Origin of the sequence: Microvirga sp. 2TAF3 (genome assembly GCF_052114965.1) — a bacterium.
In the GTDB taxonomy this organism is placed as follows: Bacteria; Pseudomonadota; Alphaproteobacteria; order Rhizobiales; family Beijerinckiaceae; genus Microvirga.
Genome location: NZ_JBFRFT010000007.1, coordinates 115344 through 202471 on the forward strand (window position 1 = coordinate 115344; position 87128 = coordinate 202471).

Here is an 87128-nt window from a genome sequence, read left to right on the forward strand (position 1 = left end):
CGTCCTTGATCAGAAGCTCGGCCAGATGCTCGGACTTCTCGATGGAGGTGGTGCCCACCAGGGTCGGCTGACCGCGGTTGGAAGCGGCCTCGATCTCGCGGATGATGCCTTTGTATTTCTCGTCCGCCGTCCGATAGACCTCGTCATCCTCGTCGATACGCGAGACCGGACGATTGGTCGGAATCTCGACGACGTCGAGGTTGTAGATTTCCAGGAACTCGTCGGCTTCGGTCGCCGCCGTGCCGGTCATGCCGCCAAGCTTGTCGTAGAGGCGGAAATAGTTCTGGAAGGTGATGGAGGCGAGCGTCTGGTTTTCGGGCTGAACCTGCACCCGCTCCTTGGCTTCGAGGGCCTGATGCAGGCCTTCCGAATAACGGCGGCCCGGCATCATGCGGCCGGTGAACTCGTCGATGATGACCACTTCACCGTTGCGGACGATGTAGTCCTTGTCGCGCTGGAACAGGGTGTGGGCGCGCAAGGCCTGGTTCATGTGGTGGACCAGGGTCGCGTTGTGGGCGTCGTAGAGGTCGCCCTCGGTCAGGAGTCCCACCTCGCGCAGCAATTCCTCGATCTTCTCGGTGCCTGCCTCGGTCAGCGACACGGCGCGCTGCTTCTCGTCGAGGTCGTAATCGCTCTTGTCCAGGCGCGGAATGACCTTGTCGACGGCATTGTAGAGATCGGAGCGGTCGTCGAGCGGGCCGGAAATGATGAGCGGGGTGCGCGCCTCGTCGACCAGGATCGAGTCCACCTCGTCGACGATGGCGAAGTTGTGCCCGCGCTGGACCATCTGCGCCATCTCGTACTTCATGTTGTCGCGGAGATAGTCGAAGCCGTATTCGTTGTTGGTGCCGTAGGTGATGTCGGCCGCATAGGCCTGGGCGCGCTCGGCATCGTCGAGCCCATGGACGATCACGCCGACGGAGAGGCCAAGGAAGCGGTAGATCTGGCCCATCCACTCGCTATCGCGGCGGGCGAGGTAGTCGTTCACCGTCACCACATGGACCCCCTTGCCGGAGAGGGCGTTGAGATAGACCGGTAGGGTCGCCACCAGGGTCTTGCCTTCGCCGGTCCGCATCTCGGAGATGGAGCCCTCATGCAGCATCATGCCGCCGATGAGCTGCACGTCGAAGTGGCGCTGGCCGAGGGTGCGCTTGGCGGCTTCGCGCACGGTGGCGAAGGCGGGCACCAGGATGTCGTCCAAGGTCTTGCCGGCGGCAAGCTGAGCCTTGAACTCGTCCGTCCGAGCCCGGAGCTGCTCATCGGAAAGGGCCTCGAGCTCGGCCTCCATCGCGTTGATGGCCGCCACTTTCGGCCGGTACGACTTCAGCCGGCGCTCGTTGACCGAACCAAAGATTTTCTTCGCGAGTGTTCCGAACATCGAGAGCCTTCAGACTTCCAGGATCCAGGAGAAAGGGTATTTTGGGCCGCGTTATAGACTTAATTATGCGGAAGCGCATCTAAAAGACTGCGCCAGTAGGGCGCAGTCCCGCTCCCACGAGCTTAGCCATTCGGCTAGGTCCGCGGAGGCTGTGCCATAGATAGGCTATTGCTTGCAAACCGCAATGAACTCGGTCATCGATCCACGTCGATTGTGGGCGGTTTCCCATGAGAGGATCAGATATGTCAGTTTCATCATCGCTGCGCGGGAGCATTCTGGCTCTCGGCGTCGCCCTTCCCCTGTCGGCGGGCCTCGCCCTTGCCCAAACGGCAGCACCGGCCGCCCAGGCTGCGCCCGCGGCCTCCGCCCAGCACGGCAGCAAGGTGGTGGCCCGCGTCAACGGCATGGACATCACGGAAGCGGATCTGGCCATTGCCGCCGCCGATCCGGCCCTGCAGCTCCCGAGCCTGCCCGAGGACCAGAAGCGCGAACTTCTGACGAGCTATCTCGTCGACCTGAAGCTCGGCGCCAAGGCGGCCGAGGCGGCCAAGGTCGCCAACAACCCGGATTTCGCGCGCAAGCTCGCCTATAACCGGGACAAGACCCTCCTCGACGAATATCTCGAGCAGGAATCCAAGAAGGCGGTCACGCCGGAGGCGGCCAAGAAGCTTTATGATGAGACCGCCAAGAACCTGACGCCCGAGCAGGAGGTCCATGCCCGCCACATCCTCGTCGAGAACGAGGAAGACGCCAAGAAGGCGGCGGCCCGCGTGAAGGGCGGCGAGGATTTCGCCAAGGTTGCGGCTGAACTCTCGAAGGATCCTGGCTCGAAGAGCGATGGCGGCGATCTCGGCTTCTTCACCAAGGATCGGATGGTCGAGCCCTTCGCGGAAGCCGCCTTCAAGCTGGAACCCGGCCAGATCTCCGACCCGGTGAAGACCCAGTTCGGCTGGCACGTGATCAAGGTCGAAGAGAAGCGCAACAAGCCCGTTCCCTCCTTCGAGGAGATGAAGGATCAAGTGAATTCCTATCTCGAGCGCAAGGCCCAGCAGGACCTCATCGTCGGCCTGCGCAAGGACGCCAAGATCGAGCGCCTCGACGACAAGGGCAACTTGGTCGAGCAGAAGAAGCAATAGGCTTCAGAAGCAGTAAGCTTCGCCATCGGAAAGGGCGGCTTCGGGCCGCCTTTTTTGTTTTCGGGACAAGCCGCGTCCCTTGTTAGTCCGCCCTGGCGCCCTCGGTTCCCGGCACCCGACGAAGCGTGGGCTTGACAAAAAGCCTTATTAAACCACAGGTCGCGGATCCTACCCGCTTTTTTACCCAGCTCCTTCGAGTTCCTCCATGTCCAAGACTGTCTCTCCGCTCGCGCCCAAATCCTACCCGACGCTTCCCGCCATCGAGGGCGTCAGGATCGCGACGGCGGAAGCCGGGATCCGATACAGGAACCGGACCGACGTGCTCTATGTCGCCCTGGCCAAGGAGACGGCGGTGGCCGGCGTGTTCACCCGCTCCAAATGCCCCTCGGCCCCGGTCGATTGGTGCCGCAAGAACCTGGACAAGGGAGTAGCCCGGGCGCTGGTGGTGAATTCGGGCAATGCCAATGCCTTTACCGGCAAGAAAGGCGCCGAGGCGGTGAAGCTGACCGCCGACATCGCCGCGAAGGCGGCCGGCTGCCGGGCTTCCCAGGTCTTCATCGCCTCGACCGGCGTGATCGGCGAGCCGCTCGATGCGACCAAGTTCGAAGGCGTGCTGGACAAGTGCGAGCAGAAGGCCAATCCGAAAGCCTGGGTCGACGCCGCCAAGGCCATCATGACCACCGACACCTTTCCGAAGGTCGCGACCCGCACGGCCACGATCGGCGGTGTCGAGGTCACGATCAACGGCATCGCCAAGGGCGCGGGCATGATCGCTCCCGACATGGCGACGATGCTTTCCTTCATCTTCACCGATGCGCCCATCGCCGCCCCGGTGCTGCAGGCCTTGCTTAAAAAAGGCGCCGACAAGAGCTTCAACTGCGTGACGGTCGACAGCGACACCTCGACCTCCGACACGCTTCTCTTCTTCGCGACCGGCGCCGCCGCCAAGCGCGGCGCGCCTGCCATCACCCTGCCGAGCGACCGGCGCCTGAAGGATTTCCGCCAGGCCCTGGAAGGATTGCTCGGCGATCTCGCCCAGCAGGTCGCGCGGGACGGTGAAGGCGCACGCAAATTCGTGACCGTGAAGGTAACCGGCGCGACCGGCTCCAATTCGGCCAAGCGCATCGCCATGGCCGTCGCCAATTCGCCGCTCGTGAAGACCGCCGTCGCCGGCGAGGACGCGAACTGGGGCCGCGTGGTCATGGCGGTCGGCAAGGCCGGCGAGCCAGCCGAGCGCGACAAGCTCGCCATCTGGTTCGGCGATATCCGCGTCGCCTTCAAGGGCGCGCGGGACCCGTCCTATGACGAAGCCAAGACCTCCGCCTACATGAAGGGCGACGAGATCACGATCCGCATCGATCTCGGCCTCGGACGCGGCGAGGCCACGGTCTGGACCTGCGACCTCACCAAGGAATATGTCGAGATCAACGGCGATTACCGGAGCTGAGTGGGCACACAGGAACACTCCTGGTCGATCGGCCATCAAACCGCCGGGGATCGGCTCTGACTTAAGAAATCTGGCTCCTTCTCCGGCAAATACGCCAGCCGGCCTTTCGGAGATAAGCTAAGGAACGACGGTCACCCTCCACTTGATGACGACGTTCATAGGGCCACCGTACTGATCCATTCCGAGAAAGGCATAGGCGAATTCATCGGGCCCATTATAGCCGGGCTTGGCGGCATAGAAGGGTGTGAGGCCGGAGACCCCTGCCCGGCCGACCTTCGGCTGCTGAATAATCTTCGCCTCCTGGACCGCGCCCGGAATGTTGTTGATATTGAAGCTGCACCCGGTACCCGCCTTCACCTTGATCTCCCCCATGCCCTCGGAACGAGCTGAATAAATGGGAATCGATGCGCCAGAACACTCGGCGTGCGCCTGGTTGAACGCAGCACACAGTCCGAGAAGACAGAGCGCGGCTATAGATTGCTTGAATCCGACCATCGTACCCCCCTGAAGGTTATGATTATTCTCCTTCAGGTTGAGTTTTGGCATCACATTTGTCAATGAGCGCGAAACCAGTTCGCGCGCAGCCAAAAGCAGGCTAAGAGGAGCGCCTCCTGCCCCTTTTCGAAGCCTCAGGCTGGCCCAAGCGGATCAATCGGACGTGTCTTCCCTCAAGCTGACTCTCGTCGTCGCCGTCGCCCTTGTCGATACGGACAATCGCATCCTTCTCGCGCAGCGACCCGAGGGGAAGCAGCTCGCGGGGCTTTGGGAGTTTCCCGGCGGCAAGGTCGAGCCGGGGGAGCGGCCGGAGGAAACCCTGATTCGCGAATTGCGCGAGGAACTCGGCATCACGGTGAAGGAAGCCTGCCTCGCGCCCCTCACCTTCGCGAGCCATGCCTATGAGAGCTTCCACTTGCTCATGCCGCTCTACATCTGCCGCCGCTGGGAGGGGTTCGTGCAATCCCTCGAGGGGCAGGCCCTGAAATGGGTGAAGCCGCAGGAGCTGCGCCAGTATCCCATGCCGCCGGCGGACGAGCCGCTGATCCCGTTCCTGATCGACATCGTCGGCGCGTAAGGCTTTTTAATCATGGCGACGACGGCGCAGCCGGCCGCATCCTCCCTCCCGGCCCCGACACAGGGCTTTCTCGTCTCGCATCTTCTGGTGTGCTCCATCCTGTGGGCGAGCGGCTTCCTGTTCATCAAGCTCAGCGGCGACATCAACCCCTTCGTGATCGCCGCCATGCGCGGGCTGTTGGGAGCGACCTCCCTTGCCCTTTGGTTCACCGTGCAGGGCAAGAGCCTGCTGCCGCAGCGCCATGAGTTAAAAACCTGGCTCTTTCTCGGCACCTTCAACGGCTGGGCGCCGAACGTGCTCGTGGCCTATGCGCTGACCCAGGTCACCACCGCCTCGGCTGCGATGGTGCAGGCCTCGGGCCCGCTCATCGTCGCCGTCATGTCGCATTTTCTCTTCACCGAGGAACGGCTGACGCGGCGGCGTTTTCTTGGTGTCTTCATCGGCTTTGCCGGTATGGGCATTCTCATCGGCCCCGCCGCCTTTCCGGAAAGCGGGATCAGTCCCCTGGGCTCACTCGCCATGGTGGCGACGACCTTGAGCTATGCCGTCGCCAATCTCTATGTCCGCACCATCAAGCAGGCCGATCCGGCGCGGCTGGCCCTGGGCCAGCAGATCTGCTCCGGTATTCCCGCGACAATTCTGGCGCTCGCCGTTTCCGGCCCTTCGGCCTTCGCGATCGTCCCCTCGCACCTGATGCCGCTCATCGCACTCGGTATCGTGGCGACGGCCATCCCGATCCTTCTGTTCATGCGCATGATCCGCCGCGCCGGCCCTACCCGCGCCTCCATGGTGGGCTATCTCCTGCCGATCTGGACGGCGATCCTCGCCGTTCTGTTCCTGGAGGAACGGATCGGCGGCCGCGAGATCCTCGGCGGAGCGGTGGTGCTGACAGGCGTCGCCCTCGTCACCTTCAGCGGCCGGATCAGGAAAGTCGCGCGCTAAAGCATCGTATGGCCGCAAAACCGAGGCCGCTTTTGCGCACGATGCTAAGGCATGGCGAGGGACCGGGGGGCTTTTCCCTGATCGGTTATGGGTTACATTCTTTCAGAGAGCGAAAGCCTGGAGGAACGTTCATGCCAACCCTGTTCGAGCGCCAGCTTGCGTCCTATTCCGGCTATCACCAGGATCAGCGCAACCGGGCCACCCATTTCATCGGCATCCCGGCCATTGTCTTCTCTCTCATCCTGATCCTTGCCCTGTGGCAGGTCCGTCTCGGCGAGCTCACCTTGTCGGGCGCCTGGATTGTCGGCTTCTTCGCGGCATTGGGCTGGATCGCCCTCGATTTTTCAATAGGCCTCGCCATGACGGCGGTTCTGATCGTGATGGCGACGGCGGCGGACTGGTTCGTGGCGCATCATGGCAGCCGGGCGACCTGGGTGCTCTTCAGCATTCTCTTCATCGGCGGCTGGGCGTTCCAGTTCCTCGGCCACGCCTTCGAGGGGAAGCGTCCCGCCCTGATGGACAATCTCTTCCAGGCCTTCATCGGGCCGATGTTCATCATGGCCGAATTGTTGATGTTGCTGGGCCTGCGCCGCGATCTCGCCCGCTACATGGGCGACAAGGCCGAGCACATCTAATGCTTCGGCCTACCGTCAATCCTTGAATTCTTCGATGGCATCGACCCGCGTCGGGTAGAAGGCGACATATCCGGCGATGTCCTTAACGGAAGGAAAGGGCTCCTCGTAGCTCCAGACGGCATTCTCGCGCACCAATCCTCCCGCCGTGACGGTGAAGTAGGAGGCATCGCCCTTGTAAGGGCAATGGGTGGAATGGCTCGTCGGTTCGAGCAGATCCATCTGCACGTCCTTGCGCGGGATATATTGCACGGGCGCAAGCGATGCCTCCCGCAAGGTCAGGGCATCCGTGGTCTCGGCCACGATGAAGCCCCCGAGCATGACCCGGATGCGATGCGGGTTCCGTGTGATCGTGATCGGATGATCGGGATTGGGCGTCTTCATGGGCACATCCTCCGGATACGCTCTTAGGAAACATAGAGCGGCAAAGCTCCCGCCCCAAGAGGCATCCGGGAGGCCCGGAGGAACGCTACTCCTCCTTGTCTTCGCCAGCCGGTATTTCCTTCACGCCAAGCGCGTCGGCAAGGCGCATCTTGGCCGAGCCCGGGCGCAGGGGCTTCTGCTGGCTCTCGTGGGGAGCCCAGCCGGACAGCCAGACGATCTCGAACGTGGCCGGAAGGCGGCCGTCCGGATCGGCGAAGCGCTCGGCATAGATCTGGGCCGCCCGCAGGAGGGTGGCGCGCCGCAGAGGCGCCTTACGCCGATCGTTGAGGGCATTGGTCAGGCCCATCTGGCGAAGATCCCGCATCAGGGCGAAGGGATCGCCGTAGCGCACCCGCACCGTTTCGGAATCTGCCACAGGCAGGGCGAAGCCCGCCCGCTGCAACAGCCCGCCGAGATCGCGCACATCGGCGAAGGGCGCGACGCGAGGGCTCACGCCCCCTTCGAGCTCGGCTTCGGCCTGCGTGAAAGCCTGGCGCAGCTCGGTCAGGGTCGCGCCGCCGAGCAGCGCGCCGATGAACAACCCGTCGGGCTTCAGCGCCCGGCGGATCTGGACGAGTGCGCCCGGCAGGTCGTTGACGCTCTGCAGGGACAGGAGCGACACGGCCAGATCGAAATGCCCGCCCGAGACCGGCAGGTTTTCCTCATCACCGAGAATGCTCCCCGGCTCCGGGACCGGAGACACCCGCAGGACGGTCTCGACGCGCCCGCTCCGGCGCAAGGCATCGGCTGCGGCGGCGGTGGGGGTTCCAACATCGAGCGCGAGCGGAAAAGCCCGCAAGATCGTCGCCAGCCGTTCGTCGAGGTCCTCGACTGCGCGGGCCAGAAGGAAATCGGTATAGCCGGACCGCAGGGCCCGGGCGAGGCGGCGGCGGACGAGAGGGCGGTCGAAGACGAGAGGTGTTGACGAAGGTGCTGTCATGGAGCGCCCGATATGGCGTGAAACAGCGGCAGCGCCAAGGGCTTTCGGAGCCGAGAAGCGGTAAACTACCGTCCCGGCCGCAACCCGGCCTCTTCTCTCCCCGGCGGTGGATCGGCTAAGCTTGCCGCATGAGCGACATCGTCGACGGAAAGCGGATCGGCCCGGCCTCGCGCCTGCTTCACGCGGCGAAGAGCGCTTCCGGGACGCTTCTCGGCCTCCTCTACCCGCCGACCTGCATCGCCTGTCAGGCGGCGACGGGCGTGCCGCATGCCCTTTGCGCCTCCTGCTGGTCCGGCATCCGCTTCATCGAGCGCCCCTATTGCGAACGGCTGGGCACGCCCTTTGCCGTCGATCTGGGCCAGCCGCTTCTCTCCCCTGCCGCCATTGCCGATCCGCCCGTCTTCGGACGCGCTAGGGCCGTCACGGAATATGGCGAGACGGCGAGCGCCCTGGTGCATCGGCTCAAATACGGCGACCGGCTGGAGCTGGCGCGGGCCCTGGGTCTCATGATGGTCCGTGCCGGAGCGGAACTCCTGAAGGAGGCCGACGTGATCGTGCCGGTTCCGCTCCACCGCTGGCGCCTGTGGCGGCGGCGGTTCAACCAGGCCATGGCGCTTGCCACCATCGTCTCCGATGAAAGCGGAATTCCCTGCGACCCCTTTCTCCTGGCCCGCGTGAAAAGCACCCGCCAGCAGGTCGGGCTGACCAAGGCGCAGCGCCAGGAGAACCTTCAGGGCGCGTTCCGGGTCCCGGCCGATGCGAAGGCGCGTCTCAAAGGCAAGCGCGTCCTTCTCATCGACGATGTGCTCACCACCGGCGCGACGGCGAATGCCGCATCGCGGGCGCTTTTGCGGGGCGGCGCGGCCTCCGTCGATGTCCTCGCCTTCGCGAGGGTCGTGACGGAGGCTTGAAGTCTTCCTATATGCGAGCATCCAAGGAGAAATATCCGTAATGCCCCCGATCACGATCTACACGAAAAGCTGGTGCCCCTATTGCTCAGCCGCGAAGAAGCTTCTCGACGAGAAAGGCGCCGCCTTCACCGAGATCGACATCGAGGCCAAGCCCGAAGCGCGCGCGGACATGATCCAGAAGGCCGCCGGCCGCACCACCGTGCCGCAGATCTTCATCGGCGATAAACATGTAGGCGGCTGCGACGATCTTTATGCCCTGGACGAGAGAGGCCAACTTGAGGCCTTATTGCAGGCCTGACGGAGGATCAATCCCATGACCGCCACCCGCTTCACCGCCGCCTGCGTCCAGATGCGCTCCGGGCGCGATCCGCTGAAGAACCGCGATGCGGCGGTCGCTTTCGTGCGGGAAGCGGCGGAAAAGGGCGCGCATTTCATCCAGACGCCCGAGATGACCTCCCTCGTGGAGCGGGAGCGGGCGGCTCTGTTCGACAAGGTAGGGCCGCAGGACAGGGACCCGACCCTCGCCGCCCTGCGCGAGGTGGCGCGCGAGCGTAAAACCGTGGTCCAGATCGGCTCGATCGCGGTCAAGGAAGGCGACAAGATCGCCAATCGCGCCTTCCTGATCAGTGCGGATGGCGAGATCGTCGCTTCCTACGACAAGGTCCATCTCTTCGACGTGGATCTGCCGAATGGCGAAAGCTGGCGGGAATCGGCCACCTATACGGGCGGTGACAGGGCGGTGTTGGCCGAGACGCCTTGGGGCTATCTCGGACTCACTATCTGCTACGATGTGCGCTTCGCGGCCCTCTATCGGGCGCTTGCCGAAAACGGCGCGTCCTTCCTGTCGGCGCCGGCCTGCTTCACGAAGCAGACGGGCGAAGCCCATTGGCATGTGATGCACCGGGCGCGCGCCATCGAGACCGGCTCCTTCATGATTTCGGCCGCTCAGGGCGGGACCCATGAGGATGGGCGCGAGACCTTCGGCCATTCCATCATCGTCGATCCCTGGGGCCGGGTGCTGGCGGAGGCGGGCACGGAGCCCGGCGTCATTCTGGCCGAGATCGACACGGATCTCGTAACGGATGCGAGAGGCCGCATCCCGACCCTCAAGAACGCCCGCCCCTTCAAGGTGGAGATCGTTTCCGCAGAGGAACCCTCAAGACGGGCCGCCACGGCTTAAAGCAATTCTCCGCTTGCCTTCCGGCCACGGCTCATGCTCTTGGCCGGATGGTGCAGAATCTCCATATTTGAAGGCATGATCAAATACGCCCTGGCCTGCGAACGGGCCCACGAATTCGAGAGCTGGTTTCCTTCGAGCGAAGCGTATGAGGCGCAGCGCAAGCGCGGCTTCGTGACCTGCCCCTATTGCAACTCGGACAAGGTCGAGAAGCAGATCATGGCGCCGTCCGTCAACAGGACGGACAAGGCGCCTGTGGCAGCGGCGCCTGAAACCCAACCCGTCGCCGCCCTTTCCGAGAAGGAAAAAGAACTCCGCGCCATGATCCGCGCCGTGCGCGAGCATGTGATGCAGAACTCCGAGAATGTCGGCACCGGCTTTGCCGAGGAAGCCCGCAAGATCCATTACGGAGAGGCCGATCAGCGTTCGATCTACGGCGAGGCCAACCCCGCCGAGGCGCGGGCGCTTCTGGAAGAAGGCATCGAGGTTCTTCCCCTCCCCGTCATTCCCGATGACCGGAACTAGCGCATCGCGCGGAAAAGCGGACCCGGTTTTTCGCTGACGCGAACCTTCGGCTCGTATGGAATGATGCGCTCGTCCAATGAGGGAGCATCGGATCAATCCCAAAAGTGGATTCCACTTTTGGGTCCGAGGCTCTAGTCCGCTTTCAAGGGCGCTTCACCTCGTCGTCCGTAACGGTGATCTGTCCCGTCATGTTCGGATGGAAGCGGCAGTAATAATCGACCGTGCCGGCTTTCTTGACGACCAGCCGCCCGGTTTTGCCTGGCCCCAGCATCACGTCCCAGTCCTTGTTCCTGGCCGTCGCCGTATGAGCGACGAAATCGGCGTTGACCCACTCGATGGTGTCGCCCACATGGGCCGAGACCTGCGCCGGGGAGAACGTGAGCCGGTCGACCTTGACGCCGATCACCTCCGCTCTCGCGGACGCAGCACCCGTCAGGACGGGTGCTGCGCAAATCAGACACCACCAGAGGCGAAGCATCATTTCAAGGTTCCGGCGAGCTGTTCGGCATGCTGCTCGTGACCCTGGAAGATCTTCAACCCCGTCGATAGCAGATCCTTCAATTCGCCATTGCTGGCCGACGGGATCAGCGTGTCCTGCAGGGCGCCGTCGACGGTCTTGTGATAGGCGACCTCGTTGTCGGCATAGGCCTTGTCGAACGCGGCGCCGTTCAGCTTCGAAAGCTTGGCGTGCTCTTCGCTCGCCTGCTTGAGCAGCGACTTGCTGGTGTCGTTGTTTTCCGGCTTGACCTTGAGCTTCTTGACCAGCGCCAGCGCCTGCTTGTTCACCGCCGTATGGTCGCGCACCATGTCGTTGGCGAAGGCGCGCACATCCTTGTTCTTCGATTTCTTCAGCGCCAGCTTCGCCGCCCTGATGTCGATCTCTCCAGCCGTATAGGCGATATGAGCGATTTGCGGATCGGTCGGCTTGGCGCCCTGGGCGGCGGCGATGCCGGAGCTCAGTAGCAGCGCTGCGAGCACTCCGCCTAATCTGACGAGCAGCATCGGTTTCTCCCATGTTAAACCCAGCCAGGGCAAATACATGAGATGGAGCGCGAACCCCGTGACCCAATCCTGCCGATACGGCCAATAAGGTGTAATCATTCCGTAACCCGCCGACAGGCATCGACATGGGTGCATATTCTGCCGCTTTTCCCGAACCTCGCGCAGCATCTGACCTGATGATTTTCAAGGACGCGTCGTGACCGTCTTCTTCACCAGCGACACTCATTTCGGCGATCCGCGCGTGCTGCGTATCGACAAGCGCCCGTTCAAATCCATTCCGGAGCACGATGAGGCCCTCATCACCCGCTGGAACGACGCCGTGTCGCCGAAGGACGAGGTCTGGCATCTCGGCGATTTCGCCCTGCACGTGAACCCACAGCGGATTGACGAGCTGCTCGGGCGTCTCAACGGGCGCAAGCATCTCATCACCGGCAACAACGACGGCCCGGAAACGCTTTCCGCCAAGCACTGGGCGAGCGTGCAGGCCTATGCCGAACTCTTCATCGACGGCCATGCCCTCGTGCTCTGTCACTATGCCTTCCGGACCTGGAAGAACATGAGCCGAGGCTGGATCGACCTGCACGGCCATTCCCACGGCAAGCTCAAGCCCCAGACCCGCCAGTTCGATGTGGGTGTCGACGCCTGGGACTATCGGCCCGTAACACTCGAAACGATCCTGGGCTCCCGCCGGCGCGGCAGAAAATCGACCGCTTGAGGCTTTCGTGACAACCTCATCCGCCCTAAGACCCTTGCAACAGCAAGGAGAAGCGGGTGGATCAGAGACAAAACGACATCAGGATGGCTCACAACCCTCGGCGGGTTTCGGCCCTGAGGGAATTTCTCAAGAGCGAGGCCTCGGGCGGCATCGTTCTCATGGCTGTGGCGGTCCTTGCCATCCTTGTCGCCAATTCCCCCTTCGCGGGAGCCTATTTCACCGCGCTGCACGTCTACGTCTTCGGCCTGAGCATCCAGCACTGGATCAATGATGCCCTGATGGCGGTGTTCTTCCTGCTGGTGGGGCTCGAGATCAAGCGCGAGTTCCTGGACGGACAGCTCTCCACCTGGTCCCGGCGGATCCTGCCGGGCATCGCGGCTCTCGGCGGCATGGTGGTCCCAGCGCTGGTCTATGTGGCCGTGACCTGGAACAGTCCCGAACTCCTGCGCGGCTGGGCGATTCCGGCCGCGACCGACATCGCCTTCGCCCTCGGCGTGCTCGCGATCCTCGGCTCACGGGTCCCTGCTTCCCTCAAGATCTTTCTGACAGCGCTCGCCATTCTCGACGATCTCGGCGCCATTCTCATCATCGCGCTGTTCTATTCGGGCGATCTTGCCCTCGTCATGCTCGGCGCCGCCGCCCTATGCGTCATTGCCCTGATCGCCCTCAACCGCATTGGCGTCACGGCGCTCATGCCCTATCTCGCGATCGGCGCCCTGCTCTGGTTCTTCGTCCTCAAGTCGGGCATCCACGCGACGCTCGCCGGCGTCGTTCTGGCGCTGACGATTCCACTCGGGCCTCATCCGAAGAAGACCCGCGCGGAAACCTCGCCGCTCCACCGACTCGAACATGCCCTGCATCCCTGGGTAGCTTTCGCCATCATCCCGATCTTCGGTTTCGCCAATGCGGGCGTCTCGTTTGTGGAGCTCTCCCTGAACTCGCTCCTCGCGCCCCTGCCGCTCGGCATCGCGCTCGGCCTCCTGCTCGGCAAGCAGATCGGCGTTCTCGCCTTCTCGGAGATCGCCATCCGCCTGAATCTCGCCGACGTGCCGGCGAACGCGACGCGGCTTCAATGCTACGGCGTGGCGCTGCTCTGCGGCATCGGCTTCACCATGAGCCTGTTCATCGGCGCGCTCGCCTTCCCCGACAAGTCGAACCTCAACGATGCCACCAAAATCGGCGTGCTGGCGGGCTCGGTCATGTCGGCCCTGGCAGGCTGGCTCGTCCTGCGCTTCGCGCCGCGCGAACAGCCTCAGTCCCGCGCGGCGAGCAGCATGTAGTTGACCGCTGTATCCTGCGAGAGGGACCACGCCCCCGTCAGCGGATTATAGGTGACGCCCCTGAGATCGCTGACGGCGAAGCCCGCCTGCCCGAGGGCGGAGGTCAGCTCGTCCGGCGTTACGAACCTGTCCCATTCGTGTGTGCCCCTGGGGAGCCAGCCGAGGATGTATTCGGCCCCGACGATGGCGAGCGCGAAGGAGCGTAAGGTGCGGTTGAGGGTCGCCATGGCGAGCGCCCCGCCCGGCTTCACCGCCTGCCCGCAGGCGGTCACGAAGGCCTGCACGTCCGCCACATGTTCCACCACCTCCATGGCGAGCACCATGTCGAAGGTCTCGCCCTTCGCGACGACGGATTCGACCGTCTCGTTGCGGTAATCGACCGGCACCCCGGCCCGCTCCGCATGGAGCCGGGCGACGGAGATATTGGTCGGAGCGGGGTCGAGGCCGGTCACTTTGGCGCCGAGGCGGGCCAGGGGCTCGGAGAGCACGCCGCCGCCGCAGCCCACATCGAGGATCGTCAATCCTTCGAGGGAGCGGGCCGAGCGGGGATCGCGCCCGAACCGGCGGCAGGCCTCGTCCCGGATATAGGCGAGGCGCACGGGATTGAACTTGTGCAGGACCTTCATCGGCCCCTTCGGGTCCCACCACGTCTCGGCGATCCGCTCGAAGCGGGCGACCTCTTCCGGGTCGATGGTGGTGGATGTGGCCTCGGCCATGTCAAAAGGCTCCTCTTTTCCCTCCCTCCCCCCTGCGGGGAGGACCGGGGTGGGGGTGGTTCGACGGGGTGCAAGGTTTACCGCGTTCCAAAAGACCAAGGCGCGCTCCGGCTTTGCGACCCCCACCCGACCTCCGCTACGCTCCGGCCACCCTCCCCGCAAGGGGGAGGGGAAGTAAACAGTGCGTTGACAGCGCGCTACCCCACAGTCATGTATACGCCGCCTTCGCCCCGGCGAAGAGGCGAATTTCTCCTCCTGCTTGGCTCCCTACTCCATGCCCCGTCTCGTCATGAAGTTCGGCGGTACGTCCGTCGCCACGGTTGAACGCATCCGCAACGTCGCGCGGCACGTCAAACGCGAGGTCGCGGCCGGCTACGACGTGGCCGTGGTGGTCTCGGCCATGTCCGGCAAGACGAACGAGCTCGTCGGCTGGGTAAAGGAGGCTTCCTCCCTGCACGATCCGAGGGAATACGACGCGGTCGTCGCCTCCGGCGAACAGGTCACCTCCGGCCTTCTGGCGATCGCCTTGCAGGAAATGGGCCTGAAGGCCCGCTCCTGGCAGGGCTGGCAGATCCCGATCATGACCTCGGACGCCCATGCCTCGGCGCGAATCGCCGCCATTGACGGCACCGGCATCATTCAGGGTTTCACGCAAAACCGGGAAGTGGCGGTGGTTTCGGGCTTCCAGGGCCTGCATCAGCCGACCCAGCGCATCACCACCCTCGGGCGCGGCGGCTCGGATACCAGCGCCGTGGCGCTCGCGGCTGCGATCCAGGCGGAGCGCTGCGACATCTATACGGACGTGGACGGGGTCTACACCACCGATCCGCGCATCGTGCCCAAGGCACGCCGCCTCGATAAGGTCTCTTACGAGGAAATGCTGGAAATGGCCTCGCTTGGGGCCAAGGTGCTTCAGGTCCGCTCGGTCGAACTTGCCATGATGCACCGGGTGCCCACCTATGTGCGCTCCAGCTTCGACGATCCGGCCGATCCCAAGCTCGGCACCCTCATCTGCGACGAGGAAGACATCATGGAACAGCAGGTTGTCACGGGCATCGCCTATTCGCGTGACGAAGCGCAGATTACGCTGCGGAATGTCGCTGACAAACCGGGCATCGCCGCCTCGATCTTCGTGCCCCTGGCCGATGCCAACATCAATGTGGACATGATCATCCAGGTGGTCTCCGACGACACCACAACCACGGATATCACGTTCACGGTCCCCACGGCCGATTACGAACGCGCCTGCACGGTGCTCAACCAGCATCGGGGCGAGATCGAGTTCCGGGATCTCCAGGGCGCCACCGACGTGGTGAAGGTCTCCGCCATCGGGGTCGGCATGCGCAGCCATGCGGGCGTGGCCGCCAAGGCTTTCAAGGCCTTGGCCGACAAGGGCATCAATATCCGGGCGATCACGACCTCGGAGATTAAATTCTCCGTTCTCATCGACTCCGCCTATACGGAGCTTGCGGTGCGCACGCTCCACTCGCTATACGGCCTTGATCAAGCCTGATTGACGGCGAGTCCATGAGGCTGCGACACTCTTCATAAAGCCGCCGGTCCGCTCCGTCGGCCCAACCAGGACGGGAACACGAGAGCCCATGCCAAGCGCCCCCGGCGGTCCGCGCCTTCTGCTGCGCCGCCTCCGCGAAATCATGGCGGAGCCGGTGGGTGCGCAGGACCGCCTCGACAAGATCGTCGTCCTGATCGCCGCGAACATGGTCGCGGAGGTGTGCTCCGTCTATGTCATGCGCGGCGACGGCGTACTGGAGCTGTTCGCGACCGAAGGCCTCAACCGGGAAGCGGTACACCGGACCGTCATGCGCTCCGGCGAAGGCCTCGTGGGCCTCATCGCTGCGACGGCCGAACCGCTGGCCCTGTCCGACGCGCAAAGCCACCCGGCCTTCTCCTACAAGCCCGAGACGGGCGAAGAGATCTACCACGCCTTCCTCGGCGTGCCGCTCCTGCGCGCCGGCAACACGCTCGGCGTCCTGGTCGTCCAAAACCGCACCTACAGGATCTATGCGGAAGAGGAGATCGAGGCCCTCCAGACCACCGCGATGGTGCTGGCCGAAATGATCGCCGCGGGCGAGCTGCAGGCCTTGGCACCCGTGGAGACCGGCATCGCCCTGCGCCGCCCGGTATATCAGAAGGGCATCGCCCTCGCCGACGGTGTCGGTCTCGGCTACGTGGTGCCCCACGAGCCGCGCGTGGTGGTCAAGAACCTCATCGCCGAAAATGTCGAGGCGGAGCTGCAACGCCTGGAAGACGCCATCGCCGCGGTCCGCACCTCCATTGACGAGTTGATCGAGCGCGGCGACGTCGCCCATCACGGCGAGCACCGGGACGTTCTGGAAACCTTCCGCATGTTCGCCCACGATCAGGGCTGGCTGCGGCGCATGCGCGAGGCGGTCATCTCGGGCCTGACGGCCGAAGCGGCGGTGGAGCGGGTGCAGTCCGACAACCGCGCCCGGATGCAGCGCCAGACCGACCCCTATCTGCGCGAGCGCCTGCACGATCTCGACGATCTCGCCAACCGCCTGCTGCATCGCCTGGTCGGGCGCGATCTGGTGGCGGAGCGGGGCTCGCTGCCGGAAAACGCCATCATCGTGGCCCGGTCCATGGGGCCCGCGGCCCTGCTCGATTACGACCGCTCGCGCCTGCGCGGCCTCGTGCTCGAGGAGGGCGGGCCGACCAGCCATATTGCCATCGTCGCCCGCGCGCTCGGCATCCCCGCCGTGGGCGAGGTGGCGAACGCCACATCCCTGACCGAACAGGGCGATGCCATCATCGTCGACGGCGCGGCGGGCGAGGTGCAGATCCGCCCCAAGCCGGATGTCGAGGCCGCCTATGCCGAAAAGGCGCGCCTGCGGGCGCGGCGGCAGGAGCAGTATCTCAAGCTGCGCGACGTGCCCGCCGTCACCAAGGACGGGGTCCCGATCACCCTTCAGCTCAATGCGGGCCTGCTCGTCGACCTGCCGCATCTCGAGGAAACGGGTGCCGCAGGCGTCGGCCTGTTCCGCACCGAATTGCAGTTCATGATCGCGGAGCGCATGCCGACCGCGACCGAGCAGCAATCGCTCTACAGCGCCGTCGTGGCGGCGGTGGGCGACCTGCCCGTGACCTTCCGTACCCTCGATATCGGCGGCGACAAGGTCCTGCCCTACATGGAAGCCATAGAGGAGGAGAACCCGGCGTTGGGCTGGCGCGCCATCCGCATCGGGCTCGACCGTCCGGGCCTGCTCCGGGTGCAGATTCGCGCGCTTCTGAAGGCGGCCGGCGGACATCCCCTGAAGATCATGTTCCCGATGGTGGCGACCTGCGACGAATTCGTTCGGGCCAAGGCCATCGTCGAGAGGGAGAAGGCCCATCTCTCCCGGCACGGCTATCCCCTGCCCTGCGACCTGAAGCTCGGCGCCATGCTGGAAATTCCCTCGCTGCTGTTTCAGCTCAAGGAAATCTGCGCCGTCGCCGATTTCCTCTCTATCGGCTCGAACGACCTGATGCAGTTCCTCTTCGCCAGCGACCGCGAGAACCGGCGGGTGGCGGACCGTTTCGATCCCTTGAGCGCGCCCATGCTGCGCGCCCTGAAGCTCGTGGTGGACGCGGCACAGGGGACCGACTGCCAATTGACCGTCTGCGGCGAGATCGGCGGACGCCCGCTCGAGGCCATGGCGCTGATCGGCCTAGGGTACCGCTCCCTCTCCATGTCCCCGGCTTCCATCGGCCCGGTCAAGGCCATGCTGCTGGAGCTCGATGCCGGGCGCATCGGCGCTTTCCTGTGCGAGGCGCTGGAGCATGCCGGGAGCGGCGATACGCTGCGCCGCAAGCTCGCCCAATTCGCGGAAAGCCATGGTATTCCGATCTGATGTCGATCGCCCCGCCCTCTGAACGCCTGAACGCCATTCTCGCCCGCTATGACATCGTCACGGCGACGCTCAATGCCGCCTCCGAACCCGAGACCATCGTGGCGCTCTCGCGCGAATTGTCGGAACTCGACGATGTCGTCGCGGCCATCAGGGCCTATCGCGCCATGGAGGAAAACCTGGACGGGCTGCAGGCGATGCTCGAGGATTCCGATCCCGAGATGCGTGCGCTCGCCGGCGAAGAGCTGCCCCGGGCCCGGGAAGACCTGGAGAATGCCGCCCAGAATCTTCGCCTCATGCTGCTGCCGAAGGACGAGGCGGACGAGAAGAGCGCCATCCTTGAAATCCGCGCCGGCACCGGCGGGGACGAGGCCGCCCTCTTCGCGGGCGATCTGCTTCGCATGTATACCCGCTACGCCGACCTGAAGGGCTGGAAAGTCGAGATCGTCTCCGAGAGCGAGGGCACGGCGGGCGGCTACAAGGAAGTGGTGGCCGAGGTCAAAGGGCGTGGCGTTTTCGCCCGGCTCAAGTTCGAGAGCGGCGTGCACCGGGTCCAGCGCGTGCCGGACACGGAAACGCAGGGGCGCATCCATACCTCCGCCGCCACGGTGGCCGTGCTGCCGGAGGCCGAGGACGTGGATATCGCGATCAACGAGGCCGACCTGAAGATCGACACGATGCGCGCCCAGGGCGCCGGCGGCCAGCACGTGAACAAGACCGAGTCGGCGATCCGCATCACCCATATCCCAACCGGCACGATCGTCTTCGTGCAGGACGAGCGCTCTCAGCACAAGAACCGCGCCCGTGCGATGGCGCTGCTTCGCGCCCGCCTCTACGATGCCGAACGCAGCGCCAAGGATGCCGCCCGCGCCGCCGACCGCAAGTCCCAGGTCGGCTCCGGCGACCGCTCCGAGCGCATCCGCACCTATAACTTCCCGCAAGGGCGGGTGACCGACCACCGCATCAACCTGACGCTTTACAAGCTTGAGGAAGTCCTGAGCGGCAACGCCCTCGACGAACTCATCGACGCCTTGGTGACGGAACACCAGGCTGCGCAGCTTGCGGCGCAGGACCAGGCCGCATGATCGAGGAGCGGCTGGAGCGGTACCGACAGGGCCTATCGGCTTGAGCGGCACAACCCAAACCCGCGCACAAGCCTTGAAGGCTCTTCGCGAGAGCTTTGCCGGGGCCGGCCTCGAGAGCGCCGCCCTCGATGCCCGGCTGCTGCTTCTCGCGGCTCTCGGCATCACGGCGACCGACCTCATGATGCGTCCGGACGAGCCTCTGGGCACTGAACAGGCCGAGAGGCTGTCCGCCTATGCCCGCCGGCGCCTCAACCATGAGCCCGTGGCGCGAATCATGGGTGAGCGGGAGTTCTGGGGGCTGCTCTTCAGCCTGTCTCCGGAGACCCTGGTTCCCCGGCCCGATACGGAAACCCTGGTCGAGACGGCCCTCGGCCTGATTCCGGACCGGCAGGCTCCCTTAAGCCTAGTCGACTTCGGCACGGGATCCGGCTGCATCCTGACGGCCCTGCTGCATGAACTGCCCCGGGCCCGGGGCATCGGGATCGACCGGTCGCTCGACGCCGCCCGCACCGCCCAGCGCAACGCCTGGGCCAACGGTGTCGGAGACAGAAGCCTGTTCGTCGTCTCGGATTGGGCGCAGGCGCTCCGGGGACGATTCGATCTCGTGGTCTCGAACCCACCCTATATCGCCTCGCCCGTCATCGCCACGCTCGATGCGGAGGTCCGCGACCATGACCCCCTGCTCGCTCTCGACGGGGGCGCGGACGGGCTCGATGCCTACCGGATCATCTTAAGCGAAGCGGGACGCCTTCTCGGGCCGGGTGGCCTCATGGTGCTCGAAATCGGCTACGATCAGGCCGATGCCCTGAGAAGACTGGCCGCAGATCATACCCTTGAAGTTCTGCGGCTGGCGCACGATCTATCAGGGAATCCACGCTGCATCGCCCTGAAACGGTCATGATCGCAGAGGACAAGGTTTCTTGTCTCCGCGGGGGATAAAAGCTGAAATACCGCTTGTTGGACCGGACGGAACCCGCTAGATTCGGTTCAGAGATCGTCCTCGGTCGATACAAATCGGTGGAGCCCAATTTTCGGGTACGTGCCGGAGACCAAACGATATCAATCGCGTAGGCAGGGGCAATTTGAACAGCCGGACGCGATCACTTGAACCCGACACTGAAGGATGGCCAAGGCTTTTGAAAAGCTGTGGCTGAACAACAGACGGTTGCCACGCGAACGGTGGGCGATAAGCCCGTTCGGTGAAACATTGGCTTGCATCGCGTGGGCTTGAAGAACCAGCGAGGGTCGTAGACCAGAATGAGACCAGGACAGAACAGGCGCATGCGCGGTCGTAACCGCAACAACAACAACAAGGGGCCCAATCCCCTTACGCGGAGTTACGAGTCGAACGGCCCGGACGTGAAAATCCGCGGCACCGCACAGCATATCGCCGAGAAATACAGCCAGCTCGCCCGCGATGCGACGGCCAGCGGCGATCCGGTGGCGGCTGAAAACTATTTCCAGCATGCCGAACATTACTTCCGCATCATCGCGGCGGCACAGGAGCAGCTGCGCGAGCAGTATGGCTATCAGCAGCGTCCCTTCGATGAGGAAGGCGACGAGGACGGCTTCGGCCAGGGCGACCGCCAGGGCTACGGCGACGATATGGATCCCGGCTCCCAGCCGCAGCCCTTCGAGGCGCGGTCCGAGGGCGAGCGCGAGCGTCCTTCCCGCTTCGATCGCGGTGATCGCCAGGAACGCGGTGATCGCCAGGAACGCGGCGACCGGCAGGAACGTGGCGACCGGCAAGAACGTGGCGATCGTCCCGAGCGGCGCGAGCGCTTCCAGCGCGACCGCGGTCCGCGCCAGGATTTCCAGCGCGACGACCAGTCTCGCCTGGATTTCGAGCGCCCCGAGCGTTCGGAACGCCTGGAGCGGGGAGACCGTCCCGAGCGCGGCGAGCGTCCGGAACGTGGCGAGCGCCAGGATCGCGGTGAGCGCCAGGATCGCCCCGAGCGCAATGGCCGCGGCAATTTCCGCCGCGACCGCCAGCGCGACGAAGCCGAGTCGTCCGATACCAGCGGCCTTCCCGCCTTCCTGACGAATCCGGTCCGTGCACCGATCGTCAACGAAGTCGAGGCAAGCGCTCCTCCGGCTCAAGCTCCGGCTCCGCAGGATGCGGCCAATGACGAGGCTGCAGCCCCTCCCCGCCGCCGCACCCGGCGCCCCCGCCGCGACCTCGTCGAGGAAGCAGGCGCGGACAGCAAGGCGGGCATCGAGACGCCTGCGGCCGAGTAAGCAGCGTTTCGCGAAACAAGATCGAAAGGGAGAGTTCAGCTCTCCCTTTTTTATTGTCTGGCGCTCATTCCAGGGCGAGAGCCGCCTGCTCCGGCATGAGGCTGTCGCCCTCCGCAATCGCACCGCCTGTCAGGATTTCGGCATAGATGCCGCAATCGAAATGCCCATAGGCCTGCATCAGGCTTTTCGGGATGGCGAGGTCGCGGATTCCGGTGTTCGGGTCGACGTTGGTTGCAGCGCAACGCTCGATCCGCTTGGTGACTTTCAGCCGGGCGCCGGAAGACGTCGTCAGCACTTGGCCGACGAGATCGAACTCTTCCCAGGGCTTCAATCCGTCCAGATGGAGATTGCCGCGAAAGCGCAAGGGATCGATGGCTGAGCCGACCACATTCTCCAGCTCCCTGACGCTGGCGAGGTTGATGAGCGAGACGAAGCCGCGGCGGGAATCGGTGAAGCGGAATCCCTCCGGGGCCGTCAGCACCTTCGGCGGCCCACGCAGTTCCGCGGGCATGAAACGGCGGAAGAAGGCCTCGATGGCGAGCCGACCCTCCTTGGTGGAGAGGTCGCCCCGCGCCGCCTCGCGCCCATCCTCATCGATCACGAGGGTCGTTATTTCGTCGAGATAGCGAGTTTTCAGCCGCGCCAGGCTCTCGTTACGCATCAGCATGAGAAACTTGATCTTGGGCTGATGCTCGGGCTGCCCCGCATCGAAGCCGGACGGGCCGTTCTCAATGGCGAAGAGACGGTCGCCAGGGAAATACTGCCCCTTCTCCAGGATCGCGGAAGCGAGAAGCTCGGGAGAAAGGCCCTTGACGGGATAGCGGTGAAGGGACGCGATGCGGATGCTCATCCGCCATGGTTAGAATGCTCCGTGCCGCGCGGCAAGGATGTGCCCGAGCCTCGACGGCAGGAAGCCCGCCGGAGCGGGCTTCCCATGGCACCAAATTCAGGTATCGCCCGTCCGGGTACCGGCGCTGCGGCCTCTCTGGGTCGTGAAATTCGTCTCGCGCGCCAATGCCGCATTCGTCGCGCCCGGCTTGGCATGCATGCCCTCCCGGGCCGTCATATGGGGCGGCACGTGCGAACCCGTATCGCTCTCCTGCTTCATGCGCAGGGCCTTCTCCGCATTGGCCTTCAGCTCCTCGCGCGCCTTCTCGGCGCGGCGCTTCTTCGGGCTGAGGCGGGATATGGCTTTGGTGAGTTTGGACAGGGGCATCGGTTACTCCTTGGCGCGCGAGAGCACGTCCTCATCGTTGGTCGGTGGTGTCGGTTCAGTCGGTTCGGTCTCCTGGGGCCAGACCGGGACCTGGCCGCTCGGGGGGATCGTTCCGGTTCCCGTGGAATCGCCGTCGTCCTGCTCGGGATCGACCCCGGCCGGCTCGATTTCCTCCTTTGCGGCGCGGTCATCGGCGGCCTGCGTCGTGTCGCCGAAGGTCTGCGGAGTGACGGACGGCTTGCGCTCCATCGGGCTCTCCGGCACGGCCATGCCGAGCGCATCGTTGCGGGCGAGGTCGGCACGGGCTTTTTCGGCATCGGAACGCGGATCGCGGATCATGCTCACCTCCTCAAATCCTGGAGGGTCAATGCGAGGGCGACGAAGGGGTTCCCCTCTTGTTGTGTCCCGCCGATCACACCACTTTAGCCTCAGCGGATGCTTCATCAGGGAGGTCCGACATCGCAGGACTTGGCCGGGCCTCTAAAGGACGGACAGGTTCGAGAAGGGGTGACGACATATGAATTTCGAGAAATACACCGAGCGTGCGCGCGGCTTCGTGCAGGCGGCCCAGAATCTGGCCATGCGCGAAGGCCATCCGCAGCTGGCCCCCGGCCATATGCTCAAAGTGCTGCTCGACGATCCGGAAGGTCTCTGCGCCGGTCTCATCGACCGGGCCGGTGGCCGCTCCCGCGAGGCTCATGCCGCAGTGGAGCAATGGCTCGCCAAGCAGCCGAAGGTTTCAGGCGCGGCCGCACAGCCGCAGGCCACGCGCGAATTGATGCGCTTCTTCGATACCGCCGAGAAGACGGCGGAGAAGGCGGGCGATTCCTTCGTCACCGTCGAGCGCATGCTGCTCGCGCTCGCCATGGACAAGGATTCGGAAGCCGGAAAGATTCTGGCTCAGGCCGGCGTGACGCCGCAGACGCTGAACGCTGCCATCAACGCGCTCCGCAAGGGCCGCACCGCCGACAACGCGACGGCGGAAAACGCCTATGATGCGCTGAAAAAATATGCCCGCGACCTTACGGAAGCAGCCCGCGAGGGCAAGCTCGATCCGGTGATCGGCCGCGATGAGGAAATCCGCCGCACGATCCAGGTTCTGTCGCGGCGCACGAAGAACAATCCCGTTCTCATCGGCGAGCCCGGCGTCGGCAAGACCGCCATCGTCGAGGGGCTGGCGCTTCGCATCGTCAATGGTGACGTGCCGGAATCCTTGAAGGACAAGCAACTGCTTGCCCTCGACATGGGCGCGCTGATCGCGGGCGCGAAATATCGCGGCGAGTTCGAGGAGCGCCTGAAGGCCGTGCTCAACGAAGTCACGGCAGCGGATGGCGGCATCATCCTGTTCATCGACGAGATGCACACGCTCGTCGGCGCCGGCAAGGCCGATGGCGCGATGGATGCGTCGAACCTCCTGAAGCCCGCCCTTGCCCGCGGCGAGCTGCATTGCGTCGGCGCGACCACGCTCGATGAATACCGCAAGCACGTGGAAAAGGATGCGGCGCTGGCACGCCGGTTCCAGCCCGTCTTCGTCAACGAGCCTACCGTGGAAGACACGGTGTCGATCCTGCGCGGCCTGAAGGAGAAATACGAGCAGCACCACGGCGTGCGCATCACCGATAGCGCGCTGGTTGCGGCGGCGACCCTGTCGAACCGCTACATCACCGACCGTTTCCTGCCCGACAAAGCCATCGACCTCGTCGACGAGGCGGGCTCGCGCCTGCGCATGCAGGTGGATTCGAAGCCGGAAGAACTCGACACCATCGACCGCGAGATCGTGCGCCTGAAGATCGAAGCGGAGGCCCTGAAGAAGGAGACCGATGCGGCCTCGAAGGACAGGCTGCAACGCCTTGAGAAGGAGTTGGCGGAACTACAGGAACGTTCCGACGCCATCACCACCCGCTGGAAGGCGGAGAAGGACAAGCTCGGTCGCGCGGCGGAATTGAAGAAGAAGCTCGACGACGCGCGCAACGAACTCGCCTCAGCCCAGCGCCAGGGCCAGTATCAGCGCGCGGGCGAGCTTGCCTATGGCGTCATTCCGCAGCTGGAGAAGGAACTCGCCGAGACGGAAGCAGTGGAGAACGGCTCAGGCATGATGGAGGAGGCGGTGACGCCCGACCACGTGGCGCAGGTCGTCTCCCGCTGGACCGGCGTGCCTGTCGACAAGATGCTGGAGGGCGAGCGCGAGAAGCTGCTCCACATGGAGGAGGAACTGGCTAAGCGCGTCGTCGGCCAGCGCGAGGCGGTGGAGGCGGTCTCGACCGCCGTGCGCCGTGCCCGCGCGGGTCTGCAGGATCCGAACCGGCCCATGGGCTCGTTCATGTTCCTCGGCCCCACGGGCGTCGGCAAGACCGAGCTGACCAAGGCGCTCGCGGGCTTCCTGTTCGACGACGACAGCGCGCTCGTGCGCATCGACATGTCGGAATACATGGAGAAGCATTCGGTCGCCCGCCTCATCGGCGCGCCTCCCGGCTATGTGGGCTATGAGGAAGGCGGCGCGCTGACCGAAGCGGTGCGCCGCAGGCCCTATCAGGTGGTGCTGTTCGACGAGATCGAGAAGGCGCATCCGGACGTGTTCAACGTGCTGCTGCAGGTGCTCGACGACGGACGCCTCACGGACGGGCAAGGCCGCACCGTGGACTTCCGCAACACGCTCATCATCATGACCTCGAATCTCGGCTCGGAATATCTCGTGGCCCAGCATGAAGGCGAGGATACCGATGCGGTGCGCGGCGAAGTGATGGCGGTGGTGCGCTCGCATTTCCGGCCCGAATTCCTCAACCGCGTGGACGAGATCATCCTGTTCCACCGGCTGAAGCGGACCGAGATGGGCGCCATCGTCGACATCCAGCTCGGGCGGCTCCAGAAGCTGCTCGACGAGCGCAAGATCACCTTGTCCGTCGACGCGGAAGCCCGCGACTGGCTCGCCGACAAGGGCTACGACCCGGCCTATGGCGCGCGCCCCTTGAAGCGCGTGATTCAGAAGCACGTCCAGGACCCGCTGGCGGAACTCATCCTCTCCGGCGAGATCAAGGACGGCGAAACCGTGCCGGTCCATGCAGGCCCCATGGGCCTGACCATCGGCGACGTCGCGGTCGGCAAGACTGCGGAAAAGGCGCCGCAGGGCGTGCGGTTGAATTAGGCTGGTTTGTTTCGAGAAGAGAGAGCCCCGCGGGAAACTGCGGGGCTTTTTTGTTTGGCGATTATATACTTTACGAATCATGGGACTCGACTCCTAAGAACGGCCATGGTTCGATACCCCTCTAAATATATAGGGGGAGGATAATGGGCTTGAGTTACGAGAACTTGGACGCGGAGACGCGCCAGTTCATGGTCGAAGAAATCGACATGGATGTCGGGTCCGACAAGATCTACCTGAGTTCATATCTGACCCAGCGGGCTCAGGGCGACTGGCCTGATCTCCTCCGTGAAGCGGCGCGTTCAGGGTCAGATGATACGTTAGCGGCTGAATTGCGGAGGTCAGCAGCCTTCAACCACACCACACAACGCCAGTTGGCGAACAGTCGGGTCATCCAAGCAAAGGTGCCCCACAACGCGGCTGAAGTGCTAGCCGAGAGCGAGTTCAATCGATACTACGCGCGCGGTCTTAGCCGTAAAGCGCTCGCGAACAGCATTCCGCGCCTTGAAGTATATCGGGCGAAACCCGTTAAGGAGCCTCGGCCAGAGTCCGAAGAGAAGATCGGACTACTCGTTGACCCTGATATCCTCCTGACGGACGTGCGGAAGAGTATCGGCGTCGAAACGGCGCTTGGAATCCCTCCCGGTCCGGGATCCGGCATTAGTGTGCGGATCCCGAAACGGTGAGCCAAGAACAACCACGCCGCTCTCTGACATTGAGTAGTCGAAGGCGTAGTCCTCGGGTTCAAACAGGAATACTTGCGCGTCACCTGTGAGGCCGCACATTCTGCCTAAGCAAGACATTTCGCGAAGAAAGTCGGCAACGCATACCGCTTCTTTCTTGTCCCAGCTGTCCACGCTTTGGAACCGCACCGCGATAAAGGCGTGGATACACGCGACAAGCGCGGGCATGACGACGAGGATCAGGAAACCGTAGCGCTCCTTCGCGCAATGGCCTCCACAAGCTCTACAACGACATGCCGCATGTCAGGAGGCAGAGACTGAAAGGCGACCACGATCTGAATGGTCGTTTTGTTGAGGAGGGGCATGGGTGCTGCGTCATCAAAAGCCGCATCGACCAGAAGAGCGGTAGGCGCGATTCCCAGGGCTTTCGCGGCCCGAACCAGCATAGAGGCCGAGATTCGATTGGTGCCTTTCTCGTATTTTTGCAGTTGCTGAAACGTGATCCCAAGAGCATTCGCAACAGTGGTTTGCGAAAGCCCCGCCTGGTTGCGCGCAAGCCGCAAGCGCGCGCCAATGGCTCGATCAAGTTCTGTCGTTCGCCTCACCGGAGTGACCTCGGAAGCGCGCCCCTGGTAACGAGCGCTCCGGTGAATACATATTATAGTTGATAAACTTCGTCCAGCAGACAGCCCACTTCCTTGTGCATGGATATGCGCAAGCTCGTCGGACAGAACTTCGCCCGCCTCAGACGGGAAATGGGCCTGACTCAGGAGCAGATCGAAGAGCGCTCCGGGTTCAGCCAGCAATATCTCAGCGGCCTCGAGCAGGGCCGCCGCAATCCGACAATCGTCACCCTCTATGAATTGGCCCAGGCCCTCGGTGTCAGCCATCTCGACCTGCTGAAGCCGGACGGCTTGGAATAGCAGCGAGATCGTTCTCGCGGTTAGCCCGTTTTCCCGCCGTCATGGCCCCCTCACCGTCATTCCGGGGCGAGTGGAGCGAGAGCCCGGAATGACGGTGAGGCAGCGCTCCATCCCATCCCACGCGACGGCCGGTCGCAACCTTGACGGGTCTATGGGCCGATGCTTGTAAAAATGAGCCCCATGGGAACCGTCAGGGGAGCCGGAGAAACACGAGATGAAGGCCGACCCAGCACCGATGGAACCGGTTCTCTTCGAGACCGACGCGCCGCCATCCGGCGCCTATGATGCGCTGCTGGCCGAGCTGCGCCGCTTCACCACCGGGGCCGTCGGGGCCCCGGACAACCGCGATTTCGCGATCCTGATCCCGCACCCGGAGACGGGCGAGCCCATCGGTGGCCTATGGGCCCAGTCGCGATGGGGCGGGTTCCACATCGACATGCTGGTCGTGCCGGAGAGCCTGCGCGGCCAGGGGATCGGCTCGCGGCTGATGCAGGCGGCGGAGGCGGAAGCGCGGCGCAGAGGCTGCGGCCACATGTGGCTCGATACCTACAGCTTCCAGGCGCGCCCGTTCTACGAGCGATTCGGCTTTGCGGTGTTCGGCGAGCTCGACGGCCCGGCGCCGATCTATCCCCGCTTCTTCATGAGGAAAATCCTGGACTGAGCGCGGAAAACCGCTCGGGATGGAGGACGATGGAGCCGGGAACAACCCCTCCCTGCGCCCAAGCGAAGCCGGAACCCCCTCTCCCGAAAGGGCGTTGCCCCCTTGAGAGGCGGGCCCGGCCCGCGACAAACAGTAGGAGAGGAAAATCCCATGGCTCATGACAAGCGAGGCCAGGCCCCGGAACCGAGTGTCGAGGAAGGCCTCGATGAGCTGACGACGCCTATGACCGGCGAGGAATTCGTGGCGGGCCCGACCACCCGCAACGAGGTCGGCAATACCAAACGCGCCGCTGCGAAGGCGACCGGCCTCATGGGCGCGAGCAAGAAGCTCGATCCGGAACTCGACATCGACCATATCGACGACGGACGTGTCCGAAGCGGCTCGAATGCGGGCATCCGTCCGTTCAGGGACGTGCCGCCCGAAAACGGCGCGGAGGATGTCAGCCTGACCCTGACGAACGAGGAAATCGCCGAGAGCGTGCCGACGACGGCGCAGAAGAGCCCGGCCGCCCGCCCGACGCGGCCCGATGACGAGACGGGATCGGGCAGTGGCGGCTCCAGCATGAAGGGCGGCGCCGCATCCCGTCGGCGCGTGCCCGCGCCAGGCAATGTGGTGGACGTGCCGAAGGGCAAGCTCATTCGCGGAGAGGCTAACGGCGATTGATGACGGAAAGAGCTGTTTGCGCTCTTCATCATGGCCGGGATTCATCCCGGCCATTTCCATGTACACCTCCGCCCCGCGCATAACTCCCCATACGGAAACCGAGATGGCAATCGTGGTCTTTCCGCTCTATGCAGGGCTCGAGCCTGTCGGACTCATGGAACCAAGACGATCGAGGAAACCCCATGGATAGAAGAACGATTCTCAAAGGAGCAGGACTTGCGGCCGCCGCAGGTGTCGCCTCGCCCGCCATCGCTCAGACGCAGCCCGAGATCCGCTGGCGCATGGCCTCCAGCTATCCGAAGAGCCTGGACACCCTTTACGGCGCGGGCGCGCAGATCGCCAAGCGCGTGGCCGAAGCCACCGACAACAAGTTTCAGATCCAGGTCTTCGCGGCCGGCGAGCTCATCAGCGGCCTGCAGGTGCTCGACAATGTGCAGAACGGTACGGTCGAATGCGGCTATACGCTTTCGAGCTTCTATATCGGCAAGGATCCGACCTTCCAGTTCGAGACCTCCATGCCGTGGGGCATGAACGTGCGCCATCACAATGCCTGGATGATGTATGGCGGCGGCCTCCAGCTCGTGCGCGAGTTCATGAAGGACTACAATGTCATGCCCTTCCCGGCGGGGCAGACCGGCGCGCAGATGGGCGGCTGGTTCCGCAGCGAGATCAAATCCGCGCAGGATCTCAGCGGCCTGAAGATGCGCATCGCCGGCATGGGCGGGCAAATCATGTCCCGGCTTGGCGTCGTGCCGCAGGTTCTCGCGGCGGGCGACATCTATCCGGCGCTGGAGCGCGGCACCCTCGATGCGGTGGAGTTCTCCGGCCCCTACGACGACGAGAAGCTCGGCTTCGTGAAGGTCGCCAAGTACTATTACTATCCCGGCTTCTGGGAAGGTTCGGCGCAGCCCTCGCTCTATGTCAATCTCGACAAGTGGAACGCGCTGCCCGCGCATTACAAGGCGATCGTCGAAGCGGCCTGTGCCGAAGCGAACGCCATGTGCGTCATGAAATACGACGCCGAGAACGCGGAAGCCATCCGCCGTCTCGTGGCGCAGGGCGCGCAGCTCCGCGCCTTCCCTAAAGACATTCTCGATGCGAGCTACAAGGAAGCCTACAAGCTCTATGGCGAGCTTGCCGCTTCGAACCCGAAATTCAAGAAGATGTACGATTCGTGGAACACGTTCCGCGAGAAGGAATACACCTGGTTCCGCATCGCCGAACTGCCGTTCGATTATTACGTCTACACGCAGCAGGGCCAGCCGCGCTGAGCGGCTGTCATCCGCATTCTCCAGCGGCGCGTCCGATGGGCGCGCCGTTTCCGTTTCGAGGGATCGGACGGCGCTTTCACGCGTTGTCTCCGGGAATGGGCGGTTTCCGCCCGAGCAGGAGAGATCGCATGAAGGATAAGCCTCGCCACCAAGAGTCGCAGCCCAAGACGAGCGACATCAAGGATAGGAAGCTGCCCGAGAACTCGAAGGAAAACCTTGATCGCAAACTGGATCATGGCGTGGAAGAGAGCTTTCCCGCGAGCGATCCGGTCTCCGTGAAGATCACGAAGTAAAACGGTTTCTCACGATGGCCCCAGGCTTCGCGCCTGGGGCTTTTTCTTGGTCAACTTCTGCTTGCGACCGCGACACCGAGCGCCGCAAAAGCCATTCCAATGATCTGGATCGTGCTCAAAGTCTCGCCGAACAAAGCGAAGGCCATCAGCGCCGCGACCGGCGGCACCAGATAGAGCAGCGTCGCGACCCCGACGACGGCTCCCCGCCGGATGAGATAGAGCAGCAGCCCGATAGCCCCGATCGACAGGCCGAGCACAGCCCAGGCGAGCGCGCCGAGAAGCGGCAATGTCAGCTCCATCCGCCCCTGCTCGGTCAAAAGGACCATCGGCACGGTCACGGCCGCCGCACCCATATATTGGATCGTCGCATTGACGCGCAGGTCGAGCGTACCGGCGGTGCGTTTCTGCCAGATGGTGCCGAACGTGATCGACAGCATGGCGAGAATGCCGGCTCCGAGCGCCTCCGGCGATACGCCACCGTCGCCGAGTTTCGGCCATATGACCAGGAGGGCCCCGAGGAAACCGGCACCGATTCCGGCCCAGCGGCGCGGTGAGACCTGCTCACCCAGGAGCGGCTTCGACAGGATCCCCGTCGCAAGGGGCTGCAGCCCGGCGACGAGCGCCATGATGCCGGCTGGCAGCCCGTTTTTCACGGCCCAGAAGACGCCCCCCAGATAGAAGCCGTGCAGCAACACACCGGCAATCAGGCTATTGCGCCAGTCCCGCACGGTCTTCGGCCAGGACGCGCGCGCAGCCAAAATGATGAGGCCGAGCACCAGGATGGCGAGCAGATAGCGCACCAGCAGGAACGTGAGCGGCTCCGCATAGGGTGCAATGATCCGCGCGACGATGAAGCCCGTAGCCCAGATGACGACGAATAACGGCGGCGCGAGGCGGGCGAGGAGGTTTGGGTTCATAGCGGTGACGCAGGGGAGCTCTAGAAACGACAAGGCAGGGAGGGAAGATTGGCCTTCTAGGTTGTCCGAGGCCCTCTGTCGATTCACGAGGCTCCCCCCTCTTGGCATCAAGCATGCCAAAACCTTGCAAGCAGTTTCCTGTCTTAAGGGGAGCTCCTGCTTTGCCGGAGGCAGGGAGGTGCGTTAAAGCACCGCAACGTTTATTTATGTAATATTATTTGATTGCGACGGAGCATTTTTCAGGGCTATCAGCCGCTACGTAATAATATATGAAAGACTCCCGATTCGGATCAACTTGGCAAAAAGAGACCAAAGCGCCAGTAGCGCTTGGGTAGTAACGCCAAGCCTCATGAGAAACCAACCAAAAGCCTTACTCAGGCTTCGCAAATAGGAGATTCTTTATGGCCGTCACCTACAACACAACTACAAAAATATTCACGCTTGGCGTCGATGATCTGGATTTTTCTATTCCAGGAACTTGGGAGGGCATGGAGACTGCTCAAGACAGCGGCATTCTTGGCAATGCCCTTGGCAATCTACTCACGGGCGACAAGTTCAGCAACAACATCGATGGCGCAGACGGTAACGACACGATCATCGGCGGTCCCGGAGGCGACATCCTCAATGGCGGCGCTGGTATCGATACGCTCTCCTATGCCAATGCCGCCATGGGCGTGAATGTCACGCTCAACAGCGCCGACGGCCTCGTCAATGGCTTTGGCACGGGCGAAGGAGATCAGAAGGGCGACAACATCAATGGCTTCGAGAACCTGATGGGCTCGGCCTTCGGCGATACGCTTAACGGCAATACTGCCAACAATCTGATTGAAGGCGGCGATGGCAACGACATCCTTGTCGGAAAGGCTGGCAACGACACCCTGATCGGCGGCGTAGGCGCCGACGACATGCAGGGCGGAACAGATAACGATCTCTATTTCGTTGACAATGCCGCCGACTATGTCCGTGAGCGCGCCGGCGAAGGCTACGACACGGTCATCACCAGTGTCAGCTTCGACCTAGGTGCTAGAGGCGATGGAGAGGTCGAAGTCCTGAAAGCGGTTGCCGGTACCGCCAAAATCGACCTTTCTGGAAGCAGTTCTGCCAATCTCATCATCGGCAACGACGCCAACAACGTGATCGACGGCAAAGGCGGCGTCGACGTGATGCAAGGCGGCAAGGGCAACGACATCTACTATGCCGATGTCAGCAACGACCAGGTTGTGGAGAATGCCGGTGAAGGCACGGATATTGTCTACACCAAGGCGAATTACGTCCTGAGCGCCAACGTCGAAAACCTCACGGCTCTGAGTAATGCCTACAATGCCATCTCCCTGACCGGCAATAATCTCAACAATACGATCGTCGGCAACGAGGCCAACAATGTCATCAACGGCGGCACTGGTGCCGATACGATGCAGGGTGGAGCCGGCAACGACACCTATTATGTCGACGACGTCAATGACATGATCATCGACACGTCAGGCACCAATACCGTGTACACCACCGCCACCTACAATGCGGGAGCGCAAAGTATCCAAAAGGTGGTTGCCACCGGCACGCTTGCGATCAATCTGACGGGAAATAAGCTCAACAACACGCTCACGGGCAACGCCGGAGCCAACAAGCTCTATGGCGGTCTCGGCAACGACGTGCTGACCGGCGGGTCGGGCAAGGACATCTTCGTGTTCGACACCAAGGCGAACAAGAAGACCAACTTCGACAAGATCACCGACTTTTCCGTCAAGGACGATACGATCTGGCTCGACAACAAATACATGCCCAAGCTCGGCAAGGGCACGGAACTGAAGCCGGGCAAGCTSAACAAGGGCTTCTTCACCATCGGCGACAAGGCCAAGGACAAGAACGATTACCTGATCTACGACRMCAAGAAGGGCGTGCTGTATTATGACGCCGACGGCTCAGGTGCAGGCAAGGCGGTCGAGATCGCCACGCTCAAGAAAGGTCTCAAGATGACCTATGCCGACTTCTTCGTCATCTGATCTCCAAGAAGTATCCGAATACGAGAAAGGCCTCCCATGCGGAGGCCTTTTTTGTGCGTTCCGGTATTGGTACGGTCCCGATGCCAAGCACGACCCTTGCGTCGCACACCTGATGCCTCCATCCCTTGTCTCCCGCTGTCGATGCGCCATCTCCAGCGTCTGGAGAGATGCCTTTTGAACCGTCTGCGCCTTTATCTCGAAATCCTGCTGATTGCCGCCAATCGCTTCCTGCTGCACGATGCCTGGGCGATTGCGAGCCATATCGCCCTCTCCGTCCTGACATCGATGTTCCCATTCCTGATCCTGCTGACCGCTCTCGCGGGTCTTTTCGGAACCGGGTCCCTAGCGGATGAAGCCACAAACATCATTCTCGAGGCTTGGCCTCGGGAGGTTGCGGAGCCGATTGCAGGGGAAATTCATCGCATTCTCACCGGGCGGCGCAGCGACGTTCTGACCTTGGGTCTCGTCCTTGCCCTCTATTTCGCATCGAGCGGCGTCGAGAGCCTACGCGTCGGCCTCAATCGCGCCTATGGCCTTCGCGAGACGCGCGCATGGTGGCTCACACGGCTCGAATCCATCGCCTTCGTGATCGGCGGCGCTCTCGTGATGCTTGCCCTTGCTCTCCTAGTGGTGCTCGGGCCTTTCGTCTGGCGTGGGATGCTCTATTGGATCCCGGCCTTGAAGCCGTTGGACAACCTGATCGGTTTTCTGCGCATCGGCATTGCCACGCTCATCATCGTGGCAGGCCTCATCGTCGCGCATAAATTCATCCCTGCCGGACGACGGTCATTCCTCTCGATCCTGCCCGGTGTCGGCGTGACGCTCCTGCTCTGGCTCCTCGGCGGCCTCGGTTTCGGGTGGTATCTCGAATTCTACCCGGGGGCCTATGCCTCCACCTATGGCGGCCTCTCGACAGCCATGGTGGCTCTCATCTTCCTCTATACCCTCGGAGCGATCTTCCTCTTCGGCGGCGAACTCAACGGGACGATCGTTGCCGCCAAACGTGGGCGCCTGCACGACATGTCCGACTACGACCACGTGGAAGACACCGTCAAACTGCCATAAGCATCGCCAAACACGCTACTCCAAAGCGTTTTAGCCAAGCGCATTTCCGCCGCAGCAACCGGAATCCGCTTTTATTTTTATAAAGAAATGCTCTGCGAAAACGAAAACGGCCAGGCAGAGCCTGGCCGTCGCATCGGATGAAAAAGAACCTCAGCCGACGATGCGATACTTGATGAAGCCTTCCGGCGCGTCGCCCATCTTCTCGATCTTGATCCCGGCCGGCTGATAAGCCGCCGCATTGGGACCCGTGGTGAAGATCACGGTGGCGCTCGAGGGTGGGGACACCAGCGACCACGATCCATCCGCCTTCGGCGCCACTTCCTTGCGTTCGATGATGTAGCGCATGATCGCATCGCGGGTGAGGTCGGGCGCCTCGAACACGATGGTCTTGCCGTCGGCGCCGGGGAAGTTGCCGCCGCCGCCCGCGCGGTAGTTGTTGGTCGCGACGATGAAGACCTGATCGTCCGCGACGGGCTTGCCGTTGTAGGTCAGATCCTTGATGCGGTGCGCATCGGGCGCGACAACCTTGCCGTTGTCGTCATAGCGCGAGGCCTGCGTCGGATCGATCTTGTACTGCACACCCGCGATCACGTCGAAGTTATAGGCCGGGAACTTGTCATTGATCAGATTCTGCTCGCCGCCCTTGGCCACGTCGATCTGGTTGTAGATGCCCGCCGAACGCTCCAGCCATTCGCGCACCTGCGCACCGGTCACCTTCACCGCGCGCACCGTGTTCGGATAGATGTAGATGTCCGCCATGTCCTTGATGGCGAGCGGACCGGGCTTGATCTCGGTAAAGTAGTTCGGGCCGCCACGTCCGCCGGCCTTGAAAGGCGCGGCCGCCGAGAGGAGCGGCAGGTCCTTGTAGGGCGTGGTCTTGAGAAGATCGGCCACGTACCAGGCCTGCGCCTCGGCCACGAGCTTCACGGAGGCGTCGTCCGCCACGAGCGAGAAATACGAGTGAATCGGAACCGACGTGGTGCCGACGGGCTCGCGCACGTATTTCAGGGTGCCGTCGTGATCGGCCTGCGCCGCCGCGACGACAGCCGCCTCCGATTCCACCTTCGGCACGATCTTGCGGTCGACGCGGCCGTAGATCGGGCGTGCCTCGGTGCGGAAATTCGCGACCTTCCAGGCATTGCCCGCCTTCACGAGTTCAAGGTCGACGAGGCCGAGATGGCTGCCCCAGAAACCGGCCATGACCGCCGGCTTGCCGTGAAGCGTACCCTTCTCGACATCGACGCCGGGAATGTTGGCGAATTCCTTGCCGCCCGGGAACACGAAATGCTGGTGGCCGGTGAAGATGACATCGATGCCTTCGACCTTAGCGAGATACAGCGCCGCGTTCTCTTCGCCGCCCTTGCGCTCGCCACCGGCAATGCCCGAATGGCAGAGCGCCACGACGATGTCGGCTCCGGCCTTCTTCAGGTCCGGCACATGCTTGTTGGCTGCATCGACGATGTCGAGGGTCGTGGCCTTGTTGTCGAGATGAGCCTTGTCCCATTGCACGATCTGCGGCGGCACGAAGCCGATCACGCCGACCTTCAGCTTGTGCTTCGCACCCGCTTCATCGACGAATTCGCGGTCGAGGATGAGCCAGGGCTTCAGCAGCGTCTCGCCATTGGCCTTGACGACGTTGGCGCAGACCAGCGGGAATTTTGCCGCGCCGAGGGAGTTCTGCAGGTATTCCAGTCCGTAGTTGAACTCGTGGTTGCCGAGCGTGCCGCAATCGTAGTTCAGCACGTTCATGGCGGCGACCATGGGATGCACGTCGCCCTTCTTCATGCCCTTGCGGTAGGCGACAAAATCGCCCAGGGGCGAGCCCTGAATCAGGTCGCCGTTGTCGAAGAGCATGCTGTTCTTCGCCTCGGCCCGTGCCGCCTTCACGAGGGTCGCGGTCCGCACCAGGCCGACCGTGTCGTCGGCGGCGTCGCGGTAATAGTCATAAGGCATGACGTTGACGTGAAGATCGGTCGTCTCCAGCACGCGCAGCTTGATGACCGGATCGGCGCCCCAGCCGGTCTGGGGCAGAGCGGCAACGGCAGCCGCGGCAACGCCCGTTTGCAGAACGCGGCGGCGGGTGATCGAGGACGACGTCATGATGGTTTCCCTTGGCAAATGTTATTCCCTTATACCGAGGAGAACACGACTTTCATGACAAGATCAACAAGGGTCTTTTAAGACGACCGGAGAGCCCCATCGAGGTCCTGGAAAAGATCGTTCACGTCCTCGATGCCTGTGGACAACCGCAACAGATCCGGCGGACAGGGCGTGCCCGGCCCCTCGATTGAGGCCCGGTGCTCGATGAGGCTTTCGACCCCGCCGAGCGACGTCGCGCGCTTCCATAACGTCACCCGCGCCGCCGTGCGAATGGCCGCGGCCTCTCCCTCGGTCAACTGGATGGACAGCATGTAGCCGAACCCGCCCTCCATCTGCTTGGCGGCGATATCGTGGCCGGGATGCTGAGGCAGTCCGGGATAGAGCACGCGGGCGATCTTCGGATGATCCGAGAAGCGCTCGGCCAGCGTCATGGCGCTCCTGGCCTGGGCGGCGGCACGAAGATGCAGCGTGCGCATGCCTCGCATGAGAAGATAGGCCTCGAACGGGCCGAGAATGGCGCCCTGCATCTTGCGGATGGTGGCGATTCGGTTCCAGAACGCATCGGTCTTGGCCCCGGCCAAGACACCCGCCACGACATCGGAATGGCCGTTGAGCACTTTCGTGGCCGCATGCATGACGATATCCGCACCGAGCGTCAGAGGGCGCGTATGGACCGGCGAAGCGGTGGTGGAATCGACGGCAAGCCGCGCGCCGGCCGCATGGGCGATCTCGGCGGCGCCGGCAATATCGGTAATGGTCCAGAGCGGGTTGGAGGGCGTCTCGGCCCAGACCAGCTTGGTGCGCCCGGGAATGACGGCCTTGCGCAGAGCATCGAGATCGTCGGTTTCGGCAAATTCGACGGAGAGGCCCCAGCGGGTGGCCTCGGTCATGAGCCAGTTGCGCAGGGCCCAGTACATGACCTTGGAGGCCACCACATGGTCGCCCGGGTCGAGGGCCTGAAACACGGCGGTCGCCGCGGCCATGCCGGAGGAAAAGAGCAATGCTCCCGCCTCTGCCTCTTCCAGCATGGCGAGCACACCTTCCGCCTCGCGGATCGTGGCGTTGTCGGGCCGGCCATAGACGAAGCCCGAGGAATAGGCGTTGTCCTCGTCGCGGATATAGGTCGTCGCCACATGGATCGGCGGCACGACGGCCTTCGTGATCGGATCCACGTGACCCATGGCCTGCGCCGTGAGACTGCGCTTGGACCATTGCGGACGCGATGACGACATGGGAACCTCCAAGGGCGGGATAGGTTGCTGAAAGGGAAGGCGCTCATTCACTTACAGGGAATCGAACGATCATGCATCCAGGCGACTCCACATTGTCGGGCGAGCCGACGCCGCCCCTCCAACGGTTCCTGATCGCTGTCGTGCCGGTCGCGGCGGCCGGCATCCTGGGGTCGATCGCGACGACGCCGAACATTCCGACCTGGTATGCGAATCTCGTCAAGCCGGGCTTCACGCCGCCGAACTGGCTTTTCGGCCCGGTCTGGACGCTTCTCTATCTCATGATGGCCTATGCGTTCTGGCGCATTCTCTCCCTGCCGAAGGGCATGCCCGGCCGCTCCGCGGCCGTCACGGCCTTCGTCTTGCAGCTGACCCTGAATGCCCTGTGGTCCTGGGCCTTCTTCGGAGCTCAGAGCCCACTGGCGGGGCTCGTGGTGATCGTCGCCCTGATCGCGGCGATCACGGCGACGATTCGTACTTTCTGGCCGCTGGACCACACGGCGGCCCTGCTTTTCGTGCCCTATCTCTGCTGGGTCGCCTATGCCACAGCCTTGAACGCGGCGGTCTGGTGGCTCAACCCGTGAGCGCTCACGCCTGATCGAACAGGTCGGGGTCCTTGTCGAGATGATCGACCACGCCGACGAAGGGGAGCTGGCGGTAGGAATGGGCGACATCCATGCCATAGCCGACCACGAAGACGTCGGGGCAGGTGAAGCCGACGAAATTGGCGTCGATGGAAACGGCCCGTTTGCCGGGCTTTTCCAGAAGAAGGGCGGTCATCACCCGCTTGGCGCCGCGCGCCATCAGCAGATCCTTCGCGAAGGTGATCGTGCGACCGGATTCGAGAATGTCGTCGACGAGCAGCACGTCGCGTCCGCGCACATCGCTTTCCACGTCTCGCAGGATCGCCACCTGGCCCGACGATACGGTTCCATCGAGATAGCTCGAGAGGTGCACGAACTCGACCTGCGGCGAGAGTCCGGCCCGGTGCAGAGCGCGGATCAGATCGGCCGCGAACATGAAGCTGCCCTTCAGAACGGCGACCACGAGCAGGTTCTCGGGCTTGGACAGCGCGATTTCCTGCGCCAGCTCCTCATTGCGCTTGGCGATGGTGTTTTCGTCGAAGAGAACGCGAATGCGGGGGATTCCAGTCATCGTCTGTCCGTCCAGAGAAAGGTCCGTATCCGTGAGAGCCGAGGCCCCGTGAATGTTTCCTCTTCGTGACCATGGCGCGACGGGGAAGTCAAACGGACTTCCGCGCCTGCGGCTTTAAAGTCCACCCGAACCGCCCTTGGGAGGTTCATCCTGAGACGAAGATCCGCTAGCATCGCCCGCGTCGATCGGTTCGCCGGCACCTCGGTTCCCGGAATTTATGGACTTGCTTAAGGCAGGTAGACGATAAGCATGGCGAATCGGATACCGGCAGCGCGACGGCTGCCGTTCGTTTTCGGCATGTGAAGGATGGTCGGGCAGCGCGTGAAAGCGATTTACGATAATGAATTCGATGAGGAACAGGCCCCGGCCGTGCATTTCGAGAATGTGGGCGTGCGCTACGGCATGGGTCCCGAGGTCCTGCGGGATCTGACCTTCTCGATCGAACCTCATTCCTTTCAGTTCCTCACCGGCCCTTCGGGCGCCGGCAAGACGACGCTGTTGCGCCTGATCCTGCTGTCGGTGAAGCCGACGCGCGGGCTGATTTCCCTGTTCGGCGAGGATGTCTCCGATATTTCCAAGGATGCGCTGACCGGTTTGCGGCGGCGTATGGGCGTGGTCTTCCAGGATTTCCGCCTCCTCGACCATCTGACGACCTATGAGAACGTGGCGCTTCCCCTGCGGGTGCAGGGCAAGGAGGAAGCGAGCTACCGGGCGGAAGTGGTCGAGCTCCTGCGCTGGGTGGGGCTTGGCGACCGCATGCATGTACTGCCGCCCGTGCTCTCCGGCGGCGAAAAGCAGCGCGCCGCCATCGCCCGCGCGCTGATCGTGCGCCCCGACCTGCTGCTCGCCGACGAGCCGACAGGCAACGTCGACCCCTCGCTGGCCCGGCGGCTGCTGCGTCTTTTCATCGAGCTCAACCGGCTCGGCACCTCGGTCGTCATCGCGACCCACGATTTCAGCCTGATGGAACAGCTCGACGTCCGCCGCCTCGTGCTCGGCGACGGCAGGCTGCATATCGACGAGTGAGCCCGATGAACGACGTTTCGCGTTCGCGCGCTCCCCAACCACCGGCGCAGGATGGGGACAAGCGCCCCCTCCCCGCCTCGCTGAGGCGCAACGCTCCCCTCGTTCCGGTGGATTCCGCGGGCGGGCAGGCGCTTGCCGCCGTCATCGCCATTCTGACCTTCCTCGCCGCCCTCTGCGCGGGCGGGGCCGAGCTGGTGGCCACGAGCTCGACGCAATGGCGCTCGGACATTGCCCGTGAGGTGACAATCCAGGTCCGCCCGAACCCGCAGCGGGCAATCGATGACGACGTGGGGCGCGCCGTGGCCCTGGCACGCCAAACTCCCGGAGTGGAGCAGGCCCAGGCCTTCTCCAGACAGGAATCGGAGCGGCTCCTAGAGCCCTGGCTCGGCACCGGCCTCGATTTCAACGATCTGCCCGTGCCGCGTCTGATCGTGATCAAGCTCAAGGCCGACACGAAGCCGGATTTCACCAAACTACGCCAGTCCCTGCGGGATCAGGTCCCGGGGGCGAGCCTCGACGATCACGCTCTCTGGGTCTCCCGGCTTTCGACCATGGCGAATACCATCATCGGTATCGGCGTCTTCCTGGTCAGCCTCGTTCTCGTCGCGGCAGGACTTGCCGTCACCTTCGCGACGCGAGGAGCGATGGCGGGCAACCGGGAAGTGGTCGACGTGCTCCACTTCGTGGGCGCGAACGACGATTTCATCGCCCGCGAATTCCAGCGCCGCTTCTTCAAACTCGGGCTTCGCGGCAGCGCCGCCGGGGCCGGCGCTGCGCTCATGTTGACGATCGGCCTGGGTTTCGTGACCCGATCCTGGCGGGCGAGCCCGACCGGGGATCAGCTCGAGGCCCTGTTCGGCTCCTTCAGCATCGGCTGGCGCGGCTATGGCCTTGTCATCCTCATTGCGCTCGCGGTGGCGCTGATCACGGGAATCGTATCCCGTTTGACGGTGAGACGTTTTCTTAACGGAAATGGTTGATGGTTACCCTCTGATTAAAGGGTTGCCTCTCCATTGCCGCATTCTGCATTATCTTCCGCCGAGATGACCTCGCGAACGCAGAGCTTGGCGACGATGGGCGCCATGGACACGACGGAGGCCTTGGGCTGGGGCTGGACCATGTCGGGATCGCCTTCTCTTGCCGGCCGTCGATCCAGGGCAGGTCGTGTACTGCGCTTTGCCCTTTATGGTTTTGTTGCCTGTCTCGCCATCAGCTTCTTCGGCTTCCTCGGCTTCGTCTATTCCCTGGACCGTTTCGAGCAGAAGCCCGAAACGCGGGCCGACGGCATCGTGGCGCTGACCGGCGGCGCGCAGCGCATCGGTGATGCCATCGACCTTCTGGCTCAGGGCTATGCCAGGAGGCTCCTGATTTCCGGGGTCAACGAAAAGACCAGCCGCGACGAGATCTTCCGCCTCAATCCCGGCCAGCGGCGCCTGTTCGATTGCTGCGTCGACCTGGATTACCGGGCCCGCAACACCATCGGCAATGCCATCGAGACCCGGCGCTGGGCCGAGCAGAACCAGTTCGACGCGCTCATCGTCGTGACCTCGAACTATCATATGCCGCGCACCCTGGTGGAACTCGACCACGCCCTGCCCAATCTGCAGAAGATCCCCTATCCGGTCGCAGCGACCATCGATCCGCATGAGTGGTGGCACAACCCCTCGACCGCACGGGTGCTGTTCTCCGAATATGTGAAATTCCTCGCCGTATGGGTGCGGACGCGATTCGAGAAGGATCCCGAACATTCCTCGGTGGCGAAGATCATGAGCGGCGGAAAGCCGATCCAGCACGTCGCCGCCGAGCCCTTGTGGCGCTGAAGCGCTCTCACGCAAAGAAGTTCCGGTTCACTTTAAAATGCAGCCGACGGAAAGAGAGCGTTTCTAACGGCGGAAAAACGCTCTAGAGTGATTTTTCGCGGGGCATGAGGCCCCGCTTTTTTCATCGAAGCCATGCTCATTCTCCGATCCCTGCTGTTCAACATCGCGTTCTACATCAACATCACTTTCTGGATGATCGTCCTCATTCCGACGCTCGCTCTGCCGCGCCGGATCTTCATGCGCGGCGCCAAGCTCTGGGCGCAGTCATCCCTCTGGCTTCTGCGTGTGCTCGCCGGAACCAAGCTGGAGGTTCGCGGGCGGGAACACATTCCTCCGGGCGGCTTTCTCGTTGCCGCCAAGCACCAATCCCTCTGGGAGACTTTCGCCCTTCTGACTTTCTTCAAGGATCCGGCCTTCATCCTGAAGCGGGAGCTCATGTGGATCCCGTTCTTCGGCTGGTACACTTGGAAGGGCGGCTCCGTGCCGGTCAACCGCAAGGCGGGCTCGCAGGCCCTCATCAGGATGATGGCGCGGGCCCATGAAGAGGCAGAGCACGGACGCCAGATCCTGATCTTCCCCGAAGGGACTCGCCGTCCGTCCGGGGCACCCCCGGCCTACAAATTCGGCGTTTCGCATCTCTATCAGAATCTCGGTGTGCCCTGCCTTCCCGTGGCCCTGAACTCGGGCCTGTATTGGCCGCGCCGGCAGTTCATCCGCCGCCCGGGCACCATTCGCGTCGAAATCCTGGAGCCAATCCCGCCGGGCCTGCCTCGCGACGTATTCTTCAAGGAACTGCAGGACCGAATCGAGACCGTATCCGACAGGCTGACAGACGAGGGGCGCAGCGAGCTTGGCCTCGCTCCCCTCCCCCGTCCTGCGACGAAATTGTCCAATGCCTGAAATCACAAGGCTTTGATAGTTTCTTGGCTTTGATAGATTCTTGACGGAGTCTCCACCGGTTCTTATCTTAAGAACAAATGGCGAACAAAAGAACCATATCTTGGTCCATGGCGATGCGGGATCTCCGCAACGACCGGACGCGGAGAGCGGGCGTGCGTGAGGAGCGGTTACGGGCAACGGCGGGCCTTCGTTCTTCCGAAACCCTGAGTTCATGGCGGGGCCGCTCCGGCCGCCGCTACATCGTCGGTGTCCATCCTCTCGTCGAGGCGGAGGTCTTCGACGTGACCGATGCGGTGATCCTGGCGGTGAAGCGCGATGAGGCCGGCACGGCCCGTGTTATCGATATCGCCACCGCCGGTTCGTATCCCAGCGAGCAGGCCCGGGCCCGCTGGATGGCCGAGGTGCAGGATCGCGGCGCGAACGAGATGCATGTCCATCGCCTCGCCCATGACGACCGCGAGCGGCGCGCCGTCATCGAAGACCTGCGCCAGGACGGAAACGAGGATTGCTAATCCATCACCTGCGTGACCCGCTGCAGCAGCGGGTCGACGACGCCCATGCCGACGAGATGCTCATGGGTTGAGCGAACGTAATCCGGATTGATGCCGGAGATTCCTTTCCCATTCCGCACCAGCCGAACAATCTCATCGAAGGACAGTCTGCCCGCATATTGCGGGTGCGCCCGGTCGACGATATAGGCCAGCGCCCTCACGATGTGGCCATCGTCGAGCCGCAGGGGCAGATGACGCTCCAGATAAACCGATGTGACCTGCTCGCGCTCGCGCAGGTAATGGACGGTCGACTCGGCTTCCTCCTTCGCCACGCGAAATGCGACCCCGTGGCAGCGTCCGCCCCGGTCGAGGCCGAGAACGAGACCCGGTTTCTCGGGCGATCCGCGATGGACGTGGGAGAAGACGCAGAGCGAGCGGTGATAGCCGTGCAGATGGGCATGACGCTGTTCGACGAAAGGAAAGCCCGGCCGCCACATGAGGGAGCCATAGCCGAAAACCCATAAATCGGTTGCGTCGTCCTGCATTTCGACCGACATGCCTGATCCTTGCCTGGATCCGGCGCTAGCAGTTGCCAGGAAGCGAGACAATAGGAGACCCGAATGGATGAGGCCACCGCTAAGGAGAACGTTCGCGCCAGCCGCTTCTGGCTCTACACGCCGTTCGTCCTTCTGCTCCTGATCGCCATCGCCTGGAGCGCCGCTTGGTTCGTGATTCGCAACCGCACCACGGAATCGATCGATTCGTGGTTCGGCCTGGAGGCCAGGGCCGGCCGGGAATGGACCTGCCAGGACCGGAGCGTCGGCGGCTTTCCGTTCCGGATGGAGGTGACTTGCGGTTCCCTCAGCCTGAAGCACGGTGCGGTGACGGCCTCGTTCGGCCGGGTGGAATCCGTGGCACAGGTCTATCAGCCCCGCTTCGTGATCACGGAAATCGAGGGGCCGCTGCGGCTTACCGATGGAACGGTGACTGTGGAAGGGCGCTGGGATCTTCTTCAGACCAGCGTCCACGCTACGCCCACTGGCCTGCAGCGGCTCTCGGCGGTCGCCAAGGCTCCGACCGTCACGGTGACGGGCCTGACGCCCGAGCCCATCGCCGTCTCAAGCCAGGAAACGGAATTCCATGTGCGGCCCGACCCCGCCCGAGGGCAGGAAAAGGCCTATGATGTGGCCACCTCTGTCCGACAGGCTCGGATCCCGGCGCTCGATAACCTGATCGGTGGCACGCAGCCCACCGATCTCCAGGCCGACGTCACCATCACGAAGGCTGAAGGATTCCGGGGTCGGCCCATCGCCGAGGAACTGGAGCGCTGGCGCAGCGACAGTGGCAAGCTCGATATCGCGATGCTCGCCCTCACCAAGGGCTCCCGCCGCATGGAGGCGAAGGGTGAGCTCGGCATCGACGAGCAGCACCGCCCCACCGGGATGCTCAACGTCGCCGCGGCGGGCCTCGACGGGCTCCTCGGCAACGTAATGGGCGGCCGCTCCGGCGGAGCGCTGCTCGGCGCGCTCCTGGGCCAGGGCGCGCGGGCCGCGAACGGTCAGGCCAATGCCAAGCCTGCCCTCGTGCCCCTGCCACCCTTACGCTTCGACAACGGCTATCTGGCACTCGGCCCGTTCGTGGTTCCGAGCGTCAAGCTGCCGGTGATCTACTGACCGTCGCGCCTGCGGCCGAAATCGGGCTCAGGCGTTTCCTGCCCTTCCGAAATGATGCCCCTGCGAATGGCGCGGGTGCGGGTGAACAGCTCGAAGAGCTTGTCGCCCTCGCCCCAGCGGATGGCGCGGGCGAGCAGCGCGATGTCCTCGTTGAGACGGCCGAGCATTTCCAGCACCGCTTCCTTGTTGTGCAGGAACACGTCGCGCCACATGGTCGGGTCCGAGGCAGCGATCCGGGTGAAATCACGGAAGCCGCCGGCGGAAAACTTGATCACCTCTGACTGGGTCACGGTTTCAAGATCCGCCGCCGTGCCGACGATGTTGTAGGCGATCAGATGCGGCACGTGGCTCGTGATGGCGAGCACCAGATCATGATGCTGCGCCGTCATGACCTCCACATTCGAGCCCATGGCGGACCAGAAATCGCGCACGCGGTCGATGGCTGCGTCCTCCGTGCCTTCCGGCGGCGTGAGAATGCACCAGCGATTGAAGAACAGCGTGGAGAAGCCGGCGTCAGGCCCCGAATATTCCGTGCCTGCCACCGGATGGGCCGGAACGAAGGACACGCCCGGCGGCAGATGCGGCTGCACCTGGGCGATCACGGACCCCTTCACCGAACCGACATCGGAGACGATGCAGCCCGGCTTGAGGCTGCCCTTGATCGCCTCCGCCACCGCACCGCAGGCGCCGACCGGCACACAGAGGATGATGAGATCGGCTCCTTCAGCGCCTGCAGCGAAATCAGTCGTCGCCTCGTCGGTGAGCTTCAACTCCTTCACGCGGCCGATCACGGCCTCGTCCTGGTCGATGGCGACGAGGGTGCGAGCGAGGTTGAGATGCCGCGCGGCGCGCGCGATCGAAGAACCGATCAGCCCGAGGCCGATGAGGGCGACGCGCTCGAAGAGCGGCGTCTCGAGAGGAGGTCCAAGACGCTCAGGCATGGGTTTTTGCGCCGCTCAGAAACTCGCGCAAGGTCGCGACGACCAGCCGGTTCGCCTCCTCGTCACCGATGGTAAGCCGCAGGGCATGGGGCAGGCCGTAGCCGTCGATGCGGCGCAGGATCAGCCCACGGCTCGTCAGAAATGCATCCGCATCCTTCGCCGTCTTGCCCGTTTCCCGAGGAAAGTGAATCAGGAGGAAGTTGCCGACGCTCGGCGTGACCTCAAGACCCAAGGCTTCGAGCTCGGAGGTGAGCCAGGCGAGCCATTTCTCGTTGTGGGTTACGGCCTGTGCCAGATGGGCATCGTCCTGGATCGCAGCGATACCGGCCGCCATGGCCGGGCCGTTGACGTTGAACGGCCCCCTGATGCGGCTGACCGCGTCGATGATATGGGGGGGGGCGACCATCCAGCCGAGCCTCAGGTTGGCGAGACCATAGATCTTCGAGAAGGTGCGGGTCATCACCACGTTATCCGCCGTGGCGACGAGTTCGAGACCGGCCTCGTAATCGTTCCGGCGCACATATTCCGCATAGGCCGCATCGAGCACGAGAACCACATGCGAGGGCAGGCCCGCATGCAGGCGCTTTACCTCGTCGAAGGGCAGATAGGTGCCGGTCGGGTTGTTGGGATTGGCCAGAAAAACGATCTTCGTCTTCGGCGTCACCTTGGCGAGGATCGCGTCCACATCGGCCCGGTAATCCTTCTCCTTCGCCACGACCGGAACGCCGCCGGCAGCCAGGATGGCGATGCGATAGACGAGAAAGCCGTGCTCCGAGAACACGCCCTCGTCGCCCGGCCCCACATAGGCGCTGGTGATCAGCGAGAGAAGCTCGTCCGAACCCGCACCGCAAACGATGCGGTTCGGATCGAGCCCGTATTTCGCGGCGATGGCCTCGCGCAGGCGGGTGGCCGAACCATCCGGATAAAGCTCGAAATGGTCGAACGCCTTGATGGCCTCGATTGCCTTCGGCGACGGGCCGAGGGGGGTCTCGTTGGAGGACAGCTTATGGATCTTCGCAACCCCTGCGGCTGCGCTCTTGCCGGGCACATAGGCCTCGATCTGCATAACGCCGGGACGGGGTTCGGGACGGGCGGACATGAAAAATTCCTGAAAAGGGTCGGTTTCGAGAATGGCTCTAGAGCATCGTGCGCAAAAGTGGACCCGGTTTTGCGACCACACGATGCTCTCATCAGAGGAGAAAACATCGGATGATCCTAAAAGTGCAACCCACTTTTAGGTCCGATGCTTTAGCGCAGCTTGAGGTTCATTTCACGCGGAAACGTTCGGCATGGCTGCCGATCTCGACCAGTTGCGCCAGGCTGGCGCCCGCATCGGTCAGGGCGGCATGCAGCCGGGGCGCTTCGACCGTTCCCGGCACCGCGATCAGCACCGAGAGGCCATAGGTATCGGCGGCACTGGCAACGGCTTCGCCTCCGAGCCTGGAGAGGGTCGCCCCCACATCTCTGTGCCAGCGCTCGAACTGCGCGGCATAGAGCACCACATCGCGCACGGCCGCATCCGTCAGAGGCTTGGAAATGACGAAGACCGGCGTGCCGGCCGGATGGTCGGGCCGTTCGATGAAGGGCAGCCGCGCGATGATCTTCGGCCGGTCCTTGTCCGCAAGCGAGCGCCACCATGCGCCGCTGGAGGCGCCCTGATCGATCCTGAAGATGCCGAGATCGCCGCGACCCGACGCCACGGCCTCGATCACCGCCGTCGCGCTCGGATGGGTAAGGTAGGGCACCGTGAAACCGAAATGGAACCGGGCCGAATCGCGCATGGGCGCATCGCCGCCGGAAATGTCAGCGTGCACTGCATAAGGAGCCTGGACATAGGTGAAGGTGGCGATGATGACCCGCCAGATGCTTTCCACCGTGTCGAGCGGCAGGAGGCCTTCGTGGCGCTCGGCCAGCGCCCGCATCATCGAAGCCTCGCGGCCCGGCCGGAATGCCGAACCCGATTCCGAGGTTTTCTTCACCGAAATGAGCCGGTCGATGATCATTCCCCGCTCCATCAGAAGCCGGTGCATCGACTCATCGATACGGTCGATTTCCTGACGCAGTTCGGCAAGGGAGGGGACGGTCTTTTCGATGGACATGGCGGCAATCCTGAACAGCGGGCCCTTCTTCGCAGCCTCGCGCGGCCATGCCAAGCCACAAATGGGCCTGATCGGGTCTTGCTGAGGCTTTATGTTCGTTGACCTGGGAGCCCGTCCGAATTACCGCTGTTCGGCAGATCGAACGCTTCCGCCATTTCGAGCATGACCAGCGCATTTCAGTTCCCCGAGCCGCGAAGCCAGATCGACGATCCGTCGAGCCCTGTCGCACGCTTCGGAGCGAATGAGCCGCTGGTGATGGATGCGGGCATCCCTCTCGGACCCTGGCAGATCGCCTATCAGACCTATGGCGCACTGAACGCTGACAAATCCAACGCCGTCCTGATCTGCCACGCCCTGACCGGCGATCAGCATGTGGCGAATGTCAGCCCGGTGACGGGAAAGCCCGGCTGGTGGACGACTATGGTCGGGCCGGGCAGGCCCATCGACACCGACCGTTTCTTCGTAATCTGCGCCAACGTGATCGGCGGCTGCATGGGCACCACCGGCCCGGCCTCTGTGAACCCGGCGACGGGACAGTCCTATGCCCTCGATTTTCCGGTCATCACGATCCGCGACATGGTGCGCGCGCAGGCGGCCCTGATCGACAGGATGGGCATCGAGAGCCTGTTCTGCATCATCGGTGGTTCCATGGGGGGCATGCAGGTCCTGCAATGGGCGGCGAGCTATCCGGAACGCGTCTTCTCGGCCCTTCCCATTGCGACTGCCGCGCGCCATTCGGCGCAGAACATCGCCTTCCACGAGGTCGGCCGCCAGGCGATTATGGCCGACCCCGACTGGCGCGGCGGCTGCTATCTCGCGGAAGGGACGCGCCCCTCCAAGGGCCTCGCCGTGGCCCGCATGGGTGCGCATATCACCTATCTCTCCGAAATGGCCCTGCACCGGAAATTCGGGCGCAATTACCAGGACCGCAGCGCGCCGACCTTCTCCTTCGACGCCGATTTCCAGATTGAGAGCTATCTGCGCTACCAGGGCCTGTCCTTCGTCGAGCGCTTCGACGCCAATTCCTATCTCTATGTGACGCGGGCCATGGATTATTTCGATCTCGCGGCCGAGCACGGCGACAGCCTGGCCCGCGCCTTCAAGGGATCGGCGACCCGGTTCTGCGTGATTTCCTTCACCTCCGACTGGCTTTTTCCCACCTCCGATTCCCGTGCCATCGTCCATGCGCTCAACGCCGCCGCGGCCTCGGTCGGTTTCGTCGAGGTGGAGAGCGACAAAGGGCATGATGCCTTCCTGCTCGACGAGCCCGAGATGTTCGCCGCAGCACAGGGCTTCATTGACGCGGCGGCCCGCGCGCGGGGGATCGCATGACGCGTTCCACCACCATGCTCCTGCCCGCCGAAGGACAGGATGGCCCCCGTCTCGATTTTCTTCTCGTCGCCGACATGGTGGCGGCAGGGTCCCGCGTACTCGATATCGGCTGCGGCGACGGCTCGCTTCTGACGCTTCTGCGCGATCGCAATGGCGTCGACGGACGCGGCATCGAGATTTCCCGCGAGGGCGTGAATGCCTGCCTCGCCAAGGGATTGCCAGTCATCCAGGGCGATGCCGACACGGACCTTGCCGATTACCCGGACGACACCTTCGATTACGTCATCCTCTCCCAGACGATCCAGGCGACGCGACAGCCGAAGGTGGTGCTTGAGCAGCTCCTGCGCATCGGCCGCCGGGCTATCGTTTCGTTTCCGAATTTCGGGCATTGGCGTGTGCGCCTAGACCTTCTTCTGAAAGGCCGGATGCCCGTGACGGAAAACATGCCCTATTCCTGGCACGACACGCCCAACATCCACTTCTGCACCATCCGCGATTTCGTGGAATTGTGCCGGGAAGTCGGCGCTCAGATGGAAAAAGCGGCGGCTCTCGACGCAGGCGGGCGCCCGGTGCGCATGACCTTGCCATGGTGGGCCTGGAACCTGCTCGGCGAGCAGGGCGTCTTCCTGCTCAAGCGGCGCTGAACCGACATGGGAAAGGGCCGCCTTTCGGCAGCCCCTCCAAAAAGTCTCAATGATCAGGAATTCGGCTCAGCTAGCGCTTGCCGCCACGTGAATTTTGGCCACCTTTGCGACCGGCCTCGCTGGCCAGGTCACGGTCCTTGGAGAAGGAGCGATCCTCGGGAGGAACGCTCTCTCCCCCTTTACGGGCGATATCCTGCTGCTTGTTCTTGTCCATCGAACCAAACCCGCGATTCGAAGATCCTGGTGTATTAGGCATAATACAGCTCCATGAGTATGCATCACTCGCCTGACCAACGCATGAACCTCAGCATCGTTCTAGCTTATCAATAAATTATCTCATATTTCTTGAGATTATATTAGAATAATACTCAAAATATAAGCATAAAATCTTTTTCATTGCCAAGTTTTGAAAAATTGTCAGCTCATTTGACTATTATAAATGCGACAATTCTCACCCTTCTCCCGACGACAAGGGATGCAGATCGCGCACCATGCTCTTCAGGCGCTCGTCCAGCACATGGGTATAGATCTGCGTGGTCGAGATATCCGAATGGCCGAGCAGTTCCTGCACGATGCGCAGGTCGGCTCCGTTCTGTAGCAGGTGGCTGGCGAAGGCATGCCGCAGGACGTGCGGGCTGACCTTGTCCGCGCGAAGCCCGGCCGCGGAGGCCACCGTCTTCAGGTCGCGGGCAAAGGCTTGGCGGGTGAGATGGCCACTTTCGCTGTCCGCCGGGAACAGCCATGGACCAACGGCCTTCCCCTGTTCCTCCAGAAGAGCCAGATAGGCGCGTGCAGCCTCCCGCGCCGCCTCCGTCAATGGCACCAGTCGCTCCTTGGCGCCTTTGCCGCGCACCACGAGAAAGCGCTCTCGGGTCTTCGCCGCGCCGCGGGGGAGTGCGATGAGCTCGGAGACGCGCAGGCCCGTGGCGTAGAGAAGCTCGAGCAGGCAAGCCATACGCGAGGCCCGCAGGCGCTCGGCAGGCGCCGCCTCCTCCTGCCCGGCGGCTTCATGGGCAACCTGGAGCAGGCGGTCCACCTGATCGACCGAAAGCACCTTGGGCAGAACCCGCCCGCGCTTCGGCGCGGAGACGGCCGCGGTGGGATCGGCGGGCGCATAGCCTTCGACATACAAAAACTTGTGGAACTGGCGGACGGCAGAGAGCCGCCGGGCCGCAGAAGAGGCCTTCAGGCCCCTCTCCTCGAGGCTTGCCATGAAGCCGCGCACCGTTGCGGCGGAGGCGCTGTCAGGCTGGCTCCCGGCCTCGCCGAGATAGGTCAGGTAATCGTCGAGATCGCGCCGGTAGGCATCCAGCGTGTTCTTCGACGCGCCACGCTCGGCGGCGAGCATATCCAGGAAAAGGCTCGCGTGCCGGGCACCGCTCATTGGGAAGGCGGGCGGCTGCTTGGAATGGGAACCGTGATTTCCCGCGGTTGAGGCTCGACAAGGGTCGCCAGAGCGAAAACGACGGCGAAACCGAGACCGGCGAGAATGGCGACGACGACAAGAAACCGGAATAAAGTCGGCACGGGCCCCTCTTCAAGGTTTTAACGCTACAACCACGCATAAGCCGCAAAGGCAAGTCTTTACGGAATTCACCGGCAACCTCCTGTGACAGAGTGCGGCCCTCATGCTAGGACAGGGCCATGAACGATATCAGCCGCTTCAACTCGCTTGATGAAGGCGGCGGGCAGGATACCGGACGCCAGGGCGGCCATCCCATCAGCCGCAGGCTTGGCGCGCGCTCTCTCGTGCTCGTCGGCCTCATGGGCGCCGGAAAAAGTACCGTGGGCCGCCGGCTTGCCCAAAAGCTCGGGCTGCCCTTTCGCGACGCGGACCACGAGATCGAGGCCGCGGCCGGAATGACGATCCCCGACATCTTTTCCATTCATGGGGAAGCGCATTTCCGCGATGGGGAAAGGCGTGTGATCGCCCGCCTGCTGCAGGAGGGTCCAATGGTGCTCGCCACCGGGGGCGGAGCCTTCATGAACGAGGAGACCCGCGCCGCCATTGCCGAGAGCGGCATCTCCGTCTGGCTCAAGGCCGATCTCGACGTGCTCATGCGGCGCGTCCGCAAGCGCGCGACCCGCCCCCTGCTTCAGAATCCCGATCCGGACGGTACCATGCGCAGACTCATGGACATCCGCCATCCGGTCTATGCGACCGCGGATGTAACCGTGTATTCGCACGAAGCACCGCATGATCGGGTCGTGGCCGACGTGATCAAGGCCTTGGAAGACTGGTTCGAGGAACAAGGGAGTTCTCTGCAGTGAGTGGCGTAGCGGTTCGGATGCCGGAAAAATCCGTCACAACGGTTCCGGTTCCGCTCGGCGACAGGTCCTACGAGATCCTCGTGGGGCGCGGCCTTCTCGAAGGGGCGGGTGCGCGTATCGCAGCGCTTGGCGCGCGAGCGGCGGCCATCGTTACCGACGAGCATGTGGGTCCGCTTTATGCCGAAACCCTGGTCGAGGCCTTGCGCCGGCAAGGCCTGCGTACCGTCGTCATCACCTTGCCTCCCGGCGAGGCGACGAAGTCCTATGCTTCGCTGGAGCAGGTCTGCGACGCGGTGCTGGAAGCGAAGATCGAGCGCGGCGATCTCGTGGTGGCGCTCGGCGGAGGCGTGATGGGCGACCTTGCCGGGTTCGCCGCCGCCGTGGTGCGCCGGGGCGTTCGCTTCGTGCAGGTGCCGACCAGCCTGCTCGCTCAGGTCGATTCGTCGGTCGGCGGCAAGACCGGCATCAATTCACGCCACGGCAAGAACCTCGTCGGCGCCTTCCATCAACCAAGCCTCGTCCTTGCCGATACCGCCCTCCTGGACACGCTGCCGCTTCGCGAGATGCGGGCGGGTTATGCGGAGGTGGTGAAATACGGCCTCATCGACGATGCCCGCTTCTTCGACTGGTGCGAGACCAACTGGCGCGGAGTCTTCTCCGGCGAATCCGAGCGGGACGAGGCCGTGGCGCAAAGCTGCCGCGCCAAGGCCGCGGTCGTGGTCCGCGACGAGCGGGAGGACGGCGACCGCGCCCTGCTCAATCTCGGCCATACCTTCGGCCATGCCCTGGAGCGGATCACGCGCTACGATTCCACGCGACTGGTCCATGGGGAGGGCGTGGCCATCGGCCTGTGCCTCGCCTTCCGCTTCTCCGTCACCCTGGGGCTCTGTCCGGCGGCCGATGCGGAGCGCGTCGAAGCGCATCTTTCCGCCGCTGGACTTCCCACGCGGCTGAACCATGTTCCGGGAGGCTGCGGCACGGTCGACGAACTGCTTGACGCCATGGCGCAGGACAAGAAGGTGAAGGGTGGGGCTCTGACCTTCATCCTGGCGCGCGGCATCGGGCAAAGCTTCATCGCGCACGACATCGCGGTCGAAAGCGTCCGGTCGTTCCTGGAAGGTGAAAACAGCACATCGCAACCATGATCGAAGATCCCTCTACCGAGCTTTGGGTCGCGGCCCTGGTCGTCATCCTCTGTCTTCTGCTATCCGCCTTCTTCTCGGCCGGCGAGACCGCCTTCACCGGCGCATCGCGGGCGCGCATGCTCTTTCTGGAGAAAGGCGGTGATGCCCGCGCCAAGCTGGTGAACCGCCTGCTGCAGATGCGCGAGCGTTTCATCGGCACGGTCCTGATCGGCAACAACATCGTCAATATCGGCGTGTCCGCCTTCGCCACGAGCATGCTCGTCGCAATGTTCGGCGATGGCGGGGCGCTTTATGCCACCGTCATCATGTCGGTCCTCGTGATCGTGTTCGCGGAAGTGCTGCCGAAGACGATCGCCATTTCCTCGCCCGACAAAGTATCGCTGGGCCTGTCGCGGCCCATGACATGGGTCGTGGCCATTCTCGGCCCGCTCGCCATCGCCATCGAGCGGCTGGTGCGGCTCATGCTGCTGCCTTTCGGGATCCGCATCGGTGCGAATACGCCGATCCTCTCCGCGAGCGAGGAAATCCGCGGTCAGCTCGACCTCCTGCACAAGGAGGGTAACGTGGAGAAAGTAGAACGCGACATGATGGGCGGCCTCCTCGACCTCGAGGAGCTGACCGTCTCCGAGGTGATGGTCCACCGCACCAAGATGCGCACCATCAACGCCGACCTCTCTTCGGAAGAGATCGTTCGCGAGGTTCTCTCGTCTCCCTATACCCGCCTGCCGCTCTGGCGCGGCAGCCAGGAGAACATCATCGGCGTGCTGCATGCCAAGGATCTGCTCCGTGCGCTCGATGCCGTCGGCGGAGATGCGAGCAAGCTGACGGTGGAAGCCATTGCGCTGGAAAGCTGGTTCGTCCCGGACACCACCTCGCTCCGCGACCAGCTCAAAGCCTTCCTCGCCAAGAAGACCCATTTCGCCCTCGTCGTGGACGAATACGGCGAGGTGATGGGACTTATCACGCTCGAAGACATCCTTGAGGAGATCGTCGGCGACATCAAGGACGAGCACGATCTCTCGGTGCAGGGCGTACGGCCCCAGCCGAACGGCTCAGTGAACGTGGACGGATCGGTGCCGATCCGGGATCTAAACCGGGTGATGGACTGGAACCTACCGGACGAGGAAGCCACCACCATCGCAGGCCTCGTCATCCACGAGGCGCAGGCGATCCCCGACACAGGCCAGATCTTCACCTTTCATGGTTTCCGCTTCCAGGTTCTACGTAAATCGAGAAACCGGATCACCGCGCTTCGGATTACCCCACTCGCGCCGACGAAGAAGGGGAGCTAGCCCGCTTCAGGAAGGACACAAGGGCTGCATTGACGGTGTCAGATTCCTCGAGATGCACCCAATGGCTGCCCGCTTCGACCCAAAGGGCTTCCCCTTCATCGCAACGAGCCAAGCTGGCCTCGGCCAGCCCTTTTTCGAGGTAAGGCTCGCGAAGCCCCCAGATCAGAAGCGTTGGCACCCGCACGCGGGCATTCCTATCCTTGGGTTTGCGAACAAGCGCCCGATACCAGTTGATCATGCCTGTCATCGCTCCGGGGACCGACCACGTCTTCATGTAGCGCTTCAGATCCGCATCGGAAAAGGTCCCCGGTCGGCAACCCAGATGGACCAGCCCTCGCAGAACAGCGAAGTTCTTGAAACTCAGGAGCGATTCCGGAAACCAGGGAATCTGGAAGATGCCCATGTAGATGCTGCGGAGCAACTGCGTCGGATGCCGCCATATATAGGGCATGAGCACGCTGGGATGGAACGCGTTGATCGCCACCATTCGCTCCACCCGATCGGGATAGCGGGTCGCGATCCACCAAGCGATGAGCCCTCCGAAATCGTGGCCGATGAGATGGAATTTCTTTCGACCATAGGCGTCCGCCAATCCGACGATATCGGCCGCCAGCACATCGAGATCGTAGGCTCTCAGGCCGACCGGCTTCTCGCTGAGATTGTAGCCGCGCTGATCAGGTGTCACGACCCGAAAGCCTGCGGCGGCGAGATGGCCGACCTGACGTCGCCAGCCCCACCAGAAATCGGCGAACCCATGCAGAAGAATGACGAGAGGAGCGTCTGTCGCTCCTAGTTCGACATCGTGAAGGGTAATGCCATTCGTCTGATGAGTCGTAGAAGCATTTTCTGGCCATTCAGGGATGGCCAAGTCTCGCGTGGTCGCTGTCATTTTCCCCGTCCTGGAGAAAAGCTTTGTTCCGTCATCACCCTTACCGCAACCACGTTTCAGGGCAAAATTTAAAAATTCCCCGAACTTTGGCTTCATGAACAGATGCTTCATGAACAGATGAAAACAGTTATTACTCCCGCGGCTGGATGGGGAGCGATGGCTCTAGGATAATAAACTCATCATTCCGCGGGAGCGGGCTCCGGCAGATTCTGCCCGGTCTGCTTCGGTTTGTCTTCGCCGGCGATGAACTGCGCCTTGGCGAGTTCGGCGAAGCGTTCGCCCTTCGCGACAAGTTCCTCGAAGGTGCCGCTTTCGATGACCCGCCCCTTATCGAAGACAAGGATGCGGTTGGCATTGCGGATGGTGGCGAGGCGGTGAGCGATGACGAAGGTCGTGCGACCCTTCATCACCTCGTCGAGGGCCATCTGCAGCTTTTTCTCCGTGGCGGCATCCAACGCGCTGGTTGCCTCGTCGAGAATGAGGATCGGCGGGTTCTTCAGGAGCGCCCGGGCGATAGACAGGCGCTGACGCTCGCCGCCGGACAGGGAGCGTCCCCGTTCGCCGATGATCGAGTCGAGCCCATCGCTTTGACGGGCGATGAATTCCGTGGCCTGCGCGCGCTCCAGCGCTTCGATCATCTCCGCATCCATGGCATCGGGCCGCCCGACCTGCAGGTTCTCGCGGATGGAACGGGCGAACAGCATCGGCTCCTGAAACACCACGCCGATATTGCGGCGAAGCGACGACAGGCTGAGATCGCGGATGTCGTCGTCGTCGATACGGATGACGCCCGATTGCGGATCGAAGGCTCGGTGCAGAAGCCCCAGGGTCGTCGACTTGCCGGAGCCGGTCGCACCGACGAGCGCCACGGTCTCGCCGGGGCGGACGGTAAACGTCACATCCTGGATCGCGGGCCGTTTGCCGTCATAGGAGAAGCTGACATTCTCGAAGGCGACCTTGCCCTTGAAACGGTCGACATTCTTGGCGTTGGGACGATCGTGAACCACGGGCGCGGTATCGAGAATCTCGAAGAACTCGCGCATCTTCGGCGCCTGCATGAAAAGCTGGTTGACGAAGCTCACGGCCTGCTCCAGCCGGGAGATGAGCATGGTGGCGATGCTCATGAACATCACCACCTCGCCGATGGTGGCAAGCCCGTTGAGATGAAGCCAAGTGCCGACCAGGAAAATCGCAGTGACAGTGATGGTCGCCGCCGCGCGGGAGGCGACGGAGGCCAGCGCCCACCAGGAGAGAACCGGATTTTGCGCCTGCAGGAGCTGGTTGATGATGCTGCGCAGCGAGCTCGCTTCAGCCTCGACCCGGGTGAAGGACTGGATCACCGGCACATTGCCGAGGGCGTCGGACGCATGTTCCGCGAGGCTCGAATGATAGCGCTCCACGGAGCCTTGCAGGCTCTCGGTCTTGCGCACAACGATGGTAGTCAGAACGGCGAAGATGACGACGAGCGCCACGAGGAGAAGTCCCAGCCGCCAGTTAAGGAAAACGGTCAGCGGCAGGAGAACGACAAGGGCAATGAGAGCAGCAAAATGTTCGCGAAAGAACCCCAGCCAGAGCCACGCCATGCCGTTCGAGCCCTCGAGCATCACTTTCAGGACGCGGCCTGAATGGGTCGAAGTGTGGAAGGCCAATGGCAGTTCAAGCACATGCTCGAAATAATTCGCCACCACGGCAAGGCGCCGGCGATGCGCGAGCCGATCGGCGTAGAGCGCCACGAGGACCCCCGCGCCTATGGAGAAGAAACCGAAGGCAATCCATGCTGCGATGAGAGGAGCCAAGGTCGTGAAAGTGATCGTTGGCGACCCGGGAATCTGCGCCTGAGTCAGGACATCGATGATGCGGCCAAAAAGGATCGGCTCGGCAAAGGCGGAAATGGCGAGCGCGACATTCGCTGCGGCCAGAAGGGCACCGACCTTCAGATCGGAACCGAGCTGACCGAGAACACGGACGTATAGACGAATCATCCACATGCGCCGTTACCTGCGCATTCGGCAGAATTCGAAGGAACCGACCTTCCGTTCCACTCCAGACACATGATGACCGTCTCGACTTGCTTCAGGTCCCGTTTCATAAACCTAAGCCTGTCTCGATCAACGGCAATCCCGTGATTTTGTTCGCAAGCGAGTGGACGAACTCAGCGCCTGTCCGCCGCGACCACCAGCGCCCAGTAGACCTTGTATTTCGAGTTTGGGGCATAGGCCGTCGCAATCCCGATCCGGGTCGCTTGCAGGTCGAGCAGCACCTTGTCGTGCTGCGGACTCTCCCGCCAACCGGAAAAAGCTTCCGCCAGAGTGTGGTAGCCGGCGGATAGGTTCGTGGCCGGGGCCTTGAAGCCGGCAGCTGCGAGACGGGCCTTGAAGGCATCGGCGGAACTGGGTTTGTCCGCCGCCGCCATGGCCTGCGCCTCGGCTTCCGCCGCGGCCTGTAGGTCCGGGTCAAGGACCAGGGGACCGAGACCCTTGTTGCGGCGATAGGCACCGATCATGTCCCGCGCCATCGCGGCATCGACGACAGCATCGGCCCGCGCCATGGAAGTGTAGAAAGTCGGGGTTTCGCTGCGGCGAGGCGTGCTCTGGCACGCCCCAAGCGCAACCGCCAGGAGGCTGAAGAGGATGATGCGTTTCATGAGGCTCACTTATCCTTGAGAAGAGTTAAGCCTTCATCCTCATCCTGCTGCGCCTTGGGCTTGGCCTCGGATTCTTCGATCTTCTCCGGCTCCTTGGGCGGCGCTGCGGCGGCCGACCCCGGAGGTGCCCCCGTCCCCTCCTCCCGCAACTTGCGGAAAATGTCGAAATAAAGATCGCTCGAAACGCGACCGGCGGCATCGATATCGTCGACGAAGCAGATGAGATCGAAGTCGATGGTGTTTTCCGTGACCTTCTTGAAGAGGACGCGCGGCGCGGGCTCGCTCATGACTTCACGATGCGCCAGGGCGCAGCGCTTCATGATCTCGGACACGTGGTCGGGGTCCGAGGCGCGAGGGACCGGTACCGAGACGAGCACGCGCCCGATGCGATCGTTGCGTACCCGGTTACGGACGATACCGGAGATGAGATTCGAATTCGGTACGATGAGGGTCGAACGGTCGAAGGTCTGAATCTCGGTCGAGCGGACATTGATCCGGCGCACATAGCCCTCGCCATCGCCCACGACGACCAGATCGCCGACGCGGATGGGCCTCTCCCACAGCAGGATGAGACCGGAGATGAAATTGTTGACGATGGATTGCAGGCCGAAACCGATACCGACCGAGAGGGCACCGGCCACAATGGTCACCCGCTCCAAGCTCAGGCCCAGATAGGTGAAGGCGATCACGCCCGCCGAGATGATGCCCACATATCCCGCCGCCGTGCGGATCGAGTTTCTCAGACCCGCATCGAGTTCCGTCGCCGGCAGGAAGGTGTTGTCGAGCCAGCGCTGGATCACACGGGTGACCGCGAAGCCGATGGCGAACAGCAGCGCCGCGATGAGGATCGATGAGAGCGAAATCGTGACGTCGCCGACGCTGAACCCGAAGAAGACGGCTCGCAGCGAGCCCATCAGGTCGGTCGATTCGATGCCCCAGGGCGCAAGCGCAAGAAGCAATGCCATGACGATCAACGCCAGCCGAGTGGCGCCACTCGCCAAGACTCCGATCTGCTCCAGGGAGCGGCGGCGCAGGCCTGTATTGGCTTGCAGCATCGTCGAGATGCGGCTTTGCGTGCGGAAGGTGTTGCCGATGAACTCGTCCGCCAGTGCGATACACAGGATCAGCAGGGCGAGCAGGATCGAAATCCACAGCGCCTGATCGACCAGGAAGGAGGCGAGCGCCACGTAACCGCCGAGCACGCTGCCGATCACGGCGGCAACGACGATCCAACCCATCGTTCGCACCGGCCCGCCGACGGAGACCTCAGGCGCCATATAGGGTCCGAGACAGGCTTCGTCCTGATGTGCCCTTGTCGCGAAGCGGCGCAGCAATTCGGCGAGGATCAGCGCTGCCGCTAGCGCGAAGACGGCGCGCGTCATGACCGTGATCGGCAGCGCGGCGGCGATTGCCTGATTGAAGGCTTCGAGCACCTTGCCGGCCACGAGCACCGTCACAAGCGTCACGCCGAAGCTCATAATTCTCGTAGCGGAAGCATCGCTGACGGAGACCAGCCGCCACGATCCGTGGCCGGGCGCCAGAATGGCGTCAATGAGGGCACGGACGAAGGCAATGAAGGCAATGCCCCGCAGAAGCGCCGCCACGACCTGTTCCAGGCGCGGCGGAAAGACGTCGACGGCATCGAAGGCGACCCAGAAGATCCAGCTTCCGGCGATGGCCGGGACCGTTCCCAGAAGCAGAACGGCGAGAGCCGCCAGAAGCCCGCTGCGGCGGGCAGGATCGGTGATCGACGGATCACGCCCGACGAGGCGCGGCGCAATCGACCGGCGCCCGGCATAAAGTGCGATGGCAACGCCCATCGCCAGACCGATGAGAAGCAGGACGCCGAGCGTGGCATGGCGCTCGATCTGTCCGACAGTGTCCCCAAAGGTGATCCTTTGCGCGCGCAGCTCACGCGGGATGGCCTGGAGGACGTCCATCCACAGATTGAAGCTCAGGATGCTGTCGCTCTTTTCGAAAAGGGCCCGCGTAAACCCCGCTCTTCTGAGATCGCTGATCTGAGCACTCAGTTGTTCCGCCTGGACGAGGAGCGCCCGGCCGAGCCGCTGCGTCTCGTCGAGCTCCGCCACGGCGGCCTCGCGCTCGCTGCGGTCCTTGGCCGCGTCGGCGCTCTCATCGGGCTCACCCTCCTTGGGCTTCGGCCCGAGTTGAGCCAGACGGGCCTTGCTGGCTTCGAGCTTGGGTGCCTGCTCGGCGATGACAGTCCGGATATTGTCGATGATCGGCTCGATCTGCTGTCGCAGGTTCTGAAGCTCCGCATCGGATTGGCTGCGCCCCTGAAGAGCCAGCTCCTTCTGGCTAAGATCGGCCTTGAAGCCGTCAAGCTTGGCCCGCGCCGCCTTCGTATCGGTGGGAATGGCGGCGCTTGGACCATTCGCCGCTGGGAGAGCTGGCGCCTGCGACGGGGCCTGGGAGGCAGGTTGCGGGGGCTGCGGCCCTTGGGCCAAGCTCGCCGACGCGATGCCAAAAGCCAGCATTGCAGCCAGAAACAGCCGCCCTCGTCCAATCCTTGTCATGCAATCTCGCCTTGTCGCGACCCCGGTGAAGGTTGGTTATGCGAATCATTAAGGCGAAAAATCGCCGCCAAACAGACGCTTGGCAAGAGAAGGCCGGGGATGACGAACAGCCATCATTGCCGGCGCAGATTACGGATCGATCTTATTGCGGATTTGTCGTGCCGGTTGCCGAGGGCTCGGCAGGCGCAGGATAGGCCGGCGATGTCCGGTTGGCCGGGTTGGAACTGGAAGAACCTGTCACGGCTGATCGAGAGGCATCCTGGTTTGGATTGCTGGGCGATGAGAGGCCGACCCAGACAAGATAGCCGCCAATGGCGACCACGCACAGAACCAGAGCGCCGATCAGGACTCCAAGGACAGGCCGGCCTGGGGGCCCCTGCCGGGCACGATCATCGGGAACAATTTTGGGCATCGTCAGCCTCGTCGATTGGAATGGCGTGAAGCCGAGCGTCAGGGCTCGGCTGTTGGAGGGCAACGCGACGTGGCAAAGGCGGTTCCTCTTCCACTCAGCAGTCAACCCGCTTCCGTTAAGACATGCCCGCAAAGACATGCCCGATGTGCCCACCATGGGATCCAACTTTGGGGTTCAGCCGTTGTCCGAGTCGGGCCAGAGCATGATCTCGAAACGAGGGGCCATGGATCGGGAGATCTTGGGGCAGCGACTTGAAGGCGGATTCGGTATCGCCAAAAATCGAAACCTTTGCTCCCATATCTCCTCAGTCATGTTTTCGCCGTTTTGAGTGCCCTTGGGTAAACGCTGATTCAAGGAGTTGTCATGCACGACAATCGCATCAGCCTGGACGGAGTCTGGGAATTTTTGCACGTGGCGGACGATCGTCTGTCAGGCCCGGCTGAAGTTCGTGAAATTCTCGTGCCAAGCCCATGGCAGGCCCAATTCGAGGATCTGCGCATGCGTGCCGGCATCGGCATCTATCGCAAGACCATCGAGATCCCGGCGGAGTGGCTCCATGACAGCATATGGCTGCGCTTCGGGGCCGTGTTCCACAATTCTCGCGTCTTCGTAAACGGCGAATTGGTGGGCACGAACGAGGGCGGCTTCCTGCCGTTCTCCTTCGATGTCACGGCGCATCTCAAGCCGGGCCCCAACGAGATCAAGGTGCGCGTCGACTCGCCGACCGACAACCCGGCGGAATTTCCGGATTCGCCCTTTGCCGAAATCCCCTTCGGCAAGCAGAGCTGGTACGGCCCGCTCTCCGGCATCTGGCAATCGGTCCACCTTGAGCGCCGCATTCCCGACCACATGACCCGCATCCGCCTCGTCCCCAAGCGCGAGACGGGCCGCGTGACTTCCGGCGTGTTCTTTGCCCGGCCGCTGACCGACACGGCGCAGGTCCATATCGAGGTCCGGGACCCGTCCGGCGAGGTCGTCCTCGACGAGATGCACGAGACACAGATAGGCGTGACCAGCATGCCTTTCGAATTCGTCGTCGAGGACGTGAAATCCTGGTCGCCGGACGAGCCCAACCTGTACGAAATCCGCCTCGAGCTGATCCGGGACGGCATGGTGAAGGACGAGATTGACGATCGCTTCGGCTTTCGCACCATCGAGACGAAGAACGGCAAATTCTACCTCAATGGCGAACCGCTCTATCTGCTGGCCGCCCTCGATCAGGATTACTACCCGGACACGATCTGCACCGTGCCTTCGGTCGAGTTTTTGGAGGACCAGTTCCGCAAGGCGAAGGAACTTGGCCTCAACTGCCTGCGCTGCCACATCAAGGCAGCAGATCCGCGCTATTACGAGGTGGCCGACCGGATGGGCCTGCTCATCTGGACCGAACTTCCCAATGGCGGCATGGCTACCGACCGTTCGCGCGGGCGCAAGGAAAAGCTCTTGAAGGGCATCGTCGACCGCGACGGCAATCATCCCTCGATCATCATCTGGACGATCATCAACGAGAACTGGGGTGTCGACCTCGTCAACGATCCGGATCATCGCGACTGGCTGAAGCGCACCTTCGCCTGGCTCAAGGCCTACGATCCGACGCGCCTCGTGGTGGATAACTCGCCGCTCGCCCCAAGCTTCCACGTGGAATCGGACATCGCGGATTATCACTTCTACGCGGCCATTCCCGATCACCGGGACGAATGGGACAAGTTCGTCGACGAACTCGCAGCCCGCGCCTCCTGGCTCTACTCGCCGCATGGCGATGCAGTCATCACCGGGCGTGAGCCGCTCATGTGCTCCGAATTCGGCAATTGGGGCCTGCCCTATCCGAAGGACCTGCGCGACAGCAAGGGCGAGGAACCGTGGTGGTTCGAGACCGGCCACGATTGGGGCGAGGGCGTCATGTATGCCCACGGTGTCGAGAACCGTTTCTCGGATTGGAGCATGGACCGCGTTTTCGGCGACCTGCGCCGTTTCGTGATCGCGGCGCAGTGGCAGCAATTCCGCGCCTTGAAATATGAGATCGAGTCCATGCGCCGGAAGCCGAGCCTGGCCGGCTATGTCATCACCGAGTTGCACGATTGCCACTGGGAATCGAACGGCCTTCTCGACATGCGCCGCAATCCGCGCATCTTCCATGAACTCTTTCACATCATCAATGCACCGACCGTGATCGTGCCGAAATGGGAGCGCGTCTCCTATTGGGCCGGCGAGACCGCACGCCTGCAGGTGTCCATTGCCCACGGTGCCGGTCCGGTGCTGGAGGATTGCCAGCTCGAGATCCGTGTCTTCAATGAGACAAAGCGCATTCCTCTGCCTCGTCTCGAGGCGCCGACCGTACTCGATCTCGGCCGCGTGGATCTGCCGCTGCCGGAGATCGATGAGCCGGCCCTGCGCCGCATTTCATTCGAGCTGCACGCTTCCGACGGACGTCTGATCGCGCAGAACCACGTCGACCTTGCCGTTCATCCCAAGCGGTCCAAGCCGGCACAGGCCCGACAGCTGGTCTGGTCGCCGGACGAGGATATTCGCGAGCGGCTTCAAACCATGGGCTATGCTGCGGCGCGCGGGCTTGAGGAAGCGACCGTCGTGGTTTCCCGCAACCATGACAAGGCGATCGCGGACCATGTCCGGCAGGGTGCGAACCTGCTCCTTCTGCCGGAGAACGAGATCAGCCTCTATCCGTTCTTCCCGCACTGGCAGAACGTGAAGGTCAAATCGCGCGACGGCACCCTGTGGCGCGGCGACTGGGCCTCGTCCTTCTCTTGGCTTCGCCGCTCGGGCCATTTCGCACGTTTCCCCGGCGGACCGCTTCTGGACGAGACCATGGACCGCGTTCTGCCCGATTACGTGATCTCGGGCTGCAACCTGCTCGACTTCCAGGCCCGCGTCTTTGCAGGCCTCGTGGTAGGCTGGATCCATAAGCCGGTCTCGCTTGGCGTCGAACGCTCCTATGGGCGCGGACGAATGGTGGCTTCCACCTTCCGTCTGTTCCAGGACGACCCGGTAGCCGATCCGACGGCGACGACCCTGCTCGACAGCCTCATCGAGCTGTCGGTCGAGGCGCGGGCGCAGCGTCTGGAAGAGGCAGTGCGTGCGGCGGAGGCGGCTGCGTAAGCTGTTGCGGCGTCCTTATTCCGCCGCAACCTTCGCTACGCCATAGCGTTTGGCCCGAGATCCTCCGCGCGACGGATGCAACGTCCGTTCGAGACGCTCGAGCCTCTTTGCGTGCAAGGCATCGAGGCGCTGCGCCTCGCGAAACGCATCCAGCATCGGCTGGCATGGGATGCGTTCGCCGTGCGGCTCATGATGCGAAATCGGATCCCAAAGACCCATGGCCGTCCAGTCTTCCGGGGAGTGCCATTCAGGCATGCCGAGAATGGGATAGAGACAGACCCCGTGAAGCGGCACGCCTTCACGCAGCAAAGTTTCGGCTTCAGTGGCCACTTCCCGTAACCAGGGGCCGCGATTGTCGCCCACATGCGTGGTCTCGGTGATGAGAAGATCGCCGCTATAGCGCTTCGACACGTGGCGCACGAGATCGCCGAGCTTGACCCGGCGCGGATCGTCCGCTGCGAGTGGCGGGATCACCCCGTGGGCTGTGGGCGCAGTGCACCACTCCCATTGGTTCGTCCAATAGTAATTGATGCCGACGACATCGAGATGAGCCCGGCTGCCGCCGAGTTCGGGCAGAAGACGTCCGCAGAGCATATCCCAGGATTGGAAGACGAGGCGGTTGTTGAAGTCGTGAACCTCCTCATGAAGCTCGGGCTTATCCTCCGGCAGGGCCACGTGGCAGAGCGGATCCGCATTGACGATGCGAGCGTCGGGACAGACGGAGCGGATCGCATCGATGCCCTGAATCGCAGCCCGCACGAGAGCCACTTTCAGATCCCAGCCACGCCCCGTGCTGTAGGGGGCAAAAAGTCCCTTCTCGCCTGCCGCATAGGCCATGAAAGACGGTTCGTTGACAGGCGTGACATAGAGTGTGCCATCCGTGTGCCGGTCGGCGAAGCGCGCCGCGGCATAGCAATAATCGGCAAAGTAACGCGGAAAGTCCTCGCTCCACAGATCGACGTGCCGAGGGTAGCCGTAATGGAAAAGATCCCAGATGACTTCGACTTCATTCTCCGAGGCGGCACGCATGAAGGGGATAACGGATGAGAAGTCGTATTGCCCACGGCCGAGATCGATCAAAGGCCAGCGCATAACCTCGCGCACGCCGCGAATGCCAAGCTCGCTAAGCGCGCGATAATCGTCACGGACGGTTTTCTCATGACCCGTGGCCGCAACCTGATCAAACCATTGACCATGGCGATTGTAGCCGGTCGATCCCTCGAAGCCGGCAAGGAAAAAGCTACGAAACATGAGGAGAATCCTCCAATCGCTCAACGTGTCACAACGGGCAGCAGGCCGACGGCAGACGCGCCGCCCGCGACATAAGCCTGATAAGAACCGACGAGCGACGTCGGAGTTCGATTCAATGTCGCCGGATCGAGATCCCACAATCCCATCGGAGCGAAATAATCCGCCGGCGCGCGCACACCCTGGCGGTAAGCCCAGGCCACCATGTCGAACATCGGCCACCAGGTGTAGCCGACCATGGGAATGCCCTCACCGCGCAGATTTTTCACGGCCGCGAGCGAGTCGTCCATCCAGCGCTGCCGCTTTGCGGCCGAGCCGATGGAGGCAGTTTCGCTAATGAAAAGCGGAGTTTTGTAACGTTCATAATAGAGCCGCCCAAGGCGCGCCACGAGGTCGCCGGAGGCATAAGGCTGCCTGATGCGGAACCTGCCACCGGCCTCCCGCTGCAGCCGCTTCTGCGTGAACATGGGATAGAGGTTGAGCCCCACGAGCGGCAGATCGACCGCCCGCTCCTGAAACCAATCGAGATCCGCCTCACGCGCGCCATGGCGCAGAAGCCAGCCCCAGAGGCGATGATCGCGCGTTACGCGCCCGCTGACGAGATCGAGGGCCAGAAAGACGATCTCCTGCCGCCGCTCGACCTCCTCGGTCAGAGCAGGATCGGCAGTCTCATAAAGATCCGTCGCATCCACATGGACGGGGACAATCTCCGGATCGATCGCATGCAGCGCTTCGACGGTGCTAACGATGCCACGCGCGATGGCGATGGTAATCGCGATGAAACCGCTCCAGCCGCGCCGGAAGGGCGGCCACCACCCGAGGCGTCCGCAATACCACGCGGTGATGCGCGGTTCGTTGAGAGGCGTGTACCAGAAGATCCGCCCTTGAAAGCGCTCGGCCAGACGGCGCGCATAATCGGCGACGCGCTCGGGATAGACAGGGTTGAGATAGGCGCCTTCGAGCCACGGTGGCAGGCCATAATGAACGAGATCGACAATGGGATCGACGCCGAGATCCAGAAGTCGCCCGAGTGTCTTGTCGGCGAACTCCCAGTCCCAGCGGTCCGGCTCGGGTTGGATATGGTGCCATGGCACACCATAGCGCACCACCTTGACGCCGAGTTCGGCAACGAGGTCGAGATCATGCGCCCAGCGTTCGTAATGTCCGGTAAGCTCATATTCGTCGAGGATGCGCCCCGTCGCCGGCCAGGGTGCCGTGATGAAGGTATCCTCGATACCCGTTGCCCACCAGAACGCATCCGGAGCAACGAGCTTCGACAATTGCGAGCGAGGCAGAGCAGAAACCAGGGAAGCATCCGGCCTGCCCCGCCCTGGATCGTGGCGGGTGAGCACATGCGCCTGCTTCAGATCGAGCGGCTGTCCCATCGGCCCCACCCACGCTTCCCGTAGAATCGGCTCTCGCTCATGAAGCGAGGGCCGTCGATGGAACGACCCGGACCGTCGACGTATCCGCATCGACCGGAAGCGCCTCATTGATGCGCCGGAAGGTCGCCAGCGCCTGCCCGACGATCTGATCCATGTTGTAGTAGCGATAGGTCGCAAGGCGGCCTACGAACCACACATTCTGCGTCGCGAGAGCCAGGCGTTCGTATTTCTTGAAGAGTTCCTGATTTTCCGGCTTCGGGATGGGATAATAGGGATCGCCCTCAGAGGACGGATATTCGTAGGTCAGTGCCGTCTTGGCATGCTCCTGACCCGTGAGGTGCTTGTATTCGGTGATGCGCGTGTAGTCGTTCGTCTGCGGATAGTTCACGACGCCGACGGATTGGTGCCAAGGCTTGTCCAGCGTGACATGCTCAAAGCGCAATGATCGATACGGAAGCTTGCCAAACCGGAAGCCGAAATATTCGTCGATCGGTCCCGTATAGATCACGCGGCGATGAGGAATAACGTGCTTGATGTCGGCATAATCGGTCTGTGTCATGACGTGGATGTTCGGATGGCTCACCATCCTTTCGAACATCCGCGTATAACCGTGTTTCGGCATGAACTGGAATTCGTCGCCGAAGTAGCGGTCGTCCCGGTTCGTGCGGGTCGGGACCCGTGACGTCACCGATTTATCGAGCTCCGACGGGTCCAGTCCCCATTGCTTGCGGGTATAACCCCGGAAAAACTTTTCGTAGAGTTCTCGCCCCACGGTCGACACCACCACATCCTCTGAGGTTCTGATCTGATCGACCCTTTCGGCCCGCTCGGCGAACCAATCCTGCAACTGTTCCGATGTCAGGTTGAGGCCATAGAGCCTGTTGACCGTATCGAGATTGATCGGGATCGGCACCTGCATGCCGTCCACTTCCGCCAGAACCCGGTGCTCGTAGAAGCGCCACTGGGTGAACCTGGAGAGATAATCGAAGATCTGTTTCGCGTTGGTGTGGAAAATATGCGGCCCGTATTGATGAATCAGCAGACCATCCTCGTCATAACGGTCATAGGCATTGCCGCCGATATGATGACGGCGATCGATGAGAAGAATCCGTTCATTGCGTTCGTTGGCGAGACGCTCGGCCAGAACGCTGCCGGCATAGCCTGCACCGACGATCAACCAATCGTACATGGCATCACTCCGCGGGCGTGGTGGCATAGAAGGGAAGAGACGATGCGCGACGCTTGATGGTACCATTGACGACATCGAGCATGAGCTTGTGCATCGACGCCCAAGTCTTGTCCCAGGACCCCGCCGCCAGATGGCGGTCCACCCTCGCGAGCCAGGCCTCCTTCGGCCGCGAGAGAATAACCTCGACCTTGCTCACCACCTCGTCGGCATCCTGAGCGATCTCGACCAGACCTTTCTCGCCATAGGGTCTCACCACATCGGTGATGGGTGTCGAGACCACCGGCACGCCGGCGGCCAGGAACTCAGGCGTCTTCGTGGGACTGATGAACCGGGTGGCTTCGTTGAGGGCGAATGGCATGAAACCCACGTTCCACCCGGAAAGGTAATGCGGCAACTCGCTATAGGATTTTCCGCCGAGCCAATGGATGTTGGGCCGCTGCGGCAATGTGGCCGGATCGATCTTCACCACCGGACCGATCATCACGAAGTTCCAATCGGGTCGGAGATCCGCAGCCTGACCGACCAGCCCTACATCCATGCGCTCATCGATGACGCCGAAAAACCCAAGGCGCGGGAAGGGAATCGGCGCCTGATCCATCGGATCCTGCTTGATACTGCGCGCCTTCGAGAAATGTCCGAATTCGATGGAAGACGGGAAAGCATGAATGCTGTGGTGACGTCCTCGTTTGGCTTCGTAGAGACTCATGCCCCCCGTGAAGACGAGATCGGAGCGGGCGAAGAGATCGTTCTCCAGCGCAAGCAATTCCTGAGATGCGCCACGAAAGAGCGAGAGCTCATCCATATTGTCGTAGATGCACAGGTCGCATTCGAGATCGCTAGTGAAGGCAAGCGCCATGGGCGTGTAGTACCAGAACACACGCGGCCTTTTTCCCTCCCGGCCGATCAGATCCCCAATCAGATCGTGCTGCTCGGCGAGAACATCCTCGGGAGCCAGCCCCTCCGGAAGGATCGGCACTGCGACAACAACGCCCTGCGGGCGTTCGCTGATATCCATATGAGCGGAGACGCCGGGCTTGAAAATCGGTTCCTCGATGACGAGCACGCTATAGTGCTTAGCCGCGCGACTGAGGAGATGCTGCGGACGCTGCCAAACGAAATCCCATCGCAAATGGGAAAAACAGACAAGGAGAGGCGTTTGGGTGCTGGTCTTGAAAGATAGGCGAAGGGCATGCGGCTGCGTCGTCGAACGCTCAAGCATGGCGCGATCCTCAATATAAACGAGCTAGTACAATCGGACAGAACAGGCAGTCCGGGGAATGATGAGTTTTACGAAATGTCATTGCAGACCCGACCGCCGGCAGGTCGCGGTCGCAATCATTCATTCAACGTAATAGGTACTCTTTTGTTCCGGCCGCGTTCATCTTCATGAACAACTATTCAGCAGCAGACGTTCTACTTCTTCTCGAGCATCAAGGTGCCCTGCTTTTGAATGAAGCTTTTCGCCTTCTCGGCGACCATCGCCAGAATCCAAGGCAACTGCACTTCTACGCGGACCTGATCCTCCATCACATCGAGATGCCCGGCAACGGTCTGCCCCATGGCACCGACGTGAAACGCCATGCGGTCGTCGGTCCAACTTTCCTCGATAGAAGCGATCTTGTCGCCGAATTGCGATTTCAGGCGCGTGAGGCCGCCATGCAGACGTCGTGTCGCTTCGGCTTTGCCGAGGTTGTGGGGAATGGACACGACAAGAGGTTTCGCCATCGGGATGCTCCGCTTTTCAGGAACGACAAGCGAAGCAATGCGGTTCGGGTTCCAACGCGGGAATATGACTTTGCGAAGCGGATACCGGTTTGCTGATAAGATATGCGCTCATTCACCCACTATTAGAGCATCTCGACCTTGAGCGCGCGCATGACAATAGTTTCCTGCTGGAAGCGCCGTTCGAGCTCCGCTCTGTACCTTTCCCACCAGGGGTGATCCAGCTCCCGCGCCATGACCTCGAATACCACGATATCGTCATGAGCGGTGTGGCCGCCTTCTTTCCACATACCCTCTGCGGGCGCGCGGGTGAAACTGGTGATGCCGCCGAAACGCTCGGACAGTTCGGCACGAACACGGCCGTATTCCGTCCCCTTGAACCGCCGGCCGGCATTGTCGGCAAGCGGTAGGAGAATTTGCACTAGATACATCGTCCCGCCCCCTCTTACGCATGGCCAAGCAGCACGGAAATGGTGCACCGAATGCGCTGCGGCAAGAAAAGAAGTCTAGGGCGGAGACGGACGAAGGCGAGACTGTCAGGCCATCTGCGCGACAAAGAGATCAAGATCGGAAGCCGGTAGATCGTCCCCGACGGCGTAGCGGCTCGAAGGCCGGGAGATGCGCCACGGATGCATGGTCGAGCCATGAATGGCCTCGGAGGGACGCAAACGGCGCGCCGTGCCATCTGCCTGCACTTCGTCGAGCACGACGAAACCGAAGATGGTGAGCCGTGTCGCCATGGCCTTTGTCGCGCGGTCCTCCGCCGCGATCGGCAGGGATCCGGCCGAATAGACTGCGTCCATCAGGCTCTTCTGATCACGGCGGGGGGAAGCCGCCGAACGTGCCCCCGGAAAGCGGATGACGTTCGACGGTTGAGACGATGTCGATTCCATATATGCAACCCTTGGTCCCGAATCAGACCAAGGATCGCGGCAATGGATTAAGAAGCGCCTAACCTTAATCGATCCGATGCAAGGATACGTAGGCGGTGCCGGTCGAGGTGAGGCCGAGTTCGTCGGCAGGACCCTTCGCGAGATCGATGATGCGCCGGTGGGCGAACGGCCCGCGATCGTTGACGCGCACCACGACCGAACGGCCATTTTTCTCGTTCACCACACGAACCTTCGTGCCGAAGGGGAGTGATCTGTGGGCGGCCGTCATAGCCGAAGCATTGAACCGCTCTCCGCTTGCCGTGCGGCGGCCATAAAAGCCGGGACCGTACCATGAGGCCGTGCCTATCTGGAACGCTTTGCCGGTCATCTGAGAGGTCGACCCGGTGATAGACGGATCGACTGAAGTCGTGTTGCAAGCAGCAACGAATAGAAGTGGCGCCAGTAGAGGCGCACGGGCGAGGATGTTCTTCAAGGATTAAGCTCCCCTTCCTTTGTGCAGGATGGAAAGCTGACTGATAAAAAGGCGACAATAAGGCGAGACCAATTTTCCCTTATATACTCTTACTTTTTTGATGACCTCTAATCCTTATGAATAGTTTAAAACTCGATCAGAGCGTTAATTTATAGCCTGAATAATGTTTCTATACGTTGGGTCAAATTCCGGCATTTCAAGCCTTGCGAGAGAGGACTCATCCCTAGCCGCCGGGGCCACATGATCTAGTTCTTAACGCAGGGCCGAAACGCCTCTTCCATGACGTGCGAGAGATTTTGCTCATGTCGAGAGCATCGTCATTGCCACGGATCACTGTCGCCAGTGCCCGCAAGATATTGACGAGAGAGACCCGGGCCGGCTTTGACACACCTGACGAAGTTCCGCCGGCACGGTTCATCCGGGCGGCGCTCAAGCCCGTATCCCTCATGCTGGAAAGCCATCGCCGTATCCTGGCCCAGTTGCAGGAGCGAGGTCGGAAGACTGGGCAGAGCAAGCTGCGGCTCACCGCGTCGGACCGGCTTCTGCTGGTCGGCGGCATCATGGGGGCAGCGTGATGATCGGACGGACACACATTGTCGGCGCTGGTATCGCTGGATTGAGCGCGGCTCTTTCCGTCACAGAGCAAGGGGGCGAGACCCTGATTTACGAGGCGGCTCCTCAGGCCGGTGGACGCTGTCGGACGATCCATCCCGGCGATGGCTTCGAGCATGACAACGGCACGCATGTCATCTTTTCAGCCAATCGACGCACGCTTGCACTCCTGAAAACGGTCGGTGCGCGGGATCGCTGGATCGAACCCGAACCGGAGGGCATTCCCATCCACGACGCGCGGACGGGGCGGACGCGTCAGGTCGGCCTGTCGCCCTGGTCCTGGCTCGATCCCGCATACCGTCCCGACGGCCTTGCGGTCTCCGATCTCGCAAGTATCCTGCGACTTGCCTTTTCCTCATCGGACCGTCCTGTCGGTGCCGTGATCGGTCAGCGCCAGATCATGGAGAGCCTGATCGAGCCACTGACGATCGCAGTGCTGAACACGCCTGTCACCGAGGCATCTTCGCTGCGGCTCGGCCAGGCATTGCGGCGTTTTCTTCGCCCGGGCGCAAGCAGGCTTCTCGTCGCCGGGCAGGGGCTTTCCGAGGACATGGTCGAGCCGGCGCTAAGGGTACTTAGATCGCGAGGCGCAACCCTCCTCAAGGGCCAGCGCCTGCGCTCGATCCTGACCAATGGCGAACGCGTCATCGGCCTTGCCCTGACCGACCATACCGTCGCTTTGAGGGCCGGGGATCAGGTGGTCCTGGCGCTACCGCCCTGGGAAGTCGAACGGCTCCTCCCCGGCCTCGCGGTTCCGCAACGGTTCGAGCCGATTCTCAACGTCCATTTCCGCATGTCTGGCCCCAACCATCCGCGTTTCATCGGTTTCACCGGCACCCTTGCCCAATGGGCTCTCATCCGCGCCAGCCATGTCAGTGTCACCGTGTCGGCCGCACAGACGGCGATCGGCAGAGACACAGAGGATCTGGCGGGCCAGATCTGGCGCGAGATCGTCCCTGGCCTGCAAGATTTGGGCCTCGCCGCAACGGCAAGTCGTCAGCCTGAATCGCGCATCGTGAAGGAGAAACGCGCCACGATCCGGCAGGCTGCGGGCCTGCTCCCGCAACCTCCGATTCGCCCGCTGGACAATCTCGCCCTGGCGGGAGATTGGCTTGGCACCCTCCCCGCTACGATCGAAAGCGCCGTCACGGCAGGAGAACGCGCGATCTCCATTCTTCACCACGCTCGACCGGGATGTCCCTTTGTAGCGCTCGAGAACCTGCGCAAGACAGAGGGCGCCACATGAGGAAAGAAAACCCTGCCCCCGACCGATCTGCTCACCGCACCATGCGACAGGGGATTGTGGAGGAAGTGCGGGAAACCGATGACGTCACCCACCTTGTTCTCGTCGATCATCCGCTCCTGGAGCCAATCCCTCAGCTCACGAACCCTTCCTGAGCCGGCATGGCCGTCAGGCCGAGTTGGTCGCGGCGCAGCCAGCGCCAGAGCATAAGCGAAGCCACGACCGCCAGCCCGGTCGCCAACCCGATCCAGATCCCGATGCCCCGCAGGCTTGTGCCGAAGGCGAGCGCCACGCCGAGCGGCAGGCCGACGCCCCAATAGCCGAAGGCGGCAAGCATCATCGGCACCCGGGTATCCTGCAGGCCCCGCAGCATGCCGGCGCCCACCGCCTGCGCACCGTCCGCCAGTTGGAACACCGCCGCGAGCACGAGGAAGGAAAGCGCGAACTGGAAAACAGGTGCGTTCTTCGGGTCGCTGAGATCGAGGAAGGCTCCAACGAGCAGATGAGGCACCAGCAGCATAAGGAGCGCCGTGAAGATCATGAAGCCGACGACGAGAGTAAAGGCGGTCCATCCGGCGCGCGTCACGCCGTCCGGGTCCTGCGCACCGAACGCGCGTCCCACCCGAACCGTCACGGCCTGACCGATGCCAAAGGGAACCATGAAGCAGAACGAGGCGATCTGCAGGGCGATGGCATGGGCGGCGAGTTCGTTCGCACCGATGCGCCCCATGACAAGCGCAGCCGCATTGAAGATCGTCACCTCGAAGGCCACCGTCAGGCCGATGGGAACACCGATGCGCCACAGGGTGCGATAGCGCGGCCAGTCGGGCCGCCAGAAGCGCCCGAAAAGGTGATAGCGCCTCAGCCGCCGGTCCACGCTGATGACCAGAGCGAGACTCAGGAACATGAAGGTGCTCGACACTACCGTGCCGATGCCGGCGCCGATGAGGCCGAGGACCGGGAAGCCCAGCTTGCCGAACATGAGGACATAAGCGGCGACGAGATTCACCGGAACGCCCAGAGCGCCGATGAGCAGCGCCCAGCCCGGCCGCTCGAGCGCCGACAGGAAGGAGCGAAGGACCAGCGAGAACAGGAACGGCAGCAGGCTCCATTGCAGGGCGCGTATGTAATCGCCCGCGGCATGGGCAAGCCCCGGCTCCTGCCCCATGGCAAGGAGAAGCTTCTCCCCGTTCCAGGAGACGATCCAGATCGGCACGGCCACGGTGAGCGAGGCCCAGAAGCCTTGCCGGACCGTTCGGCGCACGTCGCGTACGGAATGGCGCTTGCGCCCGAGTTCCTCTGCAATCAGCGGCGCGGTTGCGCTGACAAGGCCTATGCCGAAGATAAGGAAGGCGAAATAGAGATTGGTGCCCAGGGCACCCGCAGCGAGCGCGTCGGAACCGAGCCAGCCCATCAGGATGACATCCGACGTCATCAAGGCATTCTGGGCCACATTGGTGAGAACCAGGGGCCAGCTGAGAGCGAGCATGGCGCGCAATTCCGCCATCCAGGCGGCTTTTTCCATCGGTGATGCGTTGAAAGTGTTCATGAGGCGGCTTGTAGCCCGAACCACAGCGGAAATGCCACACCCCAGGGGCCATGAATGCAACTCTCATGCAGGAAAACGGAACTCGCCCGCGTCGCGCTCGTTCACCTGAGCAGTTCTTGCGGAGTGGCCAATGGCGCAGGTGGCGCTTCCAACCTCGATCGAATTTGCGCTCCCTCCTGTCCTTCGGAATTCCGAGGGAGAGATGCGAACGGTCGGGGTCGAAGTGGAATTTGCCGGTCCCACGGCTGAAGCGACGGTGCGGGCGCTCCGGCAGGAACTCGGCGGCGACATCGTCGAGGAGGATCCCCATGCCTTCTCACTCAAGAGCTCATTCATCGGAGACATGAAGGTCGAGCTCGACAGCCGGATGCTTCATCCCGGCAAGTACGGCGATGGAACCAAGGGAATTCTGTCCCGGGTCACGGCATGGTTCGGCTTTGCCGCGCGCTATCTCATCCCCTGCGAACTGGTGACCGCACCTGTTCCGATCGACCGCCTGCATCAGGTCGACAAGGTTCTGTCGATCCTGCGCGGCATCGGTGCAAAGGGAACGCAGGACGCTGCGTTCTATGCATTCGGGCTGCATTTCAACCCAGAGATTCCGCACCGGGATGCACAGACGATGACAGCTTTCGTGAAAAGCTTCATCCTGCTGAACCCCTGGCTCCGCCGTGAGGTCGCGCCGGACACGACCCGTGATCTGTTGGGCTTCGCCGAACCCTTCCCCACCGATTATGCCCGCAGGATCGTGGCGCCGGATTACTGGCCGGACCTGCCGGATTTCATCAGCGATTATCTGTCGGCCAACCCAACTCGAAACCGCGATCTCGATCTTCTGCCGCTTCTGCATCATTTCGATGCGCCGCGCGTGCGCACCGCATTGCCGAACGAGAAGATCAACGGACGTCCGACATTCCACTATCGGCTTCCCGATGCACGGGTGAGCGATGCCGGCTGGAGCATCGCACCGGACTGGAATCGCTGGGTTGCCGTCGAGCGGCTCGCCGGAGATCGCGAGCGACTTGACGCCGTCGGCGCCGCCTACCTCATGTTCGCGGGGGAGGATAAGAGCTGGGCGGATATCATGGAGCGGATCGCGCTGACATGACCAGGCCTCTGATCGGCGTCACGACCTCCCGGCACGGTGGGTGGCGCAGTTATCTCATGCACCGCCTTGCCCTTGGCCGCGCAGGCGCGCGCGCCATTCGCCTCGTTCCGGGGGAGCAATTGCCGGATGTGCCTCTGCGAGGACTCGTCATCGGCGGCGGCGACGACATCGGTGCCGAAATCTATGGCGGCCAGGTTCTGCCGGATGTGCGCGTCGACCCGGAGCGAGATAAGCTGGAGTTGCATCTTCTGAGAGCTGCCCTGCCTGCTCAACTTCCCATTCTCGGCATATGCCGCGGCTCGCAGATGATCAATGTATCGCTAGGCGGCACATTGCATACGGACATCTATCAGGTCTATGTCCAGGCGCCCAAGATGCGCACGGTCCTGCCGAAGAAACGCATTTCGATTGCTCCGGGCTCCCGGCTCGACCGGATCCTGCGATGCAACCCCTGTCAGGTGAACGCGCTTCATCACCAGTCCGTGAACAAGCTCGGCGAGGGATTGAGCATTGCCGCCGAGGATGAGAACGGCATCGTCCAGGCGGTCGAAGGCCAGGGACAGGCCTTTCTGCTGGGGGTGCAATGGCACCCGGAACTGCTGGTCTGGAAAAGGCGGCAGCAGCGTCTTTTCGCGGCTTTGGCGGAGGCCGCCGAGCAGGCGAAAACCTCCATGAAAGCCACCGCGATAGCCTGATAAGCTAGTGCATCTGACGGGATGTGCGGGGAAAGAGCGACACGACCTTGCCGGTCTCAGCCGTGAGATGGCGCTGGATCGCAGCATGGAGGTTGCGGCTGACGATCGGCTTCTGCAGAAGCGGAAATTCGCTTTTTTCTTCCGAGACAACCGGATTTCCGGTGATGAGCAGGATCGGCAGACCGGGGAAGATCTGGCGCACTTCCCGGGCAAGCATGACCCCGTTCATCGTTCCTGGCATGGCGACATCCGAGAGAAGCAGACCCGGCTTGCGAGTCTTCAAGTTCTTCATCACCTGCCCCGCATTGGTGGCGATGCGGGTCACATAGCCGAATTCCTCCAGCATGGTCTGTAGCGCGAGGGCGACTTCGACCTCGTCGTCAACCACCAGGATTTCCGTATGATCCCGTACAGGTTCACCGGCAGCCCCTTCCTCCCGCGTCGCCGCAGGCATGATCAGCGCGGGGGCCTTCGCACGCGGCAGATAGAGCACGATGGCGGATTTCGCGCCGATGGTCGTGACCTCGGCCATCCCGCCGAGTGGCTGCAGAAAGTGCAGGCAACGGCTGAATTCGACCCAGGTGGAAAGATCCATACCCTGCATGGTGAAAGTACTCTCCGAGCCTCCCTCGGAATCGTGCAACATCTCGCCCAGGACCGTGCTGCCAATAGAAATCCGCACGAAATCACCTTCGAGATCGGCGCGCGACAGGGTCCCTTTGGTCAGGGTCACATTCTGCGCTTCTATCGTGATCGCCTCACCTTGCGCCAAGGCATCGCGGACATTCGCGCAAAGGGTGACGATCGCCGTATCGAGGTCGCTCGGATCGACCTCGATAGGCCAGAGCCCTTCCGCCAGAGATAGACGCAATTCGACCGTATCCCGTAGGAGAGAGCGGCTCATGAGCGCCGCAATCGAATCGATTTTCTCCGCAATGTCGACATATTGAATATTAAGTTCCTGCCGCCGCCCGAAAGCGCTCGACCGGGCTATCAGCGAGGCGGCCTGATCGGACGCCACGAGGGCCGAGAGCAGCTTGCGCTGGAAGGCGGGCTGGTCCTTCATCTGCCTTGCGACCGCATCGATATTGGCGCTGATCACCATGAGCCGGTTGTTGAGATCATGGGCGATTCCGTCCCTGAGACGGTTGAAGGCCTCCGTCCTCTGGGCGTGGCGCAACTCATCATCGGAGGGCACGACAGGCGCTTTCGAAGGAAAATGGATCGGCATCTGGGCGATTGCCGGCGGCTCGGGACTGTCAAAGATTGCAATACGGCCGGCAAGCTGGTCCATGCGCCTCCCCTGTTCCCGCAGGAGCCGAGCCATCTGCCAACCGAGCATGAGTGAGCTTCCGATCGCGACGACAACCAAGGCAACAGTCGAGATCACAACCAAGTCCCGCTGCCCGATGAAGGCGGAAGCCGCGATCGCAAGCCCCAGAAGAATGAGGGTGCAAGATGAAGCGGCGAGAGACAGTCTCACATTAGCAGGTAACAGGTGCATCTCGTATCTGGCTAACAATTGCGTCGACTGCGCAAGACTAGCGCCAATTCCCTATATTTGTCCTATTTAGCATGGACGAGCGGCCCATGCGATGTTTCGTAATAAAGTTTTTGCTCCCCGTATAGCCTTTAATGTTCCGTATCGAAGAGGAGATGATCGTGCGGCCTACCGGTGTTTCCCGTTCAATGCGACTGAGCCTCGCGAGTTTTCTCCTCATCGGAACCACCGCCATCGCCCCGGCGCAGGAGAATATCGAACGCCGGGTGAACGAGCTTCTTGCGCGCATGACGCTGGAGGAAAAGGTCGGGCAGCTCAACCTGGTTTCCAATGGCGCGCTCCTTCACTGGGAAGACATTTCCTCGGGCCGGACGGGTGCCCTTTTGAACTTCAACAATGCCCAGGATATTGCGCGCGCCCAAGCGGCAGCGCGTCAGTCCCGTCTGAAGATTCCGCCGCTTTTCGGCCTCGACATCCTGCACGGCTTCCGCACCCAGTTCCCGATTCCGCTAGGAGAGGCTGCCGCCTTCAATCCACACCTCTCGCGCTTGGCCTCGGAATGGGCGGCCCGGGAGGCGTCCTATATGGGTATCCAATGGACCTTCGCGCCTATGGCTGATTTGTCGCGGGACAGCCGGTGGGGGCGAATCGTCGAGGGTTTCGGCGAAGATCCCTATCTCGGATCGGTGCTGACGGCCGCGCGCGTCGAGGGTTTCCGCAAGGGCGGCCTTGCCACCGCAGCAAAGCATTTCGCTGGGTACGGCGCCCCTCAGGGCGGTCGCGACTACGACACCACCTATATTCCGCCGGCCGAGATGTACGACACATACCTGCCGCCGTTCCGGGCCGCCGTCGAGGCCGGCTCGGTCAGCTTCATGGCCGCCTTCAATGCCCTGAACGGGATTCCTTCGACCGCCAATCCCTGGCTGCTGACCAATGTTTTGCGGCACCAATGGGGCTTCGACGGCTTCGTCACATCCGACTGGGCCGGCATCAGGGAGCTGATCGGACATGGCGTCGCAGCCGATGGGGCCGAGGCGGCGCGCAAGGCCATCCTCGCCGGTGTCGACATGGACATGATGGGCGAGCTCTACATCAAGTATCTTCCCGAGGAGGTTCGGGCTGGACGGGTGCCGGAAAGCGTTGTCGATGAAGCCGCCCGGCGTGTCCTGAGAACCAAGATGCGCCTCGGCCTGTTCGACCGGCCCGATGCCGATCCGACCCGGACGGACTCGGCATTTCCGTCACCCGAATCACGGCAAGCGGCCCGGGAGGTTGCTCGCGAGACGTTCGTGCTGCTGCAAAATCGCAACGAGGTTCTGCCCATCGCGCCGGCGATCCGCTCCATCGCCGTCGTCGGCCCCTTGGCCGATGCCCCCCAGGATCAGTTCGGGCCTCATGGCGCGCGCGGCCACGCGCAGGACAGCGTCTCGGTGCTGAAGGGCATCCGCCAACGGGCTGAAAAGGCCGGCGTCAAGGTAAACTACGCTCCGGCCTGCGACCTGTTCTGCCGCACGACGGACCAGCTTCCCGCTGCGGTCGCGGCGGCCAAAGCGGCCGATCTGGTAGTCGCCGTGTTCGGCGAGCCGGTGGACCTCTCCGGGGAGGCAGCCTCCCGCGCCTACATGACGCTCAACGGCAAGCAGGCAGAGGTTCTGGAAACCCTTGCCGCCACCGGCAAGCCGGTGGCCATGATCCTCATGGCTGGGCGCCCGTTGGAACTCGGGAAGCTCGCGGACCGAATCCCCTCGATTCTCATGGTCTGGTATCCCGGCACCGAGGGCGGAACGGCTGTGGCCGACATCCTGTTCGGCGATGTCAGCCCCAGCGGAAAACTCCCCGTCAGCTGGCCCCGCACCGTCGGGCAGTTGCCTCTCTACTACAACCGCCTGCCGACGGGTCGGCCGACCCTGCATAACAACCGCTTCACCCTCAACTATGTCGATGAGGCGATCACCCCGCTCTATCCCTTCGGCTGGGGCCTCAGCTACACCCAGTTTTCCTACAAGGATGCCGCCATCGCCAAGCCGAGGCTGGAAGCGGGCGATGCGCTCGAGGTCTCGATCACCGTCACCAATACGGGCCTGCGTCCGGGACAGGAGGTGGTACAGCTCTACACGCGGGATCCTATCGCGAGCCGCAGCCGTCCGCTACGGGAACTGAAGGCTTTCGAGAAAGTCGCTCTAGCTCCCGGGGAGGCAAGACGCGTCACTTTGCGCGTGCCCGTCGAGGCCCTCGGCTTTCATCAGGATGACGGCACCTATCGGATCGAAGCCGGCACGATCCAGGCCTTCATCGGAGGAAACTCGTTGGCCGAACCTGCAGGCGAGGCCTCTATCATGGAGACGATCATTGTCCCCTCCCCCGAGCAGCGCGCCTCCGCTTCGACCGGCCTCGCTCAGTAACCGAGAAGGGACCATAGGCTGAACCATGACGGGCATGCATCAGATTGGAAAGCGGCATCGTAGCTTTGTCGCCCGGTATGCGGGCTCGATGCGAACCGTCGCGGCCTCCGAGCGAACAGGCGCTGCGGATCTTCAGCTGGGTATGGCCCTCACCTTTGTCGCAGGTGCGATCAATGCAGGCGGCTTTCTAGCGGTCGGCCAATATACTTCGCACATGTCGGGCATTTTCTCGTCCATGGCCGACAATCTCGTATTGGGTGCTTTCGACCTCGTGCTGCTCGGCCTCGCAGGCTTCCTGCCTTTCGTGGCGGGGGCAGGTTGTTCCGCCATCCTCATCAACTGGGGCAAACGCCGTCACCTCGAAAGCCAATATGCTCTTCCATTGATGCTGGAGGCCATTCTGCTCCTGGGCTTCGGGCTTTTCGGCTGGCTCCTTCGCTCTTCATCGACTTTCGCCCCCATCGCAATCCCGCTGCTTTGCTTCATCATGGGGTTGCAGAATGCTACCGTCACAAAGATTTCGGATGCCCGCATACGAACGACCCATGTGACAGGCATCGTGACGGATATCGGAATCGAAATCGGAAAGCTCTGCTATTGGAATCGCAGCGAGCGTGCTCCCAAGATCATAGCGGATCGAAGCAAATTGCGTCTTCTGACGTTTCTGCTGAGTTCGTTCTTCATGGGTGGCGTGACCGGGGCGATTGGATTCAATCATGGCGGGTTCTTGTTTTCCCTGCCTCTGGCGCTTCTCCTGCTGCTACTGGCGGGACCAGCTTTAGCAGGAGACATCCTCGCTCATGATCGACGGGTGAAGACCAACCGTGAGGATGGGAAGCAAAACAGCTCACACCCTGGGTCTTGACGAAATCCTTTCTTCGTATTCCCACCGTCCTGATCGACTTGAGACATTGCCAAATCCGGCAAGATTTACGCCCCTTTACCGATGACTTAAAGGACTGACCGAAAATTAATTTGCGCTATGCCAGAAGGTGGCTCTGATCGCTATAGAGTTCCAAAAGCTTCGGAAGTCCTCTAGCGGCTTGAGATTTTCTTTTGCCGAAGACGTGAATAATTCTTACCCTCACGTCAACACCGTATCAGAGGACAATCCGCTTTCTCGCCCCTTGTACCCCGAAGGAGCGCGTGCATTCGGCCGACGCCGGTGAGATGCTAAAATAGGTCCTTAGAATGAACATGATGAAAAGGCACACCGATTCCTTCAAACTGCTTGCGAAATAACTTGGAATAACTTGTTTACGTATTGGATTAGTGCTCACACCCTTTCCAGGGAATCGAGCCTATTGGCGGGGGGAGCCGTCAGTGCAACTTACCGTTTTTGATAGAATTGAAAAGAAAATAGCTCAAAGCATCATGCTTAAGCCGAAGTACCTGCGTCTTAAGCGAGGTGTCTTGAGCATCTGCTTTGATGATTTTCCGCATAGCGCCTGGGCTGTTGCAGGGCCCGTTCTTGCCCATTACGGAGTGCATGCGACCTATTTCGCAAGCGGCGGCCTGTGCAATCAAATCAATAACGGCATTCAACAATTTACAGACAGCGACCTGCAAGAAATCTCGCTCTCAGGCCATGAACTCGGCTGTCACACCTTTGATCATGTGAGCGCGCTGAAAGTTCCACTCGAAATCTTCAAACGGTCAATTCAAAGAAACAGAAAATTTTTTATCGAGCGCCTCGAGTCTGCAAAAATAGAGAGCTTCGCCTTTCCCTATAATCATGTCACGATCGGGAGCAAGCTCTTGGTCGCTCGCCGTTTCAAGCTCGGCCGCGGCGCCGGCAACAAGCTGAACGATAGGTGGTTCGACTTGTCCGAGATGTCAGCCATCAACTTGTCGCTGACCTCCTCGACCATCCCCACAATGGGCAAGGTCCCCCTATTCGATCTTCCCTATCTCATCGACCAGGCTGCGATGCACCGGAAATGGCTCGTCGTTTACACGCATGACGTTGGCGACAATCCATCCGAGCATGGCAGCCGGACACGCGATTTCGAGAAGCTGATCATTCAAGCGAAAAGTGCCGGCTTGGACATCAAACCGGTTAGAGAAGTACTGAGCTATCCAATGGATCTGCGGCCTTGCATCACCACTGGGCAATCCCAGTCGGCGTGAGACCACTCATGGTCTTGCCTGTATCGATCAAGCGCCAACTTATGATCGGATTCATGCAATCCGTATCTATCGCGGGCTGCATGAACCCGACGTCATTTGTGCCCAGGAGATCTATCCAATCCTATCCGGATTCCCGATGAGGTCACTTGGCCTCGACATCAGCCCTGTCGCGTCGACGACAACCTTGTGCAGGAACCGGTTGAACTCCAAGCGCCTGAACTGCTTGTGCGCGACCAGGAGCGCAACGATATCGGCCTCCTGTCTCGCCGTATCAGCATCGACCAAACTAACGTCCGGGCTGCCGCAGAACGCGGACGGCAAACTTTTGATGAGGGGATCGCAAACAAGAACTTTCACGCCGCCATGTTCAAGGAGCTTCATCACGATCTTCAAGGACGGGCTTTCGCGAAGATCGCCGACATCGGCCTTGTACGTAATCCCAAAACAGGAGACCACAGGATTCTTGAATCGATCGGCCAGATCGAGGATTCGATGAAAGATATATTCCGGCTTTCGATCATTGACCTCTCGAGCCGTTCGAATGAGGCGGGACTCTTCAGGCGCAGAGTCGACGATGAACCACGGATCGACGGCGATGCAATGCCCGCCGACTCCTGTGCCCGGCTGCAGAATTGAGACGCGGGGATGCTTGTTGGCAAGTTCCACGGCTCGCCAGACGTCAACTCCGATTCGGTCGCAAATGACGGACAGCTCATTGGCGAAGGCGATGTTAACGTCACGAAACGCGTTCTCTATCAACTTCACGAATTCAGCCGTTCGCGAATCCGTCGTGAAGATGTGGCCGGTCACGAATGTTTCGTAAAGAGAGAGAGCGCGACGGGAGCAGGCATCCGTCATGCCTCCGATAATGCGATCATTGGCCACTAGTTCGCGCAGCATATGTCCGGGAAGGATCCTCTCTGGGCAATGCGCAACTGCAATCTGAGCTTCGCTCGCCTCCTTGAATCGGGGAAAGGAGAGATCCGGTCGCGCTTGTGCGAGCCGTGCAGTCATCAGTTCCGTGCTTCCAACCGGAGAGGTCGATTCGAGAATAACAGTCGAGCCGGGCTGCAGGAATGGCGCGATGACGTCACAAGCCATTTCGACATGTGACATGTCCGGCTTCTTGCCATCTTTGAAAGGAGTTGGGACAGCGACAATAAAATAATCAGCCTCGGCCGGCACTGTTTGTGCTCTAAGCCGCCCCGTGCTGATCGCAGCAGAAAGCAGCATCTGCAGATCCGGCTCATGAAAATGGGCTTTCCCCGCATTGATCGAAGCAACAGCCGCTTCGTTCACGTCATACCCGATGACTTCGAAGCCGCGGCTTGCCAACATTGCAGCCGTTGGAAGACCGATATATCCCAACCCGACGACGCAGACTGTGGTCATGTGCAGAATGACTCCGTTATGATTTTCGCGATCTGCGTCGAAGCTGTCCCGTCTCCGTAAGGAAAAACAGCCCGCGCCCGCCTCTGGTAATATGGCTCGTCATCCAGGAGCGCCGAAACCTCAGAATAGATGCGCAAGGGATCCGTTCCGACGAGACTCACGGTCCCCGTCGCAATGGCCTCCGGGCGCTCCGTTGTGTCTCTCATGACAAGGACTGGCCGCCCCAGAGCCGGCCCCTCTTCCTGGATGCCGCCTGAATCCGTCAGGATCACCTTTGCCCGTTTCATAAGTCTGATCATGTCAACATAGGACACAGGATCGATGAGGTGAACGTTATTCAGACCTCCAAGACGCGCTCGCACCACTTCGCTCACGATGGGATTAAGATGAACGGGATAGACGATCTGGACATCGTCGCGCGTCGCCAGCTTCGCAAGTCCCGAGCAGATGCCCTCGAACCCCGCCCCGAAGCTTTCCCGGCGATGACCAGTTACGAGAATAAGGGAACGATGCGGATCGAGTTCCACAAGCGGTCTTGAAGAATTCGAGCCTTCCCGCTCTTCGACTTCGATTTGCCGCGAAACATGGAGGAGAGCGTCGATGCCGGTATTTCCAGTCACATAAACACGTCCGCGGCTATACTCTCGGTCGAGATTTTCCGCAGCACCCGACGTGGGAGCGAAGAGATACTCGGCGACGGAATCGATCGCGACACGATTGAACTCTTCAGGCCAGGGCTGAGCCAGGTCGAAAGATCTCAGTCCAGCTTCTACATGTCCTATAGGAACCCTGTTGTAAAATGCGGCGATGGCCGTTGCCATCGCCGTCGTCGTGTCGCCATGCACAAGAACCAGATCGGGACGAAACCCTCCCAGCACAATCGACATTTGGCTGATGATCAAAGCCGTTATGTCAGGCAGTTTCTGATTATGCGTCATGAGATTGAGGTCGATGTCCGGCTTCTCGCCAAAGACTTCGAACACCTGATCGAGCATTTGTCGATGCTGACCGGTTATCGCGACGCTCACGTTAAACCGTTTACACTCCCGCAACGCCCTGACCACTGGAAGCATTTTGATCGCTTCAGGCCGCGTTCCAAAAGCTACCAGGACACGCTGCATGCACCTTATCCTACGTTGGACATCAGTTCTGAGATGATGGTTTGCATGATGAATGCTCTCACCATACAGGAACTAGCGTTGGCCTATGTTGCTCTTTTGGAGTATCCCCCCAGGATTGCTCCGAACAGCAGAACAGCGAATACGGTATTCGTGCTTACATATCGCCAAGCCATGCGGCGCGGCTCCTGCAGCAGACGGTGCAGCCACTCGAGTCCAAATCGCTGCATAGCTTCAGGTGCACGGGAAACCTGCCCAGCCAGCACATCGAGCGATCCCCCGACGCCCATCAGGAAAGGAGGATGCAAGGACTCCGCATATGCAGCGAGGAAGCGTTCCTTACGAGGCGTCGGCATGCCTATGAAGAGGCAGTCGGCACCAGATGCATTGATTTGCGCAACAATTTCAGCTTCCTGATCCGTGTTGAAGTAGCCGTTTCGCATTCCTGCGAAGTTCAGACCAGGAAAGCGTCGCCTCGCTACAGCAACCGCTTTTTGGATCACATCCTCTTTCGCGCCCAGGAAGTAAGGCTTGAACCCTTTCTGCGCGCATTCCTGCAGAAGGGCCTCCATCAAATCGATGCCGGCCACACGTCCCGGTACGGGAATGCCTTGCAAACGTGCGCCGAGGACGATTCCGGCCCCGTCGATTCCTATGATGTCGCTCTTGAGCACATCTCCCCTGAGGACAGAGTCAGATCGCATCTTGACCAGCTTTGCCACGTTCATCGCAACGTGTCGTACGCGACGCCTCGACCGCATGGCATCAACGGCGACCTCGATCGTCTCCTGGAGAGTCAAAACGTCCACCGGCGTATCGAGAAACGATACTCTCATTGATCGACCCCTGTGTGATCCACCACGGTTAAGCCAGCCTCATGTTCTGAGTTATCGGGAAGGAGTTCTTGCCGCTATGAATTTGGGCTCTTGAAGTACGTAATGCCCATATATCCCGGACGCGAATGGAGTACGGTTCGCAATGGCCTCACGTTTCGTAGTAAGCGCCGAACAAGCCATGCCGAAGCCAGTTAATACGCATTGCCCCGTCTCGTGATCAGAGCAAGCGCGGTGAGAATCAAGATCTTCAAATCAAGCAGCAGAGAAGCTGTCCGAATGTACTCCAGATCGAATTGAAGCCGCCTTTGCATATGAGCCAGCGTTGGCGTTTCGCCACGCGCACCGCTCACCTGGGCAAGGCCGGTAATGCCAGGAAGCGCGGCAAAGCGCACAGCATAGGACGGGAGTTCGGCTAGATATTTCTCATCATGGATAAGCGCATGCGGGCGGGGTCCAACCAAGGACATTTCACCGCGCAGAACATTGATGAGCTGAGGCAATTCATCGATGCTCGTCTTTCGCAGAAAACGCCCGACGGAAGTGACCCGTGGATCAGCGAAGGTTACTTGAGGGACGCTGGCGTCCGCACCGCACTCGGCACGCATTGAGCGGAACTTGAGGATTTCAAACGATGCCTGCCTCAGCCCGTGCCGCCTTTGACGGAACACGATGCATCCTGGGCTCGACCATTTCACGGCTATGGCAGCCAGCACCATCACGGGCAGCAGCAGCAAAACAAGCAGCCCCGCCGCTCCGAAGTCAAAGGCACGCTTCAAAGGTGAAGTGAGATAAGGGCTAACACCAGTCTTGGCCCTGGCTGCTCTCCGCGCCCTCAACCCGCGGCTCGATACCGATGGTTGCCGGGGAAACTCGACGCCTGCCCCCGATGACAGGATGTTTCTAACCGCCATCACAACCCCTTTCCATAAGTAAGAAATCAGTTGAAGCGATGATTGCCGCGTTCATCAAAGGGGTCAACAATGTATATGCATCTATAACAATCCATAAGAAAATGAAAATGGATTACCTATCTTGAATAAGCACCATTAGTATCCCTCCATTATCATTATGAATATTCATTTTTAACTGAATGACATTCTTGATTAAGACGTATTATTATTATATAATTGCATTAATATTTTGGATTAACCCATTTTTCCGTTTCAAAGGCTGATCATCACATTGGAGGGCTAGGCCGCCTGCGATTAGGTTGTTGCGAGTGCGCCCTGCCTTCGGCTTATCGATTGCTCCTGCTAAGTTGCCGACAACCATCGCATTGGCAAAGGGAGCGGTTTCTTTGCAGTATTCGCGCTGCCGGCGAGTGACCGCCACTGGTCGCTTCAAGCCATCAATCTCTGCGCTTGAATACGTTGCTGCGATAAAAGGTTACTGTTAAAATAATATAGTAAATTTCCTCATGATCACCAAAGCCCATGATCTACTTCGAACAGAATACTTACGAACTTCATAATGCCGGCCGTCCGTACAGCTTCTCGCAGAATGGTGACACGATGCGGTTTGAAGTGCACCAGGGCGATTACGGAATGTACGGCGCGAACACGACCGACCGCTCGGAGATCGCCAGCTACAAGAAGCTCGA

87 protein-coding genes (1 of these 87 only partly in view) are annotated in these 87128 nt (G+C 62.1%); 45 read left to right on the plus strand and 42 right to left on the minus strand.

The features are described 5' to 3' along the window. Positions 1 to 1378: the beginning of a preprotein translocase subunit SecA gene (gene secA, locus AB4Y97_RS09545; RefSeq protein WP_441998801.1), read on the minus strand. The gene continues 1436 nt to the left of window position 1, outside the view; 1378 of the gene's 2814 nt are visible here — the first part of the coding sequence; its start codon is at positions 1376 to 1378; its stop codon lies off the left edge, out of view. Positions 1379 to 1620: 242 nt separating this feature from the next. Between secA and AB4Y97_RS09550 the strand changes: the two genes are divergently transcribed. After that, the gene (locus AB4Y97_RS09550) at positions 1621 to 2514 is read left to right on the plus strand and encodes a peptidylprolyl isomerase (RefSeq protein ID WP_441998802.1); all 894 of its coding nucleotides are present in this window, start codon (positions 1621 to 1623) and stop codon (positions 2512 to 2514) included. Positions 2515 to 2719: 205 nt separating this feature from the next. Next, entirely contained in the window at positions 2720 to 3961 is a 1242-nt protein-coding gene (argJ, locus tag AB4Y97_RS09555; RefSeq protein WP_441998803.1) for a bifunctional glutamate N-acetyltransferase/amino-acid acetyltransferase ArgJ, read from the plus strand. 117 nt (positions 3962 to 4078) lie between these two features. Here argJ and AB4Y97_RS09560 read toward each other — a convergent pair whose 3' ends face one another. Then, positions 4079 to 4456, minus strand: coding sequence for a hypothetical protein (locus tag AB4Y97_RS09560; RefSeq protein ID WP_441998804.1), 378 nt, complete (start codon positions 4454 to 4456; stop codon positions 4079 to 4081). 163 nt (positions 4457 to 4619) lie between these two features. On the opposite strand from AB4Y97_RS09560, the gene mutT reads away from it, so the two are divergent. The 3 genes from mutT to AB4Y97_RS09575 all read left to right on the plus strand — a co-directional run bounded on the left by mutT (position 4620) and on the right by AB4Y97_RS09575 (position 6610). Next, entirely contained in the window at positions 4620 to 5033 is a 414-nt protein-coding gene (gene mutT, locus AB4Y97_RS09565; protein WP_441998805.1) for an 8-oxo-dGTP diphosphatase MutT, read from the plus strand. Between the two features lie 12 nt (positions 5034 to 5045). Next, the gene (locus AB4Y97_RS09570) at positions 5046 to 5975 is read left to right on the plus strand and encodes a DMT family transporter (RefSeq protein ID WP_441998806.1); all 930 of its coding nucleotides are present in this window, start codon (positions 5046 to 5048) and stop codon (positions 5973 to 5975) included. 131 nt (positions 5976 to 6106) lie between these two features. Then, positions 6107 to 6610 carry an Mpo1 family 2-hydroxy fatty acid dioxygenase gene (locus tag AB4Y97_RS09575; protein ID WP_441998807.1) on the plus strand — a complete coding sequence of 168 codons (504 nt, stop codon included), beginning with the start codon at positions 6107 to 6109 and terminating at the stop codon, positions 6608 to 6610. A gap of 15 nt (positions 6611 to 6625) precedes the next feature. Here the strand turns inward: AB4Y97_RS09575 and AB4Y97_RS09580 are convergent, their stop codons facing one another. Next, positions 6626 to 6991 (minus strand): DUF427 domain-containing protein, encoded by a 366-nt coding sequence (locus AB4Y97_RS09580; RefSeq protein ID WP_441998808.1) that lies wholly within the window; start codon positions 6989 to 6991, stop codon positions 6626 to 6628. A gap of 85 nt (positions 6992 to 7076) precedes the next feature. Next, on the minus strand, positions 7077 to 7970 hold the full coding sequence (locus tag AB4Y97_RS09585; protein ID WP_441998809.1) for a methyltransferase domain-containing protein: 894 nt from the start codon (positions 7968 to 7970) through the stop codon (positions 7077 to 7079). 128 nt (positions 7971 to 8098) lie between these two features. Between AB4Y97_RS09585 and AB4Y97_RS09590 the strand changes: the two genes are divergently transcribed. The 4 genes from AB4Y97_RS09590 to AB4Y97_RS09605 all read left to right on the plus strand — a co-directional run bounded on the left by AB4Y97_RS09590 (position 8099) and on the right by AB4Y97_RS09605 (position 10583). Beyond that, complete coding sequence (locus AB4Y97_RS09590; RefSeq protein ID WP_441998810.1) at positions 8099 to 8881, plus strand: ComF family protein; 783 nt, start codon at positions 8099 to 8101, stop codon at positions 8879 to 8881. A gap of 40 nt (positions 8882 to 8921) precedes the next feature. Beyond that, positions 8922 to 9179, plus strand: a complete 258-nt coding sequence (gene grxC, locus AB4Y97_RS09595) for a glutaredoxin 3 (protein WP_441998811.1) — start codon at positions 8922 to 8924, stop codon at positions 9177 to 9179. Positions 9180 to 9194: 15 nt separating this feature from the next. Continuing rightward, entirely contained in the window at positions 9195 to 10061 is an 867-nt protein-coding gene (locus AB4Y97_RS09600; protein ID WP_441998812.1) for a carbon-nitrogen hydrolase family protein, read from the plus strand. Between the two features lie 75 nt (positions 10062 to 10136). After that, positions 10137 to 10583: a DUF1178 family protein gene (locus AB4Y97_RS09605; RefSeq protein ID WP_441998813.1), complete on the plus strand. Its 447-nt coding sequence runs from the start codon at positions 10137 to 10139 to the stop codon at positions 10581 to 10583. 142 nt (positions 10584 to 10725) lie between these two features. Here the strand turns inward: AB4Y97_RS09605 and AB4Y97_RS09610 are convergent, their stop codons facing one another. Further along, on the minus strand, positions 10726 to 11061 hold the full coding sequence (locus tag AB4Y97_RS09610) for a cupredoxin domain-containing protein (protein WP_441998889.1): 336 nt from the start codon (positions 11059 to 11061) through the stop codon (positions 10726 to 10728). Beyond that, positions 11061 to 11585, minus strand: a complete 525-nt coding sequence (locus AB4Y97_RS09615) for a DUF4142 domain-containing protein (RefSeq protein ID WP_441998814.1) — start codon at positions 11583 to 11585, stop codon at positions 11061 to 11063. The genes AB4Y97_RS09610 and AB4Y97_RS09615 overlap by 1 nt, the downstream gene beginning before the upstream one ends. A 196-nt stretch (positions 11586 to 11781) precedes the next feature. On the opposite strand from AB4Y97_RS09615, the gene AB4Y97_RS09620 reads away from it, so the two are divergent. Beyond that, positions 11782 to 12300 carry a metallophosphoesterase family protein gene (locus tag AB4Y97_RS09620; protein ID WP_441998815.1) on the plus strand — a complete coding sequence of 173 codons (519 nt, stop codon included), beginning with the start codon at positions 11782 to 11784 and terminating at the stop codon, positions 12298 to 12300. Positions 12301 to 12383: 83 nt separating this feature from the next. After that, the gene (gene nhaA, locus AB4Y97_RS09625; RefSeq protein WP_441998816.1) at positions 12384 to 13580 is read left to right on the plus strand and encodes a Na+/H+ antiporter NhaA; all 1197 of its coding nucleotides are present in this window, start codon (positions 12384 to 12386) and stop codon (positions 13578 to 13580) included. Here nhaA and ubiG read toward each other — a convergent pair. Then, entirely contained in the window at positions 13553 to 14296 is a 744-nt protein-coding gene (gene ubiG, locus AB4Y97_RS09630; protein WP_441998817.1) for a bifunctional 2-polyprenyl-6-hydroxyphenol methylase/3-demethylubiquinol 3-O-methyltransferase UbiG, read from the minus strand. The two genes, nhaA and ubiG, sit on opposite strands and share 28 nt — an antisense overlap. Before the next feature lie 274 nt (positions 14297 to 14570). On the opposite strand from ubiG, the gene AB4Y97_RS09635 reads away from it, so the two are divergent. The 5 genes from AB4Y97_RS09635 to AB4Y97_RS09655 all read left to right on the plus strand — a co-directional run bounded on the left by AB4Y97_RS09635 (position 14571) and on the right by AB4Y97_RS09655 (position 21485). Continuing rightward, entirely contained in the window at positions 14571 to 15809 is a 1239-nt protein-coding gene (locus AB4Y97_RS09635) for an aspartate kinase (protein WP_441998818.1), read from the plus strand. An 88-nt stretch (positions 15810 to 15897) separates the two neighbouring features. Continuing rightward, positions 15898 to 18165, plus strand: coding sequence for a phosphoenolpyruvate--protein phosphotransferase (ptsP, locus tag AB4Y97_RS09640; RefSeq protein WP_441998819.1), 2268 nt, complete (start codon positions 15898 to 15900; stop codon positions 18163 to 18165). After that, positions 18165 to 19247 carry a peptide chain release factor 1 gene (gene prfA, locus AB4Y97_RS09645; protein WP_441998820.1) on the plus strand — a complete coding sequence of 361 codons (1083 nt, stop codon included), beginning with the start codon at positions 18165 to 18167 and terminating at the stop codon, positions 19245 to 19247. Before ptsP ends, prfA begins: the two co-directional genes overlap by 1 nt. Before the next feature lie 40 nt (positions 19248 to 19287). Continuing rightward, entirely contained in the window at positions 19288 to 20148 is an 861-nt protein-coding gene (prmC, locus tag AB4Y97_RS09650; protein ID WP_441998821.1) for a peptide chain release factor N(5)-glutamine methyltransferase, read from the plus strand. Between the two features lie 380 nt (positions 20149 to 20528). Beyond that, entirely contained in the window at positions 20529 to 21485 is a 957-nt protein-coding gene (locus tag AB4Y97_RS09655; protein WP_441998822.1) for a DUF4167 domain-containing protein, read from the plus strand. A 64-nt stretch (positions 21486 to 21549) separates the two neighbouring features. Here AB4Y97_RS09655 and AB4Y97_RS09660 read toward each other — a convergent pair whose 3' ends face one another. The 3 genes from AB4Y97_RS09660 to AB4Y97_RS09670 form a co-directional block, all read right to left on the minus strand. After that, positions 21550 to 22335 carry an MOSC domain-containing protein gene (locus AB4Y97_RS09660; RefSeq protein ID WP_441998823.1) on the minus strand — a complete coding sequence of 262 codons (786 nt, stop codon included), beginning with the start codon at positions 22333 to 22335 and terminating at the stop codon, positions 21550 to 21552. 96 nt (positions 22336 to 22431) lie between these two features. Continuing rightward, a complete protein-coding gene (locus AB4Y97_RS09665) occupies positions 22432 to 22701 on the minus strand; it encodes a hypothetical protein (protein ID WP_441998824.1) in 270 nt (89 codons plus the stop codon). A 3-nt stretch (positions 22702 to 22704) separates the two neighbouring features. Next, positions 22705 to 23040: a hypothetical protein gene (locus tag AB4Y97_RS09670; protein WP_441998825.1), complete on the minus strand. Its 336-nt coding sequence runs from the start codon at positions 23038 to 23040 to the stop codon at positions 22705 to 22707. Between the two features lie 178 nt (positions 23041 to 23218). Between AB4Y97_RS09670 and clpB the strand changes: the two genes are divergently transcribed. Both clpB and AB4Y97_RS09680 read left to right on the plus strand, forming a co-directional pair. Then, on the plus strand, positions 23219 to 25843 hold the full coding sequence (gene clpB / locus AB4Y97_RS09675; RefSeq protein WP_441998826.1) for an ATP-dependent chaperone ClpB: 2625 nt from the start codon (positions 23219 to 23221) through the stop codon (positions 25841 to 25843). A gap of 149 nt (positions 25844 to 25992) precedes the next feature. Next, complete coding sequence (locus AB4Y97_RS09680) at positions 25993 to 26526, plus strand: hypothetical protein (RefSeq protein ID WP_441998827.1); 534 nt, start codon at positions 25993 to 25995, stop codon at positions 26524 to 26526. 236 nt (positions 26527 to 26762) lie between these two features. Here the strand turns inward: AB4Y97_RS09680 and AB4Y97_RS09685 are convergent, their stop codons facing one another. Continuing rightward, positions 26763 to 27086, minus strand: a complete 324-nt coding sequence (locus AB4Y97_RS09685; RefSeq protein WP_441998828.1) for a helix-turn-helix domain-containing protein — start codon at positions 27084 to 27086, stop codon at positions 26763 to 26765. Positions 27087 to 27227: 141 nt separating this feature from the next. On the opposite strand from AB4Y97_RS09685, the gene AB4Y97_RS09690 reads away from it, so the two are divergent. From AB4Y97_RS09690 to AB4Y97_RS09710, 5 genes are all read left to right on the plus strand, one after another. Continuing rightward, the gene (locus tag AB4Y97_RS09690; RefSeq protein ID WP_441998829.1) at positions 27228 to 27446 is read left to right on the plus strand and encodes a helix-turn-helix domain-containing protein; all 219 of its coding nucleotides are present in this window, start codon (positions 27228 to 27230) and stop codon (positions 27444 to 27446) included. 214 nt (positions 27447 to 27660) lie between these two features. Further along, the gene (locus AB4Y97_RS09695) at positions 27661 to 28107 is read left to right on the plus strand and encodes a GNAT family N-acetyltransferase (protein ID WP_441998830.1); all 447 of its coding nucleotides are present in this window, start codon (positions 27661 to 27663) and stop codon (positions 28105 to 28107) included. A 150-nt stretch (positions 28108 to 28257) separates the two neighbouring features. Next, positions 28258 to 28770 (plus strand): hypothetical protein, encoded by a 513-nt coding sequence (locus AB4Y97_RS09700; RefSeq protein ID WP_441998831.1) that lies wholly within the window; start codon positions 28258 to 28260, stop codon positions 28768 to 28770. 182 nt (positions 28771 to 28952) lie between these two features. Beyond that, positions 28953 to 30041, plus strand: a complete 1089-nt coding sequence (locus AB4Y97_RS09705; RefSeq protein WP_441998832.1) for a TRAP transporter substrate-binding protein — start codon at positions 28953 to 28955, stop codon at positions 30039 to 30041. Positions 30042 to 30169: 128 nt separating this feature from the next. Continuing rightward, entirely contained in the window at positions 30170 to 30334 is a 165-nt protein-coding gene (locus tag AB4Y97_RS09710; RefSeq protein WP_441998833.1) for a hypothetical protein, read from the plus strand. 50 nt (positions 30335 to 30384) lie between these two features. Here AB4Y97_RS09710 and AB4Y97_RS09715 read toward each other — a convergent pair whose 3' ends face one another. Then, positions 30385 to 31251 (minus strand): DMT family transporter, encoded by an 867-nt coding sequence (locus AB4Y97_RS09715; protein WP_441998834.1) that lies wholly within the window; start codon positions 31249 to 31251, stop codon positions 30385 to 30387. A gap of 488 nt (positions 31252 to 31739) precedes the next feature. Here AB4Y97_RS09715 and AB4Y97_RS09720 point away from each other — a divergent pair, with 488 nt between their 5' ends. After that, positions 31740 to 33251 carry a calcium-binding protein gene (locus tag AB4Y97_RS09720; RefSeq protein WP_441998835.1) on the plus strand — a complete coding sequence of 504 codons (1512 nt, stop codon included), beginning with the start codon at positions 31740 to 31742 and terminating at the stop codon, positions 33249 to 33251. Positions 33252 to 33425: 174 nt separating this feature from the next. Beyond that, complete coding sequence (locus AB4Y97_RS09725; RefSeq protein ID WP_441998836.1) at positions 33426 to 34316, plus strand: YihY/virulence factor BrkB family protein; 891 nt, start codon at positions 33426 to 33428, stop codon at positions 34314 to 34316. Between the two features lie 150 nt (positions 34317 to 34466). Here AB4Y97_RS09725 and AB4Y97_RS09730 read toward each other — a convergent pair whose 3' ends face one another. Together AB4Y97_RS09730 and AB4Y97_RS09735 are read right to left on the minus strand one after the other, a co-directional pair. Continuing rightward, positions 34467 to 36416: a bifunctional 2',3'-cyclic-nucleotide 2'-phosphodiesterase/3'-nucleotidase gene (locus AB4Y97_RS09730; protein WP_441998837.1), complete on the minus strand. Its 1950-nt coding sequence runs from the start codon at positions 36414 to 36416 to the stop codon at positions 34467 to 34469. A gap of 77 nt (positions 36417 to 36493) precedes the next feature. After that, positions 36494 to 37648 carry a trans-sulfuration enzyme family protein gene (locus AB4Y97_RS09735; RefSeq protein WP_441998838.1) on the minus strand — a complete coding sequence of 385 codons (1155 nt, stop codon included), beginning with the start codon at positions 37646 to 37648 and terminating at the stop codon, positions 36494 to 36496. 71 nt (positions 37649 to 37719) lie between these two features. Here AB4Y97_RS09735 and AB4Y97_RS09740 point away from each other — a divergent pair, with 71 nt between their 5' ends. Further along, complete coding sequence (locus AB4Y97_RS09740) at positions 37720 to 38229, plus strand: TspO/MBR family protein (protein ID WP_441998839.1); 510 nt, start codon at positions 37720 to 37722, stop codon at positions 38227 to 38229. A gap of 4 nt (positions 38230 to 38233) precedes the next feature. On the opposite strand, the gene hpt is transcribed toward AB4Y97_RS09740, so the two are convergent. Continuing rightward, the gene (gene hpt / locus AB4Y97_RS09745; protein WP_441998840.1) at positions 38234 to 38800 is read right to left on the minus strand and encodes a hypoxanthine phosphoribosyltransferase; all 567 of its coding nucleotides are present in this window, start codon (positions 38798 to 38800) and stop codon (positions 38234 to 38236) included. A gap of 306 nt (positions 38801 to 39106) precedes the next feature. Here hpt and ftsE point away from each other — a divergent pair, with 306 nt between their 5' ends. After that, entirely contained in the window at positions 39107 to 39826 is a 720-nt protein-coding gene (gene ftsE, locus AB4Y97_RS09750; RefSeq protein ID WP_441998841.1) for a cell division ATP-binding protein FtsE, read from the plus strand. A 5-nt stretch (positions 39827 to 39831) separates the two neighbouring features. Beyond that, a complete protein-coding gene (locus AB4Y97_RS09755; RefSeq protein WP_441998842.1) occupies positions 39832 to 40806 on the plus strand; it encodes a cell division protein FtsX in 975 nt (324 codons plus the stop codon). A 14-nt stretch (positions 40807 to 40820) separates the two neighbouring features. Here the strand turns inward: AB4Y97_RS09755 and AB4Y97_RS09760 are convergent, their stop codons facing one another. Continuing rightward, complete coding sequence (locus AB4Y97_RS09760) at positions 40821 to 40946, minus strand: hypothetical protein (RefSeq protein ID WP_441998843.1); 126 nt, start codon at positions 40944 to 40946, stop codon at positions 40821 to 40823. Between AB4Y97_RS09760 and AB4Y97_RS09765 the strand changes: the two genes are divergently transcribed. The 3 genes from AB4Y97_RS09765 to AB4Y97_RS09775 all read left to right on the plus strand — a co-directional run bounded on the left by AB4Y97_RS09765 (position 40945) and on the right by AB4Y97_RS09775 (position 43058). Continuing rightward, positions 40945 to 41646, plus strand: coding sequence for a YdcF family protein (locus AB4Y97_RS09765; RefSeq protein WP_441998844.1), 702 nt, complete (start codon positions 40945 to 40947; stop codon positions 41644 to 41646). The genes AB4Y97_RS09760 and AB4Y97_RS09765 overlap by 2 nt on opposite strands. A gap of 132 nt (positions 41647 to 41778) precedes the next feature. Continuing rightward, the gene (locus AB4Y97_RS09770; protein ID WP_441998845.1) at positions 41779 to 42546 is read left to right on the plus strand and encodes a lysophospholipid acyltransferase family protein; all 768 of its coding nucleotides are present in this window, start codon (positions 41779 to 41781) and stop codon (positions 42544 to 42546) included. A 77-nt stretch (positions 42547 to 42623) separates the two neighbouring features. Beyond that, entirely contained in the window at positions 42624 to 43058 is a 435-nt protein-coding gene (locus AB4Y97_RS09775) for a hypothetical protein (protein ID WP_441998846.1), read from the plus strand. Here AB4Y97_RS09775 and AB4Y97_RS09780 read toward each other — a convergent pair. After that, positions 43055 to 43594 (minus strand): gamma-glutamylcyclotransferase, encoded by a 540-nt coding sequence (locus AB4Y97_RS09780; protein ID WP_441998847.1) that lies wholly within the window; start codon positions 43592 to 43594, stop codon positions 43055 to 43057. The genes AB4Y97_RS09775 and AB4Y97_RS09780 overlap by 4 nt on opposite strands. A gap of 63 nt (positions 43595 to 43657) precedes the next feature. On the opposite strand from AB4Y97_RS09780, the gene AB4Y97_RS09785 reads away from it, so the two are divergent. After that, positions 43658 to 44710 (plus strand): DUF2125 domain-containing protein, encoded by a 1053-nt coding sequence (locus tag AB4Y97_RS09785; protein ID WP_441998848.1) that lies wholly within the window; start codon positions 43658 to 43660, stop codon positions 44708 to 44710. Here the strand turns inward: AB4Y97_RS09785 and AB4Y97_RS09790 are convergent. From AB4Y97_RS09790 to AB4Y97_RS09800, 3 genes are all read right to left on the minus strand, one after another. After that, a complete protein-coding gene (locus AB4Y97_RS09790) occupies positions 44704 to 45651 on the minus strand; it encodes a prephenate/arogenate dehydrogenase family protein (RefSeq protein WP_441998849.1) in 948 nt (315 codons plus the stop codon). The two genes, AB4Y97_RS09785 and AB4Y97_RS09790, sit on opposite strands and share 7 nt — an antisense overlap. Continuing rightward, positions 45644 to 46750: a histidinol-phosphate transaminase gene (gene hisC / locus AB4Y97_RS09795; protein WP_441998850.1), complete on the minus strand. Its 1107-nt coding sequence runs from the start codon at positions 46748 to 46750 to the stop codon at positions 45644 to 45646. The genes AB4Y97_RS09790 and hisC overlap by 8 nt, the downstream gene beginning before the upstream one ends. 166 nt (positions 46751 to 46916) lie before the next feature. After that, the gene (locus tag AB4Y97_RS09800; RefSeq protein ID WP_441998851.1) at positions 46917 to 47750 is read right to left on the minus strand and encodes a chorismate mutase; all 834 of its coding nucleotides are present in this window, start codon (positions 47748 to 47750) and stop codon (positions 46917 to 46919) included. A gap of 162 nt (positions 47751 to 47912) precedes the next feature. On the opposite strand from AB4Y97_RS09800, the gene metX reads away from it, so the two are divergent. Both metX and metW read left to right on the plus strand, forming a co-directional pair. Next, positions 47913 to 49082, plus strand: coding sequence for a homoserine O-acetyltransferase MetX (gene metX / locus AB4Y97_RS09805; RefSeq protein WP_441998852.1), 1170 nt, complete (start codon positions 47913 to 47915; stop codon positions 49080 to 49082). Then, positions 49079 to 49726 (plus strand): methionine biosynthesis protein MetW, encoded by a 648-nt coding sequence (metW, locus tag AB4Y97_RS09810; protein WP_441998853.1) that lies wholly within the window; start codon positions 49079 to 49081, stop codon positions 49724 to 49726. The genes metX and metW overlap by 4 nt, the downstream gene beginning before the upstream one ends. Positions 49727 to 49796: 70 nt before the next feature. Here the strand turns inward: metW and AB4Y97_RS09815 are convergent, their stop codons facing one another. From AB4Y97_RS09815 to AB4Y97_RS09825, 3 genes are all read right to left on the minus strand, one after another. After that, entirely contained in the window at positions 49797 to 49982 is a 186-nt protein-coding gene (locus tag AB4Y97_RS09815) for a general stress protein (RefSeq protein WP_441998854.1), read from the minus strand. Positions 49983 to 50177: 195 nt separating this feature from the next. Next, positions 50178 to 51110, minus strand: coding sequence for a site-specific tyrosine recombinase XerD (gene xerD / locus AB4Y97_RS09820; protein ID WP_441998855.1), 933 nt, complete (start codon positions 51108 to 51110; stop codon positions 50178 to 50180). Next, positions 51107 to 51253 (minus strand): histidine kinase, encoded by a 147-nt coding sequence (locus tag AB4Y97_RS09825; protein ID WP_441998856.1) that lies wholly within the window; start codon positions 51251 to 51253, stop codon positions 51107 to 51109. The genes xerD and AB4Y97_RS09825 overlap by 4 nt, the downstream gene beginning before the upstream one ends. Positions 51254 to 51370: 117 nt before the next feature. On the opposite strand from AB4Y97_RS09825, the gene AB4Y97_RS09830 reads away from it, so the two are divergent. The 3 genes from AB4Y97_RS09830 to AB4Y97_RS09840 are packed head-to-tail and all read left to right on the plus strand — an operon-like array spanning position 51371 to position 54434. Further along, positions 51371 to 51997: a shikimate kinase gene (locus AB4Y97_RS09830; protein WP_441998857.1), complete on the plus strand. Its 627-nt coding sequence runs from the start codon at positions 51371 to 51373 to the stop codon at positions 51995 to 51997. A 17-nt stretch (positions 51998 to 52014) separates the two neighbouring features. Then, positions 52015 to 53142 carry a 3-dehydroquinate synthase gene (gene aroB, locus AB4Y97_RS09835; protein WP_441998890.1) on the plus strand — a complete coding sequence of 376 codons (1128 nt, stop codon included), beginning with the start codon at positions 52015 to 52017 and terminating at the stop codon, positions 53140 to 53142. Beyond that, on the plus strand, positions 53139 to 54434 hold the full coding sequence (locus AB4Y97_RS09840) for an HlyC/CorC family transporter (protein ID WP_441998858.1): 1296 nt from the start codon (positions 53139 to 53141) through the stop codon (positions 54432 to 54434). The genes aroB and AB4Y97_RS09840 overlap by 4 nt, the downstream gene beginning before the upstream one ends. On the opposite strand, the gene AB4Y97_RS09845 is transcribed toward AB4Y97_RS09840, so the two are convergent. The 5 genes from AB4Y97_RS09845 to AB4Y97_RS09865 all read right to left on the minus strand — a co-directional run bounded on the left by AB4Y97_RS09845 (position 54400) and on the right by AB4Y97_RS09865 (position 60916). Further along, entirely contained in the window at positions 54400 to 55323 is a 924-nt protein-coding gene (locus tag AB4Y97_RS09845; RefSeq protein WP_441998859.1) for an alpha/beta fold hydrolase, read from the minus strand. The genes AB4Y97_RS09840 and AB4Y97_RS09845 overlap by 35 nt on opposite strands. Before the next feature lie 179 nt (positions 55324 to 55502). Beyond that, positions 55503 to 57311 (minus strand): glucan ABC transporter ATP-binding protein/ permease, encoded by a 1809-nt coding sequence (locus AB4Y97_RS09850; protein ID WP_441998860.1) that lies wholly within the window; start codon positions 57309 to 57311, stop codon positions 55503 to 55505. Positions 57312 to 57475: 164 nt separating this feature from the next. Then, complete coding sequence (locus tag AB4Y97_RS09855; protein WP_441998861.1) at positions 57476 to 57967, minus strand: CAP domain-containing protein; 492 nt, start codon at positions 57965 to 57967, stop codon at positions 57476 to 57478. A gap of 5 nt (positions 57968 to 57972) precedes the next feature. Further along, positions 57973 to 60504: a DUF3772 domain-containing protein gene (locus tag AB4Y97_RS09860; protein WP_441998862.1), complete on the minus strand. Its 2532-nt coding sequence runs from the start codon at positions 60502 to 60504 to the stop codon at positions 57973 to 57975. A gap of 142 nt (positions 60505 to 60646) precedes the next feature. After that, on the minus strand, positions 60647 to 60916 hold the full coding sequence (locus tag AB4Y97_RS09865) for a hypothetical protein (RefSeq protein ID WP_441998863.1): 270 nt from the start codon (positions 60914 to 60916) through the stop codon (positions 60647 to 60649). Between the two features lie 363 nt (positions 60917 to 61279). On the opposite strand from AB4Y97_RS09865, the gene AB4Y97_RS09870 reads away from it, so the two are divergent. Beyond that, entirely contained in the window at positions 61280 to 64030 is a 2751-nt protein-coding gene (locus tag AB4Y97_RS09870; RefSeq protein ID WP_441998864.1) for a glycoside hydrolase family 2 protein, read from the plus strand. Positions 64031 to 64045: 15 nt separating this feature from the next. Here AB4Y97_RS09870 and AB4Y97_RS09875 read toward each other — a convergent pair whose 3' ends face one another. From AB4Y97_RS09875 to AB4Y97_RS09910, 8 genes are all read right to left on the minus strand, one after another. Continuing rightward, entirely contained in the window at positions 64046 to 65281 is a 1236-nt protein-coding gene (locus tag AB4Y97_RS09875) for a glycoside hydrolase (RefSeq protein WP_441998865.1), read from the minus strand. Positions 65282 to 65301: 20 nt separating this feature from the next. After that, complete coding sequence (locus AB4Y97_RS09880) at positions 65302 to 66663, minus strand: family 1 glycosylhydrolase (RefSeq protein WP_441998866.1); 1362 nt, start codon at positions 66661 to 66663, stop codon at positions 65302 to 65304. A gap of 37 nt (positions 66664 to 66700) precedes the next feature. After that, on the minus strand, positions 66701 to 67852 hold the full coding sequence (gene glf, locus AB4Y97_RS09885) for a UDP-galactopyranose mutase (RefSeq protein ID WP_441998867.1): 1152 nt from the start codon (positions 67850 to 67852) through the stop codon (positions 66701 to 66703). Between the two features lie 4 nt (positions 67853 to 67856). After that, on the minus strand, positions 67857 to 69071 hold the full coding sequence (locus AB4Y97_RS09890; RefSeq protein WP_441998868.1) for a glycosyltransferase family 1 protein: 1215 nt from the start codon (positions 69069 to 69071) through the stop codon (positions 67857 to 67859). A gap of 194 nt (positions 69072 to 69265) precedes the next feature. Then, entirely contained in the window at positions 69266 to 69577 is a 312-nt protein-coding gene (locus AB4Y97_RS09895; protein ID WP_441998869.1) for a polyhydroxyalkanoic acid system family protein, read from the minus strand. A gap of 122 nt (positions 69578 to 69699) precedes the next feature. Continuing rightward, the gene (locus tag AB4Y97_RS09900; protein WP_441998870.1) at positions 69700 to 70005 is read right to left on the minus strand and encodes a hypothetical protein; all 306 of its coding nucleotides are present in this window, start codon (positions 70003 to 70005) and stop codon (positions 69700 to 69702) included. 105 nt (positions 70006 to 70110) lie between these two features. Then, a complete protein-coding gene (locus AB4Y97_RS09905) occupies positions 70111 to 70377 on the minus strand; it encodes a hypothetical protein (protein WP_441998871.1) in 267 nt (88 codons plus the stop codon). Between the two features lie 154 nt (positions 70378 to 70531). Then, a complete protein-coding gene (locus AB4Y97_RS09910) occupies positions 70532 to 70834 on the minus strand; it encodes a septal ring lytic transglycosylase RlpA family protein (RefSeq protein WP_441998872.1) in 303 nt (100 codons plus the stop codon). A gap of 407 nt (positions 70835 to 71241) precedes the next feature. On the opposite strand from AB4Y97_RS09910, the gene AB4Y97_RS09915 reads away from it, so the two are divergent. Further along, the gene (locus AB4Y97_RS09915; RefSeq protein WP_441998873.1) at positions 71242 to 71514 is read left to right on the plus strand and encodes a hypothetical protein; all 273 of its coding nucleotides are present in this window, start codon (positions 71242 to 71244) and stop codon (positions 71512 to 71514) included. Further along, positions 71514 to 72797: a hydroxysqualene dehydroxylase gene (locus AB4Y97_RS09920; protein ID WP_441998874.1), complete on the plus strand. Its 1284-nt coding sequence runs from the start codon at positions 71514 to 71516 to the stop codon at positions 72795 to 72797. The genes AB4Y97_RS09915 and AB4Y97_RS09920 overlap by 1 nt, the downstream gene beginning before the upstream one ends. Positions 72798 to 72927: 130 nt before the next feature. Here the strand turns inward: AB4Y97_RS09920 and AB4Y97_RS09925 are convergent, their stop codons facing one another. Further along, positions 72928 to 74343, minus strand: a complete 1416-nt coding sequence (locus AB4Y97_RS09925; RefSeq protein ID WP_441998875.1) for an MATE family efflux transporter — start codon at positions 74341 to 74343, stop codon at positions 72928 to 72930. A gap of 202 nt (positions 74344 to 74545) precedes the next feature. On the opposite strand from AB4Y97_RS09925, the gene AB4Y97_RS09930 reads away from it, so the two are divergent. Further along, complete coding sequence (locus tag AB4Y97_RS09930) at positions 74546 to 75451, plus strand: amidoligase family protein (RefSeq protein ID WP_441998876.1); 906 nt, start codon at positions 74546 to 74548, stop codon at positions 75449 to 75451. Further along, positions 75448 to 76146, plus strand: coding sequence for a gamma-glutamyl-gamma-aminobutyrate hydrolase family protein (locus AB4Y97_RS09935; RefSeq protein ID WP_441998877.1), 699 nt, complete (start codon positions 75448 to 75450; stop codon positions 76144 to 76146). Before AB4Y97_RS09930 ends, AB4Y97_RS09935 begins: the two co-directional genes overlap by 4 nt. A 4-nt stretch (positions 76147 to 76150) precedes the next feature. Here AB4Y97_RS09935 and AB4Y97_RS09940 read toward each other — a convergent pair whose 3' ends face one another. Further along, positions 76151 to 77440: a response regulator gene (locus tag AB4Y97_RS09940; protein WP_441998878.1), complete on the minus strand. Its 1290-nt coding sequence runs from the start codon at positions 77438 to 77440 to the stop codon at positions 76151 to 76153. Between the two features lie 362 nt (positions 77441 to 77802). Between AB4Y97_RS09940 and AB4Y97_RS09945 the strand changes: the two genes are divergently transcribed. The 3 genes from AB4Y97_RS09945 (at position 77803) to AB4Y97_RS09955 (ending at position 82182) form a co-directional block, all read left to right on the plus strand. Then, complete coding sequence (locus AB4Y97_RS09945) at positions 77803 to 80052, plus strand: glycoside hydrolase family 3 N-terminal domain-containing protein (protein WP_441998891.1); 2250 nt, start codon at positions 77803 to 77805, stop codon at positions 80050 to 80052. An 88-nt stretch (positions 80053 to 80140) separates the two neighbouring features. After that, positions 80141 to 80917: a YoaK family protein gene (locus AB4Y97_RS09950; RefSeq protein WP_441998879.1), complete on the plus strand. Its 777-nt coding sequence runs from the start codon at positions 80141 to 80143 to the stop codon at positions 80915 to 80917. Positions 80918 to 81375: 458 nt separating this feature from the next. Further along, positions 81376 to 82182, plus strand: coding sequence for a polysaccharide deacetylase family protein (locus AB4Y97_RS09955; RefSeq protein ID WP_441998880.1), 807 nt, complete (start codon positions 81376 to 81378; stop codon positions 82180 to 82182). 111 nt (positions 82183 to 82293) lie between these two features. Here the strand turns inward: AB4Y97_RS09955 and wecC are convergent, their stop codons facing one another. The 4 genes from wecC to AB4Y97_RS09975 all read right to left on the minus strand — a co-directional run bounded on the left by wecC (position 82294) and on the right by AB4Y97_RS09975 (position 86439). Further along, positions 82294 to 83574: a UDP-N-acetyl-D-mannosamine dehydrogenase gene (wecC, locus tag AB4Y97_RS09960; protein WP_441998881.1), complete on the minus strand. Its 1281-nt coding sequence runs from the start codon at positions 83572 to 83574 to the stop codon at positions 82294 to 82296. Beyond that, positions 83571 to 84695: a non-hydrolyzing UDP-N-acetylglucosamine 2-epimerase gene (wecB, locus tag AB4Y97_RS09965; RefSeq protein WP_441998882.1), complete on the minus strand. Its 1125-nt coding sequence runs from the start codon at positions 84693 to 84695 to the stop codon at positions 83571 to 83573. The genes wecC and wecB overlap by 4 nt, the downstream gene beginning before the upstream one ends. 83 nt (positions 84696 to 84778) lie before the next feature. Further along, positions 84779 to 85528: a WecB/TagA/CpsF family glycosyltransferase gene (locus tag AB4Y97_RS09970; protein WP_441998883.1), complete on the minus strand. Its 750-nt coding sequence runs from the start codon at positions 85526 to 85528 to the stop codon at positions 84779 to 84781. A gap of 191 nt (positions 85529 to 85719) precedes the next feature. Then, complete coding sequence (locus tag AB4Y97_RS09975; protein ID WP_441998884.1) at positions 85720 to 86439, minus strand: sugar transferase; 720 nt, start codon at positions 86437 to 86439, stop codon at positions 85720 to 85722. Positions 86440 to 87128: the final 689 nt, after the last annotated feature.

Excerpts from the sequence above, each read along its gene's own strand:
- AB4Y97_RS09785 (WP_441998848.1), top strand. The coding sequence starts at position 43,658 with ATGGATGAGGCCACCGCTAAGGAGAACGTTCGCGCCAGCCGCTTCTGG.
- AB4Y97_RS09730 (WP_441998837.1), bottom strand. The coding sequence starts at position 36,416 with ATGACGTCGTCCTCGATCACCCGCCGCCGCGTTCTGCAAACGGGCGTT.
- metW (WP_441998853.1), top strand. The coding sequence starts at position 49,079 with ATGACGCGTTCCACCACCATGCTCCTGCCCGCCGAAGGACAGGATGGC.
- AB4Y97_RS09930 (WP_441998876.1), top strand. The coding sequence starts at position 74,546 with ATGCGAACGGTCGGGGTCGAAGTGGAATTTGCCGGTCCCACGGCTGAA.
- wecC (WP_441998881.1), bottom strand. The coding sequence starts at position 83,574 with ATGACCACAGTCTGCGTCGTCGGGTTGGGATATATCGGTCTTCCAACG.
- AB4Y97_RS09740 (WP_441998839.1), top strand. The coding sequence starts at position 37,720 with ATGCATCCAGGCGACTCCACATTGTCGGGCGAGCCGACGCCGCCCCTC.
- AB4Y97_RS09700 (WP_441998831.1), top strand. The coding sequence starts at position 28,258 with ATGGCTCATGACAAGCGAGGCCAGGCCCCGGAACCGAGTGTCGAGGAA.
- AB4Y97_RS09570 (WP_441998806.1), top strand. The coding sequence starts at position 5,046 with ATGGCGACGACGGCGCAGCCGGCCGCATCCTCCCTCCCGGCCCCGACA.
- AB4Y97_RS09845 (WP_441998859.1), bottom strand. The coding sequence starts at position 55,323 with ATGACAGCGACCACGCGAGACTTGGCCATCCCTGAATGGCCAGAAAAT.
- AB4Y97_RS09890 (WP_441998868.1), bottom strand. The coding sequence starts at position 69,071 with ATGCTTGAGCGTTCGACGACGCAGCCGCATGCCCTTCGCCTATCTTTC.
- AB4Y97_RS09775 (WP_441998846.1), top strand. The coding sequence starts at position 42,624 with ATGGCGAACAAAAGAACCATATCTTGGTCCATGGCGATGCGGGATCTC.
- grxC (WP_441998811.1), top strand. The coding sequence starts at position 8,922 with ATGCCCCCGATCACGATCTACACGAAAAGCTGGTGCCCCTATTGCTCA.
- clpB (WP_441998826.1), top strand. The coding sequence starts at position 23,219 with ATGAATTTCGAGAAATACACCGAGCGTGCGCGCGGCTTCGTGCAGGCG.
- AB4Y97_RS09865 (WP_441998863.1), bottom strand. The coding sequence starts at position 60,916 with ATGCCCAAAATTGTTCCCGATGATCGTGCCCGGCAGGGGCCCCCAGGC.
- AB4Y97_RS09910 (WP_441998872.1), bottom strand. The coding sequence starts at position 70,834 with ATGACCGGCAAAGCGTTCCAGATAGGCACGGCCTCATGGTACGGTCCC.
- ubiG (WP_441998817.1), bottom strand. The coding sequence starts at position 14,296 with ATGGCCGAGGCCACATCCACCACCATCGACCCGGAAGAGGTCGCCCGC.
- AB4Y97_RS09815 (WP_441998854.1), bottom strand. The coding sequence starts at position 49,982 with ATGCCTAATACACCAGGATCTTCGAATCGCGGGTTTGGTTCGATGGAC.
- AB4Y97_RS09590 (WP_441998810.1), top strand. The coding sequence starts at position 8,099 with ATGAGCGACATCGTCGACGGAAAGCGGATCGGCCCGGCCTCGCGCCTG.
- AB4Y97_RS09800 (WP_441998851.1), bottom strand. The coding sequence starts at position 47,750 with ATGTCCATCGAAAAGACCGTCCCCTCCCTTGCCGAACTGCGTCAGGAA.
- AB4Y97_RS09915 (WP_441998873.1), top strand. The coding sequence starts at position 71,242 with ATGTCGAGAGCATCGTCATTGCCACGGATCACTGTCGCCAGTGCCCGC.
- AB4Y97_RS09790 (WP_441998849.1), bottom strand. The coding sequence starts at position 45,651 with ATGCCTGAGCGTCTTGGACCTCCTCTCGAGACGCCGCTCTTCGAGCGC.
- AB4Y97_RS09975 (WP_441998884.1), bottom strand. The coding sequence starts at position 86,439 with ATGGCGGTTAGAAACATCCTGTCATCGGGGGCAGGCGTCGAGTTTCCC.
- AB4Y97_RS09705 (WP_441998832.1), top strand. The coding sequence starts at position 28,953 with ATGGATAGAAGAACGATTCTCAAAGGAGCAGGACTTGCGGCCGCCGCA.
- AB4Y97_RS09860 (WP_441998862.1), bottom strand. The coding sequence starts at position 60,504 with ATGACAAGGATTGGACGAGGGCGGCTGTTTCTGGCTGCAATGCTGGCT.
- AB4Y97_RS09895 (WP_441998869.1), bottom strand. The coding sequence starts at position 69,577 with ATGGCGAAACCTCTTGTCGTGTCCATTCCCCACAACCTCGGCAAAGCC.
- AB4Y97_RS09670 (WP_441998825.1), bottom strand. The coding sequence starts at position 23,040 with ATGATCCGCGATCCGCGTTCCGATGCCGAAAAAGCCCGTGCCGACCTC.
- AB4Y97_RS09655 (WP_441998822.1), top strand. The coding sequence starts at position 20,529 with ATGCGCGGTCGTAACCGCAACAACAACAACAAGGGGCCCAATCCCCTT.
- AB4Y97_RS09830 (WP_441998857.1), top strand. The coding sequence starts at position 51,371 with ATGAACGATATCAGCCGCTTCAACTCGCTTGATGAAGGCGGCGGGCAG.
- AB4Y97_RS09770 (WP_441998845.1), top strand. The coding sequence starts at position 41,779 with ATGCTCATTCTCCGATCCCTGCTGTTCAACATCGCGTTCTACATCAAC.
- hpt (WP_441998840.1), bottom strand. The coding sequence starts at position 38,800 with ATGACTGGAATCCCCCGCATTCGCGTTCTCTTCGACGAAAACACCATC.
- AB4Y97_RS09875 (WP_441998865.1), bottom strand. The coding sequence starts at position 65,281 with ATGTTTCGTAGCTTTTTCCTTGCCGGCTTCGAGGGATCGACCGGCTAC.
- AB4Y97_RS09760 (WP_441998843.1), bottom strand. The coding sequence starts at position 40,946 with ATGGTCCAGCCCCAGCCCAAGGCCTCCGTCGTGTCCATGGCGCCCATC.
- xerD (WP_441998855.1), bottom strand. The coding sequence starts at position 51,110 with ATGAGCGGTGCCCGGCACGCGAGCCTTTTCCTGGATATGCTCGCCGCC.
- AB4Y97_RS09870 (WP_441998864.1), top strand. The coding sequence starts at position 61,280 with ATGCACGACAATCGCATCAGCCTGGACGGAGTCTGGGAATTTTTGCAC.
- glf (WP_441998867.1), bottom strand. The coding sequence starts at position 67,852 with ATGTACGATTGGTTGATCGTCGGTGCAGGCTATGCCGGCAGCGTTCTG.
- aroB (WP_441998890.1), top strand. The coding sequence starts at position 52,015 with ATGCCGGAAAAATCCGTCACAACGGTTCCGGTTCCGCTCGGCGACAGG.
- AB4Y97_RS09855 (WP_441998861.1), bottom strand. The coding sequence starts at position 57,967 with ATGAAACGCATCATCCTCTTCAGCCTCCTGGCGGTTGCGCTTGGGGCG.
- AB4Y97_RS09880 (WP_441998866.1), bottom strand. The coding sequence starts at position 66,663 with ATGGGACAGCCGCTCGATCTGAAGCAGGCGCATGTGCTCACCCGCCAC.
- AB4Y97_RS09920 (WP_441998874.1), top strand. The coding sequence starts at position 71,514 with ATGATCGGACGGACACACATTGTCGGCGCTGGTATCGCTGGATTGAGC.
- AB4Y97_RS09840 (WP_441998858.1), top strand. The coding sequence starts at position 53,139 with ATGATCGAAGATCCCTCTACCGAGCTTTGGGTCGCGGCCCTGGTCGTC.
- AB4Y97_RS09755 (WP_441998842.1), top strand. The coding sequence starts at position 39,832 with ATGAACGACGTTTCGCGTTCGCGCGCTCCCCAACCACCGGCGCAGGAT.
- AB4Y97_RS09905 (WP_441998871.1), bottom strand. The coding sequence starts at position 70,377 with ATGGACGCAGTCTATTCGGCCGGATCCCTGCCGATCGCGGCGGAGGAC.
- AB4Y97_RS09935 (WP_441998877.1), top strand. The coding sequence starts at position 75,448 with ATGACCAGGCCTCTGATCGGCGTCACGACCTCCCGGCACGGTGGGTGG.
- AB4Y97_RS09690 (WP_441998829.1), top strand. The coding sequence starts at position 27,228 with ATGGATATGCGCAAGCTCGTCGGACAGAACTTCGCCCGCCTCAGACGG.
- AB4Y97_RS09950 (WP_441998879.1), top strand. The coding sequence starts at position 80,141 with ATGCGAACCGTCGCGGCCTCCGAGCGAACAGGCGCTGCGGATCTTCAG.
- AB4Y97_RS09925 (WP_441998875.1), bottom strand. The coding sequence starts at position 74,343 with ATGAACACTTTCAACGCATCACCGATGGAAAAAGCCGCCTGGATGGCG.
- ptsP (WP_441998819.1), top strand. The coding sequence starts at position 15,898 with ATGCCAAGCGCCCCCGGCGGTCCGCGCCTTCTGCTGCGCCGCCTCCGC.
- nhaA (WP_441998816.1), top strand. The coding sequence starts at position 12,384 with ATGGCTCACAACCCTCGGCGGGTTTCGGCCCTGAGGGAATTTCTCAAG.
- AB4Y97_RS09765 (WP_441998844.1), top strand. The coding sequence starts at position 40,945 with ATGTCGGGATCGCCTTCTCTTGCCGGCCGTCGATCCAGGGCAGGTCGT.
- hisC (WP_441998850.1), bottom strand. The coding sequence starts at position 46,750 with ATGTCCGCCCGTCCCGAACCCCGTCCCGGCGTTATGCAGATCGAGGCC.
- AB4Y97_RS09715 (WP_441998834.1), bottom strand. The coding sequence starts at position 31,251 with ATGAACCCAAACCTCCTCGCCCGCCTCGCGCCGCCGTTATTCGTCGTC.
- AB4Y97_RS09635 (WP_441998818.1), top strand. The coding sequence starts at position 14,571 with ATGCCCCGTCTCGTCATGAAGTTCGGCGGTACGTCCGTCGCCACGGTT.
- AB4Y97_RS09560 (WP_441998804.1), bottom strand. The coding sequence starts at position 4,456 with ATGGTCGGATTCAAGCAATCTATAGCCGCGCTCTGTCTTCTCGGACTG.
- AB4Y97_RS09575 (WP_441998807.1), top strand. The coding sequence starts at position 6,107 with ATGCCAACCCTGTTCGAGCGCCAGCTTGCGTCCTATTCCGGCTATCAC.
- AB4Y97_RS09660 (WP_441998823.1), bottom strand. The coding sequence starts at position 22,335 with ATGAGCATCCGCATCGCGTCCCTTCACCGCTATCCCGTCAAGGGCCTT.
- AB4Y97_RS09940 (WP_441998878.1), bottom strand. The coding sequence starts at position 77,440 with ATGGACCAGCTTGCCGGCCGTATTGCAATCTTTGACAGTCCCGAGCCG.
- AB4Y97_RS09580 (WP_441998808.1), bottom strand. The coding sequence starts at position 6,991 with ATGAAGACGCCCAATCCCGATCATCCGATCACGATCACACGGAACCCG.
- AB4Y97_RS09585 (WP_441998809.1), bottom strand. The coding sequence starts at position 7,970 with ATGACAGCACCTTCGTCAACACCTCTCGTCTTCGACCGCCCTCTCGTC.
- AB4Y97_RS09600 (WP_441998812.1), top strand. The coding sequence starts at position 9,195 with ATGACCGCCACCCGCTTCACCGCCGCCTGCGTCCAGATGCGCTCCGGG.
- AB4Y97_RS09610 (WP_441998889.1), bottom strand. The coding sequence starts at position 11,061 with ATGCTTCGCCTCTGGTGGTGTCTGATTTGCGCAGCACCCGTCCTGACG.
- AB4Y97_RS09900 (WP_441998870.1), bottom strand. The coding sequence starts at position 70,005 with ATGTATCTAGTGCAAATTCTCCTACCGCTTGCCGACAATGCCGGCCGG.
- prfA (WP_441998820.1), top strand. The coding sequence starts at position 18,165 with ATGTCGATCGCCCCGCCCTCTGAACGCCTGAACGCCATTCTCGCCCGC.
- AB4Y97_RS09550 (WP_441998802.1), top strand. The coding sequence starts at position 1,621 with ATGTCAGTTTCATCATCGCTGCGCGGGAGCATTCTGGCTCTCGGCGTC.
- AB4Y97_RS09615 (WP_441998814.1), bottom strand. The coding sequence starts at position 11,585 with ATGCTGCTCGTCAGATTAGGCGGAGTGCTCGCAGCGCTGCTACTGAGC.
- wecB (WP_441998882.1), bottom strand. The coding sequence starts at position 84,695 with ATGCAGCGTGTCCTGGTAGCTTTTGGAACGCGGCCTGAAGCGATCAAA.
- ftsE (WP_441998841.1), top strand. The coding sequence starts at position 39,107 with ATGGTCGGGCAGCGCGTGAAAGCGATTTACGATAATGAATTCGATGAG.
- AB4Y97_RS09945 (WP_441998891.1), top strand. The coding sequence starts at position 77,803 with ATGATCGTGCGGCCTACCGGTGTTTCCCGTTCAATGCGACTGAGCCTC.
- AB4Y97_RS09665 (WP_441998824.1), bottom strand. The coding sequence starts at position 22,701 with ATGCCCCTGTCCAAACTCACCAAAGCCATATCCCGCCTCAGCCCGAAG.
- argJ (WP_441998803.1), top strand. The coding sequence starts at position 2,720 with ATGTCCAAGACTGTCTCTCCGCTCGCGCCCAAATCCTACCCGACGCTT.
- AB4Y97_RS09970 (WP_441998883.1), bottom strand. The coding sequence starts at position 85,528 with ATGAGAGTATCGTTTCTCGATACGCCGGTGGACGTTTTGACTCTCCAG.
- AB4Y97_RS09695 (WP_441998830.1), top strand. The coding sequence starts at position 27,661 with ATGAAGGCCGACCCAGCACCGATGGAACCGGTTCTCTTCGAGACCGAC.
- AB4Y97_RS09850 (WP_441998860.1), bottom strand. The coding sequence starts at position 57,311 with ATGTGGATGATTCGTCTATACGTCCGTGTTCTCGGTCAGCTCGGTTCC.
- AB4Y97_RS09710 (WP_441998833.1), top strand. The coding sequence starts at position 30,170 with ATGAAGGATAAGCCTCGCCACCAAGAGTCGCAGCCCAAGACGAGCGAC.
- AB4Y97_RS09605 (WP_441998813.1), top strand. The coding sequence starts at position 10,137 with ATGATCAAATACGCCCTGGCCTGCGAACGGGCCCACGAATTCGAGAGC.
- AB4Y97_RS09780 (WP_441998847.1), bottom strand. The coding sequence starts at position 43,594 with ATGTCGGTCGAAATGCAGGACGACGCAACCGATTTATGGGTTTTCGGC.
- AB4Y97_RS09735 (WP_441998838.1), bottom strand. The coding sequence starts at position 37,648 with ATGTCGTCATCGCGTCCGCAATGGTCCAAGCGCAGTCTCACGGCGCAG.
- metX (WP_441998852.1), top strand. The coding sequence starts at position 47,913 with ATGACCAGCGCATTTCAGTTCCCCGAGCCGCGAAGCCAGATCGACGAT.